At 67.2% G+C, this 115,343-nt stretch carries 91 protein-coding genes and 2 pseudogenes (2 of these 93 running past the window's edge); 51 read left to right on the top strand and 42 right to left on the bottom strand.

The features are described 5' to 3' along the window. The 3 genes from QM470_RS18365 to QM470_RS18355 all read right to left on the bottom strand — a co-directional run. Window positions 1-1,513, bottom strand: partial view of a CoA-acylating methylmalonate-semialdehyde dehydrogenase gene (locus QM470_RS18365; protein WP_283340251.1) — the 5' portion only. It extends 5 nt beyond the left edge of the window; only the first 1,513 of its 1,518 coding nucleotides appear in the window; its start codon is at window positions 1,511-1,513; the stop codon falls past the left edge of the window. 136 nt (window positions 1,514-1,649) lie between these two features. Continuing rightward, window positions 1,650-3,008, bottom strand: a complete 1,359-nt coding sequence (aptA, locus tag QM470_RS18360; protein WP_283340250.1) for an omega-aminotransferase AptA — start codon at window positions 3,006-3,008, stop codon at window positions 1,650-1,652. Between the two features lie 158 nt (window positions 3,009-3,166). Beyond that, window positions 3,167-3,802 (bottom strand): LysE family translocator, encoded by a 636-nt coding sequence (locus QM470_RS18355; protein WP_283340249.1) that lies wholly within the window; start codon window positions 3,800-3,802, stop codon window positions 3,167-3,169. Between the two features lie 251 nt (window positions 3,803-4,053). Here QM470_RS18355 and QM470_RS18350 point away from each other — a divergent pair, with 251 nt between their 5' ends. Further along, window positions 4,054-4,989 (top strand): LysR family transcriptional regulator, encoded by a 936-nt coding sequence (locus QM470_RS18350; RefSeq protein ID WP_066538223.1) that lies wholly within the window; start codon window positions 4,054-4,056, stop codon window positions 4,987-4,989. Window positions 4,990-5,632: 643 nt separating this feature from the next. Beyond that, window positions 5,633-5,929 (top strand): flagellar basal body protein, encoded by a 297-nt coding sequence (locus QM470_RS18345; RefSeq protein WP_283340248.1) that lies wholly within the window; start codon window positions 5,633-5,635, stop codon window positions 5,927-5,929. A 192-nt stretch (window positions 5,930-6,121) separates the two neighbouring features. Here the strand turns inward: QM470_RS18345 and QM470_RS18340 are convergent. Both QM470_RS18340 and QM470_RS18335 read right to left on the bottom strand, forming a co-directional pair. Then, window positions 6,122-6,259 (bottom strand): annotated as a pseudogene (locus tag QM470_RS18340) (DUF2061 domain-containing protein); the annotation flags it as partial. A gap of 84 nt (window positions 6,260-6,343) precedes the next feature. Continuing rightward, a pseudogene (locus QM470_RS18335) lies at window positions 6,344-6,544 on the bottom strand (DUF2061 domain-containing protein); the annotation flags it as partial. A gap of 304 nt (window positions 6,545-6,848) precedes the next feature. On the opposite strand from QM470_RS18335, the gene QM470_RS18330 reads away from it, so the two are divergent. The 4 genes from QM470_RS18330 (at window position 6,849) to QM470_RS18315 (ending at window position 12,792) form a co-directional block, all read left to right on the top strand. Continuing rightward, window positions 6,849-10,541 (top strand): PAS domain S-box protein, encoded by a 3,693-nt coding sequence (locus tag QM470_RS18330; protein ID WP_283340247.1) that lies wholly within the window; start codon window positions 6,849-6,851, stop codon window positions 10,539-10,541. Then, window positions 10,526-11,548: a response regulator gene (locus QM470_RS18325; protein ID WP_280058550.1), complete on the top strand. Its 1,023-nt coding sequence runs from the start codon at window positions 10,526-10,528 to the stop codon at window positions 11,546-11,548. The genes QM470_RS18330 and QM470_RS18325 overlap by 16 nt, the downstream gene beginning before the upstream one ends. An 88-nt stretch (window positions 11,549-11,636) precedes the next feature. After that, complete coding sequence (locus tag QM470_RS18320; protein WP_283340246.1) at window positions 11,637-12,179, top strand: GNAT family N-acetyltransferase; 543 nt, start codon at window positions 11,637-11,639, stop codon at window positions 12,177-12,179. 91 nt (window positions 12,180-12,270) lie between these two features. Then, window positions 12,271-12,792, top strand: a complete 522-nt coding sequence (locus QM470_RS18315) for an NUDIX hydrolase (RefSeq protein ID WP_066538211.1) — start codon at window positions 12,271-12,273, stop codon at window positions 12,790-12,792. A gap of 212 nt (window positions 12,793-13,004) precedes the next feature. Here QM470_RS18315 and QM470_RS18310 read toward each other — a convergent pair whose 3' ends face one another. The 5 genes from QM470_RS18310 to QM470_RS18290 form a co-directional block, all read right to left on the bottom strand. Further along, entirely contained in the window at window positions 13,005-13,985 is a 981-nt protein-coding gene (locus QM470_RS18310) for a Bug family tripartite tricarboxylate transporter substrate binding protein (protein WP_283340245.1), read from the bottom strand. Window positions 13,986-14,065: 80 nt separating this feature from the next. Then, the gene (gene tcuB, locus QM470_RS18305) at window positions 14,066-15,262 is read right to left on the bottom strand and encodes a tricarballylate utilization 4Fe-4S protein TcuB (RefSeq protein WP_066538416.1); all 1,197 of its coding nucleotides are present in this window, start codon (window positions 15,260-15,262) and stop codon (window positions 14,066-14,068) included. 9 nt (window positions 15,263-15,271) lie between these two features. Then, on the bottom strand, window positions 15,272-16,711 hold the full coding sequence (gene tcuA / locus QM470_RS18300; RefSeq protein ID WP_283340244.1) for an FAD-dependent tricarballylate dehydrogenase TcuA: 1,440 nt from the start codon (window positions 16,709-16,711) through the stop codon (window positions 15,272-15,274). A gap of 233 nt (window positions 16,712-16,944) precedes the next feature. Beyond that, window positions 16,945-18,330 (bottom strand): GntP family permease, encoded by a 1,386-nt coding sequence (locus QM470_RS18295; protein WP_280058556.1) that lies wholly within the window; start codon window positions 18,328-18,330, stop codon window positions 16,945-16,947. A gap of 276 nt (window positions 18,331-18,606) precedes the next feature. Beyond that, a complete protein-coding gene (locus QM470_RS18290; protein WP_280012500.1) occupies window positions 18,607-19,545 on the bottom strand; it encodes a LysR family transcriptional regulator in 939 nt (312 codons plus the stop codon). Window positions 19,546-19,608: 63 nt separating this feature from the next. Here QM470_RS18290 and mnmA point away from each other — a divergent pair, with 63 nt between their 5' ends. Next, entirely contained in the window at window positions 19,609-20,727 is a 1,119-nt protein-coding gene (gene mnmA / locus QM470_RS18285) for a tRNA 2-thiouridine(34) synthase MnmA (RefSeq protein ID WP_280012499.1), read from the top strand. Here the strand turns inward: mnmA and QM470_RS18280 are convergent. The 5 genes from QM470_RS18280 to QM470_RS18260 all read right to left on the bottom strand — a co-directional run bounded on the left by QM470_RS18280 (window position 20,702) and on the right by QM470_RS18260 (window position 26,983). Then, window positions 20,702-22,510 carry a sensor histidine kinase gene (locus tag QM470_RS18280; RefSeq protein ID WP_283340243.1) on the bottom strand — a complete coding sequence of 603 codons (1,809 nt, stop codon included), beginning with the start codon at window positions 22,508-22,510 and terminating at the stop codon, window positions 20,702-20,704. The two genes, mnmA and QM470_RS18280, sit on opposite strands and share 26 nt — an antisense overlap. Before the next feature lie 131 nt (window positions 22,511-22,641). Further along, window positions 22,642-23,334, bottom strand: a complete 693-nt coding sequence (locus QM470_RS18275; protein ID WP_370626120.1) for a response regulator — start codon at window positions 23,332-23,334, stop codon at window positions 22,642-22,644. Window positions 23,335-23,442: 108 nt separating this feature from the next. Next, window positions 23,443-24,804 (bottom strand): GGDEF domain-containing protein, encoded by a 1,362-nt coding sequence (locus QM470_RS18270; RefSeq protein WP_283340242.1) that lies wholly within the window; start codon window positions 24,802-24,804, stop codon window positions 23,443-23,445. A gap of 130 nt (window positions 24,805-24,934) precedes the next feature. Then, window positions 24,935-25,498 carry a single-stranded DNA-binding protein gene (gene ssb / locus QM470_RS18265; protein ID WP_066538180.1) on the bottom strand — a complete coding sequence of 188 codons (564 nt, stop codon included), beginning with the start codon at window positions 25,496-25,498 and terminating at the stop codon, window positions 24,935-24,937. Between the two features lie 300 nt (window positions 25,499-25,798). Next, window positions 25,799-26,983, bottom strand: a complete 1,185-nt coding sequence (locus QM470_RS18260) for an MFS transporter (RefSeq protein ID WP_192334649.1) — start codon at window positions 26,981-26,983, stop codon at window positions 25,799-25,801. A 253-nt stretch (window positions 26,984-27,236) separates the two neighbouring features. Between QM470_RS18260 and uvrA the strand changes: the two genes are divergently transcribed. Next, a complete protein-coding gene (gene uvrA, locus QM470_RS18255; RefSeq protein WP_280058347.1) occupies window positions 27,237-30,245 on the top strand; it encodes an excinuclease ABC subunit UvrA in 3,009 nt (1,002 codons plus the stop codon). A 76-nt stretch (window positions 30,246-30,321) separates the two neighbouring features. Here uvrA and QM470_RS18250 read toward each other — a convergent pair whose 3' ends face one another. After that, window positions 30,322-32,337, bottom strand: a complete 2,016-nt coding sequence (locus tag QM470_RS18250; RefSeq protein ID WP_280058334.1) for a methyl-accepting chemotaxis protein — start codon at window positions 32,335-32,337, stop codon at window positions 30,322-30,324. Between the two features lie 338 nt (window positions 32,338-32,675). On the opposite strand from QM470_RS18250, the gene QM470_RS18245 reads away from it, so the two are divergent. After that, the gene (locus QM470_RS18245; RefSeq protein ID WP_283340241.1) at window positions 32,676-33,824 is read left to right on the top strand and encodes an NAD(P)/FAD-dependent oxidoreductase; all 1,149 of its coding nucleotides are present in this window, start codon (window positions 32,676-32,678) and stop codon (window positions 33,822-33,824) included. 154 nt (window positions 33,825-33,978) lie between these two features. On the opposite strand, the gene QM470_RS18240 is transcribed toward QM470_RS18245, so the two are convergent. The 3 genes from QM470_RS18240 to pyrF form a co-directional block, all read right to left on the bottom strand. Continuing rightward, on the bottom strand, window positions 33,979-34,950 hold the full coding sequence (locus tag QM470_RS18240; protein WP_066538172.1) for a Bug family tripartite tricarboxylate transporter substrate binding protein: 972 nt from the start codon (window positions 34,948-34,950) through the stop codon (window positions 33,979-33,981). Window positions 34,951-35,082: 132 nt separating this feature from the next. After that, a complete protein-coding gene (locus QM470_RS18235) occupies window positions 35,083-35,976 on the bottom strand; it encodes a LysR substrate-binding domain-containing protein (RefSeq protein ID WP_283340240.1) in 894 nt (297 codons plus the stop codon). 25 nt (window positions 35,977-36,001) lie between these two features. Then, window positions 36,002-36,829, bottom strand: coding sequence for an orotidine-5'-phosphate decarboxylase (pyrF, locus tag QM470_RS18230; RefSeq protein ID WP_192334466.1), 828 nt, complete (start codon window positions 36,827-36,829; stop codon window positions 36,002-36,004). Window positions 36,830-36,922: 93 nt separating this feature from the next. Here pyrF and QM470_RS18225 point away from each other — a divergent pair, with 93 nt between their 5' ends. From QM470_RS18225 to QM470_RS18215, 3 genes are all read left to right on the top strand, one after another. Further along, window positions 36,923-37,804: a DMT family transporter gene (locus QM470_RS18225; protein WP_280058330.1), complete on the top strand. Its 882-nt coding sequence runs from the start codon at window positions 36,923-36,925 to the stop codon at window positions 37,802-37,804. A gap of 126 nt (window positions 37,805-37,930) precedes the next feature. Beyond that, window positions 37,931-38,347: an RcnB family protein gene (locus tag QM470_RS18220; RefSeq protein ID WP_283340239.1), complete on the top strand. Its 417-nt coding sequence runs from the start codon at window positions 37,931-37,933 to the stop codon at window positions 38,345-38,347. A gap of 239 nt (window positions 38,348-38,586) precedes the next feature. Continuing rightward, entirely contained in the window at window positions 38,587-39,180 is a 594-nt protein-coding gene (locus tag QM470_RS18215; RefSeq protein ID WP_218333236.1) for an exopolysaccharide biosynthesis protein, read from the top strand. Between the two features lie 126 nt (window positions 39,181-39,306). Here QM470_RS18215 and QM470_RS18210 read toward each other — a convergent pair whose 3' ends face one another. Further along, window positions 39,307-40,500 (bottom strand): phosphoglycerate kinase, encoded by a 1,194-nt coding sequence (locus QM470_RS18210; RefSeq protein WP_066538158.1) that lies wholly within the window; start codon window positions 40,498-40,500, stop codon window positions 39,307-39,309. A 275-nt stretch (window positions 40,501-40,775) separates the two neighbouring features. On the opposite strand from QM470_RS18210, the gene QM470_RS18205 reads away from it, so the two are divergent. Together QM470_RS18205 and QM470_RS18200 are read left to right on the top strand one after the other, a co-directional pair. Beyond that, window positions 40,776-41,033 carry a hypothetical protein gene (locus QM470_RS18205; protein WP_283340238.1) on the top strand — a complete coding sequence of 86 codons (258 nt, stop codon included), beginning with the start codon at window positions 40,776-40,778 and terminating at the stop codon, window positions 41,031-41,033. Between the two features lie 104 nt (window positions 41,034-41,137). Continuing rightward, the gene (locus QM470_RS18200) at window positions 41,138-41,815 is read left to right on the top strand and encodes an N-acetyltransferase (protein ID WP_502846859.1); all 678 of its coding nucleotides are present in this window, start codon (window positions 41,138-41,140) and stop codon (window positions 41,813-41,815) included. A gap of 29 nt (window positions 41,816-41,844) precedes the next feature. Here QM470_RS18200 and QM470_RS18195 read toward each other — a convergent pair whose 3' ends face one another. Both QM470_RS18195 and purB read right to left on the bottom strand, forming a co-directional pair. After that, on the bottom strand, window positions 41,845-42,405 hold the full coding sequence (locus QM470_RS18195) for a YaeQ family protein (RefSeq protein WP_283340237.1): 561 nt from the start codon (window positions 42,403-42,405) through the stop codon (window positions 41,845-41,847). A 143-nt stretch (window positions 42,406-42,548) separates the two neighbouring features. Next, entirely contained in the window at window positions 42,549-43,928 is a 1,380-nt protein-coding gene (gene purB / locus QM470_RS18190) for an adenylosuccinate lyase (protein ID WP_283340236.1), read from the bottom strand. A gap of 150 nt (window positions 43,929-44,078) precedes the next feature. Between purB and QM470_RS18185 the strand changes: the two genes are divergently transcribed. Beyond that, complete coding sequence (locus tag QM470_RS18185) at window positions 44,079-44,699, top strand: glutathione S-transferase N-terminal domain-containing protein (RefSeq protein ID WP_283340295.1); 621 nt, start codon at window positions 44,079-44,081, stop codon at window positions 44,697-44,699. Between the two features lie 286 nt (window positions 44,700-44,985). Here the strand turns inward: QM470_RS18185 and QM470_RS18180 are convergent, their stop codons facing one another. Together QM470_RS18180 and glnE are read right to left on the bottom strand one after the other, a co-directional pair. Continuing rightward, window positions 44,986-46,194 (bottom strand): HD-GYP domain-containing protein, encoded by a 1,209-nt coding sequence (locus tag QM470_RS18180; RefSeq protein WP_280013693.1) that lies wholly within the window; start codon window positions 46,192-46,194, stop codon window positions 44,986-44,988. 86 nt (window positions 46,195-46,280) lie between these two features. After that, window positions 46,281-49,037: a bifunctional [glutamate--ammonia ligase]-adenylyl-L-tyrosine phosphorylase/[glutamate--ammonia-ligase] adenylyltransferase gene (gene glnE, locus QM470_RS18175; protein WP_280013694.1), complete on the bottom strand. Its 2,757-nt coding sequence runs from the start codon at window positions 49,035-49,037 to the stop codon at window positions 46,281-46,283. A 106-nt stretch (window positions 49,038-49,143) separates the two neighbouring features. Here glnE and QM470_RS18170 point away from each other — a divergent pair, with 106 nt between their 5' ends. The 4 genes from QM470_RS18170 (at window position 49,144) to QM470_RS18155 (ending at window position 56,780) form a co-directional block, all read left to right on the top strand. Continuing rightward, window positions 49,144-53,250 carry a YhdP family protein gene (locus tag QM470_RS18170; protein WP_283340235.1) on the top strand — a complete coding sequence of 1,369 codons (4,107 nt, stop codon included), beginning with the start codon at window positions 49,144-49,146 and terminating at the stop codon, window positions 53,248-53,250. Then, window positions 53,247-54,065: a carbon-nitrogen hydrolase family protein gene (locus QM470_RS18165; protein WP_283340234.1), complete on the top strand. Its 819-nt coding sequence runs from the start codon at window positions 53,247-53,249 to the stop codon at window positions 54,063-54,065. The genes QM470_RS18170 and QM470_RS18165 overlap by 4 nt, the downstream gene beginning before the upstream one ends. A gap of 89 nt (window positions 54,066-54,154) precedes the next feature. After that, window positions 54,155-56,110: a two-component system sensor histidine kinase NtrB gene (locus QM470_RS18160; protein WP_283340294.1), complete on the top strand. Its 1,956-nt coding sequence runs from the start codon at window positions 54,155-54,157 to the stop codon at window positions 56,108-56,110. 25 nt (window positions 56,111-56,135) lie between these two features. Beyond that, window positions 56,136-56,780, top strand: coding sequence for a response regulator transcription factor (locus QM470_RS18155; protein ID WP_283340233.1), 645 nt, complete (start codon window positions 56,136-56,138; stop codon window positions 56,778-56,780). A gap of 99 nt (window positions 56,781-56,879) precedes the next feature. Here the strand turns inward: QM470_RS18155 and QM470_RS18150 are convergent, their stop codons facing one another. Both QM470_RS18150 and QM470_RS18145 read right to left on the bottom strand, forming a co-directional pair. Next, on the bottom strand, window positions 56,880-57,536 hold the full coding sequence (locus QM470_RS18150) for a YiaD family glycine zipper/OmpA-like lipoprotein (protein WP_283340232.1): 657 nt from the start codon (window positions 57,534-57,536) through the stop codon (window positions 56,880-56,882). Between the two features lie 325 nt (window positions 57,537-57,861). After that, entirely contained in the window at window positions 57,862-57,987 is a 126-nt protein-coding gene (locus QM470_RS18145; protein ID WP_280013697.1) for a hypothetical protein, read from the bottom strand. Here QM470_RS18145 and mltA point away from each other — a divergent pair. Next, window positions 57,986-59,158, top strand: coding sequence for a murein transglycosylase A (gene mltA, locus QM470_RS18140; RefSeq protein ID WP_283340231.1), 1,173 nt, complete (start codon window positions 57,986-57,988; stop codon window positions 59,156-59,158). The two genes, QM470_RS18145 and mltA, sit on opposite strands and share 2 nt — an antisense overlap. A gap of 187 nt (window positions 59,159-59,345) precedes the next feature. On the opposite strand, the gene QM470_RS18135 is transcribed toward mltA, so the two are convergent. Both QM470_RS18135 and QM470_RS18130 read right to left on the bottom strand, forming a co-directional pair. Continuing rightward, window positions 59,346-61,064: an MFS transporter gene (locus QM470_RS18135; protein WP_283340230.1), complete on the bottom strand. Its 1,719-nt coding sequence runs from the start codon at window positions 61,062-61,064 to the stop codon at window positions 59,346-59,348. Window positions 61,065-61,189: 125 nt separating this feature from the next. Beyond that, the gene (locus QM470_RS18130) at window positions 61,190-61,684 is read right to left on the bottom strand and encodes an Lrp/AsnC family transcriptional regulator (protein ID WP_280013701.1); all 495 of its coding nucleotides are present in this window, start codon (window positions 61,682-61,684) and stop codon (window positions 61,190-61,192) included. Between the two features lie 292 nt (window positions 61,685-61,976). Here QM470_RS18130 and QM470_RS18125 point away from each other — a divergent pair, with 292 nt between their 5' ends. From QM470_RS18125 to secF, 4 genes are all read left to right on the top strand, one after another. Then, on the top strand, window positions 61,977-65,576 hold the full coding sequence (locus QM470_RS18125) for an indolepyruvate ferredoxin oxidoreductase family protein (RefSeq protein ID WP_283340229.1): 3,600 nt from the start codon (window positions 61,977-61,979) through the stop codon (window positions 65,574-65,576). Window positions 65,577-65,892: 316 nt separating this feature from the next. Further along, window positions 65,893-66,234, top strand: coding sequence for a preprotein translocase subunit YajC (gene yajC, locus QM470_RS18120; protein WP_283340228.1), 342 nt, complete (start codon window positions 65,893-65,895; stop codon window positions 66,232-66,234). Between the two features lie 77 nt (window positions 66,235-66,311). Further along, window positions 66,312-68,213 carry a protein translocase subunit SecD gene (secD, locus tag QM470_RS18115; RefSeq protein ID WP_066538122.1) on the top strand — a complete coding sequence of 634 codons (1,902 nt, stop codon included), beginning with the start codon at window positions 66,312-66,314 and terminating at the stop codon, window positions 68,211-68,213. 11 nt (window positions 68,214-68,224) lie between these two features. Further along, window positions 68,225-69,178, top strand: a complete 954-nt coding sequence (secF, locus tag QM470_RS18110) for a protein translocase subunit SecF (protein ID WP_283340227.1) — start codon at window positions 68,225-68,227, stop codon at window positions 69,176-69,178. A gap of 145 nt (window positions 69,179-69,323) precedes the next feature. Here the strand turns inward: secF and dprA are convergent, their stop codons facing one another. Further along, window positions 69,324-70,559, bottom strand: a complete 1,236-nt coding sequence (gene dprA, locus QM470_RS18105; protein WP_283340293.1) for a DNA-processing protein DprA — start codon at window positions 70,557-70,559, stop codon at window positions 69,324-69,326. A gap of 226 nt (window positions 70,560-70,785) precedes the next feature. Between dprA and def the strand changes: the two genes are divergently transcribed. From def to QM470_RS18080, 5 genes are all read left to right on the top strand, one after another. Further along, entirely contained in the window at window positions 70,786-71,298 is a 513-nt protein-coding gene (gene def / locus QM470_RS18100; protein ID WP_066538116.1) for a peptide deformylase, read from the top strand. After that, complete coding sequence (gene bamE, locus QM470_RS18095) at window positions 71,295-71,813, top strand: outer membrane protein assembly factor BamE domain-containing protein (RefSeq protein ID WP_283340226.1); 519 nt, start codon at window positions 71,295-71,297, stop codon at window positions 71,811-71,813. Before def ends, bamE begins: the two co-directional genes overlap by 4 nt. 78 nt (window positions 71,814-71,891) lie before the next feature. After that, on the top strand, window positions 71,892-72,869 hold the full coding sequence (gene fmt, locus QM470_RS18090) for a methionyl-tRNA formyltransferase (RefSeq protein ID WP_272970557.1): 978 nt from the start codon (window positions 71,892-71,894) through the stop codon (window positions 72,867-72,869). Further along, on the top strand, window positions 72,866-73,756 hold the full coding sequence (locus tag QM470_RS18085; RefSeq protein WP_283340225.1) for an AzlC family ABC transporter permease: 891 nt from the start codon (window positions 72,866-72,868) through the stop codon (window positions 73,754-73,756). Before fmt ends, QM470_RS18085 begins: the two co-directional genes overlap by 4 nt. Then, window positions 73,753-74,094, top strand: coding sequence for an AzlD domain-containing protein (locus tag QM470_RS18080; protein WP_066538108.1), 342 nt, complete (start codon window positions 73,753-73,755; stop codon window positions 74,092-74,094). The genes QM470_RS18085 and QM470_RS18080 overlap by 4 nt, the downstream gene beginning before the upstream one ends. A gap of 115 nt (window positions 74,095-74,209) precedes the next feature. On the opposite strand, the gene QM470_RS18075 is transcribed toward QM470_RS18080, so the two are convergent. After that, window positions 74,210-74,611 carry a DUF3717 domain-containing protein gene (locus QM470_RS18075; protein ID WP_066538395.1) on the bottom strand — a complete coding sequence of 134 codons (402 nt, stop codon included), beginning with the start codon at window positions 74,609-74,611 and terminating at the stop codon, window positions 74,210-74,212. Between the two features lie 427 nt (window positions 74,612-75,038). On the opposite strand from QM470_RS18075, the gene QM470_RS18070 reads away from it, so the two are divergent. The 3 genes from QM470_RS18070 (at window position 75,039) to QM470_RS18060 (ending at window position 76,944) form a co-directional block, all read left to right on the top strand. Beyond that, on the top strand, window positions 75,039-75,803 hold the full coding sequence (locus tag QM470_RS18070; protein WP_066538106.1) for a TerC family protein: 765 nt from the start codon (window positions 75,039-75,041) through the stop codon (window positions 75,801-75,803). Between the two features lie 161 nt (window positions 75,804-75,964). After that, entirely contained in the window at window positions 75,965-76,447 is a 483-nt protein-coding gene (locus tag QM470_RS18065) for a hypothetical protein (RefSeq protein WP_218333226.1), read from the top strand. Window positions 76,448-76,596: 149 nt separating this feature from the next. After that, on the top strand, window positions 76,597-76,944 hold the full coding sequence (locus QM470_RS18060) for a phage holin family protein (RefSeq protein WP_218333225.1): 348 nt from the start codon (window positions 76,597-76,599) through the stop codon (window positions 76,942-76,944). Here the strand turns inward: QM470_RS18060 and QM470_RS18055 are convergent. After that, the gene (locus QM470_RS18055) at window positions 76,918-78,489 is read right to left on the bottom strand and encodes a M48 family metalloprotease (protein WP_502846855.1); all 1,572 of its coding nucleotides are present in this window, start codon (window positions 78,487-78,489) and stop codon (window positions 76,918-76,920) included. The genes QM470_RS18060 and QM470_RS18055 overlap by 27 nt on opposite strands. Before the next feature lie 282 nt (window positions 78,490-78,771). Here QM470_RS18055 and moaC point away from each other — a divergent pair, with 282 nt between their 5' ends. Further along, window positions 78,772-79,242: a cyclic pyranopterin monophosphate synthase MoaC gene (gene moaC / locus QM470_RS18050; protein ID WP_280058308.1), complete on the top strand. Its 471-nt coding sequence runs from the start codon at window positions 78,772-78,774 to the stop codon at window positions 79,240-79,242. 22 nt (window positions 79,243-79,264) lie between these two features. On the opposite strand, the gene QM470_RS18045 is transcribed toward moaC, so the two are convergent. From QM470_RS18045 to sucC, 4 genes are all read right to left on the bottom strand, one after another. Continuing rightward, window positions 79,265-79,954, bottom strand: a complete 690-nt coding sequence (locus QM470_RS18045; RefSeq protein ID WP_283340224.1) for a TerC family protein — start codon at window positions 79,952-79,954, stop codon at window positions 79,265-79,267. Window positions 79,955-80,194: 240 nt separating this feature from the next. Then, on the bottom strand, window positions 80,195-80,878 hold the full coding sequence (locus tag QM470_RS18040) for a TerC family protein (RefSeq protein WP_280058304.1): 684 nt from the start codon (window positions 80,876-80,878) through the stop codon (window positions 80,195-80,197). Between the two features lie 155 nt (window positions 80,879-81,033). After that, entirely contained in the window at window positions 81,034-81,927 is an 894-nt protein-coding gene (sucD, locus tag QM470_RS18035) for a succinate--CoA ligase subunit alpha (protein WP_066538099.1), read from the bottom strand. Window positions 81,928-81,948: 21 nt separating this feature from the next. Next, window positions 81,949-83,109 (bottom strand): ADP-forming succinate--CoA ligase subunit beta, encoded by a 1,161-nt coding sequence (gene sucC / locus QM470_RS18030; protein WP_192334460.1) that lies wholly within the window; start codon window positions 83,107-83,109, stop codon window positions 81,949-81,951. A 305-nt stretch (window positions 83,110-83,414) separates the two neighbouring features. Here sucC and argC point away from each other — a divergent pair, with 305 nt between their 5' ends. From argC to QM470_RS18010, 4 genes are all read left to right on the top strand, one after another. After that, window positions 83,415-84,347 carry an N-acetyl-gamma-glutamyl-phosphate reductase gene (gene argC / locus QM470_RS18025; protein WP_192334457.1) on the top strand — a complete coding sequence of 311 codons (933 nt, stop codon included), beginning with the start codon at window positions 83,415-83,417 and terminating at the stop codon, window positions 84,345-84,347. 253 nt (window positions 84,348-84,600) lie between these two features. Then, window positions 84,601-86,043: a D-serine/D-alanine/glycine transporter gene (gene cycA, locus QM470_RS18020; protein ID WP_283340223.1), complete on the top strand. Its 1,443-nt coding sequence runs from the start codon at window positions 84,601-84,603 to the stop codon at window positions 86,041-86,043. Window positions 86,044-86,259: 216 nt separating this feature from the next. Beyond that, on the top strand, window positions 86,260-87,198 hold the full coding sequence (gene yddG, locus QM470_RS18015; protein ID WP_283340222.1) for an aromatic amino acid DMT transporter YddG: 939 nt from the start codon (window positions 86,260-86,262) through the stop codon (window positions 87,196-87,198). A 66-nt stretch (window positions 87,199-87,264) separates the two neighbouring features. Then, window positions 87,265-88,491, top strand: a complete 1,227-nt coding sequence (locus QM470_RS18010; protein WP_283340221.1) for an MgtC/SapB family protein — start codon at window positions 87,265-87,267, stop codon at window positions 88,489-88,491. A gap of 37 nt (window positions 88,492-88,528) precedes the next feature. Here the strand turns inward: QM470_RS18010 and recX are convergent, their stop codons facing one another. Together recX and recA are read right to left on the bottom strand one after the other, a co-directional pair. After that, window positions 88,529-88,990 carry a recombination regulator RecX gene (gene recX, locus QM470_RS18005; protein ID WP_283340220.1) on the bottom strand — a complete coding sequence of 154 codons (462 nt, stop codon included), beginning with the start codon at window positions 88,988-88,990 and terminating at the stop codon, window positions 88,529-88,531. Window positions 88,991-89,172: 182 nt separating this feature from the next. Then, entirely contained in the window at window positions 89,173-90,291 is a 1,119-nt protein-coding gene (gene recA / locus QM470_RS18000) for a recombinase RecA (RefSeq protein ID WP_192334444.1), read from the bottom strand. Window positions 90,292-90,440: 149 nt separating this feature from the next. Here recA and QM470_RS17995 point away from each other — a divergent pair, with 149 nt between their 5' ends. The 3 genes from QM470_RS17995 (at window position 90,441) to QM470_RS17985 (ending at window position 93,462) form a co-directional block, all read left to right on the top strand. Continuing rightward, entirely contained in the window at window positions 90,441-90,944 is a 504-nt protein-coding gene (locus QM470_RS17995; RefSeq protein ID WP_066538081.1) for a MarR family winged helix-turn-helix transcriptional regulator, read from the top strand. Window positions 90,945-91,231: 287 nt separating this feature from the next. Then, window positions 91,232-91,906 carry a response regulator gene (locus tag QM470_RS17990; RefSeq protein ID WP_066538078.1) on the top strand — a complete coding sequence of 225 codons (675 nt, stop codon included), beginning with the start codon at window positions 91,232-91,234 and terminating at the stop codon, window positions 91,904-91,906. A 104-nt stretch (window positions 91,907-92,010) separates the two neighbouring features. Beyond that, a complete protein-coding gene (locus QM470_RS17985; RefSeq protein WP_192334442.1) occupies window positions 92,011-93,462 on the top strand; it encodes a sensor histidine kinase in 1,452 nt (483 codons plus the stop codon). 58 nt (window positions 93,463-93,520) lie between these two features. Here QM470_RS17985 and QM470_RS17980 read toward each other — a convergent pair whose 3' ends face one another. Further along, on the bottom strand, window positions 93,521-94,495 hold the full coding sequence (locus QM470_RS17980) for a LysR substrate-binding domain-containing protein (protein ID WP_283340219.1): 975 nt from the start codon (window positions 94,493-94,495) through the stop codon (window positions 93,521-93,523). Between the two features lie 105 nt (window positions 94,496-94,600). On the opposite strand from QM470_RS17980, the gene QM470_RS17975 reads away from it, so the two are divergent. Further along, entirely contained in the window at window positions 94,601-95,575 is a 975-nt protein-coding gene (locus QM470_RS17975) for a tripartite tricarboxylate transporter substrate binding protein BugE (protein WP_283340218.1), read from the top strand. Window positions 95,576-95,694: 119 nt separating this feature from the next. Here the strand turns inward: QM470_RS17975 and QM470_RS17970 are convergent, their stop codons facing one another. The 3 genes from QM470_RS17970 to QM470_RS17960 form a co-directional block, all read right to left on the bottom strand. After that, window positions 95,695-96,408, bottom strand: coding sequence for an SPOR domain-containing protein (locus QM470_RS17970; protein WP_283340217.1), 714 nt, complete (start codon window positions 96,406-96,408; stop codon window positions 95,695-95,697). Window positions 96,409-96,421: 13 nt separating this feature from the next. Further along, complete coding sequence (locus QM470_RS17965; RefSeq protein ID WP_283340216.1) at window positions 96,422-97,222, bottom strand: biotin--[acetyl-CoA-carboxylase] ligase; 801 nt, start codon at window positions 97,220-97,222, stop codon at window positions 96,422-96,424. Between the two features lie 70 nt (window positions 97,223-97,292). Then, window positions 97,293-97,796: an SET domain-containing protein gene (locus QM470_RS17960; RefSeq protein ID WP_066538052.1), complete on the bottom strand. Its 504-nt coding sequence runs from the start codon at window positions 97,794-97,796 to the stop codon at window positions 97,293-97,295. 121 nt (window positions 97,797-97,917) lie between these two features. On the opposite strand from QM470_RS17960, the gene QM470_RS17955 reads away from it, so the two are divergent. From QM470_RS17955 to QM470_RS17945, 3 genes are all read left to right on the top strand, one after another. Further along, on the top strand, window positions 97,918-100,830 hold the full coding sequence (locus QM470_RS17955) for a DNA topoisomerase III (RefSeq protein ID WP_283340215.1): 2,913 nt from the start codon (window positions 97,918-97,920) through the stop codon (window positions 100,828-100,830). Between the two features lie 146 nt (window positions 100,831-100,976). Next, complete coding sequence (locus QM470_RS17950) at window positions 100,977-101,774, top strand: tyrosine-protein phosphatase (RefSeq protein ID WP_283340214.1); 798 nt, start codon at window positions 100,977-100,979, stop codon at window positions 101,772-101,774. A gap of 220 nt (window positions 101,775-101,994) precedes the next feature. Next, entirely contained in the window at window positions 101,995-102,816 is an 822-nt protein-coding gene (locus tag QM470_RS17945) for a glucose 1-dehydrogenase (RefSeq protein WP_283340213.1), read from the top strand. 299 nt (window positions 102,817-103,115) lie between these two features. Here the strand turns inward: QM470_RS17945 and QM470_RS17940 are convergent, their stop codons facing one another. After that, on the bottom strand, window positions 103,116-105,683 hold the full coding sequence (locus QM470_RS17940) for a penicillin-binding protein 1A (RefSeq protein WP_283340212.1): 2,568 nt from the start codon (window positions 105,681-105,683) through the stop codon (window positions 103,116-103,118). Between the two features lie 281 nt (window positions 105,684-105,964). On the opposite strand from QM470_RS17940, the gene QM470_RS17935 reads away from it, so the two are divergent. The 7 genes from QM470_RS17935 to QM470_RS17905 all read left to right on the top strand — a co-directional run. After that, on the top strand, window positions 105,965-106,525 hold the full coding sequence (locus QM470_RS17935; protein WP_283340211.1) for a DUF1439 domain-containing protein: 561 nt from the start codon (window positions 105,965-105,967) through the stop codon (window positions 106,523-106,525). 171 nt (window positions 106,526-106,696) lie between these two features. Further along, window positions 106,697-107,398: a glutathione S-transferase N-terminal domain-containing protein gene (locus QM470_RS17930; RefSeq protein WP_066538033.1), complete on the top strand. Its 702-nt coding sequence runs from the start codon at window positions 106,697-106,699 to the stop codon at window positions 107,396-107,398. Window positions 107,399-107,576: 178 nt separating this feature from the next. Then, window positions 107,577-108,623, top strand: a complete 1,047-nt coding sequence (locus QM470_RS17925) for a pirin family protein (RefSeq protein WP_283340210.1) — start codon at window positions 107,577-107,579, stop codon at window positions 108,621-108,623. Window positions 108,624-108,885: 262 nt separating this feature from the next. Continuing rightward, on the top strand, window positions 108,886-111,096 hold the full coding sequence (locus QM470_RS17920) for a methyl-accepting chemotaxis protein (protein WP_283340209.1): 2,211 nt from the start codon (window positions 108,886-108,888) through the stop codon (window positions 111,094-111,096). 100 nt (window positions 111,097-111,196) lie between these two features. Continuing rightward, window positions 111,197-111,682 carry an FKBP-type peptidyl-prolyl cis-trans isomerase gene (locus QM470_RS17915; RefSeq protein WP_066538025.1) on the top strand — a complete coding sequence of 162 codons (486 nt, stop codon included), beginning with the start codon at window positions 111,197-111,199 and terminating at the stop codon, window positions 111,680-111,682. A gap of 288 nt (window positions 111,683-111,970) precedes the next feature. Next, a complete protein-coding gene (locus QM470_RS17910; RefSeq protein ID WP_283340208.1) occupies window positions 111,971-114,196 on the top strand; it encodes a TonB-dependent receptor in 2,226 nt (741 codons plus the stop codon). Between the two features lie 12 nt (window positions 114,197-114,208). After that, window positions 114,209-115,343: the 5' portion of a PepSY-associated TM helix domain-containing protein gene (locus tag QM470_RS17905; RefSeq protein WP_283340207.1), read on the top strand. It continues 128 nt past the right edge of the window; 1,135 of the gene's 1,263 nt are visible here — the first part of the coding sequence; it begins with the start codon at window positions 114,209-114,211; its stop codon lies beyond the right edge, outside the window.

Below are 115,343 nucleotides of genomic sequence, written 5' to 3'. Positions count from 1 at the left end.
GGCTGCTGGGGAAGCTGAACACCGCCCCTTCGCGCACGCCGGCGCTGGGCCAGCGCTGGGTGATGGTCTTGCGCTTGGTGTAGAAGCGCACGGCATCGGGACCGTAGGCGTGCAGGTCGCCGAACAGCGAGCGCTTCCAGCCGCCGAACGAGTGGTAGGCCACGGGCACGGGCAGGGGCACGTTCACGCCCACCATGCCGACCTGGATGTGGTCGGTAAAGTAGCGGGCTGCTTCGCCGTCGCGGGTGAAGATGCAGGTGCCGTTGCCGTATTCGTGGTCGTCGATCAGCTGCATGGCTTGCTGCAGCGTCTGCACGCGCACCACGCCCAGCACCGGGCCGAAGATTTCTTCCTGGTAGATCTTCATGCCGGGCTGCACATGGTCGAACAGACAGGCGCCGAGGAAGTAGCCTTCCTCGTGGCCGGCCACCTTCACGCTGCGGCCGTCGACCACCAGCGTGGCCCCTTCGGCCACACCGCTGTCGACATAGGCTTTCACCTTCTCGAAATGGGGCTTGGTCACCAGCGGGCCCATGTCGTTGCTGTTGTCGGTGCCGGGGCCGACCTTCATCTTGGCGATTTCGGTCTTCAGGCCGGCGATCACCGCGTCGCCCACGGCGTCACCCACGGCCACCAGCAGCGGGATGGCCATGCAGCGCTCGCCGCAGCTGCCGTAGGCCGCACCCATCAGTGCGCTGACGGCGTTGTCCACGTCGGCGTCGGGCATCAGGATGGCGTGGTTCTTGGCACCGCCCAGGGCCTGCACGCGCTTGCCGTGCTTGCAGCCTTCGGCGTAGATGTATTCCGCAATGGGGGTGGAGCCCACAAAGCTCACGGCCTTGACGCGCGGGTCCTGCAGCAGCGTGTCCACGGCGGTCTTGTCGCCATTGACCACGTTCAGCACGCCCGGCGGCAGGCCGGCTTCCAGCGCCAGCTGGGCGATGAACAAGGTGCTGCTGGGATCGCGCTCGGAGGGCTTGAGCACAAAGGTGTTGCCGCAGGCCACGGCCATGGGCCACATCCACAGCGGCACCATGGCGGGGAAGTTGAAGGGGGTGATGCCGGCCGTAACGCCCAGGGCCTGGAATTCGCTCCAGCTGTCGATGCCGGGGCCCACGTTGCGGCTGTGTTCGCCCTTGAGCAGCTCGGGGGCGTAGCTGGCGTATTCCACGTTCTCGATGCCGCGTTGCAGCTCGCCATGCGCGTCGGCCAGCACCTTGCCGTGTTCGGCGGTGATCAGCGCGGCAATCTGGTCGGCATGCTGCTCCAGCAGCACCTTGAGCTTGGCCATCACGCGGGCGCGCTTGAGCGGCGGGGTGTTGCGCCAGGCCGGGAAGGCTTTTTCGGCCGAGGCAATGGCTGCTTCCACCGTGGTCTTGCTGGCCAGCGCCACGTTCAGCGTGCTCTGGCCGGTGGCGGGGTTGAACACCGGTTGGGTGCGTTCGGTGTCGGGGACGATCTGGCCGTCGATCAGGTGGCCGACGGTGGCGGTGATGGCGGAGTCCTTGTGCATGGGCTTGGTGCTCAATGGGCTGCAGCGCAATCTGGGTGCGCTGCAGCAGCTATGGTTTCAGGAATGTGCGGCAGTATCTGCATGCACGTCAACGGAGGCCAGCGCCTGCGGGACACGGGCACTGGCACGGGCGGACTTACGCCGTGGCCTGCAGGGTGTCGCCCAGCGCGCTGACCAGGCTGTCGATCTCGGCCTCGGTGCTGATGAAGGGCGGTGCCAGCTGGATGGTGTCCGCGCCATAGCGCACGTAGAAGCCTTTTTCCCACATGGCCATCGCGATCTCGTAGGGGCGCTTGGCAGGCTCGCCCGGCAGCGGGGCGATGGTGAAGCCGGCCGCCAGACCGAAGTTGCGGATATCGGCCACATGCTTGGTGCCCTTCAGGCTGTGCACGGCCGCTTCGAACGTGGGGGCCAGTGCCTTGACGCGGGCGGGCAGGTCTTCCTTCTGCAGGATGTCCAGCGCGGCCAGGCCGGCGGCGCAGGCCACGGGGTGGGCCGAGTAGGTGTAGCCGTGGGCAAACTCCAGCATGTACTCGGGGCCGCCGGCGGCCATGAAGGTGTCGTAGATGTCCTTGCTGGCCACACAGCCGCCCAGGGGCTGGGCACCGTTGGTGACCTGCTTGGCGAAGTTCAGGATGTCGGGGGTGACGCCGAACACTTCCGAACCCGTCCAGCCGCCGCAGCGGCCGAAGCCGGTGATGACTTCGTCGAAGATCAGCAGGATGTGGTTCTGCGTGCAGATTTCCCGCAGGCGCTGCAGATAGCCCGCGGGCGGAATCACCACGCCGGCCGAGCCGGAGAAGGGCTCGACGATCACGGCGGCAATGGTGCTGGCGTCGTGCAGGGCGATCACGTCCAGCAGGCGGTCGGCCAGAGCGCGGCCGTCGATGTCGGGCATGCCCTTGTAGAACGAGCCGGTGGCAGGCTGGGTGTGGGGCAGGTGGTCGGCTTCGATGCCCTGGCCGAACATCTTGCGGTTGCCCGACAGGCCGCCCACCGAGATGCCGCCGTAGTTCACGCCGTGGTAGCCCTTTTCGCGCCCGATCAGGCGGGTCTTGCCGGCCTGGCCCTTGGTGCGCCAGTAGGCGCGCGCCATCTTCAGCGAGGTGTCCGCGGCTTCCGAGCCCGAGCCGGTGAAGAACACATAGTCCAGGCCGTCGGGTGTCAGTTCCTTGATCTTGTTGGCCAGCGCGAAGGCAGCGGGGTGTCCGAACTGGAAGGCGGGCGCGTAGTCCAGATTCAGCGCAGCCTTGCCCACGGCTTCGGCGATTTCCTTGCGGCCATGGCCCAGGCCCGAGCACCACAGGCCCGACAGGCCGTCAAAGATCTTGCGGCCGGCGCTGTCGTGCAGGTAGGCGCCCTGTGCACCCACGACCATGCGCGGATTGGCCTTGAAGTTGCGGTTGCCGGTGAACGGCATCCAGTGTGCGTCCAGCCAGGCGGCATCCATGCGGGTGGCGGTGGCTGCGGGTTGGGTGATGTCGGCAAAGTCCATGGGAGGCTCCAGGCAGGGGGATCGGTATGCAATCCATTGTTGGAGCGGTCCACGTTTTCTTGAATAGCCGTAAACCCATGTTTACTTGTGAAATAGCGCAAGTAATGGTCCTGCGCATTCCGCAGGCAGCGGGGTGGCCCGGGGTCTGTCCGCCGCGCTTAGCGGCGCTGTTCCATGGCCAGGCGCACCGCCAGCCCGGCCAGCACCGTGCCCATGACCCATTTCTGGGCGCGCAGCCAGTGCGGGTTGTCCTTGAACCAGATCGCCATGCGTGCGGCAAACAGCGTGATGAGCAGGTTGACGCTGAAGCTGGTGGTGATCTGGACCATGCCCAGCGTCACGCTCTGCCAGAACACCGAGCCATGCTCGGCGCTGACAAACTGCGGAAAGATGGACAGATAGAAGATCGCCACCTTGGGGTTGAGGATGCTGGTGAACAGCCCCATGGCAAACAGCCTGTGCGGCGACTCGGGCGGCAGCGTGGTGGTCTGCTCGAAGGGCGAAGCGCCGCCTGGGCGCAGCGCCTGCCAGGCCATCCACAGCAGGTAGGCGGCGCCGGCCCACTTCAGTGCCTCGAACGCCATGGGCACGGCCATGAACAGGGCCGTGACCCCCAGGCTGGCGGCCAGCATGTGCACAAAAAAGCCCAGTACCACGCCGGCCAGCGAGGTCACGCCGGCCGTGCGTCCCTGGCAGATGGAGCGCGAGATCAGGTACAGCATGTTCGGGCCGGGCGTGAGCACCAGCAGCAGGGAGGCGCCGGCAAACACCAGCAGATCGTGGACAGGAATCATGGCAGGCAGCAGGAGGACAGGGCGCACGGCGTGCGCTGGAGCCGATTACACCAGCGCTGCCGCGGCCCTGCTGTAACGGATGCGCAAGGCCTGCCACAGGGGGAGAGCACATGGCCTGGTGTCAGGGGGATGTCGCCGTCTAGGCCGTTGGTGCAAAACTTGCTCTAATGCTTGCCATGACGTCACGGCCTGCTCGCATTTCTGCACCCGTTTCCGCGGCCACCCCCACGGGCGCACCCGTGCCCGCGCCCATGGCCCGGGCCCGCGCGGTGCTGGGCCAGCTCAGCGACATGGACCTGCGCCTGTTGCGCATTTTCAAGAGCGTGGTGGAGTGCGGCGGCATGTCGGCCGCCGAGCTGGAGCTGAACATCAGCGCCTCCACACTCAGCCGCCACATGAAAGACCTGGAAGAACGGCTGGGCCTGGTGCTGTGCCGGCGCGGGCGCGCTGGTTTTGCCACCACCGCCGAAGGGCTGAAGGTGTATGAGGCCACGCTGCAGCTGCTGGGCGGCGTGGACCTGTTCCGCAGCCAGATTGACGACATCCACGACCGCATGGGCGGCAACCTGGAGGTGGCGGTGTTCGACAAGACTGTCACCAACCCGGCGGCCCATCTGGACGCCGCCATCCGCGCCTTCCACCGCCAGGCGCCCGAGGTGAATCTGCAGCTGCATGTCAGCAGCATCAATACCATCGAACGCGGGCTGATGGACGGGCGCTTTCAGGTGGGCATCATTCCGGCGCACCGGGCCTCGGCCAGCCTGGTCTACCGCGACCTGTTTGCCGAACACATGCAGCTGTACTGCGCCGCCGGCCACCCGCTGTATGGCGCCCACCATGGCGATCTGGACTGGGAAGGGCTGCGCCACTACCCGTTTGCGGGCCTGGGCGAGCATTCCCCGAACATGGAGCTGAGCCACCGTGCGCACCTGCCGCGCAAGGCCACAGGCTTTGACCAGGAGGCGATTGCCACGCTGATCCTGTCGGGCTGCTACCTGGGCTTTCTGCCCGACCATTACGCCCAGGCGCTGGAAGCGGCCGGCCGCCTGCAGGCGGTGGCGCCGGCGCGCTTTCACTACGACTGCCAGTTTGTGGCGATGTGGCGGCTTTCGCCCCAGCCCAGCCGTGCGGCCCAGGCCTTCATTGACTGTCTGGTTGCGGCCCATGGGGGAGAGGGTGCGGCGTAGCGCGGCCGCACCCGGTCTGCGCGGCAGCGGAAGGCTTGTCCACAGAAGGTCACAGTTTCTACAGGGCTGCACACTGGCTTGTTCCCAGCTTTATCCACAGGCTGCAGGGGGTGGTGCCATGCCTTCACGCAGGGGTGCCGGAGATCACCGCGGTGACGATGCCGCGTCCAGCAGGCGGTCGCTGCGGCCACCTGCGAAGCAAAAAAAAAGCCGCCCCAGGGGGCGGCCATAAAGTAGCCCTGAAAGAGCCACAAGGAAACAAAACTGCCAGCCAACGGTAAAACCGTGCGGACGCCGCCAGTGTGGCGTCCCGCCATGACAGCGGTGTGACGAACGGTAGACCCTGTGCAGCGGAAAAAATTCCCTGCGGAGGCGGTTTTTTCGCGCAAGCGCCTCAATTGGCAGAAATGGCCCAAATGGCAGAAATAGCCACCAACCAACGGGAAAAGCCCATGGCGCAGGGGCCATCCACCGCGCGGCCACAGCTTGTACACACCATCAGGTAGGTTTCATGGGGTTTGTCCACAGCTTGTCCCGAATATGCTCCGCCGCAGGCCGGTGCCGCCGGGCTGGCCGAAACGGCGGCGCCGTGGCATGCTTTCGCCATCTTGATCTTGGTTCATCACTTCGGTAGGAGAGCGGCATGAGCGCCATTGCATCCATTGCCCAGTCCGGCTTGCAGGCAGCACAGCAGCGCTTGAACGCCTCGGCCCACAACGTGGCCAACCAGCAGACGGAAGGTTTCCGCCGCCAGCAGGTGGCGCAGCAGGCCGTGCCCGAAGGTGGTGTGGCGGCGCAGACTGCGCGCGGCCAGCAAGGCGTGGCGCTGGAGCAGGAAGCCGTCGAACAGATCAGCGCCAGTTACGCCTATCTGGCCAATCTGCAGGTGCTGCGCACCAATGACCGTATGCAAGGCTCCCTGCTGGACGAACGCGCCTGAGCGGCGCTCCCGACACGGCATCCCTCCCCCGCAGCCCGCCCGGTGTCCCCGCCCGGCGGGCTTTTGCATGCCTGCCAGCAGGCCGCCTGCGTCACAGAGCGCAGGCCCAGTGCGCCAGGCGCTGTGTCAGCCAATGGCGAAACTGGGTGCGGATGGCATGGGACATGGCAGCTCCGATCATGGACAGCGGTTTCAGGCGGCGGACACGGTTTGCTGCGGGCGCTGGGCGCGGCGTTCCCACAGCTTTTCGTGCAGGTAGAAGAACACCATCTGTACGGTGGGCTCCAGCAGGCTCAGCGTCAGGGCCTGGATCCAGCTGCCGGTGACGGTGTAGGCCACCATCGACGCCACGCCGATGTGCAGCAGGTAGTAGCTGCCGGTCTTGACCAGGGTGCGGGCGCGGAACGCCGTGGTCCGTTCCCAGGCCTTGTCATGAAAAAAGAAGGCCACCGCCTGTACCGTGGGCTCCAGCAGGCTCAGCGCCAGCGCGGTGTGCAGGCTGCCGGTGACGGCATAGGCGACCGCAGCGGCCACTACGATGTGCACCAGATAGTAGCTGGCGGTCTTGCGCAAGCTGGTCTGGTGGTGGTCGATCAAACGGTGGATACAGGTCATGGCGGTGTCGGCAAAGAAGGGGAAAAGGCACAGGGTCCGCATCACCAGCGAACCATGTGGTCATGGTAGGCCGCCGCCAAATATAAAGCCAATCAAAATGCTATAAATGATTGATTGAGACTATCAATTGCCAGCAAGGCATGGCCTTGGTCCGGAGAGGTTGTACGGAAATTTGTGAAACTTTGTGCAACAACCGGCCCGAGCATGTCAGCATGCGCCTGCTTGCAGTGCAATGGCCTCTGGCCATCTTTGCCGGCCATTGCCACCGTTTTCTGGACGAACCACAGCCTCTGCTGCCTTCATCGTGATCTTGGACCTGTTTTTCATGCACGGCGAGGGCTTTGCCCCTCCGCTGTGGACCTGGATGGACCCGCAGCTGGTGGCGGTTTCGGTGGCGATTGCGGTGCTGTCGTCCATGATGGCGCTGCAGATGGCCGTCATGGCGCGCCGCAGCCAGCACCGCTGGGCGCGCAACACCGCGCTGAGCACCGGCGCCCTGGCCATGGGGGGCGGCATCTGGAGCATGCATTTCGTCGGCATGCTGGCCTATCTGCCCTGTGCCCAGAATGACTTCGATCCCTGGATCACGCTGCTGTCCACCGTGCCGGCGCTGCTGGCCTCGTGGCTGGCGCTGCGCGTGATGATGCGCGAAGCGATCTCCGTGCGCCGGCTGTGGCTGTCCGCCGTGCTGATGGGCGTGGCCATCGGCAGCATGCATTTCATCGGCATGGCCGCCTCCAGCCTGCGCGACATCATGCGCTACACGCCTTCGGGTGTGTTCCTGGCGGTGGCGGTGAGCGTGCTGCTGGCTGCTGCCGCGCTGACCGTGCGCTTTCGCCTGGCATACAGCGGCCGGCGTCTGTGGCCCACGCTGCTGGGCGGCTCCATCATGGGCTGTGCCATTGCCGGCATGCACTACACGGCCATGGGCGCCATCCGCTACACCGACCCGCTGCCGGCCGAGGCAACGACTGAACCCGACACCCACATCGGCCTGGTGGCCGGACTGAGCGGCTTTGTGCTGCTGCTCAGCCTGCTGGTCATCGCCCTGAATGTGGGCCTGCGCTACCGCCAGTTCTTCCACGACATCAAACGCAGCGAATCCCGCCTGCGCGCCGTGGTGGATACGGCGGTGGACGCCATCATCATGATCGAAGGCAACGGCCTGATCAGCTCCTTCAACGGCGCGGCAGAGCGCCTGCTGGGCTGGACCGCGCAGGAGGTGATCGGCAAGAACGTCAGCATGCTGATGCCCCAGCCCATGCAGCGCGAGCATGACAACTACCTGCGCCGCCACATCGATACCGGTCACTCCAGCATCATCGGCGTGGGCCGGGAGGTGACGGCCCTGCACAAGGACGGCTCTCTGGTCGACGTGCGCCTGGCCCTGGGGCGCGTTCCGCTGCCGGGCATGCCGCTGTTCGTGGGGTTTCTGACCGATATCCGCAGCCGCAAGCAGATGGAGGAAACCGTGCGCCGCAGCGAAAAGCAGCACCGCACGCTGATCAGCAATCTGCCGGGGGTGACCTTCCGCCGTCAGCTGGGCGAGACCGGCTCACCGCTGTTTTTGGGCGGTGCGGTGGAGTCCCTGTCCGGCTGGCCGGCCGAAGACTTCCTGGACCAACGCATCCGCTTCACCGACATCGTGCACCCTGACGATGCGGAGGCGTTCTGGCACCAGGTGAACGATGCGCTGGCGCGCAGCGAGCCCTACACGGTGGAGTACCGCATCCTGCACCGCGATGGCGGCGTGCGCTGGGTGACCGAGAGCGCGCGCGGCATCTATGGCGCCGATGGCGTGCTGCAGTATGTTGACGGCGTGCTGATGGACAACACCGCGCTCAAGACCCGCAATGCCGAGTTCGAAGGCACGATGAATGCCATCAACAGCGCGCTGGCCGTGGTGGAGTACGACCTGGCGGGCCGCATCACGGCCGTCAACGACAACTTCTGCCAGCTGTTCGGCTATAGCGCCGAGGAAGTGGTGGGCAAGTTCCACCGCCTGCTGTGCCCGCCCGAGCATGTGGCCGATGCCAGCTACATGCAGCTGTGGGGCCAGCTGCGCAGCGGCAAGCCGGATGCCGGCGAGTACCAGCATGTGGGCCAGGGCGGGCGCCAGCTGTGGGTGCAGAGCAGCTACAACCCCATCCTCGATGCCGGGGGGCAGCCGTCCAAGATCGTGCAGCTGATCACCGACCTGACGGGGCGGCGCAAGATGGAGCAGGAGCTGCTCTTGGCCAAGGAGCATGCCGAAGCCGCGGCCGCGGCGCGCAGCACCTTCCTGGCCAATATGAGCCATGAGATCCGCACGCCCATGAATGCCATCATCGGCTTCACCGAGGCGCTGCTGGACACGCCGCTGCAGCCCCAGCAGTCACGCTATCTGAGCACGGTGCATTACTCGGCGCGCTCCATGCTGCGCCTGCTCAACGACATTCTGGACACCGCCAAGCTGGACAAGGGCGCCGTGCTGCTGGAGCAGGCGTCGTTCAGCCCGCGCGAACTGTGCGAGCAGATCCTGGCGTCGCTGCGCATCAATGCCGACAAGAAGAAGCTGTTCCTGCGGCTCGATTTCGACCGCGAGGTGCCGCCCTATCTGGTGGGCGATGCGCTGCGTGTGCAGCAGATCCTGGTGAACCTGGTGGGCAATGCCATCAAGTTCACGGAAAGCGGCGGCGTGACCGTGCTGGTGGACTATGTGGACGGTCGCTTGTGCATGGCGGTGCAGGACACCGGCATCGGCATTGCCCCGGAGCAGATCCGCCGCATCTTCGATCCCTTCGCCCAGGCGGATGCCTCGACCACCCGCCAGTACGGCGGCACCGGGCTGGGCACCACCATCTCGCGCCAGCTGGCAGAGCTGATGGGCGGCCGCATCGAAGTGGAAAGCACCATGGGCCAGGGCAGCTGCTTCCGCGTGATCCTGCCGTTGCTGCCGGGCCAGCATGTGGATGTGCAAAGTGCACGCAGCTATGGCGAACTGCCTTCGCTGCGCGTGCTGGCGGCCGATGATGTGCCGGAAAACCTGGAGCTGCTGGACATCCACCTGCGCAAGTCCCACCACCGGGTGACCTTGGCCGGTGACGGCCGCGAAGCCGTGGCCCTGTTCCAGCAGAACGCTTACGACCTGGTGCTGATGGACCTGCAGATGCCGGGCATGGACGGGCTGGAGGCCGCGCGCGCCATCCGTGCCTGGGAGGTGGCGCAGCAGCGCACACCGGTGCCCATCGTGGCGCTGTCGGCCAGCGTGCTGGAAGAAGACCGCCGCGCCGCCGCGGCGGCCGGCATGGACGGCTTTGCCGCCAAGCCGCTGGAGCTGCCCAAGCTGTATGCCGAAATGACCCGGGTGCTGAAGCTCGATGCCCAGCTGAAGGCGGCCGTCCCTGCCACCAGCAGCCAGCAGCGCGAAGCCATGGCCAACACCCATGTGATCGACTGGCCCGCCGGCCTGCAGCGCTGGGGCAGCATGGACAGCCTGCTGCGTGCCCTGCGCCGTTTTGCCAAGGACCAGCCCGGCCAGGCGCTGCGCCTGCAGTCGCTGCGCGATGCCGAAGACTGGGTCGAGCTGGCTGCCGCCGCCCACCGCATGCGCGGTGCCGCAGGCAATCTGGCGCTGAACACGCTCTACACCATGGCCGCCACGCTGGAAGGCGCGGCCCGCAGCCGCGATGTGGCCCTGGCAGACCGCCAACTGCGCGATCTGCCGCCGGCGCTGGCGCACCTGGACGGCCTGCTGGCGCAGCAGGACACCGCAGCCGCACCCGTGGCCCTGGTGCAAGCCGCTGCCGACGTACCGGCCGCGCAGCTGCAGTACTGGCTGGATGAAACCATTGCCGCGCTGCAAGGCGGCGAGCTGGCCTCGGATGCGCTGGATGCGCTGCAGCAGCATGCGTCGTCCCTGGACATCCAGCCGCTGCAGGACGCCGTGGACGCGTTTGATTTTGACCGTGCGCTGGAATGCGCCCATGCCCTGAAGAAACAATGGACACTCGCGTAGCCCCCCGGCCTGCGGCCCCGCAGGCCCCCACCGACCAGCGCAAGCGCCTGCTGGTGGTGGACGATGAACCCACCAATCTGCATGTGCTGCGCCAGGTGCTGCAGGACGAGTACCGGCTGCTGTTTGCCACCGATGGTGCCAAGGCGCTGCAGCTGGCGCAGCAAAAGCCCGATCTGATCCTGCTGGACGTGATGATGCCGGGCATGGATGGCTACACCGTCTGCGAGCAGCTCAAGGCCGATGCACGCACGGCGGCCATCCCGGTGATCTTTGTCAGTGCCCTGTCCGACAGCGCGGACGAGGAGCGTGGCTTTGCGCTGGGCGCGGTGGACTACATCGTCAAGCCGGTGCGTGCGCCCGTGGTGCGGGCGCGGGTGCGCACCCATCTGTCCCTGGTGCGGGCGGAAGAGCTGCACGCCTCGCGGCTGCAGATCGTGCAGCGCCTGGGCCGCGCGGCCGAGTACAAGGACAACGAGACCGGCAAGCACGTGATCCGCATGAGCCTGTATGCCAGGGCCCTGGCCCAGGCGCTGGGTTGCGGGCCGGACTGGGTGGACGATCTGTTCAACGCGGCGCCCATGCACGATGTGGGCAAAATCGGTATTCCCGATGCGGTGCTGCTCAAGCCCGGCCCGCTGGACGAGCGGGAATGGGCCATCATGCGCAGCCACCCGCAGGTGGGCGCCGAAATCATTGGCGAGCATGCCTTCCCCATGCTGCAGATGGCGCGCACCATTGCCCTGACCCACCACGAAAAATGGGACGGCTCCGGCTACCCACAGGGCCTGGCAGGCTTGGCGATTCCGCTGGAGGCGCGCATTGTGGCGGTGGCCGACGTGTTTGATGCGCTGACCACGGTGCGCCCCTACAAGGCGGCCTGGAGCGTGGACGATGCCCTGGCCTATCTGCAGGAGCAGTCCGGCCGCCATTTCGACCCGGCGCTGGTGGCGCAGTTCATGACGCTGCGCCCCGTGATCGAGGAAGTGCGCATCCAGTGGGGCGATTGAGCTGGGGCCGACCGCCCGCACCTGGGTGCGGTGAAGGGCTCTGTGCCACGCACCGGCACGCCGGCAGCGGTCTGCCGATAATGGCGACATGGCTTCCGCGGCTTCTTCTCCGACCGATTCCCTGCACCTGCGCGGCCTGACCGTGGCCGATGTGGCGGCGGTGCTGCGCATCCAGGCGCTGTGCTACGGCGCAGACTATGTCGAAGGTGCTGCCGTGTTCACCCGGCGCCTGCAGGCGCCGCATCAGTGTTCATGGGCGGCCGAGCTGGGGGGACAGGTGGTGGCCTATCTGGCGGCGTACTGGTCGCAGCCCGGCAAGATCACGCCGCTGCAGGGCGAATTCGATGCCCAGCCCCAGGCCAGCGTGCTCTACCTGCACGACATGGCCGTGGACCCGGCCCTGGCCGGCCAGGGCATTGCCGCCCGGCTGCTGGCCGCAGCCCAGACCCAGGCCCGGGCGCGCGGGGTGCAGCGCGCGGCCCTGGTGGCCGTGCAAGGGGCCGCCAGCTACTGGCAGCGGCGCGGTTTTGTCCCCAGCCAGCCCAGGGATACGGTGCAGAAAGCCCATTTGGGCAGCTATGGCGATGACGCCCTGTACATGGAGCTGCACTGGGCCCCACCCCAGGTCTGAAGGCGCCACGGGGCGGCGGGCGCTCACTTCCTACCGCCTGTCACAAGTTGTCAGAAAGCTGCGACAAGCCTGTCACAGCCCGCTGGTGATAATGCCCGCCATGCCCAATCGATGGAAACCCAATGTCACCGTGGCCGCAGTCATCGAACGTGACGGCCGTTTTTTGCTGGTGGAAGAAGATACGGCCGACGGCCTGCGCCTGAACACGCCGGCCGGCCATCTGGACCCGGCGGAAACGCCGGCACAGGCCTGCGTGCGCGAGGTGCTGGAGGAAACGGCCCACAGCTTCACGCCCACGGCCCTGGTGGGCGTCTACATGAACCGCTTTGTGCGCACCCGCACCGGCTCCGACATCACCTACCTGCGCTTTTCCTTCACCGGTGATTTGGGCGCCTTCCACGCCGGCCGCCCGCTGGACCACGGCGTGCTGCGCACGCTGTGGATGACGCTGGAAGAGCTGGAAGCCAGTGCCGAGCGCCACCGCAGCCCCATGGTGCTGCAAAGCGTGCGCGACTACCTGGCGGGCCAGCGTTTCGGTCTGGACATGTTCCATGCCGACCCCAGCCTGTTCACCAAACCGCAGCCCACCTCGGTGCTGGCGGCAGCCGCCTGAAGCCAGGCTTCCTGAGGGGGCGTCGGGGTCAAGGCCTGTGCCAAGCCGTGCCTGCCGCAGGCCGCGGACACAGGCCGATCCTTGGTCTGACGCCATAAAAAAAGGCCGCACGCGGCGGCCTGTCAAAGAAGGAATCCGGCGGTGGCCGCCGGATGCTCCCCGTGTTGGAAACGGGGCGGCCGGGCAGGTTGCATGCCCGGCAGGATGCGGCATCAGTTGGCGGTCAGCTTGCGCTCCTTGACCACCTTGCCCCACTGGGCGTATTCCTTTTTCATGAAATCGGCCAGACCCTGGCGCGTGGTGGGCTGGGGCGTCAGGCCGTGGGCCAGCAGGGCCTTCTTCACCTCGTCGTCGTTCAGCACCTTGACGATTTCGGCATTCCAGCGGTCCAGGATGGGGACGGGGGTCTTGCCCGGGGCCACAAAGGCGTACCAGTTCAAGGCTTCAAAGCCGGGGAAACCGGCTTCGGCCACCGTGGGGATATTGGGCATATAGGCCGGGCGGGTCAGGCCGGTGGTGGCCAGCGGAATCAGCTTGCCACTTTCCACGTGCGGCAGGGCCGTGGGCGGGGCGGCAAAGTAGCTGGCCACGCGCTCGCCCAGCAGGTCCTGCAGCGCCGGGGCGCCGCCCTTGTAGGGCACGTGCACCATGTCCACGCCGGCGCGCTGGTTGAACAGTTCGCCCGCCAGGTGCGAGGCCGAGCCCGCGCCCGTGGAGGCAAAGTCGATGCCGCCGGCCTTGGCTTTGGCCTTGGCCACGAACTCCTGCAGGTTCTTCACGCCCAGGCCCTTGTGCGCCACCAGCACATTGGGGAAGTTCACACCACCCGACACCGGCGCCAGGTCCTTGAACGGGTCGTAGTTCAGCTTCATCAGGTGGGGCGCAATGGTCAGCGGGCCCACGGAGCCGAACAGCAGCACCGAGCCATCGGCCGCGCTGTTGGCCACCTGGCCGTGGGCGATATTGCCGCCCGCACCGCCCTTGTTTTCCACCACCACGCTCTGGCCGATGTTCTCGCCCAGCTTCTTGGCAATCAGGCGGGCCGCGGCATCGGCCGCGCCACCGGCGGCAAAACCCACCACCAGGGTCACGGGCTTCTTGGGGGGAAAGTCCTGGGCCTGGGTGGGCAGACCGCACAGCAGGCTGGCGCTGGCCAGCAGGGCAGAGGATTGGATGAGGGTGCGACGTTTCACGGGGTCTCCTGAGTGGAATGTTTTCGTTTTGAGGTTGGGGGAAAGCTGGGCTCGGCACGGGGCTTGTGGCCCCGTGCGACTCAATCGGCCCCCAGGCCGATGGGGTTGGGTTGGCGCTTTTCCGTGTTGTGGCGCAGCAGGGCTGCGGTGCGGAACACGCCGTGGGCAAACTTGCCGTAGGGCAGGGTGGCAAACAAGGCCATCACCGCGCCCAGGTGCAGGCACAGCAGCAGCGCCAGGGCCGGCGTGCCGCGGCCCAGCCACAGTGCCAGGCCGCTGCTGCTCACCAGGAACAGCAGGGCGATGAAGCCCAGGTCCATGGGCTTTTGCTGCACATCGCCATGCAGCGGGTGGCGTTGGCGGTTCAGCACCCACAGACCGGCTGTGCCCAGCATCAGCATCACGCCGCCGACTGCGCCCAGCAGCTTGGGCAGGCTGGGAAAGTCATAGGGCGCAGGCAGGTCGAACAGGTAGTGGTAGAGCGTGGCCACGGCCGTGGCGGCAAAGCACAGCAGGAAGCCGTAGAACGTCAGGTGGTGGGCGCGGCGGCGCTTCAGCGTGTAGGCGTCGTCCTCGTTGTGGCAGCCGTCGCCATGGCCGCCGTCCAGGTATTTCAGGCGCAGCACATCGCTGGTGGCCTCCGAGGCGGCGGCGCCGCTCACATCGGCACCGCTGGTGGCGGGCTTGATGTCGCGCCAGAAGCGGCGCACGCCCATGGACAGTGCGAACACCACGAACAGGAACACCGGGGCGAACATGCCCACCAGCAGGTTGTGCGGGAACAGCTGGTAGAAGTTGCGGCCCAGATCGGCACCCCACAGCGCGCCCAGACCGCCGCCCTGCAAGGTGGCTCCCAGCACCAGGAACAGCGTCAGCGCTGCCACCAGGGCCAGCGACAGCGTCAGTCCGTTGCGTTTGTACAGCTGGCCCAGCGCGGGCGGCCAGGCGTAGTCCACATAGGTCTGGCCGCGCACCTCGGCCATGGCCTTGGGGATGTTGATGCCGAACTCGTGCGGCGGCGCATACTGGCAGGCGTGCAGGCAGGCCCCGCAGTTGTGGCACAGATTGGCCAGGAAGTTCACATCGGCCTTGGCAAATTCCAGGCGGCGCGTCATGGCCGGAAACACGGCGCAGAAGCCTTCGCAGTAGCGGCAGGCATTGCAGATCTGCATCACGCGCGCCACTTCGTCTTCGGCGGCGCTCATGGGCACGATGGGGATGACCTTGCCGGTCGCCAGCTGGCGGGCTTCCTGGCCCAGGTCGTGGAGGGATTGCATGCTCATGGCTCAGGCCTCGTCTTTCACAGCGCCGTGCACGGCAGGTTGGCCGGCGGCAGCCCGTGCGGCATTGCGACCGGCGATGCGGCCGAAGGCGGTGCCGATCGACATGCCCACACCGGCGGTGTAGCCCTTGCCCAGCACATTGCCGGCCATCATCTCGCCGGCCACAAACAGATTGGGGCTGGGCTGGTCGCCAAAGCGCACGGCGGCGGTGTCGTCCACCTTGAGGCCCAGGTAGGTGAAGGTGATGCCGGGGCGCAGCGCATAGCCGTAGAACGGACCGGTGTCGATGGGGCGGGCCCAGTGCGTCTTGGCCGGGGCCAGGTGCTCGGTGTGGCAGTCGTCCAGCGCGGTGTGGTCGAACTGGCCGACCTTGCAGCTGCCGTTGTAGGCATTCAGGGTCTGCATGAAGCGCTCTGCATCCAGGCCCAGTTTTTCCGCCAGCTCGGGCAGGGAGTCTGCCTTGATGCCGGGGAACACCGGCGGCATGAAGCGGCCGATGGCTTTGCTGTCGATGATGGAGTAGGCAATCTGGCCGGGTTGCTGCGCCACCAGGCGGCCCCAGATCGCGTAGCGCTTGGGCCAGAAGTCCTCGCCCTCGTCGTAGAAACGCTGGGCCTCGCGGTTGACCACCACGCCCAGCGACACGCAGTCGATGCGGGTGCAGATGCCGCCGTCGTACAGCGGGGCGCGCGCGTCGATGGCCACCATGTGGGCCTGCGTGGGATCGCCCAGGCCGTCGGCCTGGTGCTCTTCCAGCATGTGCTTGAGCAGCACCCCCTTGTTGAAGGCGGTGCCACGGATGATGAAGTTGTCCGCAGGCCATTCGCCGCGCTCGTTCTGGCCCCAGGCTTCGCGCAGCCATTCGCGGTTGGACTCGAAGCCGCCCGCCGCCAGCACGCAGCTCTTGGCGGTGATGCGCTGGCCCTTGCTCCAGGCGGCCTGGAACTGGCCGTTTTCGATGTCGAGCCGGTCGACCGGCGATTCGTAGCGGATCTCCACGCCCAGCTTCTCGGCACTGCGGAAATACGCATTCACCAGCGCCTTGCCGCCGCCCATGAAGAAGGCATTGGTGCGGGCCACATGCAGTGCCCCCGACAGCGGCGGCTGAAAGTGCACGCCATGCTTGCGCATCCAGCTGCGGCAGGTGCTCGACGCGCGGATCACCATGCGCGCCAGGTGCTCGTTGGTGATGCCGCCGGTGACCTTCAGCAGGTCCTGCCAGTACTCTTCTTCGGGGTAGGCTTCCACCAGCACATCCTGCGGTGCGTCGTGCATGCAGCGCAGATTGCGGGTGTGGCTGGAGTTGCCGCCACGCCAGGCGCGGGGCGCGGACTCCAGCAGCAGCACACGGCTGCCGGCTTCGCGGGCCATGAGGGCGGCGCACAGCGCAGCATTGCCGCCACCGATGATGAGCACATCGGTGTCAAAGGCTTCAGTTTTCATGATGGGCTGCCGCAGGCCTGGGCCTGTGGCGGTTCAACGTGGGGAAAGTCTTGTGCTGGCCGGCACCCGGATCACCGGGAAAATGCAGGGCCGCCAAGTGTTGAACGCGACTGTAGTAAGTACCACCCCGCCCGTGCAGCAGGGGGAGGGGATGGGGGTATCACGATTCGTGATGCATCTGCGGGGCCCGGCCAGGTGCCGTGGCAGAACCGGGCGATGGCGACAGCGATGCCTCAGGCCAGCGGGGCCACGGCGTTGAAGACCAGCACCATGACCAGCCCCACCACGGCCACGATGGACTGCACCACCGAGATGGTCTTGGTGGCCTCGCCCATGGTCATGCCAAAGGATTCCTTGACCATCCAGAAGCCTGCGTGGTTGGCATAGTTGAAGAACAGCGAACCGCAGCCGATGGACAGCGCCAGCAGCGGCAGGTTCAGGCTGGGGTCGGCGCCGGCCAGCGGCGCCAGCAGGCCGGCCGCCCCCACAATGCCCACGGTGGCCGAGCCGGTGGACACCGACAGCAGCATGGCGATCAGCCAGCCCAGGATCAGCGGCGGCAGGGCGAACTGCTGGGTCAGGTGGACGATGGCGTCGCCCACCTTGGCGCTGGTGAGCATCTGCTGGAAAGCGCCGCCGCCGGCAATGATCATGATGATGGAGGCAATGGGCTTGAGGCTGGCGCCCAGTGCATCGCGCAGCTTTTCCATGTCCCCGCCACGCACCAGCACCAGTGCCACGATGGCAAACAGCACCCCTAGCAGCATGGCGATCAGCGGATTGCCCAGGAAGCTGGCCGCATGCAGGGCGGCGGAGTCCTTGGGCAGCAGCATCTCCGCGACGGCATGCACCAGCATCAGGATGGCGGGCAGCAGCGCAGCCAGCACCCCCAGGGCCACGCTGGGGCGGCTGTGGCCGGTGGCCGGTGCGGCGATGGTGAACTGGTCCAGCAAGCCCTGGTCGGGCTTGGTGCTCATGCGCGGCGCGATGAAGGCGCCGTAGAGCGGCCCCCCCAGCACCATGGCCGGGATGGCGGCCAGAAAACCGTACAGCATGGTGGGTCCGACCGTGGTCTTGAGGGTGGCAATCGCCGTCAGCGGGCCGGGATGGGGCGGCACCATGCCGTGCATGGCGGCCAGGGCAGAGATCACCGGGACTCCTACATAGACATAGGCCGAGCCCTTGAAGCGCGCCTGGCTCTCCAGCTTCTGCGCCACGCTGAAGATCAGCGGCAGCATCACAACCAGGCCGACTTCAAAGAACATCGGAATGCCGACGATGAAGGCCACCAGCGTCATGGCCCAGGGGACCATACGGGTCGAGGCGTGCTTCAGGATGGCCGCGGCAATCTGCTCGGTGATGCCCGCGTCGGCCAGGATCTTGCCCAGCATGGCCCCCAGCGCAATCACCACGCCCACGGAGCCCAGCGTCTTGCCTGCGCCATTGCCGAGCTCCTTGACGATCTGGCCGGGCGCCATGCCGGTGGCGAAGCCCACGCCGATGGAGACCACCAGCAGGGCCAGCAGGGGGTGCATCTTGATGCGCGAGACGATGAGCGCGACCAGCAGCAACACGCTGACCAGGGCGGTCAGCAGCAGTTGGGTATCGAGAGGGGTCATGGATGAGGCTTGGCTTGGGCTGACGGTCCGGAAACGGTCACCATGGTCCGCCAGAGGGCCTGCCCCATGGCAGCTTCTCCTACATGCTGCAGCGGGGAGCGCCGCAGGCTGGCGATATGGCAATCGGTCCCGGGGTCGCGGCAGCGGTGGTTGCAGATACGACTCCAGCGGGGGCGGGTGCTGTGCATCGCCCCACGGCAGCCGCAACCCTCCAGGCTGTCCAGCATAGTGATTTGTGCCCGGCCATGGGCAAAAAATCTGCGTTGCGACCGGGGTTCAGGCGCTCAGGGTGGCGCCGACCCAGTTGCCGCAGTGCACCAGTTGGCGTGCGCAGTCCATCAGCACCACGCGCGCGGCCAGCGCGGCGGGGGAGAGTTCGTCGTCCGACAGGCTGCACAGCGCGGCTTTGCGGCGCACGGACTCGTCCGCAATCTGCGACCACTGGAAGCGCTCGGCCGCATCGCGGTACATGCCCACGGCCGACCAGGGCTGGACGGTGGCGCCCAGGCCTTCGGCCACGGCCTCCATCAGCAGCGGCAGCGAATCGATTTCCATGGCCATCTGCGACTGGAAGCCGGCATGGTTGAACGAGGCCATCACCGAGCTGCGCAGGCCGTGGCTGCCCGACGGCAGGATCAGCGGCACCTGCTGCAGCTGTGCCAGCGGGATGGGGGTGTCGTGCGGGATGTAGGGCGCCACGGGCTGCTGGCGGGACTGGATCAGGAACAGCTGCTCTTCCAGCAGCGGCATCACGCTCCAGCGGCGGGCATTGTGGGTATCGAACAGGATGGCCAGATCCAGGTGCCGGGCGTTCAGCAGGCTGGTCAGGTGCCCGGACAGCGCCGAGACCATGTGCAGGCGCACATCGGGATAGCGTTCGCGCATGGCCCGCACCAGCGGCAGGCCCAGCACATTGGCAATCGTGGGCGACAGGCCGATGCTCACCGCCCCCGACAGCCGGGCCTGCTGGGCTGCCCGGATGGCCTGGTCGGCATGGCGCAGCGTCAGCTGGGCCTCATGGAAGAAGGCCACACCGGCTTCCGTGGGCACGGTGCCCTTGCTGGTGCGCTGCAGCAGGCGGGTGCTCAGCTCGCCTTCCAGGCGGCTGATCTGCTGGCTCAGTGCCGACTGCACCATGTCCAGGTCCACGGCGGCGCGGCTCATCGAGCCCAGTTCCACAATGCGCACGAAATAGCGCAGCTGCCTCAGTTCCATCGTCGTCTCGTCTTTATCCCCGCAAACTGCGGTCTGCCGCCTGACTGGGATAATCGCACACCTATGACGAAACATCGGGTTGTGGTGGGACTTTCTGGCGGCGTGGATTCCGCGGTGACGGCCTACCTTCTCAAAAAGCAAGGCCATGACGTGGTCGGCATCTTCATGAAGAACTGGGAAGATGACGACGACAGCGAGTTCTGCTCCAGCCGCCAGGACTTTCTGGACGCGGCCGCCGTGGCCGACGTGCTGGGCATCGAGATCGAGCATGTGAACTTCGCGTCCGAATACAAGGACCGCGTGTTCGCGGAGTTCCTGCGCGAGTACCAGGCCGGCCGCACGCCCAACCCGGACGTGCTGTGCAATGCCGAGATCAAGTTCAAGGCATTCCTGGACCACGCCATGCGCCTGGGGGCCGAGAAGATCGCCACCGGCCACTATGCGCGCGTGCGCCAGAACCCGGACAGCGGCCTGTTCGAGTTGCTCAAGGGCGTGGACGCCAGCAAGGACCAGAGCTACTTTCTGCACCGCCTGAACCAGGCCCAGCTGTCCAAGGCCATGTTCCCGGTGGGCGAGCTGTGCAAGACCGAGGTGCGCCGCATTGCCGCCGACATTGCGCTGCCCAACGCCAAGAAGAAAGATTCCACCGGCATCTGCTTCATCGGCGAGCGGCCTTTCCGCGATTTCCTGAACCGCTACATCAGCAAGGAACCGGGTCCCATCCTGGACGACCGCGGCCGCAAGCTGGGCAAGCACGTGGGCCTGAGCTTCTACACCCTGGGCCAGCGCTCCGGCCTGGGCATCGGTGGCGTCAAGGAAAAAGGCGCGGCCCGCGGTGCGGGCGACCATGCGCCCTGGTTTGTAGCGGCCAAGGAGCTGGACAAGAACATTCTGCGCGTGGTGCAGGGCCATGACCATCCGTTGCTGCAGTCGCATGCGCTGCTGGCGGACCAGGTCAGCTGGGTGGCCGGCCACGCGCCTGCGCCCGGCCGGGAGTACGGGTCCAAGACCCGCTACCGCCAGCCGGATTCGCCGGCGCTGATTTCCCAGGCCACGCCCGAAGGCTTCCGCCTGGACTTCCCCGAGGCGCAATGGGCCGTCACGCCCGGCCAGTCGGCCGTGCTGTACGACGGCGACGTGTGCCTGGGCGGCGGCATCATTGCCGCAGTGGATCCGCGCTGAGGGGCTGAGCGACCGGCACGGTGCCGGCCTCGGCTGGCAGCCACAAGCTGGCTTCCAGCACCGTGGCGCCGGGTTCGCTCTGGATCTGCAGGGCGCCGTGAAAGCGCTCCAGGCGGGCGCGCATGCTGCGCATGCCCACCCCCAGCCCATGCTGCTGCACGCCGGGCACGTCAAACCCCACCCCGTTGTCGCGTACCCGCAGCTGCAGCAGCTGTGGCTGGGACTGCAGCAGCTCCACGCGCACCTGGGTGGCGCGGCTGTGCTTGAGCACATTGGTCAGCGCCTCTTCCACCACCCGGGTCAGGCCCAGGCATTGCAGGGCACTGGGGCGCTGCTGCCAGTGGGCAGGGATCAGCCAGTCGGAGCGGATGTCCAGCGCATCGAATAGCCCCGTGAAGCGGTGGCGCAACGGGGCGGCCCAGGCGCCGGGCGTCGCCGGCATCTCGGTGTGACCGCTGTGGTCGATCAGCTGGCGCAGGTCATCGCGCATCAGCTTGAGCATGGACAGCATCTGGGCGTTGGCCAGCGGCTGGCTGGCCTGCTCCACATAGGCGATGGAGCGGACCAGCGAGCCGCCCAGGCTGTCGTGCAGGTCATGGCTGAGCTGCAGACGCTCCTCCAGCCGCGAATGGCGCAGCGCCAGCGCATGTTCGCGCTCCAGTGTCTGGGCCAGCTCGTCGCAGGCCCGGGCCACGGTGTCCGTCAGCTCGTGGTTGAAGTTCTCGATGCGCTGCATGTTGCGCGTCACTTCCCGCCCCAGGGTCACAGACAGGGCCACCATGGTCAGCAGCGCGGAGTAAGGGGTCAGCGGGGAGCCTGACCACCATTGGTACAGCAGTCCCATGTCGTGCAGGCCTGCCAGCATGAACAGCAGCAGGCACCCTGCATAGATGCCGTGCATGAGCTTGCGCGTACGCCAGGCATGGAATGGGAACTGCAGGGTGTTGGCCAGGGCGATCAGCAAGAACAGCAGCGTCACGGGAGACGAGTTGGACAACCAGGCGACCGGGGCCAGCAGGGCGTAGGCGCAGCCCAGGCCGGTCAGCGCCCACAGCGCCCGCTCCAGCCGGGGAAGCTGCTGCTCGCCAAAACGCCAGGTGAAGATGCAGTAGCTGCTGCAGAACAGCACAAACAGCAGCAGATTGGCCCGTGCCATGGTCATGGTGTCGGGGAAGGGCCAGGCCTCGGTCAGCAGCATATTGGCGGTGAACAGCACCCAGCAGGCACAGTTGAAGGCATACCAGCCGTACACCGTGTGGCGGCGGCGCAGCAGCCAGGCGCACAGGAACAAGGTCCCCAGCACTGCGGAGACCACCAGGTTCACGGTGATCAGGGTGCGCTGACTCCACTGCTGTGCCTCATACCAGGCGCGGATGGTGGCTGGGTCGCCCAGGCGCACTTCCCCCAGGCCGGGGGTCTGGGCCGCCAGGCCGTGCACACGGATCCAGAGGTGGTTCAGCCCGGGCCGCAGCGCGGACGCCGGCAGCAGGGTGTAGCGCGGCAGGTTCCAGCTGCGCGACAGCGGCTCCTGCAGGTGCTGGTCACGCCACAGCAGGTCCTGGTTGAGGTAGACCTCGCCGGCCAGCACCATGGAGTACAGCGACAGGGCAATGGGCTGGGCGGGGTCGATGCAGTCGAGCTCCCAGTCCAGGCGATACCACACGGCGCCGTCGTGGCCGGGCCAGCGGTGCTGCCACTGGTCGGGCAGTGTGACGGGCGTCCAGTCCAGCACGGCATCGGCCGGTGGGGCCGCCGCTGTGCTGCTGTCGCGTGTTGCCTGCACCTTCAGCACCTGGGACAGGCACTGCCGGAGCTCTGGCGCAGCGGGGGGGCTGGCGGCAAGGGCCGGGCGGACGGCGGCACACCAGGCCAGCAGCAGGAAAAAGCCAAAGACCAGCCAGCGTGAAGCTTGGCTTACAACAGCAGTCCGCGCGAGCGTGCTTCCCTCACCGCCTTGACGCGGGAGGAGACTGCCAGCTTTCGATAGATATGCTTGATATGGCATTCGACCGTATATCGGGAGAGAAACAGCTTTTCGGCGATTTCACGGTTGGCAAGGCCTTCGGCGACCAGTTCCAGGATTTGGCCCTCGCGCATGCTGAGCTTGACCTCGTCGGAGGCCGCAGTCTCCGTGGAGGGGGAGGGCGCAGGCTGCAATTCGGCAATGATGCGGCGGGCAATGAACGGGTCGATCGGCGCACCGCCACGCAACACGCTGCGGATCGAGAGCGAGACTTCCAGATCGTCCCGCTCTTTCAGCACATAGCCGGTGGCACCGGCACGCAAGGCACCCAGCAGCACATCTTCCGTGCTCCACGCCGAAATCACCAGAATGCCCAGAGCCGGGTCACTGTTGCGCAGTTCGGTGATCAGGTCAATCCCGTTGCCGTCCGGCAATCCCAGGTCGACCAGTGCCAGGGCGATGGGGGATTCCTGCACCAGATGGCGTGCCTGGGCCAGGGTCTCGGCAAACAGCAGTGCATCGGCCTGGTATCCCAGGTGTGCCAGGATGCCCAACAGGCGCTGCCGGATCAGCGGGTCGTCTTCGACGACGAGCACCGGTGCGGGGAGGAGCAATTCCGGCGGAAGAGGAGGCAGGGGCAGCATAAAAAGTGATCTGAAATTGCCTTGGGAATATGGGGCAGTTCGTGCGCGCTGCCCATCCCTGGAATCAGGTAATTTGCCACCCTGCGCGCGATTTCTTGCCCTGGTGCGTCACTCGCCGGCCAGCTCCACCCGGTTGCGTCCCTGGTGCTTGGCCTGGTAGAGCGCTGCATCGGCACGGCGCAGCAGCACCTGGTAGTCGGGGTGGCCGTTGAACGTGGCCACGCCAATGCTCACCGTCACCTGCAAGGTCTGGTTGCGCGGCAGGTGCAGCATTTCCCTGGCGATGTGCTGGCGCATGCGCTCGGCCGTGCGCCGGGCCGCATCGACCGTGGTGTCCACCAGCACCAGGATGAACTCTTCGCCGCCCAGGCGGAACAGGTAGTCACCGCCGCGGCTGTGCTGGCTCAGCAGCGATGCCACCTGCTGCAGCACCATGTCGCCGGCTTCATGGCCGTGGGTGTCGTTGACCTGCTTGAAATGGTCCAGGTCGATGGACAGTACCGAAAAGCTGTGTCCGCCCTCGCGTGCATAGTGCACCTCCTTGTCCAGCACCACCGGCAGGAACTTGCGGTTGAGCAGGCGGGTGAGCACATCGCGGCCGGCTTCCAGGGCGCTGGATTGCTCGAACAGCGAGTCCAGCAGGAAGGCAATGCGCCGGGTGTGGTCGCGCAGCGTGTGCAGCAGGGCCAGCCGGTCGGCAGGCGTGCTGCCGGCGCGGTGGATGGCGGGCAGGTGCTCGCCATCGATGGCGTCCATGGTGCCCAGGATGGTGGTGCACTCGTGCGTGCCCTGGAACACATGGGCGCCCTTGTGGCGGAACCACAGGCCGAACTCGGACTGCCCCAGCTGCGGCAGCTGGTCCTGCGCCGTGCCGACGGCATGGGCAAACATCAGCTGGTTTTCCCAATCCAGCAGGTTGGCACGGCGGCGCTCACGCTCGGTGGAGACGTTCTGTGCCAGCTCGAAATGCCGGTAGGCCTCCTTGGCCTGGGACTGGCGGTCGTGCGAGACGGCATAGGCCTGGCCCATGATTTCCATGGTCAGGTCGATCACGCTGCAGACCAGGGCGACCGCACCGTCCTGCGGCCGGGCCTGCAGCAGGGCGTACATGCGGTCCTTGAGGGCGCGTGCCCCGCGCAGCACCACATGCATGGGAATGTCGATGCGGGCGTGCACCTCGCCAATGCGCTTTTGCTGTGTCACCAGGGGCAGCAGATCGCCGTCTGCCGTGGCGCTGAACACCGATGCGACCCAGGCCTGCATGGACGCATGCAGGCGCTGCTGCACCTGCTCATGGTCCAGCATGGTGGCGGCCACACTGTCCTGCAGCATCTCGCGGTAGAAGTGCTGGGCCAGCTCCTGCTGGTGGGTGGTGGCCAGCTGCTGGATCTGGGCCCGTGCCGCAGGGGGGGCCGCTTGGAGGATACGCTGCCAGTCGGCCGCGTAATGTTCATCCGGGTACGTAGACATGGAAGGCACAGGCCACAAAGGCCGAAAAAACAGGGCCGCACTAGGTCGGCCCTGTCGGGTGCGCTCTGCAAACGGGAGCGCAGGAATGAAAATGCCGCAGACAGCGGCTGCGGCACAGTGGGGGGACGGCTTAGAACGGGATGTCGTCGTCCATGTCGTCAAAGCCCGAGGCGGCGCGCTGCGGAGGCGGGGCCATGGGGGCCGGTGCCGCTGCCGGAGGCGCCATGCGCGGAGCCGGTGCCTGACGGGGCGCTGCAGGGGCGGCCTGGCGGCGGGGGGCAGCGTCGTAGCCGCCGCCGCCGTTGTCGCCGTAACCGGCGTCGTCACCATAGCCCTGGTTCTGGCCGCCGCCCATGCCCTGGCGGGCACCCAGCATCTGCATGGTGTCGGCGCGGATTTCGGTGCTGTAGCGTTCCTGGCCGCTCTGGTCGGTCCACTTGCGGGTGCGGATGGAGCCTTCCACATACACCTGCGAGCCCTTGCGCAGGTACTGGCCGACGATTTCGGCCAGACGTCCGTTGAAGACCACGCGGTGCCACTCGGTGGATTCCTTGTTTTCACCGGTGTTCTTGTCGCGCCAGCGGTCGGTGGTGGCGATGGTCACGTTGGCCACCTGGTCCCCGCTGGGGAAGGTGCGCATTTCGGGATCGCGGCCGAGATTGCCGACGATGATGACTTTGTTGACGGATGCCATGGGTAAAAAATCCTGTGCAGCTAGCCGGAGAAAGTGGGGAGGGTCCCCGGCCAAATCGGTAGGTGCAGTCCCCCTCCGGCAGACTGCAGGGACGCAGCATAACGCAGGTCGGCCCTGTCGTGCAGCGTGATCGGGACAGACCCGCAAGCCTGTTGCAACAGGGTGTCGGCTAAATGAAAAAAGTGAGCGGGCTACGTAGATTGATAAATGATTTCAAGGCATTTAAGCCATGAAAGCATGCATATGTAATCCCGGTAAGCTATGGTTTTTGATGCGACGCTGCCGGGAGCCGCTCCCGGCTCAGTGCCCGGCGCCGGCGCGGCCCACCGGGCGCAGCGGCCAGCTGACCAGCAGCCACAGCGCGCACAGCGCAGCGGTGGAGGCAAACAGTGCGGGCGTGCCCGCCCATTTGGCCAGGGCGCCGCCCAGGGCGCCGCCGGCAAACAGACCCAGCGACTGCAGCGTGTTGTACGCGCCCAGGGCCGTGCCGCGCAGCGGTGCCGGCGCCATGCGCGAGACCAGGCTGGGCTGGCTGGCTTCCAGTGCGTTGAAGCCGCAGAAGAACACGAACATCAGCAGGGCCATGCACCACACGGTGGGGATGGTGCCGCTGGCGGCCAGCATGCCCAGGCCGATCTGTACCACCAGCACCAGGCCGATGGCGCCCAGCAGGGCGGCGCGCAGCCGGCCTTTGCGTTCCATGGAGAACAGCAGCCCCATGGCTGCGAATGACAGCACCACGGCCGGCAGGTAGACCTGCCAGTGCACGGCCTTGGCCAGCCCGGCCTGCACCAGCATGGCGGGCACGGCCACCCACATGGACATCTGCACGGTGTGCAGCACGAACACGCCCAGGTTCAGGCGCAGCAGATCGGTGTGGCGCAGCAGCTCCGAGGGGGCGGCGCGCGGGGCGTCGGCATGGGCACGGGGCTCGGGTGGCACCACCCACAGCACGGCGCAGACGCCGGCCAGCGCCAGGGCGCAGGTCAGGCTGAAGATGCCGGGCAGGCCGCCCCAGGCGGCCAGCAGCGGGCTGAGCACCAGGGCCAGGGCAAATGTCAGGCCGATGCTGCCACCCACCATGGCCATGGCCTTGGTGCGCACGCTGTCGCGCGTCAGGTCGGACAGCAGGGCCGTCACTGCGGCCGAGACCGCGCCCGCACCCTGCAGTGCGCGGCCCGCCAGCAGACCGGTGACCGAATCGGCCAGGGCGGCCAGCAGGCTGCCTGCCGCAAACACCAGCAGGCCGGCGACGATCACGCGCTTGCGCCCCCAGCGGTCCGAGGCCAGGCCCAGCGGCAGCTGGAACACCGCCTGCGTGAGACCGTACATACCGATGGCCAGGCCCACCAGGGCCGGATCATCGCCCCCGGGGTAGCGCGCCGCTTCCAGCGCAAACACCGGCAGCACCAGGAACAGACCCAGCATGCGCAGCGCAAAGATCAGGGCCAGGCTGGCGCTGGAGCGGCGCTCCAGGCTGGTCATCCGGGTCGATGGCGCCGGTGTGGATGCGGTGGAAGAAGATGCGGAAGAAGCGGACACGCGAAAACAGGCAGGTGTGGAAAAGAGGAGACACGGGCAGGGAGATGCCCCCTTGCAGCGTGCCATTGTCGGTCATCCGGCAGGAGGGCGCCAGGCAGGGCTGTGAGTGAATCTCTATCATGGTGGGTTTCCCCTTGGCGGGGGCCGCGTCAAGAAAGCTGTTTGCGTGAACCCGAAATCCTCTTCTTCCCGTCCGGTGCCTGCGGCACCGCAGGACCATGGCCGCTATCTGGGCGCCGTGGCCGGCCATGCCTGCATCAGCGTGCGCGGTGCGCGCACGCACAATCTGAAGAACATCGATCTGGACATCCCGCGCAACCAGCTGGTGGTGCTGACGGGGCTGTCCGGCTCGGGCAAGTCCAGCCTGGCGTTCGACACGCTGTACGCCGAGGGCCAGCGCCGCTATGTGGAGAGCCTGTCGGCCTATGCGCGCCAGTTCCTGGGCCGGCTGGACAAGCCCGATGTCGATCTGATCGAAGGCCTGTCGCCGGCGATTGCCATCGAGCAGAAGGCCGCCAGCCACAATCCGCGCTCCACCGTGGGCACGGTGACCGAGATCAACGACTACCTGCGCCTGCTCTATGCCCGCGCCGGCACGCCCTACTGCCCGGACCACGACCTGCCGCTGCAGTCCCAGACCGTCAGCCAGATGGTGGACAGCGTGCTGGCCCTGCCGGAAGAGACCCGCATCATGGTGCTGGCGCCGGTGGCCCGGGGCAAGAAGGGGGAGTTCGCCGAGCTGTTCACACAGATGCAGGCCCAGGGCTATATCCGCTTTCGCATCGACGGTGCGGTGGTGGACGCGGCCAACCTGCCGCAGCTGGACAAGAACGCCCGCCACGATGTGGATGTGGTGGTGGACCGCCTCAAGGTGCGTGCCGATGTGCAGCAGCGCCTGGCGGAAAGCATCGAGGCGGCGCTGCGCATCGGCGGTGCGGCGGCCAACGGCCGCATCGTGGTGCTGGAAATGGATGGGGGCCAGGAACACCTGTTCAGCAGCCGCTTTGCCTGCCCGCAGTGCACCTATTCGCTGCCGGAGCTGGAGCCGCGCCTGTTTTCCTTCAACTCGCCCCAGGGGGCCTGCCCCAGCTGCGACGGTCTGGGCATGAGCGAGACGTTCGATGTGGAACGGGTGGTGGCCTTTCCCACGCTCAGTCTGGCCAGCGGCGCCATCAAGGGCTGGGACCGGCGCAATGGCTACTACTTCTCGATGCTGGAGAGCGTCGCGCTGCACCACGAGGTGAGCGTGGAGACGCCGTTCGACGAGCTGCCGGAGGCCGTGCAGCAGGTCATCCTGTGGGGCTCGGGTGAGGAAGACATTGCCTTCACCTACCAGTTCGACAGCGGTGCGCGCAAGGGCGAGACACTGGTCAAAAGCCACCCCTTCGAAGGCATCATCCCCAACATCCAGCGCCGCTGGCGCGAAACCGATTCCCAGGTGGTGCGCGACGACCTGGCCAAGCTGCGCAGCACGGCCGTGTGCCCGGACTGCCATGGCACGCGCCTGCGCCGCGAGGCGCGCTTTGTGCGCGTGGGCGAGGGCGCGCAGCGCAAGGCCATCTACGAGATCGGTGGTGACACCCTGGCCAGCGCCCAGACCTGGTCCGAGACGCTGCAGCTGCAGGGCGCCAAGGCCGATATCGCCGCCAAGGTGGTGGGCGAGATCGCCGCGCGCCTGCGCTTTCTGAACGATGTGGGCCTGGGCTATCTGAGCCTGAACCGCAGCGCCGACACCCTGAGCGGCGGCGAGGCCCAGCGCATCCGCCTGGCCAGCCAGATCGGCAGCGGCCTCACCGGCGTGATGTATGTGCTGGACGAGCCCAGCATCGGCCTGCATCAGCGCGACAACGACCGGCTGATCGCCACGCTGCAGCATTTGCGGGACATCGGCAACACCGTGATCGTGGTCGAGCACGACGAAGACATGATGCGCGCCGCCGACCAACTGATCGACATGGGGCCAGGCGCAGGTGTGCATGGCGGCCAGGTGATGGCCCAGGGCACGTTCGACGAAGTGGCGGCCACGCCCGCCTCCCCCACCGGCCAGTACCTGCGCGGAGAGCGCCGCATCGAGGTGCCGCGCCGGCGCACGCCCTGGCTGCCGCTGCGGCAGGAAGCAGGCGCGGCCCCTGCGGCGGCACCACCGGCCGGCGGTTTTCCGCAGGTGCCGGGTGCGGACCGGGCGGAGGCGCCCCAGCACCACGCGCTGCAGGCCCTGCGCGTGGTGGGGGCCAGCGGCCACAACCTGCAGCAGGTCACGGTGGACTTCCCCGTGGGCCTGTTCACCTGCGTGACCGGTGTTTCGGGTTCGGGCAAATCCACCCTGGTCAACGACACGCTGTACGCCGAAGTGGCGCGCCAGCTGCACCGCGCCGGCACCGAGCCGGCGGCGCACGAGGCGCTGGAGGGCTTGGAGCATTTCGACAAGGTCATCAACGTCGACCAGGCCCCCATCGGCCGCACGCCGCGCAGCAACCCGGCCACCTACACCGGCCTGTTCGCCCCCATCCGCGACCTGTTTGCCGAAACCAATACCGCCAGGGAACGAGGCTACGGCCCGGGGCGCTTCAGCTTCAATGTGGCCGGCGGCCGCTGCGAAGCCTGCCAGGGCGATGGCGTGGTCAAGGTGGAAATGCACTTTCTGCCCGATGTCTATGTGCCCTGCGACATCTGCCATGGCCGCCGCTACAACCGCGAAACGCTGGAAGTGCAGTGGAAGGGCCGCGACATCGCCAGCGTGCTGGAGATGACGGTGGAAGACGCGCACGCCTTCTTCCAGGATGTGCCGACCATTGCGCGCAAGCTGCAAACGCTGCTGGATGTGGGCCTGTCCTATATCCGCCTGGGCCAGAGCGCCACCACCCTGTCCGGCGGTGAGGCGCAGCGCGTGAAGCTGGCGCAGGAGCTGTCCAAGCGCGACACCGGCCGCACGCTCTATGTGCTGGACGAGCCCACCACCGGCCTGCACTTTGCTGATGTGGATCTGCTGCTCAAGGTGCTGCACCAGCTGCGTGATGCGGGCAACACCATCGTCGTCATCGAGCACAACCTGGACGTAATCAAGACAGCAGACTGGCTGATCGACATGGGGCCGGAAGGTGGTGCCGGCGGCGGCCAGGTGGTGGCCGTGGGCACGCCCGAACAGGTGGCGCAGAACCCGGCCAGCCACACCGGCCGCTATCTGCAACCCTATCTGCAGCAGTGAGCGCTGGGGGCCGGTGCGCTTTGCGCGCACGCCCAGCGATGGGACGGCCGCAGACCTGGCCGGGGGCAGCCTGGCTTCAGGCGGAGGTCAGCGTATGCAGCAGGGCCGGGCGCTCGACGGTGCCACCGGCCAGGGCCGGCGTCGGCGGACTGCTGTGCTGCCCGCCATTCCAGCGGAAGGCCGAGACGGCGCGCACCAGCTCCTGACCCTGGGTGTGCAGGCTGGTGGCGGCGGCGGCCATTTGCTCCACCAGGGCGGCATTCTGCTGGGTGACCTGGTCCATCTGCGTCACGGCTTCCCCCACCTGGGCCACGCCGGAGGCCTGCTCCTGGCTGGCGCTGCTGATGGCGCTGACGATCTCGGTCACCTTCTGGATGGCCAGCACCACATCGCCCATGGTGGCACCGGCCTGCTGGGCCAGCACATTGCCTTCGCCCACGCGGGAGACGCTGGCCTCGATCAGCTGCTTGATCTCCTTGGCCGCTTCGGCACTGCGCTGCGCCAGGGCCCGCACTTCGCTGGCCACCACGGCAAAGCCCCGGCCCTGGTCGCCGGCGCGGGCGGCTTCCACGGCCGCGTTCAGTGCCAGGATGTTGGTCTGGAAGGCGATGCCGTCGATCACGCTGATGATGTCGGCAATCCGGTGGCTGCTGTCGTTGATGCCCTGCATGGTGCCCACCACACGCGCCACCGCGTCGCCGCCCTGTACCGCCACATCGCGGGCGGATTCGGCCAGGCGGCTGGCTTCGCGGGCGTTGTCGGCGTTGTGGCGCACGGTGGCGCTGAGTTCCTCCATGGACGCGGCGGTTTCTTCCAGCGCGCTGGCCTGGCTTTCGGTACGTGACGACAGGTCCTGGTTGCCCTGGGCGATTTCAGCGCTGGCCAGGGCCACGCTGTCGGCACCGCGGCGTACCTGCTGCACGATGGGCAGCAGCCTGGCGCGCATCTGCTGCTGGGCACCGATCAGCTCGCCCACTTCGTTGCCGTCCACGGGTGCGTCGTGACCGGTCAGGTTGCCGTCGGCCACGGCCTGGGCCAGCTGCACGGCCTGCGACAGCGGGCGGGTGATGGAGCGCACAAAGGCCAGGGCCAGCAGCACCGCACCGACCAGGCACAGCGCCTGCAGTGCCACCACCGCCACCAGCTGCCGGCGCTGGCTGCGGGCGGCGTCTTCCAGACGCTGGCTCAGTGCCTCGGCGCCGGTGGTGATGAGCGCATTCACCGCATCGACGGCCTGGGTCAGTTTGTCAAAGTAGGTGGCGGGCGGCAGGGCCAGATCCTGGGCCTCGATCACCTGGTCGTTCACCAGCGTCAGGCTGGCGCTGGTGAGGGCGCGCATGGTGTCGACCACGTTGCCCAGCGTGCTGCGGAACTCGGGATTGAGCTGCATGGCGCGCTCGGTGGCGCGGCTGCCGGTGCCGCGGATTTCCGTGATGCGGCGCACCAGGGCGCGCAGATTGCCCCGGGTTTCGGGCGAGAGCTGCCTTTGCGCCAGCGCCGCCGTGCCCTGGGCCCGCGCCATGCCCAAGCTTTCACTCAGCAGCGGCGCTTGCACCAGAGCGGACTGGATCAGGGCCTGGATGTCGGCGTGGGACGTCAGGGTCAGGCCGTAGGCGTTCAGCAGTTCCTCGCTCAGCTGGTGCAGGCTGGTCACCAGCTGGGTGTGCTCGGCCATGCTCTGCGGCGGGGTGATGGCTTGGGCGGCCACTTTCTGTTCCAGGCCCAGCCAGGCCTGTGCCAGCTGCTGCAGGCTGCTGCGCAACGGTTCCGGGGCCTGGGCCTGTTGCAGGGCGTCCTGGGCCTGTTGCAGCGCCTGGTTGACGGCGTCGCGCACTCCGGGGCGGCGGTTGGCCATGCCGGTGTCGCCACCCAGCATGCCGGCCGTGGTGCCGCGGTGCAGCTGGATCTGCTGCACCGCCTGGTTGATGGCCATCAGCGGTGCCATGCCAGCGGCTTCCTGGTCGGCGTGGCGCAGATTGCCCAGCACGTCCTTGATGTACAGCCCCGTGGGGATGGCCACCATCACCAATGCCAGCACTCCCAGGATCAGAAATTTCTGCGACAGGCGCAACTGTGAAAGCCAACGCGGCATGGGTGTTCCTTTGCGTGGGTGGAGTCCATGGGGGCGCCAGGTCAGGGGGCCGCGCCGCAGGGCCCCAAGGCCCCCGGGCGCGACCGCAAACGCCCATGTTCCCAGTATGGGCAGCACACCGGCATCTGTGCTGCGGTGCGGCGACCAGTGGCCGTGCGAGCGTCAACCGCTGGACGATTGCGCCACAGAACCAAGGGTTAACCCTTGCATTGCTGCCAGACCGGCGGCGCAGCACGTGGCAAGCACATCGCCGGTGTATGGTGGGCGGCTTGAACCAGAGGCGGATGGTCAAGAGCACCACCGCCCAGCGCGGTCACCGACCGCAGGAAGAACAGGAAATGCAGACAGCGGGTTGGGATGTGGTGGTGGTGGGTGCGGGCATGGCCGGTGCAGCCGCGGGATGGCAGCTGGCGCAGGCCGGCCAGCGGGTGCTGGTGCTGGAGCGTGAATCCCAGCCGGGCTACCACACGACCGGCCGCTCTGCGGCGCTGTTCGAAGAGCATTACGGACCGGCCCAGGTGCAGGCGCTGACCCGTGCCAGCCGGGCGTTCTATGACACGCCGCCGGCCGGCTTTGCCGACGCGCCCATCCTGAGTCCGCGCGGCGTGCTCTACATCGCCACGGCTGCGCAGCGTACGCTGCTCGACGCGGCCTACGCCGAAGCGCTGCGGCATGCGCCTGCGGCCCGCCGCCTGGACGCGGCCGCTCTGCGGGCACTGGTGCCGGTGCTCCAGGACGGCATCGTCGACGGTTTTCTGGACGAGGGCGCGCGCGATATCGACGTGCATGGCCTGCACCAGGGCTTTCTGCGCGGCCTGCGCCAGGCCGGCGGTGCACTCTGGTGCAGTGCCGAGGTGACGGCGCTGGCGCAGGCGGAAGGACTGTGGACGGTCACGCTGGTTGACGGCCGCAGCGTGCAGGCCCCCGTGGTGGTGAATGCCGCCGGTGCCTGGGCCGATGTGCTGGGCGGCCTGGCCGGGGCGGCGCCGATCGGCCTGACGCCCATGCGCCGCAGCGCCTTCACCTTCGGCATGCCGGAAGGGGTGGATGCCACGCACTGGCCGGCGGTCATCAGCGCCGACGAAAGCTTCTACATCAAGCCCGACGCCGGCCAGTTGCTGGGTTCGCCGGCCAATGCCGACGCCACCACCCCGCACGATGTGCAGCCCGAGGAGCTGGATGTGGCCACCGGCATCTGGCGCATCGAAGAGGCCACCACGCTGCAGATACGCCGCCCCAGCCACACCTGGGCCGGGCTGCGCAGCTTCGTGGCCGACGGCGAGCTGGTGGTGGGCTGGGATGCGTCGCCCACGCCGCTGCCCGGCTTCTTCTGGCTGGCCGCACAAGGCGGTTATGGCATCCAGAGCGCCGCCGGCTACAGCCTGCTGGCACGCAATCTGATCCTGGGCGAGGCGGTGGATGCCACGCTGCGGGCCCAGGGCGTGGATGCGGCCGTGCTGTCGCCCGCGCGGGTGCAGCGGGTCTGACATCCAGGCTCCGGTGCCGAAGCCTGTGGCACCGAGGAGGGAAGCGGGCTGCACCACCATGGTGCAGGCGTAGAAAAGCCCCTGTGCCAAGGCAGCAGGGGCTTTGCTTGCGCGGCAGGCGCCCGGGCTGTGCCAGGCGCTGCCAGCTAGGCGATCACAGTTCGATCTTGGCCACGTCCACGATCTTCTTGTACTTGCCGATTTCGGTGTTGATGTACTTGCTGGGGTCCAGCTTGGGGTCCATGACCTGGGCGCCAGCGTCTTCCATCTTCTTGCGGAATTCGGGAGCGGCCATGGTCTTGTCCAGTGCAGCCTTGATCTTGGCGACCACGGGGGCCGGCATGTTGGCCGGGCCCATCAGCGAGAACCAGCTGTTGATGTTCACGTTCTTGAACTCGGGCTGCTCGGCCAGGGCCGGGATGTCCGGCGTGGCAGGGTAGCGCTTGGCTTCGGTGGTGCCCAGGGCCACCACCTTGCCGGACTTGATCAGCGGCAGGCCCGAGGACAGCACGAACACGCCGAACTCGATGTTGTTGCCCAGCACGTCATTGGTCAGAGCCGGCACGCCGCGGTAGGGCACGTGCTGCATCTTGATCTTGCCCTGGTCCTTCATCATTTCGCCGGCCAGGTGCAGGGCCGTGCCCACGCCGGACGAGCCGTAGCTGGTGGCGTCGGGCTTGGCCTTCACCAGGTCGATGAATTCGCGGGTGTTCTTCACGCCGGATTTTTGCGAGGCGACCAGCACCATGGGCTGGGACGCCACCATGCCGATGGGGGTGAAGTCGCTGATCTTGTACTTCACGGCCTTGTTCACCAGGTTGGCAATGGCCAGCTCGTTGTTGGCGCCCACCAGCAGGGTGTAGCCATCGGGCTTGGCATTGGCCACCTTCTGGGCACCGATGGCGCCGCCGGCGCCGCCCAGGTTTTCCACCACCACGGTCTGGCCCAGGTGCTTTTCGATCTCGTTGGCCACCAGGCGGCCCACCAGGTCGGTCGAGCCGCCGGCGGGGTAGCCTACGACGATGGTCACGGGCTTGTTGGGGTAGGAAGCATCAGCCAGGGCGGGAGCGGCCACCAGGGCCACGCCGCAGGCCAGCACGGTGCGGCGCAGGATAGTGCGGGTCATGAATTTCTGTCCTTCAGGGAGGAGGGGGGAGTGTTCGAAACGAGGTTGTTGCGAATTGTGCGATCTTCACCAGCAAGTTTGGTGCCAAAACGGCACATGCCCGTGCTGTTATCAGGGTATGCAAAAAACGCATCAAGCAGGTTGCAGAGCGTGCCAGAAATCCTCGGCCGAGGGGCTCAGTCGCCTTTTCGGGCGGTAGATGCGCACATCGAAGCGGATTTCCAGCGCGGCACCCCCGGCCACGGCCAGTCGGCCGTCGCGGCAGTCGGCATGCACCATGGACCAGGGCAGCCAGGCCACCCCCAGGCCTTTGAGCGCGTATTCGTGCACCGCGTCGGCACTGTCGCACTCCACCAGGCGCTGCAGGCGCGGGGCCTGGCGGTGGTTGGCCAGGTGGTCTTCCACCAGCCGGCCCAGCGCCAGGGCGCGTGCATAGGCCAGGTAGGGCACCGGTGTGCCCCTTTCAAAGCGGTAGCGGGCGGTGCCGGTCGCATCGGCACGGGCCACCGGCACCAGCTTGTCCGATGCCACATGCAGATAGTGGAACTGGCGCGTGTCCAGCCCCGGCGCCAGCGTGGGGTGGTGGTAGAGCAGCGAAAAATCGGCCTGGCCCTGCTCCAGCATCAACGCCGCCTGCTGCATGGAGGTGGTGCGCACCACCAGTTCGTGCTGGTTCAGCACCGGTTGCAGCTGCATCAGCCAGTCGGCGACCACGGTGCGCGCCAGCGTGCGGCCCGTGGCCAGGGTGATGGTGTGCGCCTGGCGGCCGGCCGCGGCGCGCAATTCTTCCTGCGACTGCTCCAGCGTGCGCACGATCTGCTCGGCGGAATCCAGGAACACCTCGCCCGCCGGCGTCAGCCGCACCGGGCTGCCTTCCCGCTCCACCAGGGGGGTGCCGGCCCAGGCCTCCAGCGCACGGATGCGCCGGCCGAAGGCCGGGTGGGTCACATGCCGCAGCTCCGCCGCACGGGTAAAGCTGCGCTCCTGCGCCAGGGCCACAAAGTCTTCCAGCCACTTGAGCTGCATAACAGGCGCTGCGCGGGGGGGGGGGTCAGCTGCGGGCGGCGGCCTGCAGGGTGGCGCGGGTGGCGATGGCCGCAGCGCGTGCGGCCTGGGCAAAGTCTTCGCCCTGCGATGCGTAGAGGATGGCGCGCGACGAGTTGATGATGATGGGGCCGCCGCCAATGCGTGCTGCCTTCACCGTGGCCACGGCATCACCGCCCTGGGCGCCGACGCCAGGGATCAGCAGCGGCAGCGTGGGGGCCACGGCGCGCACGCGTTCGATCTCCTGCGGGCGGGTGGCGCCCACCACCAGACCCAGCTGGCCGTTGGTGTTCCAGGGGCCCTGGGCCAGCTTGGCCACATGTTCGAACATGTGCGGCTGGCCGGGGAGGTCGGCCAGGGTCTGTGCCTGCAGATCGTCCCCACCGGGGTTGGAGGTGCGGCACAGCAGGAAGGCGCCCTTGCCCTCGTACTTGAGGTAGGGCGTGATGGAGTCGAAGCCCATGAAGGGTGAGAGCGTCACGGCGTCCGCACCGTAGCGCTCGAAGGCTTCCTTGGCGTACTGCTCGGCGGTGGAACCGATGTCGCCGCGCTTGGCGTCCAGGATCACCGGCACATGGGGGGCGACGCGGCGCATGTGCGCCATCAGCTTTTCCAGCTGGTCTTCGGCGCGGTGGGCGGCGAAGTAGGCGATCTGGGGCTTGAAGCTGTTGACCAGATCGTAGGTGGCATCGACGATGGCTGCACAGAAGTCGTAGATCTTGGACGCATCGCCCTGCATGGCGCCGGGAAAGCGGCTGGGTTCGGGGTCCAGACCCACGCACAGCATGGAGTCATTGCGCGTGGACGCGTCGCGCAGCATGTCGAGAAAAGTCATAAAGCGCGATTTTAGAGGGGGCGGCCCATCGGCGCCCAGGCTGTCACCTGTGTCCCTCGGTGGCCCGGTTCTTGCCTGCACAATCGGCCGCTTATGCCCCGCTTCACGCCCCGTCAACTTGTCCTGCTGGTTTTGCTCACCGTCGTCTGGGGGCTGAACTGGCCCATCATGAAAGTCGGGGTGGCGCATTTCCCCCCGCTCACCTTCCGCATGGTGGCCATGTGGCTGGCCGTACCGGTGCTGGCCGCCGTGCTGTGGCAGCAGAAAGCTCCCTGGACCGTGCCGCGCGCCGCATGGGGCCGGCTGGCGGCGCTGACGCTGACCAATATGCTGTTCTGGCACTGCCTGATGATTCTGGCCATCCCGCTGCTGTCCAGCGGGCGTGCCGCCATCCTGGGCTACACCATGCCCATTTTTTCGGCCGTGCTGGGCGCTTGCTGCTTTGGCGACCGGCTGGCCGGCCGGGCCTGGGGCGGGGTGGTCGCTGCGGCCCTGGGCGTGGTGTTGCTGCTGTGGCACGAAACCGCCGCCATGGGCAGCCGCCCGGTGGGCGTGGGCCTGATGCTGGCCGCCGCCGCCGGCTGGGCCCTGGGCACGCAGCTGCTGCGCCGCACCAGCATGCCGGTGCCGCTGATGACGCTGTCGTTCTGGATGGTGCTGATCACGGCCGTGGTGCTGACCGTGCTGTCTGTGCTGCTGGAGCGGGAGCGCTGGGTGTGGCCGGACTCCACTGCCCTGGCCACCATCCTCTACAACGGTCCGCTGGCCATCGGCTTTGCCCAGGTGACCTGGTTCTTTCTGGCGCGCACGCTGCCGCCCGTGGCGTCCACGCTGAGCGTGATGCTGATCCCGGTGATCGGCGTGTTCAGCGGGGCCTGGTGGCTGGGCGAGGTGCTGCACTGGCAGGACTGGACGGCCGTGGGCCTGATGGTGGTGGCCATCGCTTCGGTGCTGTGGCCGGCGCGGTCGCGGTGATGGCCTGACGGCGCGGTGGCGGTACGCACCGTCACGCAACTTTGCCTGCGCTTTACCTTGGCGTGGGCTGGGCGTTGCATGCGCTGCCTACGATGGCTCCATCGATATTTCCCGAGGAGGACCGCCATGCAAACGAAATTTTCCGCCGTGTTCGCCGCTGTGATTCTGGGCGCTGCCAGCCTGTCGGCCGTGGCCCAACCCGGCCCGCAGGGCGGACCGGGAGCGGAGCGCCACGACGCACCGCGCAAGGCGCCCGCCGCGCAGCCCCATCCGGGCAAGCCTGCCGCCCCCGCAGCCCACGCTGCGCCCCATCAGCCTGCGCACGGCCAGGCCCAGCGCCATGGCGCCGGCCCGGACCACCGCTGGGTGCAGGGTTCGCGCGTGCCGCAGCAGTACCGGGGCCCGCACTATGTGGTGCAGGACTGGCAGCGCCATGGCCTGAAGCGGCCCGGGCACGGACAGCAATGGGTGCAGAACGGCCAGGACTATCTGCTGGTGGCCGTGGCGACCGGCGTGATCGCCCAGATCGTCTTCGGCCATTGAGTACCGGCAGGCCCGGCGGCTGCGGCCGCCCTGGTCATCGCGTTCTGCAAGCCCGCCAGCAGCCTGGCGGGCTTTGTTTTTGATAGCTGTGTGCACGCATGGGTATTGCGGAAAAAGCGGTGTTCCATGGGAACATCCGGGCCCAGTCCGCCACGCCGCTGCAACTTTGGGCGCTGTGCGCACTCAGACCGCATCCGGCTGCGTCCGCAGCCCTGTACCGCCCGCCACCCAAGGATGCCATGCTGAGCCATCTGCTCACCACCCTGATTGACGATATCGACGGTGACACCGTCACCCTGCGTGCGCTGCTGGAGGCTAGTGGCCGCCAGGGCATGCTGCTGATCTGCGCGCTGTCGTCGTTGCCGTTTCTGATTCCGGTGTCCATTCCCGGCGTGTCCACCGTGTTTGGCGCCGCGATCGTGCTGCTGGCCTGCGCGCTGTTCCTCAACCGCCTGCCCTGGCTGCCGCAGCGCATTCTGGACAAGCCGCTGGATGCCGCCAAGCTCAAGCCCGTGCTGCACAAGGGTGTGGCCGTGGTGCGCAGGATAGACCGCTGGGTGCAGCCGCGCTGGCCGGCGCTGACCGGCTGGACCATGTTGCGCGTGAACAGCGCCGTGCTGGCGTTTGGCGGCCTGCTGCTGATGGCGCCGCTGGGGCCGATTCCGTTTTCCAACACCGCACCGGCCGTGGGCATTCTGTTGCTGACCGTGGGCCTGGTGCAGCGCGATGGGCTGTTCGTGCTGCTGGGTTACCTGGGCCTGGTGCTGAGCGTGGCGTATTTCAGCGTGCTGGGCTATCTGGCCTGGACCGGTGGCAGCATGCTGTGGGGGTGAGCACATAGCCGGTGCAGAGGCCTGATCCCCCCAGAATAAAAAAAGCCCGCAGTGTGCACTGCGGGCTTTTTTTGAGGAGTCCCCTCGGGGGACGGCCGCGCACGGGCCGCCGTGGAGGGGTGATCCTCAGCCGTTGGCGCGCTTTTCCAGGATCTCGAAGGCGGGCAGCTTCTTGCCTTCCAGCACTTCCAGGAAGGCGCCGCCGCCAGTGGAGATGTAGCCCACGTCCTTCTCGATGCCGTACTTGGCAATGGCGGCCAGGGTGTCGCCACCGCCGGCAATGCTGAAGGCGGGGGATTCGGCGATGGCCTGGGCAATCACCTGGGTGCCATGGGCGAACTGGTCGAACTCGAACACGCCCACCGGGCCGTTCCAGACGATGGTGCCGGCCTTCTTCAGCTGTGCAGCCAGCAGGGCTGCGGTCTCGGGGCCGATGTCCAGAATCATGTCGTCGTCTGCCACGTCGGTGGCCTTCTTGACGGTGGCCACGGCGTCGGCCGCAAAGGTCTTGGCGGTGACCACATCGGTGGGCACGGGCACATTGGCGCCGCGGGCGGCCATGGCATCGATCACGGCCTTGGCATCGGCCACCAGATCGGGCTCGGCCAGCGACTTGCCGATCTTCAGACCCGCCGCCAGCATGAAGGTGTTGGCAATGCCACCGCCCACGATGAGCTGGTCCACCTTGTCGGCCAGGCTCTTGAGGATGGTCAGCTTGGTGGACACCTTGGAGCCGGCCACGATGGCGGCCAGGGGGCGTGCCGGTGCAGCCAGGGCCTTGTTCAGCGCGTCGATCTCGGCCGACAGCAGCGGGCCAGCGCAGGCGATGGGCGCGTACTCGGCGATGCCGTAGGTGGTGCCTTCGGCGCGGTGGGCGGTGCCGAAAGCGTCATTCACAAAGATGTCGCACAGCTTGGCCAGCTTCTGGGCCAGTTCGGGCTTGTTCTTCTTTTCGCCCACATTCACGCGGCAGTTTTCCAGCAGCACGACCTGGCCGGGGGCGACTTGCACGCCGTCCACCCAGTTGGCGACCAGGGGCACCTCGCGGCCCAGCAGCTCGGACAGACGCTGTGCCACGGGGGCCAGCGAGTCTTCGGGCTTGAATTCACCTTCCGTGGGGCGGCCCAGGTGGCTGGTGACCATCACGGCAGCACCGGCCTTCAGCGCCATCTCGATGGCGGGCACGGAAGCGCGCACGCGCGTGTCTTCGGTGATGTGGCCGGCGTCGTTCAGCGGAACGTTCAGGTCAGCACGGATGAAAACGCGCTGGCCCTGGGCTTTGCCCTGGGCGCACAGGTCGGAAAAGCGAATGATGTTCATGGCGGTGAAACCGGCAGGTCTTATAGAAGTGTGGGAGACGAAATCGGGTCGCATTGTAGAGGCCGGGGCTTGCGCCGTGCTGAGAAGGCGGGCGGAGCTCTTGGGCAATCCGTGGACATTGGGCGGGGGAAGGCCGCGGCATTTCGTCCATATCGCACCCATTTGGTGCGATATGGGGCCGTTGCTGGCCGGCCATGGCCGGGGCGCCTAGGATGGCCGCTTTCCACCGAACTTGTGTTTGTGCCGTTGCCCTCCGGACACGGTCCCTTGCTTCCATGCCCGCCTGCTGCCTGCCCCATGTGTCTGCCTGCCCCCGTGGCCTGGGGCTGCCCGTGCGCGCGCAAAGCCTGCTGCTGCCGGTGATGGCGCGCCTGAGCGAGCGTGCCGTGGTGCGCCGTGAAATCGGCCCCCGCCAGGCCGCACGGCCTGTGCGCGCTGGCCTGGGTGTCGCAGGCCAGCGTGTGGCGGTGAGCCCAGTGCCCCCGGTGCCGGCCAGCCCGCGCGGGCGCATGCCGACGGACAGGCACAGCTGAATCCTTGCGGGCACGCCGGTGCCCGCAGACCGGATGCGCGCGCCCTGCCGTCACGTCGCGCCTCCCGCTGGCCCGCCAAGGAGCATGCGGTGCAACTGCCTGCCATGGGGACGCTGTCCCTGCCTACTTTTGCTTGCAATTTTGCCGTGCCTGCGGTGTCCGCCTGGTGGCGGCGCCTGTGGCCCTTGCAGCCGCAGCTGCACACCGAGCTGCGCATCGACGTGATGCTGCCCCTGGTCGACGGCGAGCTGGAAGCGCTGTACGAGCGGCTGTACCAGCCGGGCAACAAGCTCTACGGGCTGGAGCGCCGCCCCCTGCACGACCCGCAGTTCGTGCTGCACTGGCGCGAGGCCGACGGGGAATGGTTTGCCTATGTGGAAGATGTGGCGAATGCCTGCCTGGCCGGCTACACCGTGTTCAACCGCCTGGTGGAAGTGGACCGGCGCACCGACCGCCGCGTGCGCTCGCCCCATTCGCGCCTGGCGCCGGCCTACCAGCGCCGCGGCATTGCCAGTGCGGTGTACCAGCAGGTGCTGGACCGGGGCGTCTGCCTGCTCAGCGGCGCGCGCCAGTCGCCGGGGGCCCACGGTCTGTGGAACCGCCTGGCGCGCAGCTACGACAGCCATTACGTGGCGATTGCCGGCGACAAATCGCTGCAGCATCTGGGTCGGCGTGTGCCCGACGGTGCGGTGCTGGACCAGCGCACCACCCGCCGCCTGCTGCTGGGCACGGGGTGGGAGCTGGAGGCCTTTGCACAGGCCGTGCAGATGGACTGCGCCTAGCCCGGGGACAGCAGCCCGCCGGGCGGGTCTTACTTCCAGCGGGTGGGTTCGACGACCACCATGCCCTGGTCGCTGGACAGCGTCAGTTGCCCTTCCTGGATGGTGGCCTGCAGCTGCATGCTGCGTTCGGCCAGGCTGCCCAGTTGCTGGGCCACCTCGGAGTCGATGTACAGCACTTCCAGCTTGTCCTGGCGATTGACCTTGCCCTCAATGCCTTTCCACCACACATGCGCCGCGTGGTTGAAGGGGTAGACCAGCACATGGTCGGACTTGTTGCAGGCCTTGGTGATGGGCTTTTCCTCGGGCTGGCCCACTTCGATCCACAGGCGTTTCTGGCCGGTGTAGTCGGTGATGTGGACATCGGGATCGTCCGGGTCGCTCAGGCCGATGCCAAAGCCCAGCGTGCCGTCGCCGTTGCACAGGGCCTGCAGCTGCCAGGCGTTCAGCGCCAGGGCAACCAGGCGCACCATCATGCGCTCGTCGGTCTCGCTGGGGTGGCGTGCCAGGGTCAGGTTGTGGTCGGCGTAGTAGCCGTGGTCGATGTCGGCAATCGACAGATTGGCTTTGAAGATGGTGGACTTGATGGCCATGGCGGGACGTGGTGGCGGTGCTGCCCGCAGGCAGTCCTTGGGAAACTCTCAAAAACAAGAGCCGCCCGCGCGCCGGCAGTGGCGCTGAGGCAGCTCTACAGGGGAGCCTTGCGGGTGGTGCCACCCGCAGGCAGGGGGCCGGCTCAGACGCGGCGGGCCAGCTCGGCCGCCTTGCCGATGTAGGTGGCCGGCGTCATGGCCAGCAGACGGTCCTTGTCGGCCTGGGGAATTTCCAGGCCATTGATCAGGCGGTGCAGGTCTTCGGCCAGCACGGTCTTGCCCCGCGTGACTTCCTTCAGCTTTTCGTAGGCGCCCTGCACGCCATAGCGGCGCATCACGGTCTGGATGGGCTCGGCCAGCACTTCCCAGGCGTTGTCCAGGTCCTGCTGCAGGCGCTCTTCGTTCAGCTCCAGCTTGTTCAGGCCGGTCATCAGCGAGGTGTAGGCCAGGGTGGCATAACCAAACGCGACACCGATGTTGCGCAGCACGGTGGAGTCGGTCAGGTCACGCTGCCAGCGGGACACCGGCAGCTTTTCGGACAGGTGCTTGAGGATGGCGTTGGCCAGACCCAGATTGCCTTCGGCGTTCTCGAAGTCGATGGGGTTGACCTTGTGCGGCATGGTCGAGGAACCGATTTCGCCGGCCTTCAGGCGCTGCTTGAAGTAGCCCAGGGACACATAGCCCCAGATGTCGCGCGACAGGTCGATCAGGATGGTGTTGGCACGGGCCACGGCGTCGAAGATCTCGGCCATGTAGTCGTGCGGCTCGATCTGGATCGAGTAGGGCTGGAAGGTCAGGCCCAGGCCCTGGGGCTCGGGGGTTTCGATGACCTTCTGGCTGAAGGCTTCCCAGTCGAAGTCGGGCCATGCGGACAGGTGGGCGTTGTAGTTGCCCACGGCACCGTTCATCTTGGCCAGCGTCTTCACGTTGGCGATGTTGTCCGAAGCCTTCTGCAGGCGCATCACCACGTTGGCGATTTCCTTGCCCACGGTGGTGGGGCTGGCGGTCTGGCCGTGGGTGCGGCTGAGCATGGGCACGGCCGCGTACAGGCGGGCCATTTCGCGTAGCTTCAGGATGATGCGGTCCAGGGCGGGCAGCACCACCATGTCGCGGCCGACGCGGATCTGCAGCGCGTGGCTGGTGTTGTTGATGTCTTCGCTGGTGCAGGCAAAGTGCACGAATTCGGCGGCCTTGAGCAGTTCGGGACGGGCGTCGAACTTGGCCTTGATCCAGTATTCCACGGCCTTCACGTCGTGGTTGGTGGTCTTTTCGATCTCCTTGATGGCGGCGGCATCGGCTTCCGAGAAGTTGCTCACCAGGCCGTGCAGATAGGTGCGTGCACCTTCGGACAGCGGGGGGAACTCGGCAAAACCGGCGTCCGACAGCGCGATGAACCAGGTGATTTCCACCTGCACGCGGCGGTGCATATAACCCTGCTCGCTCATGATGGGGCGCAGGTCGGTCAGTTTGGCGGCGTAGCGGCCGTCGAGCGGGGAGAGGGCGGAGATGTGGGACAGGCTCATGGGGGGCGATTGTAGGTGGGACGGCTGCAATGCGCAGAGCCTGCCCCCGACAGCCCCGATAGAATTTGGCCCAGATTCCGGTGCCGGCGCATGCCGGCCCGCTGCCACGCCGTCTCCCTGCTGCCTTCCGCGAAAGCTTCCGCCATGTCTTTGTTGCTGATTGGTTCCCTCGCCAGCCCCTATGTGCGCAAGGTGCGCATCGTGCTGGCCGAAAAAAAGCTGGACTACCGTTTCCAGGAAGACAACCCCTGGGCAGCGGACACGCAGCTGCCCCAGACCAACCCGCTGGGCAAGGTGCCGGCCCTGGTACTGGACGGCAAGGAGGCGCTGTACGACTCGCGCGTGATCGTCGAGTACCTGGACACGCTGTCGCCGGTGGGCCGGCTGATTCCGGCGGGCGGGCGCGAGCGCGCCCATGTCAAGACCTGGGAAGCCCTGGCCGACGGCGTGCTGGATGCCGGCGTGGCCGTGCGCCTGGAACAGACCTGGGCCGGCCGCAGCGAGGCCCAGCGCTGCCAGGCCTGGGTGGACCGCTCCCTGGACAAGGTGCAGCGCGGCCTGGATGCCATGCAGGCCCAGGCGCCCGGCGCACAACCGTTCCTGACCGGCCAGCATCTGAGCCTGGCCGATATCGCCGTCGTCACGGCCGTGGACTGGCTGGCCTTCCGCTTTCCGCAGCAGGACTGGCTGCAGGGACGTCCTGCCCTGGCGGCCCTGCGCGAGCGCCTGGCCCCGCGCGCCAGCTTTGCCGACACGGCGCCGCGGCTCTGAACCGCCCCGCCAGCCCCGACTGCCCGCAAAAAAGCCACCCGGAGGTGGCTTTTTGCTTTGCATAAAAACGTTGTGAAGCGTCCCGAAACGAATTAAGAGAGGGAGGGAGGAGAAGCGCTCCAGGATGGACAGATGCCAAGCATGCAGGCTTCACAACAATAAACCGTTACGATGGAAGCGATCACTTTCGCCAATCCACTACTTGCTAGATGGGCTCATTGGACAAAAGTTCCAGAGGGCCCGGGGAATTTTTATGTAACGGCTTGCATCCAGGCGGCCCGCAGGCTCAGCAATTGATCTCCAGCAGGCGGTCCAGCGGCAGGCGCACGCGCACGTCGCGCTGCGCCACCGGGGCGGAAATCTTCCAGTTCGGATGGGCGGTGTCGCGCGGAATGGGTTCGCCCGTGGGCATGCCTTCCTTGTTCACCAGCACCGCCACCTTGGGGGTGGCGGCCGTGGTGCCGCGGCGCACGACCACGGCGGTTTCGCCGCTGGCCAGCTTGACCCAGGCGCCGGGCGGGTAGATGCCCAGCGACTTGATCAGCGCGGCGCCGGCTTCGTCCACCGACTTGGTTTCGTCGTAGTAGCTGGCCTGCATGGCCGAGGTGACCGACATCGGGTGGCGGTTGGCGCGGGGCGCGATCCGGGCACCAAAGATGTCGGCGCGCTGGATCATCCGGGCCAGCTGGTCGCCCGCCGTCTTCTCGGCCAGGCGGCCGGGTGCGCGCAGGTGGTGACCGCGCACGCCCTGCAGCCAGACCTCGTCGGTGACGCCCAGCTCGCGCAGCATCTGCTCCGAGCGCAGGGCGTGGTCTTCCACAGCCTGGGCCTGGGTGGCGCTCAGCGGGGTGATCTGCTGGGCCAGGTCGTCCTGCAGATGGCCCATGCCCAGGTTCATGCTCAGACCGGCGCGGCCGATCTGGTGGATGCGCTCTTCCGGCCAACGCAGGGTTTCCCGGGCGGAAATCATGCACACCGCCGCCACCAGCATGGCGTGGGTGGCGCAGTAGTGGCGGGTTTCCTCGGCCGACATCTGCACCAGGGCCAGCAGGGTGGCATCCGGGGCTTCGGCGCAGTGGCGGGCCAGACCCTGGTGCATGTTCTCGAACCGGGGCAGAAAGCTTTCCGGGTCGGGGGTGCGCATTAGCTGGGTCAGGCGGGCCTGCCAGGTGGGCCAGTGCGGGGTCTTGCGATCCCGGTCGGCGGCGTCTTCCTGGGCCAGCGTGGCATGCATGGTCATGCTGGAAATCATGCCCAGCGGCTTGTCCGACAGCAGCATGTTCTGCAGGTGGGCCTTGAAGGCGCGGAAGCTGTCGCCCGATTCGTCGGTGTCCACGCACAGGGTCTGTCCACGGGCCAGCAGGATTTCCAGTTCCTTGGGCGTGCGGATCACATAGCCCTTTTGGGCCAGCAAGGCACCGGCCACCCCGCGCAAGGCGAAGGGCAGGGGCTGACCCAAAGGAATGGTGTCAATATTCAGTTCAACAAGGTTCATGGCGGCCACATGGAAGATGTGACATATTTTTACATCTTATGGAGGACTGCTCCACGGAAATTTCCGTTGGAACTGGAAGTAATTACTCACGCATCGCCAAAAACGGTCTGCCACAGCTGCCGGATGGCATCGGCCTGGACCTGGACGCTGGCCGGGTCCACCTGGCCGTTGCCCTCGTTCAGGCGCGACTGGTGCTGCACCCGGCGCAGTTCGCGGTAGGCCGCCGCCGCCGCCTGGCCCTGCCCTGCGGGCAGCAGGCCGGCGGCTTCGGCCCGTTGCAGCAGCGCGATATTGCCCACATTGTCGATGAGTTCACGGTGCTGCGCGGACTGGGACAGTACCAGGTACTGCACCGCGAATTCCGCATCCACCATGCCGCCTTCGCTGTGCTTCACATCAAAGGCCGCACCGCGCACCGGATGGGCGGCGCGCACCCGGGCACGCATGGAGACAATCTCCTCGCGCAGCGCGGCGGCGTCGCGGGGGGCAGTGATCACGGTTTCGCGCACGGCATCGAAGCGGGCCGCCAGATCGTCGCTGCCCAGCACAAAGCGGGCACGGGTCATGGCCTGGTGTTCCCAGGTCCAGGCGGTGTTGCTGCCGCGTTGCTGCTGGTAGTCGGCGTAGGCCTTGAAGCTGGTGACCAGCAGGCCGGAGTTGCCATTGGGGCGCAGGGCGGTGTCGATCTCGAACAGATCGCCTTCGCCGGTCTTCACCGTGAGCCAGTTGATCAGCTTGCGCACAAAGGCGGCATAGACCTCCGGGGCGTTGTCGTCGGCGTCGTCGAAGACAAAGACGATGTCCAGGTCGCTACCATAGCCCAGCTCCTTGCCGCCCAGCTTGCCGTAGCCAATGATGGCGAACTGCGGGACCTCGCGGTGGCGGTTCTTCAGGCGCTGCCAGCACCAGGACGCGGTCACGCGCAGCACGGTGTCGGCCAGGGCGCTCAGGTCGTCGGCCACCTGCTCCACGGTGATGGCGCCTTCCACGTCGCGGGCCAGGGTGCGGAAGGTTTCCGCATGGTGGGCCCGGCGCAGCAGGTTCAGCAGGGTTTCGTCGTCGTCCTCGCCGGTGGATTCCAGCGCCTGCAGGCGCAGCGCCATCTCGTGCTCGAAGTCGGCGGCGGAAAAGCGTTCCTGGAACAGGGCTTCGCCCGCCAGCTCGTCGATCACCCCCGGGTGCTGCTGCAGGTAGCGGGCCGGCCATTTGGCGGCGCCCAGCATGTGCAGCAGGCGCTCGTGCACGGACGGGCGCTCCAGCAGCAGGGCCAGATAGCTTTCGCGGCGCAGCAGCGGCTCCAGCCAGTTGATCATGCGCACGGCGGCTTCTTCGCCCACCTTGCCCTGCTGCACCCATTGCGCGGTGCGCAGCACCAGACGGAACAGGCGGGTGCGGGCCTCGTCGCGCAGGCCCTGCACCCGTGGCAGGTCGCGCCATTCGGCGACGCGGCTGGACAGGGCCGGCGGCAGCTGTTCCAGCAGCGCTTCCAGGTCGGGAATGGCCGGTCCCCCGGTGATGGCGCGCGGCCCGGCGCAGTTGCCGCTGGCGCAGTCCTGGGCCTTGTCGCCGCCCAGCAGGGTGTCGAACTCCTGGGCCACCAGTTCGCGGTGGGCATCGAGCTGGTGCAGGAAATCCTGGCAGCGGGCAAAGCCCATGGTCCGGGCAATCCATTCCAGGTCGTCGTCGCGCGTGGGCAGCACATGGGTCTGCTGGTCGTCCAGGTACTGGATGCGGTGCTCCACGCCGCGCAGAAAGGTGTAGGCCTCGGCCAGCTGCTGGGCCGTCTCCTGCGGCATCAGGTTGGCACGGGCCAGGCGCTGCAGCGCTTCCAGCGTGGGGCGGCAGCGCAGCTCGGGGAACTGGCCGCCGCGCACCACCTGCAGCAGCTGCACGGTGAATTCGATCTCGCGGATGCCGCCGCGCGACAGCTTCACATCGTTGGCGCGTTCGGGGTGGCCGGCGCTGCGGCGGGTGGCATGTTCGCGGATCTGGCGGTGCAGGCTGCGCAGCGCATCGAACACGCTGTAGTCCAGATAGCGGCGGAACACGAACGGCAGCACCACGCCACGCAGGCCCTGCACATTGGGGGTGGCAATGCAGGCCGTGGGCGCGACGATGCGGCTCTTGAGCCAGGCGAAGCGCTCCCATTCACGGCCCTGCACCAGCAGATACTCTTCCAGCGACCCCAGGGACACGGCGGCCGGGCCGGAATTGCCGTTGGGGCGCAGCGCCAGGTCGACGCGGAAGACAAAGCCGTGCTCGGTGGTGTCGCCGATCAGCGCGTAAATGGCCTTGACCACGCGGCCAAAGTACTCATGGTTGGAGAGCTTGCCGCGCCCGTCGGGCAGGCCGGCGGTGTCGCCATCGTGTTCGTAGACATAGATCAGGTCGATGTCGCTGGAGACATTCAGCTCCCGCGCGCCGAACTTGCCCATGCCGATGATCCACAGCTGCACCGGCTGGCCGTCCGGCCCCTGCGGGGCGCCATGGCGGCTGTCCAGATCGGCGCGGGCGGCCTGGCAGGCGCGGTCCAGGGCCAGTTCGCCCAGCGCGGTCATGCTGCCGGTGACGGCGCCCAGGTCGGCCGTGCCTTCGCAGTCCAGCACCATGGTGCGTTCCAGCACCAGCTGGCGCAGGATGCGCAACGCGGCCCCCAGCTCATAGGGCTGGGCCAGCAGGGCGTCGAGCGCCTGCTCCATCGTGGCGCGGGTGGGCACGCCGGCCGGCAGCAACGGGAACAGGGCGTCGTAGCGCCGGTGCAGACGCTGCCAGAAGCGCGAATAGGCCGCAGGCGGCAAGGCGGGGGTTGCGTGTTCGGCCGGGGAAATGTCTGCGCTCTGCATGTTCACCAAGGGATAGGGCCGGGGAAGCGTCTGCCAGCACCATGCCCCTACATGCTCCCTGTGCCGGGAGCCGCGGGTCATAATTTGGCCACTCTTCACCTTGCCAATGATCGATCCGAAACCGCACCCCTCCCGCCTGCTCCACAGGGCAGCAGTGGTGGCGCGGTGGGCGCTGGCAGGGCTGCTGGCCTTCTGGTTGCTGCTCGCGGCCACGGCCGGGGTGCTCCATGGATTCATTGTGCCGCGAATCGGGGACTACCGCGGCAAGCTGGAACAGCTGGCCGCTCAGGCCTTGGGGGTACCGGTGCGCATCGGTGCCGTGACGGCCTATTCCGACGGTCTGGTGCCCAGCCTGGAGCTGAAGGATGTCGAGCTGCAGGACGCCCAGGGTCGGCCTGCGCTGCAGCTGCCGCAGGTGGTGGTGGCCGTCTCGGCCCGCTCCCTCTGGCGCCGGGGAGTGGAGCAGATCGTCGTCGAATCCCCGCAGCTGGATGTGCGCCGCCGCGCCGACGGGCGCTGGGAAGTGGCGGGCCTGCTGCAGCAGGACGATGCCACGCCGGACAGCAGCCCCCTGGAATGGGTGCTGGACCAGCCCGAAATCGCCATCCGCAACGGCGTGCTGCGCTGGAACGATGCCCTGCGGGACACCCCCGAACAACAGCTCGAAGGCGTGAACCTGGTGCTGCGCAACGGGCACTGGCAGCATGCGCTGCGCATGGATGCCCGGCTTCCCCAGGCGCAGGGTGGCGGTGCACTGCAGGTGATGGGCAACTTCAAGGAGCCGGTGCTGGCTGTCAGCGGCCGTCCCTGGGAGCGCTGGCAGGGTCAGTGGTTTGCCCAGGGGGCCTTGCAGCAGGTGCCGCACCTGCCCTGGCCGGCCGAATGGGGGGTGGAACAGGTGCAGGCACGGGGCGACTTCCGTGCCTGGGCCGATGTGCGCAAAGGCGCGCTGGCCGGTGTCACGGCCGACCTGCGCCTGCCCCAGGCGCGGGTGGACTGGCGCAACGGACAGCCCGCGCTGGACCTGCAGCAGGTGGCCGGTCGGCTGGACCTGCAGGCCCTGGACGGGGGCTGGCAAGCCCGGGGAACGGGCTGGACCTTCACCCTGGCCGACGGCGCCCACTGGCCGGCCAGCGATGTGACGCTGCGCTGGCCCCAGGCCGGTAGCGATACACCCCATGCGCTGGAAGCCAGCTACCTGGATCTGGCGCTGGCCCGGGCCGTGGCCCAGCGGCTGCCCCTGCCGGAGGACGCCCAGGCGCAGCTGGCGCGCTGGGAGCTGCAAGGCCGGGCGGAAAAATTGCAGCTGCGCTGGCAGCCAGCCATGGCCGGCCACCCGCTGCGCTACCGGGCCCAAGGCCAGCTGCAGGGGGTGACATTGCGCGACCTGCAGGCCGACAGCCACACGCCGGGTCTGCACAACGCCAACCTGCGTTTCACCTTCGACCAGCAAGGGGGCTCGGCCGATGTGGAGATGCGCCAGGGGGCGCTGGAATTTCCCGGTATTTTTGAAGAGCCCCGCATCCCGGTGGACCGGCTGCAGGCCAGTCTGCGCTGGAGCCAGGACGCCCACGGGCGCTGGTCGGTCCAGGTGCCGCAGGCCCAGTTTGCCAATGCCGATGTGCAAGGCCAGCTGCAGCTGCGCTGGCAGATGGGGGCCGATGCGGCCCGGCGCCTGCCGGGCGATCTGGAGCTGGAAGGCGTGCTCAGCCGCGCCAATGGCGCACGCGTGCACCGTTATCTGCCGCTGGAGGTGCCGCAGGACGCGCGCCACTATGTGCGCGACAGCGTGCGCAGCGGCAGCGCCAGCAATGTGCGCTTCAAGGTGGCAGGGCCGCTGGAACAGTTCCCCTTCGACACCCATGGAAGCAAAGGGGTGTTCCACATCGTCGCACCGGTGCGGGACGTGGTCTATGACTATGTGCCGCCGCGCCTGCGGGCGGAGGGCGAAGCCCCCTGGCCGCTGATTACCCAGTTGGCCGGGGAGCTGGTGTTCGACCGGGCGGGCATGCAGGTGCGCAACGCCCAAGGCTGGTTTGGCGAGCACAGCAAGGTGCCGCTTGAAGCCATCCAGGCGGCGATTCCGAACCTGTCCACCCCGGTGCTGGACGTGTCCGGCCATGGCAAGGCGGCGCTGCCGGCCTGGCTGGATGTGGTGGCGCGCTCGCCACTGGCCGGGATCACCGAACATGCGCTGGACCGTGCCGCGGCGGCCGGTCCCGCCACGCTGAAACTGGCGCTGCACCTGCCGATCGAGCAGCTGGAGCATGCCCGGGTGACCGGCACGGTGGGCCTGCAGGGCAACCGGCTGCGCCTGCGCCCCGATGTGCCCGAGCTGCAGGAGGCCCGGGGCATGGTGCATTTCAGCGAGAAGGGCTTCACCCTGCAGGGCGTGCAGGCCCAGTCGCTGGGCGGCAATGTGTCGCTGGCAGGCGGGCTGCAAGTGGGCAAGGGCGCTTCGGCGCTGGACATCCGCGCCCGCGGCCGCGCCACGGCCGAGGGGCTGCGCAGCGACGCCTTTCTGGCGCCGGTGGCGGACCTGGCCCGGCATGCCACGGGAGCCACCGAATACGAGGTGCAGGTGGGCTTGCAGCGGGAGCTGCCGCAGATCGTGGTGCGCAGCAGCCTGCAGGGCATGGCGCTGAATCTGCCGGCCCCGCTGGGCAAGGCGGCCGAGGTGGCGGCCCCGTTGCAGGTGGCCCAGCGGCTGACACCGGCTGCGGCAGCCGACAGCAAGTCCCCGTTGCAGGACATGCTGCAGATCCATGTGCAGGACCGCGCGTCGCTGACCTATGTCTATGACCAGACGGGCCCGCAGGCCAAGGTGATGGGGGGCTGGATCCAGCTGGGCCGTGACATCGGACCCGCCGGGGCCTGGCCCGCAGGCTGGAACGGCGGACCGGGGGTCCAGGCGCAGGCCCAGCTGGACACCCTGGACATCGACGCCTGGCGGGCGCTGGCCACCCCGGCGGCGGAAGCCGGCCGTGTGGCCCCCGCCGCGGCCCCGGTGCCGGCGGACGTGCTGCCCTATCTGCCCCAGCGCCTGGGGCTGCGCGTGGACCAGTTGCACCTGCATGGCCGCGTGCTGTACGACGTGGTGGCCGGGCTGACCCAGTCCGATGCCGTGTGGCGCGGCAACATTCAGGCGCGGCAGCTGGGCGGCTATGTGGAATACCACCCGCCGGGCAAGGCCCACCCCCAGGGCCTGGTGTTTGCTCGCCTGTCCCATCTGCTGCTGCCCGAAGGGGCGGCCGACCAGGCCGACAGCCTGCTGCAGTCCCAGCCCCAGCAGATGCCGGCACTGGACATCTCGGTCAAGGAATTCGCCCTGGCCGGCAGGGCACTGGGCAGCCTGGCGGTGCAGGCCCAGAACCAGCGCCGCGATGGCCAGCCGCAGTGGGTGCTGGACCGTTTCGATGTGAGCCTGCCCGAGGCCACGCTCACCGCCCAGGGCACCTGGGGCGGCCCGGATGCCCTGCGCCGCCGCACCCAGCTGCGCTTTACGCTGGCCCTCAAGGATTCCGGCGCGCTGCTGGAACGTTTTGCCATGCCCGGTGTGGTGCGTGGCGGCAAGGGCAGTCTGGAAGGCGAGCTGGGCTGGCGCGGCGCACCGATTGCACCGGACTGGCACAGCATGGCCGGCAAGCTGCACCTGGATGTGGGCCAGGGCCAGTTCCTGAAGGCCGAGCCCGGGCTGGCCAAGCTGCTGAGCGTGCTCAGCCTGCAGTCCCTGCCCCGGCGCATCGGGCTGGACTTCCGCGATGTGTTCAGCAGCGGTTTTGCCTTTGACTTTGTCCGCGGCGATGTGAACGTGGCCCAGGGCGTGGCCCGCACCAACAACCTGCAGATGAAGGGCGTGAACGCCGCCGTCCTGATGGAAGGCCAGGCCAATCTGGCCGACGAGACCCAGCAGCTGCGCGTGGTGGTGGTGCCGGAAATCAATGCCATGACGGCCTCGCTGGTGGCCACGGCCATCAACCCGGTGATCGGTCTGGGCAGTTTCCTGGCTCAGGCCGTGCTGCGTGGTCCGCTGGTGGCGGTGGCGACACGGGAGTTCGACATCACCGGCAGCTGGTCCGAGCCCGAGGTGCGCGCCGTGCCGCGGCGCACCGCACCGGCCACCACCCCGCCCGGAACCGGAGGGACGGTGCCCCCGGCAGCGCCCGCCGCGTCTTCGGCCGCCGCACCATCGACCAAGGAGCCCCAGCCATGAAGATCGCCGCCCTGCAAATGGTGTCCTCCCCGGTGGTGGAAGAGAATCTGCGCACCGCCCGAACGCTGCTGCTGCAGGCCGCCGAGCGGGGGGCGGAGCTGGTGGCCCTGCCCGAATACTTCTGCGCCATGGGCCGCAGCGATACCGACAAGCTGGCCTATGCCGAGCGGTGGGGCGATGGTCCCATCCAGTCCGTGCTGGCGGACTGGGCGCGGGAAGCCGGGGTGTGGCTGGCCGCAGGCACGCTACCGCTGGTGGCCCAGGCCCCGGGCCATGTGCGCAACACCAGCCTGCTCTTCAGCCCGCAAGGGCAATGCGTGGCGCGCTACGACAAGGTGCATCTGTTCCGCTTTGCCACGGGACAGGAGCAGTACGATGAATCCCGGGTGGTGGAGCCCGGTGACCGGCCGGTGATGGCAACCCTGACCGACCGCAGCGGCCAGACCTGGACCCTGGGTCTGAGCGTGTGCTACGACCTGCGCTTTCCCGAGCTGTACCGCGCGCATGCCGCCGCGGGCGCGGACCTGGTGCTGGTGCCCAGTGCCTTCACGCACACCACGGGCCGGGCGCACTGGGAGCTGCTGCTGCGCGCCCGGGCGGTGGAAAACCAGTGCTATGTGCTGGCGCCGGCCCAGGGCGGTATCCACGACAATGGGCGCCACACCTGGGGGCACAGCATGCTGGTCGACCCCTGGGGGCAGGTGCAGGCCTTCCAGGCCGCCGAAGGTGCTGGCGTGGTGCTGGGCCAGATGGACCGCACCTATCTACGGCAGGTGCGGCAGCAACTGCCTGCTTTGGAGCATCGCGTCCTGTGAATTCCCTGCAAACCTGGCCTTGGCGCCGTTGGCACAGTGCCTGGCGGCGCTGGTCGTTGTGGACCCTGCTGGTGGTGCTGGTGGTCAGCATGCTGGTCACCATGGTGTGGCTGGCCGGCCGCTATGAGGCCAGCCAGGTCCAGGACAAGCTGGAGCGCGACACCGTGGGGGCGGTGTCCGAAATCCGCTCCGCGCTGGCCCGCAACATGCAGGATCTGCAGGCCCTGAATGCCGGGGACGTGGCGCTGGAAGACTGGCGCGTGCGTGCGGCCGAGCTGCTGCAGGTGCGCCGCGAGATCGTGCGCGTGGAATGGCGCAACGCCGCCATGCGGCTGGTGGCCCATGCCGAGACCCCGTACCGCGGCGAATACTGGAGCGACAACTTCCGCGAGGAAAGCGAAACCCACGCCGTGGCGGCCTGTTCCAACGCCCGGCGCACCAATGCGGCGACCTATTCGCCCAGCTACTTCCAGCTGCTGGGCGAAGGCCTGGGCATGGAACTGATGGAGGCCTGCCAGCCGCTGCAGCACCAGGGCCATTTCGTGGGCTATGTGGTGGCCACCTATTCGCTGCCCAACATCCTGAGCAGCCAGGTCAGCAAGAACCTGACACGCAACCAGGAGGTCTCGTTCACCGAGCCCGATGGCACGCGCCTGGCCCTGGTGGGGGCGGCCTGGCGTGGCACGCGTGTGTTCTCGGCCCAGCAGCTGCTGGACCTGCCAGGCCACACGCTGGTGCTGCGCATGGACAGCTGGCACCGTGCACCCAGCGTGTTCCCGAACGTGCTGACCGCGCTGGTGACGGCCATGTCGATTGCGCTGGTGAGCGTGCTGGTGGTGCTGGTGCGCGACAACCGGCGCCGCCTGCGTGCCGAACGCGACCTGGGCGATGCGCTGGCCTTTCGCAAGGCCATGGAGGATTCGCTGATCACCGGCCTGCGCGCGCGGGACCTGCAGGGCCGCATCAGCTATGTGAACCCGGCGTTCTGCGCCATGGTGGGCTTCAGCTCCGAAGAACTGCTGGGGCTGGACATCGCCCCCTACTGGCCGCCGGAGCTGGCGCAGGAATACCGCCAGCGCCAGGGGCGCCGGCTGTCCGGCGCCATTCCCACGGCGCGTGAAGGCCATGAGTCGGTGTTCATGCGCAAGGACGGCACGCGCTTTCCGGTGCTGATCTTCGAAGCGCCGCTGATCAATGCCCAGGGCCAGCACACCGGCTGGATGAGTGCGTTCATCGACATCAGCGAGCAGCGCCGCATCGAGGAGATCTCCCGCGCCTCGCAGGAACGCCTGCAGGCCACGGCCCGCCTGGCCACGGTGGGCGAGATGGCCTCGCTGCTGAGCCACGAGCTGACCCAGCCGCTGATGGCCATTGCCAGCTATGCCTCAGGCTCGCTCCACCTGCTGGAAGGTCCGGGCAACACGCCGGTGGCGCAGCTGACCGGCGAGCAGGCGCGGGAGCAGTTGCAGGAGCTGGTGGCCGTGATGCGCAAGATCGGCTTCCAGGCCGACCGTGCCGGGCGCGTGATCAAGAGCGTGCGCGACTTTGTGCGCCGCCGCGACCAGTCGCGCGAAGCCGTGTTTCCGCAGGAACTGCTGGATGCCGTGCTGCCGCTGGTGCGCATGCAGGCGCGCAAGCTGGGCGTGGACGTGGAGACCTATGTGGCCCCCGGCCTGCCGCCGGTGTGGTGCGATGTGACCATGGTGGAGCAGGTGCTGCTGAACCTGACGCGCAACGGCATGCAGGCCATGGAGGCGGCGCAGATCGTGGAGCGCCGGCTGGAAGTGCGGATCCAGGCGCCGGAAGCCGGACAGCCCGCCGACCGGCTGGTGTTCTCCGTCAGCGACTGGGGCATGGGGATTCCGGACGAGGTGGCCGACCAGCTGTTCGGGGCCTTTTTCACCACCCGCCCGGAGGGCATGGGCCTGGGTTTGAGCCTGTGCCGCACGGTGGTGGAGCAGCATGGCGGACAATTGCAGCACCGTCAGCACCAGCCGCGTGGTACGGTATTCACTTTCACGCTGCCCGTTGCGGTACCGCAGTGAAGCCACTCTCCCCCTGACAGACACCATGGAACCAGTCCCCAACGCTACCGTCTACATCGTCGACGATGACGCCGATGTGCGCGAGGCTCTTGCCTGGCTGCTGCGCTCGCGCCGGCTGCTGAGCGAATCCTATGACAGTGCCGAGGCCTTTGAAGCCATGCTGGCCACGCACAGCCCTTCGCGCACGCCCTGCTGCCTGCTGCTGGACGTCCGCATGGGCGGCAAAAGCGGTCTGACGCTGTTTGACGACCTCAAGGCCCAGGACCAGATCGGCCGCATGCCGGTGATCTTCCTGACCGGCCACGCCGATGTGCCCACGGCGGTGGACACCGTCAAGCGCGGGGCCTTCGATTTCTGCGAGAAACCGTTTTCCGACAACGGCCTGGTGGACCGCATCGAGCAGGCGCTGGCCGTGTCGGCCCAGTGGCTGGAGGCAGCGGCCCAGCAGGAGACGGTGCGCACCCGCCTGTCCGAGCTGACCGAGCGCGAACGCGCGGTCATGGGCCTGGTGGTGGAAGGCGTGCCCAACAAGCTGATTGCCGACCAGCTGGACATCAGCGTGCGCACGGTGGAAGTGCACCGCGCCCGGGTGTTCGACAAGATGCAGGTCAAGTCGGCGGTGGAGCTGGCCAATCTGCTGCGCGCCCACGGCCAGTTGCCGGCGGCCTGAGCACCACGAGGGGGGGGCGGCATGGCCGCCACGCCCCTGCAGCTCCCCCATGCAAAAAGGCCGCGACTGCGGCCTTTTTGTGGTCTGGTGTGGATGGTTTTACTGGGCCGAGCGTTCGCCCACGAAGATTTCCACGCGGCGGTTGCGGCCACGGCCATCGGCCGTGTCGTTGGTGGCCACGGGCTGCATGGAGCCACGGCCTTCCACGCGGATGCGGTTGCCGTTCACGCCACGGGCGGTCAGGTAGTTGCGGGTGGATTCGGCACGGTGCAAGGACAGCGGGTTGTTGATGGCGTCGGTGCCGGTGCTGTCGGTGTGGCCCACGATGCGCACATCGGTGTTGGGGTTGTTGCGCAGGCCTTCGGCAAAGCGGTCCAGGATGGGGGCGAAGTTGCTCTGGATGTCGGATTTGCCGGTGGCAAACGAGATGTCGCTGGGGATGTCCAGCTTCAGCTGGTTGTCTGCCGTCTGGGTCACGGCCACGCCGGTGCCCTGGGTGGCGGCTTCCATCTCGCGCTTTTGCTTTTCCATGTGCTGCGACCAGATGTAGGTGCCCAGGCCGCCCACAGCAGCGCCTGCGACCGCACCCACACCGGCCTTGCCGCCGGTGGCGGCGCTGATGGCGGCGCCGGCCAGGGCGCCCACACCAGCACCGGTCGCGGTGCGGCGGGTGGTGTCGCTCATGCCGGTATTGGCGCAGCCGGTGATGGTGAGGACGGCGGCCGTGGCGGCTGTAAGGATGATCTTGTTACGCATAAAAAACACTCCTAGTCAGGTTGCGTGGAGTAGGCGGCGCGGCAATCGCCACGTCGCGGACCTGAAATTGTGGTGACGTGATGCCTTGAGGCTATCAGTGTCTCGGGCCGGTTCACGTAGGACACGAGGTGCAGTGTAGGCCGCCGGTAGAGGGAGTGGGTGCTGGCACTGCGGGCAATGAAGATTTTTCATAGTGTGTGCGGCCGCAGCAGGCGGACGCGCGGCCAGGCGCGCCGGTCCGGCGGCCTGCGCCATGCTGCGCCGCAGCGATGCGCCATGCCCGTGTGCAACCACCGGCGCCACGCCGCGGTCACAGTGCCGGGGGCTAGTGCTGCGGCGGTTCGTCCTGCGGCGGCCGTTCGCCCTTGGGGCGGCCGGAGAACATGGTCCACCAGACAATCAACACCAATACCAACAAAGCCAGTAGCGCTTCAAGCAAAATCAGGGTCATGAATCTCTCTCTCCTGCTGCGAGCATCGTTGGCTGTCATTGTAGGAAGCCTGGTGGCCTGCTCCAGCCCCCCCAAGCCTACGGGTTCCGGCCCATTGCCTTCCGAGCCTTCGATCGCCCTGGGCGATGGCAGCGATGCCGAGCCGCTGCCGCCCACGGCCCTGCAGCCCAAGAGCCGCTGGGTGCCGGTGCGCTGGGCCGAGCTGCCCGGTGTGCAGCAGGACGCCCTGCACGAAGCTTGGAACGCCATGCTCAAGAGCTGCGAGCGTCCCAGTCCGGCGTTTTCGCCCCTGTGCGGCGAGGTGCGCCGCATGAGCCTGTCCAGCGAGGCCGAGCAGCAGCTGTGGCTGCGCTCCCGCCTGCAGCCTTACCGGGTGGAGGGCCATGACGGCCGCGTGGACGGCATGCTGACCAGCTATTACGAGCCGCAGATCATCGCCAGCCGCCAGCCCACGGCCGAATTCAACATTCCGCTGTACGCCCTGCCGGCCGGCCGCACCGCCAAGGGCGGCCCCTGGTACACCCGCCAGCAGATCGAAACCCTGCCCGCCGCCCAGGCTGCGCTGCAAGGCAAGGTGATTGCCTGGATGAACGATCCGGTCGAGGCCATGGTGCTGCACATCCAGGGGTCGGGCCGCCTGCAGATCACCGAGCCCGACGGCCGGGTGCGCCAGGTGCGCGTGGCCTACGCCGGCACCAACGACCAGCCGTACAAGAGCATCGGCAAATGGCTGCTGGACCAGGGCCTGGTGCGCGATGCCACCTGGCCGGGCATCAAGGCCTGGATCGCGCAGAACCCCGGCCGCACCCAGGAGCTGATGTGGAGCAATCCGCGCTATGTCTTCTTCCGCGAGGAAGCCCTGGAAGGGGTGGACATCAACTTCGGTCCCAAGGGGGCGCAGGGCGTGGCGTTGACACCCGGGCGCAGCATTGCCGTGGACCGCGGCAGCATTCCCTATGGCACGCCGGTGTGGCTGCATACCACCGGCCCGCAGGTCAGCCTGAGCCGGCTGGTGCTGGCGCAGGACACGGGCAGCGCCATTGTGGGGGCAGTGCGCGCCGACTATTTCATGGGCTGGGGGCATGAAGCCGGCGAGCTGGCCGGCCGCATCAAGCAGAACCTGCGCCTCTGGGTGCTGTGGCCCAAGGGCGTGCCGGTGCGCGGAGGCTAGTCTGCGCTGCCGTCGTGGCGGCGCAGGCGATGGGTGCTTGCTCCCCCACAGGTCTTTCATGGGCGAAGATGCGGCATGCCCCGGCCCGTACAGACATTTCGGGCGCATGCTGCGCTGCAATAAAAAAGGATGCCCCGGGCATCCTTTTTTATGGGCTTCGGCCACCCGGCGCGGCCGGGCAGCCGGGTCAATCCGTCTCGAAGTAGCGGCGCACCGTGGGCGGTGTGTCGTGCACATGGAAGGCCAGCTTGCGTTCACGCAGCGCCACATCGGCCGCCGTCACGCGCTCAAAGCGGCGCAGGTGCTCGGTCCAGGATTCGTCCACGATCTGCTCCACATAGCGCTCGGGCTGCTCCATGCTGTGCAGCAGGCTCCAGCCCACCGCCCCCTGGCGCAGGCGGCTGCGGCGGCTTTCCTGCATCAGCGTGCGAAAGCGCCGGGCCTTGGCCGGATTGATGCGGTATTCGATCTGTACCACCACGCGGCCGCCTTCGGGGCGGTCGTGCGTGGGCGGGATCCAGGCCTTGGAGGGGCTCAGGTCTTCCAGCGCCTGGCGTTCGGCCACCAGGCGCTGCACCAGCAGCATCACCAGCACGCCGGTGACGGCAGCGGCCATCAGGCTGGTGGGCACGCTGGTCAGCGAGGCCACCTTGCCCCACAGCGCCGCACCGATGGCCGTGCCACCCATGATGGACATCTGGTAGGCCGCCATGCCGCGGGCGCGCACCCAGTTGGGCAGGGCCATCTGGGCTTTCACGCCCAGGCTGTTGGCGGTGGAGATCAGCGCCATGCCTGCCACCATCATGCAGGCAATGGCCAGCAGCAGGTGCGGCACCAGGGCCACGCCCACCGTGGCCAGTGCCATCACGCAGGTGCCGACAATGACCAGCTTTTCGCCCAGCGCCTGGCGCAGGCGCGGCAGGAACATGGCGCTGATGATGGCGCCCGCGCCCATGGAGGCCAGCAGGATGGTGAAGGTGCCGGCGCCGCCGACAAAGTGGCCCTCGAAGCGCTGGGCCGTCAGCGGCAGCAGCGCCATGATGGCGGTGGACATGAAGAAGAAGGCCACGGTGCGCGCAATCACGGCGCGCATGCGCGGCGACTCCTTGACGAACTGCAGGCCCACGCGCATCGCGCTGTGCAGGCGTTCGCGGCCCAGCGGGTTTTCCGGCTGGTGGCGCTTCCAGCGCACCAGCACGATGCCCGAGAGGATGGACAGCACGGCATTCAGCACAAACACCCAGGCGCTGCCCAGGCTGGCGATGATGGCGCCCGCCACCAGCGGGCCGACGATGCGCGAGGCATTCATGGCCACGCCGTTGAGCGCCATGGCCGACGGCAGGTGGGCCTTGCTGACCATCTCCGGCAACAGGGCGGAAAACACCGGCCAGCGCATGGCTGTGCCGATGCCGTTGGCAAAGGTGAGGGCCAGCAGCAGCGGTGCCGTCATCCAGCCCATGGCCACGGTGATACACAGCAGCACCGCCACCGTGGCCACCAGGAACTGCGTGGCGATCACATAGCGGCGGCGGTCCAGGATGTCGGCCAGCGCCCCGCTGGGCAGGCCCAGCAGAAAGACCGGCAAGGTGGAGGCAGTCTGCACCAGGGCCACCAGCACCGGCGAGGTGGTCAGCGAGGTCATCATCCAGGCTGCGGCCACATCGTTCATCCACATGCAGATATTGGCCGCCAGCGTGACCCCCCAGAGCATGCGGAAGCTGGAGGAGGCCGCCAGCGGCGCCCAGGTGGACACCGGCTTGCTGGCCTGGGGCGAGCGGCTGTGCGGGCTGGCCGGGTCTTCCAGCACCTGGCCGGCGGGCGCCGGTGCCGGTGCGGGGGGAACGGGCGCAGCAGGGCCGTGCGCGCCAGAAGAATCGGAAGAGGGGGGAGGAGAGGCTTCGGACATGGCCGGGCCATTGTGCTTGGAAGCCGCGCGCCGTGCAGGCGGTCGGACGCCTTGGTGACTCACTGTTTGCGGTCTTGCGGTGCGTCCGAGGCGTGCTGCAGTGCAGCAGCTTTCGCCTGCGGCGGTCAGCCCCTGGCCGGTGGCTTGGGCTGCAGATGGCCCAGCGGCCAGGCGCTGCTGGACTTGACCTCGCCCAGCGAAAAGCTGGTGTGCATGTCTTTCACATTCGGCAGGTTCAGCAGCACGGTGCGCGTGAAGTGCGAAAAGCTTTCCAGGTCCTTGGCCACCACCTGCAGCTCGAACATGCCTTTGCCGCTGATGTAGTGGCAGGACACGACTTCGGGAATGGCGCGGATGGCCTCCTCCATCTCGCGGGTGCGCACACCGGTGCTGATTTCGGCGTCGATGCGCACAAAGGCCAGCACGCCCAGGCCGATCTTGTGGCGGTCGATCTCGGCGTGGTAGCCGCGGATGAAGCCCGCCTCTTCCAGCGCCCGCACGCGCCGCCAGCAGGGCGCGGCCGACAGCCCCACGCGCTGGGCCAGCTCGGCATTGGTCAGACGGCCGTCGGCCTGCAGGGCGGCGAGTATGCCCAGGTCGAATTTGTCGAGATTGTTCACTTTTTGGTAGATCTGAGAAAAATCCTTGCGCAAGACTGCAGGAAGTCGGCAAAGAAAGCAATCACCTTCCGGGCGGTGGAACCTACACTTGACCCGCATCATCGAAATTACATACAAAAGGTGCGGGGCCATGTCTGCGGGATTCGCTCCAGACGGGACCACTGCGCCGCCCATGGAGACAAGCGATGAAAGCCTATCCCGAAGCCGGGTGCGCCAGCGTGCGCGCCTCAGCCGAGCCCCGCCTTCCGGCCCAGGGCGCAGGAACTGCCGCTGCAGTGCATGGAGGTGGTCTATGAACGCCCCCTTGCCCGAAAGCGTGCGCCGCGCACTGGAAACCGTCACGCTGGATGACAAGTACGACCTGCAGCATGGCCGTGCCTTCATGAGCGGGGTGCAGGCGCTGGTGCGCCTGCCCATGCTGCAGCGCCAGCGCGATGCCCAGAACGGCCTGAACACGGCCGGTTTCATCAGCGGCTACCGGGGCTCTCCGCTGGGCACCTACGACCAGTCGCTGTGGGCCGCCAAAAAGCATTTGCAGGCCAATAACATCGTCTTCCAGCCGGGCGTGAACGAGGAGCTGGCCGCCACCGCCGTCTGGGGCACACAGCAGCTGGACCTGTACCCGGACTCCAAGAAGTTCGACGGCGTGTTCGGCATCTGGTACGGCAAGGGCCCGGGCGTGGACCGCTGCTCCGATGTGTTCAAGCACGCCAACATGGCGGGTACCGCCCGGCATGGCGGCGTGATTGCGATTGCGGGCGATGACCACATCAGCAAGTCCTCCACCGCCGCCCACCAGAGCGACCACATCTTCAAGGCCTGCGGCACGCCGGTGTTCTTTCCCAGCAATGTGCAGGACATCCTGGACATGGGGCTGCACGCCTTCGCGATGAGCCGGTTTTCGGGACTGTGGTCCGGGCTGAAGACCATCCAGGAAGTGGTGGAGTCCTCGGCCAGCATCTCGGTCGATCCGGACCGCGTGAACATCGTGCTGCCGGAAGACTTCGCCATGCCGCCGGGCGGGCTGCATATCCGCTGGCCGGATGTGCCGCTGGAGCAGGAAGCGCGGCTGATGGACTACAAGTGGTACGCCGCGCTGGCCTATGTGCGGGCCAACAAGCTGAACTACAACGTGGTGCAGGGCCAGAACGACCGCTTCGGCCTGATTGCCAGCGGCAAGGCCTACAACGACATGCGCCAGGCCCTGGTGGACCTGGGCCTGGACGATGCGGTCTGCCGCCAGCTGGGCATCCGGGTGCACAAGGTGAATGTGGTCTGGCCGTTGGAGGCCTCGATCACCCGCGATTTCGCCCAGGGCCTGCAGGAAATCCTGGTGGTCGAGGAAAAGCGCCAGGTCATCGAATACCAGCTCAAGGAAGAGCTGTACAACTGGCGCAACGATGTGCGCCCGAACGTGCTGGGCAAGTTCGACGAGCAGGAAGGCGACAACTCCGGCGGTGAATGGAGCATGCCCAACCCCAGCCAGAACTGGCTGCTGCGCCCCAAGGCCGACCTGACGCCCGCCATCATCGCCCAGGCGATTGCCAAGCGCCTGAAGAAGCTGGGCGTTCCCGCCGACATCGAGGCGCGCATGGAGCAGCGCCTGGCGGTGATTGCGGCCCGGGAACGTTCGCTGGCCGAGATTCCGGCCGGCACGGCCGACCGCACGCCCTGGTTCTGCAGCGGTTGCCCGCACAACACCAGCACCCGCGTGCCCGAAGGCTCGCGCGCGGTGGCGGGCATCGGCTGCCACTACATGACCACCTGGATGCCGGACCGCAACACCAGCACCTTCACGCAGATGGGCGGGGAGGGCGTGACCTGGGTGGGGCAGGCGCCGTTCACCAAGGACAACCACGTCTTCGCCAACCTGGGCGACGGCACCTACTTCCACAGCGGTCTGCTGGCCATCCGCCAGAGCATCGCCTCGGGTGCCAACATCACCTACAAGCTGCTCTACAACGATGCGGTCGCCATGACCGGCGGCCAGACCGTGGGTGAGCGGCCCGAAGGCCATTCCGTGGCGCAGATCGCCCACAGCCTGCGTGCCGAAGGCGTGGTCAAGCTGGTGGTGGTGACGGACGACCCCAGCAAATACCATGGCCGCACCCACCATGTGGACGCCAATCCGGCGCGCGCCAAGCACCTGGAGCTGCTGAACGACCTGCCGCCGGGCATCGAGGTGTTCCACCGCGACGAGCTGGACCGCATCCAGCGCGAGTTTCGCGAGATCCCCGGTTGCACGGCCATCATCTACGACCAGACCTGCGCCACCGAAAAGCGCCGCCGCCGCAAACGCGGCACCCTGGCCACGCCCGACAAGACCGTGGTCATCAACGAGCTGGTGTGTGAAGGCTGCGGCGATTGCTCGGTGCAGTCCAATTGCTTGTCGGTGGAGCCGGTGGAGACCGATTTCGGCCGCAAGCGCCGCATCAACCAGAACACCTGCAACAAGGACTACTCCTGCGTCAAAGGCTTCTGCCCCAGCTTCGTCACCGTAGAAGGCGGCACGCTGAAGAAGCCCAAGAAGGAGAAGAAGGGCGATCTGTCGGCACTGCCTCCCATTCCCGAACCGGTGCTGCCCGTGGCCGAGACAGCCTGGGGCATTGTGGTGGGCGGCGTGGGCGGTACCGGCGTGATCACCATCGGCTCGCTGCTGGGCATGGCGGCGCACCTGGAAGGCAAGGGCGTGGTCACGCAGGATGCCGGCGGTCTGGCCCAGAAGGGCGGCGCCACCTGGAGCCACATCCAGATCGCCAACCGCCCCGATGCCATCTACACCACCAAGGTGGACATGGCCAAGGCCGATCTGGTGATCGGGTGCGACCCCATTGTGGCGGCCAACAAGGCCTCGCTGGCGGTGATGCAAAGCGGGCGCACGTTTGTTGCGCTCAACAGCCACGGCACACCCACGGCGGCGTTCGTGCACAACCCGGACTGGCAGTTCCCCGGCGGCAGCTGCGAAGCCGCGATCGCCGGTGCGGTGGGCACCGGGCTGGTCGGCAGCTTCGACGCCGAACAGGCTGCCGTGCAACTGCTGGGCGACAGCATCTACACCAACCCGCTGATGCTGGGCTACGCCTGGCAGAAGGGGCGCGTGCCACTGGCCCACGCCGCGCTGATGCGCGCCATGGAGCTCAACGGCGTGCAGGTGGACAACAACAAGGCCGCCTTCGAATGGGGCCGTCGCTGCGCCCACAACCTGGCCGAAGTGCAGGCGCTGTACCATGCAGCGCAGGTGATCCGCATCGTCAAGAAACCCTCGCTGCAGGAACTGGTGGCCAAGCGGGTGGAATTCCTCAATGGTTACCAGAATGCCGCCTATGCAGCCGAGTACCAGGCACTGGTGGAGCGCGTGCATGCGGCCGAAAGCGCGCTGGGCAAGAGCACGGCGCTGAGCGAGGCCGTGGCGCGCTATCTGTTCAAGCTGATGGCCTACAAGGACGAGTACGAGGTGGCCCGCCTGCACACCGACCCGGCGTTTACCGCCCGGATCGCGGACATGTTCGAAGGCGACTACAAGCTGGTGCACCACCTGGCGCCGCCGCTGTCGGCCGCCAAGGACGCACAGGGCCACCTGGTCAAGCAGTCCTACCAGCCCTGGATCCGCAGTGCGTTCGGCGTGTTGGCCAAGCTCAAGGGCCTGCGTGGCACGGCGCTGGATCCGTTCGGCAAGACCGAGGAGCGCAGAACCGAGCGCGCGCTGATTGCCGAGTACCGGGCCAGTGTGGACGAGCTGCTGGCCGGCCTGACGGCCGAGAAGCTGCCGCTGGCCGTGCAGATCGCCCGCATTCCGGAAGACATCCGGGGTTACGGCCATGTGAAGGAGCGCCACCTGCTGACCGCCCGCCCCAAGTGGGCGCAGCTGATGCAGCAGTGGCGCCAGGCCTGATCGCCTGAGGAAATGCCCTGCCGCTGGCCGGCAGGGCGCTGTGTACGGCCTGGGGGCTGAGATGGCTTCCAGGCCGGGCTTGCGAGGGGAAGGTGGGGTGGTGGCTGGCGCAACGGCATGGAGCGGTTGCGCCAGTTTTTTCTGGCCACCCTGCCTGCGGACCGCTGTCGGCGGCGGTGAAGGCAAAAACCCGCCGCCAGCTTGGAATAGCCTCTGCGCCGCCAGAGAGGGCCGCATACAATGTCCCGTTCGCCTGGGACTTTTTGCGGTTGCAGGCTGCCGTTTTATCTAGAACATTCCAAACTGGAGCTCCTCCGTGTTTATTTCTTCCGCTTTCGCCCAGACCGCTCCTGCAGCTGCTGCCGGTGGCAACATGATGTCCACGCTCACCAACAACGTGCTGCCGATGGTGGCGATCTTCGCGGTGATGTACTTCGTGATGATCCGCCCCCAGATGAAGCGCCAGAAGGAACACCGCAGCATGGTGGAAGCTCTGGCCAAGGGCGACGAAGTGGCCACCGGCGGTGGTCTGCTGGGCAAGGTGAATGACCTGAACGAGCAGTTCCTGTTCATCGAAATCGCCAATGGCGTCGTTGTGCAAGTGCAGCGCAGTGCCGTGGTCCAGGTGCTGCCCAAGGGCACCGTCGGCACCAAATAAGCCCTTTTTGTGAGCGGGCCGGACGGCCATTGGCGCGCCCTGCCCTCTCACGCCCTGTGTGAGAGAAGAGCGCGAGCATGAACCGATACCCGGTCTGGAAGTACGCGATCATTGTGATCGCGCTACTGGTGGGGGTGGTCTACACCCTGCCGAATTTCTTTGGCGAGGCGCCTGCGGTGCAGGTGTCGTCGGCCAAGTCCACCGTCAAGGTGGACGATGCAGTGCTGCAGAAAGTGCAGACTGCCTTGCAGGCTGCCAGCCTGCCGACCGATCACCTGGCCCTGGAAGGCACTTCGGTCCGTGCCCGGTTTGATACGCCGGACGACCAGCTCAAGGCCAAGGATGTGATCCAGCGTGCGCTGATCACCGATGCGACCGACCCCGCCTACATCGTGGCGCTGAACCTGGTGTCGCGTTCGCCCGACTGGCTCACCGCCCTGGGCGCCAAGCCCATGTACCTGGGTCTGGACCTGCGCGGTGGCGTGCACTTCATGCTGCAGGTGGACATGCAGGCCGCGCTGACCAAGAAGGCCGAGTCCCTGGCCGGCGACCTGCGCACCATGCTGCGCGACAAGAACATCCGCCATGGCGGTATCTCGCGTGACGGCCAGACCGTCGAAGTGCGCGTGCGCGACCAGGCGACGCTGACGGCCGCGCGCAACCTGATTGCCGACCAGTTCCCCGATCTGCAGGCCAGCGATGTGCCCGATGGCAGCGACGGCTTTGTGCTGCGCGCCACCATCAAGCCCGAAGCCCTGCGCAAGGTGCAGGAGCAGGCGCTCAAGCAGAACATGACCACGCTGCACAACCGGATCAACGAGCTGGGCGTGGCCGAGCCGGTGATCCAGCAGCAAGGCCTGGACCGCATCGTGGTGCAGCTGCCCGGCGTGCAGGACACCGCCAAGGCCAAGGACATCCTGGGCCGCACCGCCACGCTGGAAGTGCGCATGGTGGACGAGTCCTCCGAAGCGCGTTCTGCCGAAATGGGCTCCGGTCCCGTGCCCTTCGGCACCGAGAAGTACAACGACCGCAACGGCCAGTCGCTGATCGTCAAGAAGCAGGTGGTGCTCACCGGCGAGAACCTGACTGACGCCCAGCCCGGCTTTGACAGCCAGACCCAGGAACCCACCGTCAATCTGACGCTGGACGCCAAGGGTTCGCGCATCTTCAAGGATGTGACCCGCGAGAACGTGGGCAAGCGCATGGCCATCATCCTGTTCGAAAAGGGCAAGGGCGAGGTCGTGACCGCTCCCGTGATCCGTTCCGAAATCGGTGGCGGTCGCGTGCAGATTTCCGGCCGCATGACCACGGTGGAAGCCAACGACACCTCGCTGCTGCTGCGCGCCGGTTCCCTGGCTGCGCCGATGGAAATCATCGAGGAATACACCATCGGCCCCAGCCTGGGTGCCGACAACATCAACCGCGGCATCCATTCCGTGGTCTGGGGCATGGTGGCGATTGCCGTCTTCATGTGCCTGTATTACATGGTGTTCGGTGTGATCTCCACCATCGCCTTGGGCGTGAACGTGCTGCTGCTGCTGGCCATTCTGTCCATGCTGCAGGCCACGCTGACCCTGCCCGGTATTGCCGCCATGGCCCTGGCTATCGGTGTGGCCATCGACTCGAACGTGCTGATCAACGAGCGCATCCGGGAAGAGCTGCGTGCCGGCGCCTCGCCGCAGGCGGCCATCCAGGCCGGCTACGAGAACGCCTGGCACACCATCCTGGACTCGAACGTGACCACGCTGATCGCCGGTCTGGCCCTGCTGGCCTTCGGTACCGGTGTGGTGCGCGGCTTTGCCGTGGTGCACTGCATCGGCATCGTCACCAGCATGTTCTCGGCCGTGTTCTTCTCGCGTGGCCTGGTCAACCTCTGGTATGGCCGCCGCAAGAAGCTCAAGAGCGTGTCCATCGGCCAGGTGTGGAAGCCCGAGGGCGATGACCACCGTTCCGTGGCCTCCCGCGGCAACAGCAACTAAGGAGGAAGACCATGGAGTTCTTCCGCATCAGAAAAGACATTCCCTTCATGAAGTACGCGTTGGTCCTCAACGCGGTGTCCTTCATCACCTTTGCCCTGGCAGTGTTCTTCCTGTTCACCCGGGGCCTGCACCTGTCGGTGGAATTCACCGGCGGCACGGTCATGGAAGTGGCTTATCAGCAGACCGCCGACATCGGCAAGGTGCGCGACAAGGTCGCCAGCCTGGGCTACAGCGACGTGGTGGTGCAGAACTTCGGCACCTCGCGCGACGTGATGATCCGCCTGCCGGTGCAAAAGGGCGTCACCTCGGCCCAGCAAAGCGAGCAGGTGCTGGGTGCGCTGCAGGCCGAAAATCCGGAAGTCACCTTGCGTCGCACCGAGTTCGTCGGCCCGCAGGTTGGCGAGGAACTGGTGCACGGCGGCCTGATGGCGCTGGGCATGGTGGTGCTGGGCATCGTGATCTACCTGGCGTTCCGCTTCGAGTGGAAGTTCGGCGTGGCGGCGGTGATCGCCAACCTGCACGACGTGGTGATCATTCTGGGCTTTTTCGCCTTCTTTCAGTGGGAGTTCTCGCTGGCGGTGCTGGCTGGCGTGCTGGCGGTGCTGGGCTACTCGGTCAACGAGTCGGTGGTGATTTTTGACCGGATCCGCGAAGCCTTCCGCAAATTCCGCAAGCTCAGCACCCACGAGGTGATCGACCACGCCATCACCTCGACGATGAGCCGCACCATCATCACCCACGCGTCGACCGAAGCCATGGTGCTGTCCATGTTCTTCTTCGGCGGCCCCAGCCTGCATTACTTTGCGCTGGCGCTGACCATCGGCATTCTGTTCGGCATCTACTCCTCGGTGTTCGTGGCCGCCGCCATTGCCATGTGGCTGGGCGTTAAGCGCGAAGACCTGGTGAAGGCGCCGGTGCGCAAGGAAGGCGATCCCAACGACCCGAATTCGGGCGCGGTGGTCTGACCCCCCTCGCTGCGTACGCGATGTAAAGGCACCTTCGGGTGCCTTTTTTCATGGGGTGGTCATGGCGTCTGCCGGCCAGCTGCCAATCGCCGCAGTGGCCGCACGTCCTGGCTCTGCGCGCTACGGCGTGGCGCCAGCGGGCCGCTCAGCTGCGCACCAGGCGCTGGAACAGTCCGCCGGGCAGGCGGGCCACCTGGCCGTCCAGCTCCTGCTCCAGCAGCCAGCCTTGCAGCGCGGCCATGTTCCAGCCGGTGCGGCCCTGCAGCTGGTCCAGGCCCATGGGGTCAAAGCCCAGCGCGGCCAGCACCGGGTGTTCGGCCGTGGTGCTGGGGCTTGGGGGCACTGTGGCGGTGGCCGGCGCAGCGGCGGGGGACGCGGAGGTCGGGGTTGGGGTGGGGGGCAGCTGCGTCAGCCGGTCCAGCGCCTGCCGGGCGGTGGGCAGCTCTTCCAGGATGTCCTGCACCGATTCCACCAGCTTGGCGCCCTCGCGCAGCAGCGTGTGGCAGCCCTTGGCCTGTGGGGCGTGGATGGAGCCGGGAATGGCAAACACCTCGCGGCCTTGCTCGGCCGCCAGCCGCGCCGTGATCAGCGAGCCCGAGGCCACGGCCGCCTCCACCACCAAGGTGCCGGCCGACAGGCCGGCGATCAGCCGGTTGCGCTTGGGAAAGTTGGCCGCCAGCGGCGGTGTGCCCAGCGGGTATTCGCTGAGGATGAAGCCCTGGCGCACGATGGCACGGGCCAGCGCCTGGTGGCTGCGCGGGTAGACCCGGTCGATGCCGGTGCCCACCACGGCCACGGTGCAGGGGCGCACGGCGCTTGGCAGCCCCTGCGGTGCGGATGCCAGTGCGCCCTGGTGGGCGGCGCCATCGACGCCCAGCGCCAGCCCGGATACCACGCACCAGCCTTGCCCGGCCAGCGTCTGGGCAAAGCTGCGGGCGTTTTCGCTCCCCTGGGCCGTGGGGTTGCGCGAGCCGACGATGGCCAGCGCACAGCGGCTGTCCAGCAGGGGCACGGGCTGCGCCAGCCAGGCCGCGGGGCCCAGGGCGTAGAGCATCAGCGGCGGGTCTTCGATCTGCAGCAGGACCGGGGGATAGCGCGGGTCGCCCAGCGGAATCAGGGCGCGGCCGCAACCCTCTCCCTCCGCTGCCCCGGCGTTCTGCAGCCAGGTCCATGCGGTGTCCAGGGCGGTGTCCCAGCCGGGTGGGTGCTGGTGCAGCTGCGCGGCCTGGCTGGCATGGACGCAGCTTTGCAGCGCTGCCGTGCTCTGGCTGAAGATGGCCCCGGGCTGGCCAAAGCGTGCCAGCAGGCGCCGGGCGGCGCCGTTGCCGACGCCCGGGGTCAGGGCCAGCCGCAGCCAGGCGGCCAGTTCGTCTTGCGACAGGGTCAGGGCAGGGGGCATGGGGGCTGTGTGAGGGAGGGCGGTGGGCGGGCGGCCGTGCCATGGGGGCGCGGCGGAACGGTAGAACTGTGGAATGGGGCCGCGCACGACCGGGCCATGTGCGGAAATTTTCAGCCCATGCCCCGGAGTGGGCAATGCCTATCGGTCGGCTGCATGGCGGCCAGCGGCAAAAGTGGCGAAAATAGTGACATCTGTTCTTGCATCTGCCATGGCACTTCTTCCTATCCTCTGCTATCCCGATCCACGCCTGCACAAGGTGGCGCAGCCTGTGGCCCAGGTGGATGACCGCATCCGCACCCAGGTGGCGCACATGTTCGAGACCATGTACGACGCCAATGGCATCGGACTGGCAGCGACGCAGGTGGATTTTCACGAGCGTCTGATCGTGATCGACGTGTCGCAGGACCGAGACCAGCCCCTGGTGCTGATCAACCCGGAAATCCTGTGGGCCAGCGAGGAAAAGCAGCTGGGCGAAGAAGGCTGCCTGTCGGTGCCCGGCATCTACGACGGCGTGGAGCGCTCCATCGCCGTGAAGATCAAGGCCCTGGACGAACAGGGCCAGAGCCGCGAGATCGAAGCCGACGGTCTGCTGGCGATCTGCATCCAGCACGAGATGGACCACCTGATGGGCAAGGTCTTCGTCGAATACCTGTCCCCCCTGAAGCGCAACCGCATCAAGACCAAGATGGTCAAGCAGCAGCGCGAGGCAGAACGCGGATGATCGCCCACCCAGTGCTCCACCGACTGGCGCGCTGGGTGTGTGCAGCGGCCGGCATGGCCGTGGTGGCGCTGGCGCTCACTGCCTGCGCCGTGCCCGAATGGCAGAAGCCCGGCACCCCGGCCAGCCAGATCCTGCAGGACATGGGGCAACCCCAGGTGCGCATCCCGCTGCCGGATGGCGGCGAGCGCTGGGTCTACAGCCGCCAGCCCATGGGGCAGCAAATCTATCACTTTGATTTTGATAGCGGACAGCGCTTGCTGTCTGTGCGCCAGGTGCTCAACGCTTCCGATTTCCACCAGCTGCGCCCTGGCGTGGACACGCAGGACAGCGTCTACCGCTACTTCGGCAAGCCTGCGCTGGTGGAGGGGGTGGCCAATTTCAAAGGCGACATCTGGACCTACCGTTTCCGCGAAAATGGCGGAGACCGCATGGCCCATGTGTTCCTGGATCCGCAGCGCGTGGTGCAGCGCATCATGTTTACCGACGAGTGGCGCAACGACGACGACCGTCGCTGACGGCGTCGCCCGCACACGGCCTGGCGGCGGTGCATCGTTTTTTCCGGACCGGGGCTGGTCCGCAGACTGGTTGAACCCATGAAAGTTATTTTTGCCGGCACGCCCGATTTCGCGCGCGTGGCCTTGGAACGCCTGCTGGCTGCAGGTTTTGACGTGCCGCTGGTGCTGACCCAGCCCGACCGCCCCGCCGGCCGCGGCATGAAGCTGCAGGCCTCGCCCGTCAAACAGTGCGCGCTGGAGCACGGCATCCGCGTCGAGCAGCCGCGCAGCCTGCGCCTGGACGGCAAATACCCCGAGGACGCCGCCGCTGCACGCCAGGCCCTGCTGGACGCGGGCGCCGACGTGATGGTGGTGGCCGCCTACGGCCTGATCCTGCCGCAGTGGGTGCTGGACCTGCCGCCCCGGGGCTGCCTGAACATCCATGCCTCCCTGCTGCCGCGCTGGCGCGGTGCGGCACCGATCCACCGCGCCATCGAGGCGGGGGATGCGGAAACCGGCGTGACCATCATGCAGATGGACATCGGCCTGGACACCGGCGATATGTGCGTGCTGGAGCGCCTGCCGATTGCACCAGATGACACCACCGGCAGCCTGCACGACAAGCTGGCCACGCTGGGCGGCCGCCTGATCGTGGAAGCGCTGGAGATGAGCGCCTGCGGTGGCCTGCACCGCACGCCCCAGCCGGCCGAGGGCGTGACCTACGCCCACAAGATCGAGAAAGCCGAAAGCGCCATGGACTGGCGTTTAAGCGCCACGGTGCTGGACCGCCGCCTGCGCGCCTTCACCCCGTTCCCCGGGGGCAGCACCCAGCTGGGCGAGGAAACCATCAAGCTGTGGGCCGCCGTGCCCGAGCCCTTCGACGGCAGCGCCCAGCCCGGCCAGGTGCTGGCCGCCGACGCCCAGGGCGTGCTGGTGGCCTGCGGCGAAGGTGCGCTGCGCTTGACGCAGCTGCAGCGCGCCGGGGGCAAGAAGCTGGCTGCGGCGGATTTTCTGCGCGGTTTCGAGCTGCCCGTGGGCAGCCAGTTGCAATTGCCACACCTGCCGGAGCAGCCATGAGCGAAGTGAACGTCCTGTGGCAGCGTGCCACAGGCATTGCACGCCAGCCGGCCTTCATGCAGGGGGTGCGCGACATGCTGGGCACCATGCCCGGCATTGCGGCCTGGGGCCTGGTCACCGGCGTGGCCATGGTCAAAAGCGGCATGTCGCTGCCGCTGGCGGTGTTCATGACGCTGACCATCTACGCTGGCAGCGCCCAACTGGCCGTGCTGCCGCTGATGGCCGTGGGGGCACCGCTGTGGGTGCTGTGGTTCACGGCGTTCTGCGTGAACCTGCGCTTCGTGATCCTGAGCACCATGTGGCGGGGCTTCTTCTCGCACCTGCGGCTGCGCCACCGGCTGGCGATCGGCTACTTCAGCGGTGACGTGATCTTTGTCGCCTTCACCAAGCGCTACCCCGAGGCGGTGAAGCGCCCCGAGCAGGTGCCCTACTTCTGGGGGGCGGCCCTGTCCAACTGGCTGGGCTGGCAGATCCCGTCCATCGCCGGCATCTACCTGGCGAATGTGATTCCGCTGTCCTGGGGCCTGGGCTTTGCCGGCGTGCTGGCGCTGCTGGGTGTGCTGTACTCCATGCTCAACGACCGCGCCACCTGGGTGGCCTGTGCCGTGGCCTCGCTGGCGGCGGTGGCGGCGTTTACGCTGCCGCTCAAGCTCAATATCCTGACGGCGATTGCCGCCGCCGTGAGCGTGGGCCTGCTGATGGAGCAGGCCGAGCGCCGTGCCGCCCGTCTGCGCCCGCTGCCAGCGGTGCGCCCGCCGGACCCGGCCAAGGGCGAACACCATCCGGTGCTGCCGCTGGATGAGGGCAGCGACACCGCATCTGCACGGCCGCATGCCGCTGCAGCCAACCCGGCCGCGAATGCGGCGGCCAGCAAGGAGCGTGCATGAGCGGCGGCGAACACTGGATCTGGGGCTATGTGGCCAGCCTGGGGCTGGCGGTAATCACCCTGGTCACGCGGGCCTTCTTCATGGTGCCCGAGCGCGAGCTGCCCATGCCCGAGTGGCTCAAGCGCGGCCTGCGCTACGCGCCGCTGGCGGCGCTGGCCGCGGTGGTGGCGCCGGAGATCGTGATGAGCAACGGCCAGCTGATCCACACCCTGGTGGATGCCCGCTTGCCGGCCCTGGTCTGCGCCACCGCCTACTTCTGGTGGAAGCGCGGCATCCTGGGCACCATCGTGGTGGGGATGGCGGTGTACCTGCCGCTGCACATCGGTCTGGGCTGGTAGGGTCCGGGCAGCCGCAGTGCCGGCCTTGCCGGTCCGGTGCGGCGAAACATCCCCAGGAGGGCGCGCGGGTCGCGCCCTTTTTCATGCCCTGGCGGATGATGGTTGTGAGTGAAACTTACTTGGCGCGTTCGGCGTAGCGGGTGAAGCGCAGCGCCGTGCCCTCGGCCACGATGCGCCGCCATACGGCACGCTTGTGCACCGGGCTCAGCTCCAGCCACTGCTGCACCTCGCCAAAGCTGCGCCCGCAGCCCTTGCACTGGGCATCGCCCTGGCTGGTGGAGCAGATCGCGATGCACGGCGTGTCCGGCTGCGTTTCGTACCAGCCCAGCCAGGCCTGCATGGCGGCGGCGGACAGGCTGGCGGGGTTCACCTCCTGGGCGCCGGCATGGATCAGCCGCGCATACACCGGGGCCAGCGCTCGCACCTCGGGCGACAGGCGCACGCCGTCCGGACTGGGATGCCGCTGCCGCCAGTGGTTGATGGCGGCTTCGATGTCGGTGATGTGGATGCCGTGCATGGGCAGAAAGGGACGCAGCAAGGAAGCAAAAGGCAGGCGGCATGATAGTGCGCCCCCGGCATCCGCAGCCGCTGTGGTGTTTTGCGTGCAAATGACGACTTTTTGCTGCAACACCGCATTCTGTGTTCCAATAGCGAAATTCAAAGGGGAGTAGTTCCCCGTTTGCACCGCGCTGTCGCCAGGGCGGACTGCAGACGGATGCCAGGTCGTCAATACGGAGTCTTGCACTCCCGGCCTGCCAGGCACGGTCATACCGCTGTCGAACAAGACCTTTGGGCCCGTGGCTTCCATGGTCGGCTCAAAGTGTCACTTCCTGTCAGCAAGCACCGCTTGCCGGCAGCTTGTTGCCCCTTCTCTCCATGGTGCCCGGTATAAAGGCGCAGTCGGTTCGGAACTGGCTGTCTTTCGATAACGAGGACTTCTCACCATGGATTTGGACTTTCTCACCCATACCCCGTTCTGGATCGCGCTCGGCCAGATCATCATCATCGACATCCTGCTGGGTGGCGACAACGCGGTCGTGATCGCGCTGGCCTGCCGCAAGCTGCCGCCCGAGCAGCGCCGCAAGGGCATCATCTACGGCACCGCTGGTGCCATCGTGCTGCGCATCATCCTGATCGCCTTCGCCATGGTGCTGCTGCAGCTGCCTTTCCTGAAGGTGGTGGGCGCCCTGCTGCTGGTGTGGATCGGCATGAAGCTGATTGCGCCGGAAGAAGAAGGCCATGACAACATTGAAGGCAGCGACAAGCTGTTTGCCGCCATCAAGACCATCATCGTGGCCGACTTGGTGATGTCGGTGGACAACGTGATCGCCATTGCCGGCGCCGCCCAAAGCTCGGGCGAGCACCAGTTCCTGCTGATCGTGCTGGGCCTGCTGATCTCCATCCCCATCATCGTTTGGGGCTCGCAGCTGGTCATCAAGCTGATGGAACGCTACCCCTCCATCATCGTGGCCGGCGGTATGCTGCTGGGCTGGATCGCCGGCGGCATGCTGGTCACCGACCCGCTGTTCGTGGTGCCTGACCAGTGGACATGGGCTCCCAAGCTGCTGGAGTACAACGCCGAGACCAAGATGGCAGTGTTCAACTCCTCCATGCCCATCTACTGGATCGCCCACATCGGCGGTGCACTGCTGGTGCTGGCCATCGGCAAGATGGCTGCTTCCAAGAAGGGCAAGGCGGAACACGCCTAAGCGCTGAACAGCCCGGGCCACCTGCATGCGGGCGGCCCGCGGTCTCCACAGGGGCAATCGCAGGAAAGTGCTGCAAAAATGCGGGAACCAAACCGCAACATGCAGGCTCACACCGCCGATCTGCCCCTTTTTTGCGCCGACAACCAACAGGAACCTACCGCGTGGAAACCATCATCGTGTATCTGGACGATGCGGAATATGCCCAGCCGCTGCTGCAGTCCATGGCCCAGGCCCCCCGTGCTGCCCATACCCATTGGGTGGTGGTCGCCTGTGCGCCGCGCATCACCCACCGCGTGAGCAAATGGGTGAGCAACCGCGCCCGCGAAAACTGGCGCACCAAGTGGGCGGACAAGCTGTTTGCGGCCTCGCTGCCGGTGCTGCAGGGCAGTGCGGGTCAGGTCACTTCGCTGCTGGCCCGTGGCCCGCTGGCCGAAGTGGTGGACCAGCTGCGCCAGGAACTGGGCACTTCGCCCCAGATCATTGACCTGCGCCGTCCCAAGCTGGAATCCCAGGTCGCCCCCGCGCATGCCCCGGCGGTTCTGCCGCTGGGCAAGGGCAAGCTGCAGACCGGACGGGCTCTGCCCGCCGTGCTGGCGGCCATGGCCACCTGCCTGGGCGTGTTCCTGGAAGAAGCACTGATCTGACCGTCTGACGCGTGTCCGGGCGCAGTGCCGCTGCGGCACTGCACGCCGGTCGCCATACCCGAGGCTGCGGTACCCCCGCAGCCTTTCTTTTTGGGCGCTTGCGGGGGCCGGCGCACCGCAGGCCGGCTTGCTGCGCTATGCTGGCTGGCATGAAATTGCTGCTCAACTGGATTCTCAGTGCGTGCGCACTGCTGCTGGTGGCCTCGGTCTACAGCGGGCTGCAGGTGCACAGTTTTGGTTCTGCCCTGTGGGCGGTGGTGGTCATCAGCCTGCTGAACCTGCTGGTGCGCCCCATTCTGGTGGTGCTGACGCTGCCGGTCACGCTGCTCACCGTGGGGCTGTTCCTGTTCATCATCAACGGCCTGATGTTCTGGGCTGCTGCCAACCTGCTGTCGGGCCTGAGCGTCAGCGGCTTCTGGGCGGCGGTGTGGGCCGCCTTCCTGTACTCGCTGCTGGGCATGGTCATCGACTCAGCGCTGGGCCGTCTGTTCCCGTAGCAGGGCCTGCACGGCACGCAGCCGCGTGTCGATGATGGAGGCTTCGAAGTGGTCGGCCTGGGCACCGCTGCGCTGGCCCAGTTGCTGGCCGGCCTTGAAGCGGTCCACGGCCGCCGCGTAATCGTACTGGGCGACGGATGCTTCGGCCTCGGCCCGCAGTGCACGCAGCGGCTGGCCGGATTCGCGCGAGGCGCGGGCCAGGGCCTGCCAGGCGGCCGCATCCTGGGGATGGTCGCTGACCCAGGTCTGCAGTGCGCCGGCTACCTCCCCGCTGCGGTGCAGCATCGACAGAGCCTGGGCGCGCTGCAGCAGCGTTGTGCGTTCCGCCTCCGGATTGCGGTGCTGCGTCGAAGGGGCGGGCGGAAGCTGCTCCAGTCTTTGCAAAGCCTGTTGCGGGCGTTCTGCGGCCAGCGCCAGTTCGGCGGCCAGCCACAGGGTCTGGCGCTGGGCGGCGGCGTCCCCCTGGGTCAGGGCCTGCAGGCGGGGCAGCAGCGCCTCGGCGCCGGCCAGATCGCGCAGCTGCAGCAGGCCGTGGATGGCGGCATACAGCGTGCCGGCCTGCTGGGCAGGGCTCTGCTGGGTGAAGCTGTGCTGGGCCGGCAGGGCGGCCCACTGGCGCAGCGCATCCGGCCCGGGACGGGTCAGCACGCGGGCGCGGGCGCTGACCATGGCGTGCTCCAGCGTGGGAGGCTTGGCCTGGGCGGCCTGGCCCAGCATCTGGGTGCGGGCCTGCATATCGGCCATGCGCTCGGTGGTCAACGGGTGGCTGCGCAGATAGGGCCAGCTGCCGTTGTCGTTGATGCGGTTGGCCTGCTGCAGGCGCTCGAACATGCTGGCAAAGCCGGCTGGGGCAAAACCGGCCGGTGCCATCAGGCCGTAGCCCACTCGGTCGGCCTCACGCTCCATGTCGCGGGAGAAGTTCAGCTGGTTCTGCACTGCCAGGGCCTGGCCGCCCATCATCATGGCCATGCCGGCATCCGGGCTGCGGCTGGCGGCCAGCGCCCCCAGGATCATGCTGGCCACCATCAGTGGCGTGCTGCGCTTGTCCTGGGCGATCAGCCGGGCAATGTGGCGCTGGGTGACGTGGCTGAGTTCGTGTGCCAGCACCGAGGCAAGTTCGTCGCGTGTAGCGACGGCGCCCACCAGTCCCAGGTGCACGCCCAGAAAGCCGCCGGGCAGGGCAAAGGCGTTGATGCTGCGATCACGGCCCAGCAGCACCTCCCAGGCAAAGCGTTCGTCCAGCTCGGGCGACAGCTCGCCACGCTGGGCAGCGGCCTCCTTCAGCGGGTACCAGATGCCCATCACATAGCTGTGCACCACCGGGTCGTCGATGTAGTCCGGGTCGCGGTAGAGCTGGCGGATGATGCTGTCACCCAGACGCCGCTCGTCGTTGGCGGTCAGCTCCGCACCGTCGCCCATGCGGGGCAAGGCCACGTTCTGGGCCTGGGCCGGGGGCAGGCTGGCCGGAATGAAACTGAACAGAACCGTAGCGCCCAGCGCAGACAGGATGCGCGCCACAGGCATTTTTCGCACAGAAAGTTGCATGGCAGAGAAATCGGCAGAAATCACAGGCAGGGCCCGCCGCAACGCCCGGGGCGCCAGGAGCTGCAGCAGCCAAGGCGCCGCTCCCAGCGGTGGCTTGTGCACCGGGCCGCAGCGGGTATCGCAGGCGTTATACCCTTGGCGGCCGGTGCAGGCGCGGCGGAATCACCCCCGTATGATGCCTGCAATCGCTCAATGTTCCTGGGCAGCTTCCGGTCGGGATCGGTCGACCCGGGTGCGGGCCGGCGCAGTGCCCGGCTTTTTCTCGCATTTCACGGTATTTCTATGGCAGACCAACTCACCCATTTCGACGCACACGGACAGGCCCACATGGTCGATGTCGGCGGCAAGCCCGACACCCACCGCATCGCCGTGGCCGAAGGCCGCATCGTGATGGCGCCGGCCACCCTGGCCATCATCGCCAGCGGCACGGCCAAGAAAGGCGATGTGCTGGGCATTGCCCGCATTGCCGGCATCATGGCCGCCAAGAAAACCAGCGACCTGATTCCCCTGTGCCATCCCCTGGCCCTGACCCGCGTGGCCGTGGATTTCGAGCTGCTGGATGCCGACCACGCGGTGCAGTGCACGGCGACGGTGGAGACCCATGGCCAGACCGGCGTGGAAATGGAAGCCCTGACGGCGGTGCAGGTGGCCCTGCTGACCGTGTACGACATGTGCAAGGCGGTGGACAAGCGGATGTGCATGGAGGGCATCCAGGTGACCGCCAAGCAGGGCGGAAAAAGCGATTTCCGCTAGAACGGGCCTGGCCGGGCCGGATTCAGCGCTGGCGGGCAGCTTTGCGGCGCTGCAGGGCGGTGCCCACCAGCAGCACCAGGGCGGCCCCCGCAGCGGCGGCGGCGTAGTGGACCCAGGGGCGGGTGCCGGTGAAGTCGGCCAGCACATGGTCGTTGGCGATGGTTTCCCCGGCCACCCAGCCGATCAGCGCGGCGCCCAGGGTGACGATGGCGGGCCAGCGCTCCATCAGCCGGATCATCAGCGTGGAGCCGAAGACCACCAACGGGATGCTGATGGCCAGGCCCAGCATCAGCAGCGTGAAGTTGCCCTGGGCGGTGGCGGCCACGGCGATCACGTTGTCCAGGCACATCACCATATCGGCCAGCAGGATGGTGCGGATGGCCGCGAACATCGAGGTGCTGCCCGGGGTACTGCTGTCGCCGCTGTCGGAATCGTCCCCCTGGAGCAGACCCACGCCGATCCACAGCAGCAGCAGGCCGCCGACGATTTCCAGGAACGGGAACTGCAGCAGCCTGGCCGCCACGACGGTGAGGCACACCCGCATGGCGATGGCAAAGCCCGCGCCCCACAGAATGGCTTTGCGCTGCTGGTGCGCCGGCAGGCTGCGGGCGGCCAGTGCGATGACCACGGCGTTGTCGCCCGAGAGGATGACGTCGATCCAGATGATTTTGAAGAGACCGACCCAGAAGGCGGTTTCAAGCAAGGCTTCCATGCAGGCAGTGTAGGCATGGGCTGACATGGCGGCTGTAGGCTGGCAGGCAGCAACGGCTGCGGCATGGACTTGGGGCATGCGGCTTGCCAAGCCCGCAGCACAGGCGTATCGCGCGCGGGCCTGCATGCTGCGAGGCCACAGGCGCGGAAGGCCGCGTTCCCCAGCCCCAGAATGCAACAAGGCGCCCGCAGGCGCCTTGAGCGTGGAGGCGTGCGCAGGGCGCGCACGCGGAGGCAGCGGTCAGTCGCTGGCCTTGGCCTGGCGGGACTGCATGTACTTGCCCACGGCCACCACCAGGATGGCGCCCGCCGCAGCGGCGGTGTAGTGCAGCCAGGGGTGGGCTTCGGTATAGGCGTGCAGCAGGTTGTCGTTGACGATGGTCTCACCGCCGACCCAGCCGATCAGGGCCGCGCCGAAGGTGATGATCACGGGCCAGCGTTCCATCAGTCGGATCATCAGCGTGGAGCCGAAAATCACCAGCGGGATGGAGATGGCCAGGCCCAGGATCAGCAGGACCATATTGCCCTGGGCGGTAGCAGCCACGGCGATCACGTTGTCCAGGCTCATCACCAGGTCGGCGATCAGGATGGTGCGGATGGCAGCGACCATGGAGCCCGTGCCCTTGGCTTCGCCTTCTTCGTCTTCACCGCCGCTGAGCAGCTGGTAGCCGATCCACAGCAGCAGCACGCCGCCGATGACCTGCAGGAACGACAGCTCCAGCAGCTTGGCCGCCACGACGGTCAGCACAATGCGCAGCACCACGGCAGCGCCGGAGCCGAACATGATGGCCTTCTTCTGTTGTTCAGGGGGCAGCGAACGGGCTGCGAGGGCGATGACGACGGCATTGTCGCCAGACAGGATGATGTTGATCCAGACGATCTTCACCAGGCCGATCCAGAAATCGGCATTGCTCAGGAACTCCATTTTTACTCCACTGTTATGAATGGAAAACGCCAGCCTGCATGAGCAGACTGGCGTTTTCTTTTATGGGAGCGCCCAGTGTAGTAGGGCTGGGCACCCTTGCCGATGCGTAATTCTGCGTAACCCGGGCAAAAAAAGTCGCCCGGGAGACGGAGTGATTACAGCAGGCCCTTGAGCAGGCGGCCCATTTCGGAAGGATTGCGGGTGATGGTGAAACCGCACTCTTCCATGATGGCCAGCTTGGCGTCGGCCGTGTCGGCGCCGCCGGAGATCAGCGCGCCAGCGTGGCCCATGCGCTTGCCGGGAGGAGCGGTCACGCCAGCGATGAAGCCCACGATAGGCTTCTTCATGTTGGCCTTGCACCATTGTGCGGCTTCGGCTTCGTCGGGACCGCCGATTTCACCGATCATGATCACGGCGTCGGTGTCGGGATCGTCGTTGAAAGCGCGCATCACGTCGATGTGCTTCAGACCGTTGATGGGGTCGCCACCGATACCGACAGCGGAAGACTGGCCAATGCCCAGTTCGGACAGCTGTGCCACGGCTTCATAGGTCAGCGTGCCGGAACGGCTCACCACGCCAATGCGGCCCTTCTTGTGGATGTGACCGGGCATGATGCCGATCTTGATCTCGTCGGGCGTGATCAGGCCGGGGCAGTTGGGGCCCAGCAGCAGGGTCTTCTTGCCGCCGGCCGCTTCCTTGGCCTTCATCTTGTTGCGCACTTCCAGCATGTCACGGACGGGAATGCCTTCGGTGATGCAGATGGCCAGGTCCAGATCGGCTTCCACGGCTTCCCAGATCGCTGCAGCAGCGCCTGCGGGCGGCACATAGATCACCGACACGGTGGCGCCGGTGTTGTGTGCAGCTTCCTTGACGGAGGCGTAGATAGGGATGTTGAAGATCGACTCGCCGGCCTTCTTGGGGTTCACGCCCGCCACGAAGCAGTTCTTGCCGTTCGCGTATTCCTGGCACTTTTCCGTGTGGAACTGGCCGGTCTTGCCGGTGATGCCCTGGGTGATGACTTTGGTGTCTTTGTTGATAAAGATCGACATGTGTTTATCTCCGAGGGCTTCTTACTTGACGGCTTCGACGATCTTGGTGGCCGCTTCGGCCATGGTGTCGGCGCTGATGATGGGCAGGCCGGATTCGGCCAGCATCTTCTTGCCCAGCTCTTCGTTGGTGCCCTTCATGCGGACCACCAGAGGCACTTGCAGGTTCACGGCCTTGCAGGCAGTGATCACGCCGGTGGCGATGGTGTCGCACTTCATGATGCCGCCGAAGATGTTGACCAGAATGCCCTTGACCTTGGGGTTCTTGAGCATGATCTTGAAGGCTTCGGTGACCTTCTCGGGGGTGGCACCGCCGCCCACGTCCAGGAAGTTGGCAGGCTCGCCGCCGAACAGCTTGATGGTGTCCATGGTGGCCATGGCCAGACCGGCGCCGTTCACCAGGCAGCCGATGTTGCCGTCCAGGGAGATGTAGGCCAGGTCGAACTTGGAAGCTTCGACTTCGGCAGGATCTTCTTCGTCCAGATCGCGGAAGGCCACGATTTCGGGGTGGCGGAACAGCGCGTTGGAGTCAAAGTTGAACTTGGCGTCCAGGGCGATCAGATTGCCCTTGGAGTCGCAGTTCAGCGGGTTGATTTCCACCAGCGATGCGTCGGTGTCCATGTAGCACTTGTAGATCTTGGCGAAGATGTCTACGGCCTGGTCCACGGAAGCGCCGGTCAGACCGATGGCAGCCGCCACCTTGCGCGATTGCGCTTCGGTGATGCCGGTCAGCGGGTCGATCATTTCGGTGACGATCTTCTCGGGTGTGGAATGGGCCACTTCCTCGATGTCCATGCCGCCTTCGCTGGAGGCGATCAAGGCCACCTTCTGCGTTGCGCGGTCGGTCACCAGGGACACGTACAGCTCATTCTTGATGTCGGCACCGTCTTCGATGTACAGACGACGGACCTTCTGGCCTTCGGGTCCGGTCTGGTGGGTCACCAGCTGCATGCCGAGGATTTGCTCGGACAGCTTCTTCACGTCATCGATGGTCTTAGCCACCTTGACGCCGCCGCCTTTACCGCGGCCACCGGCGTGGATCTGCGCCTTCACCACCCACACGGGGCCACCCAGCTTTTGTGCTGCCTCTACAGCTTCCTGGACGGTGAACGCTGGAATGCCGCGGGGAACGGGCACACCAAATTGGCGCAAGATTTCCTTGCCTTGGTATTCATGAATCTTCATGAGTTTGTCTCTTTGAACGGAGGGGAAATACCCGTTTGCCATGGACGCGTGGTCAGGCGGCCGGGCTCGTATGACATGGCAATCGAAGAATGTACCATGCTGCATCGCAACGAAAAAGAGCTTTGTCAAGTGGCATATACGTATATACATACGTGGTTGTGCGACATTGTCGCCAGCCTGTCATTTTCATCGGGGCGCTGCAGCGGCCGTGATTTCAGTGACAATGCGGCCCTTAATTCCTTGGAATGAAACGTGCCGCTTGGCGGAGTGTGTGGGTGTGCGCCAGAGGGCGCGGGAGTGAGTGAATGTCCAAAGTCTTTATCGATGGCGAGGCCGGAACCACGGGTCTGCAGATCCGCGAACGCCTGCAGGGAATGGCTGGCGTCGAGCTGGTCAGCATTGCCCCCGAGCTGCGAAAAGACCCTGCTGCCAAGCGCGATTTGATCGCCGGCGTGGACCTGGTCATCCTGTGCCTGCACGACGATGCGGCGCGCGAAACCACCGCCATGGTGGACGCCATCACCGCCGAGACCGGCCGCGCCATCAAGATCATTGACGCCTCCACCGCCCACCGCGTGGCGCCGGACTGGGTCTATGGCTTCCCCGAGCTGCGCGCCGGTCAGCTGGAGCTGGTGAAGACCGCCACCCGCGTGACCAACCCCGGCTGCTACGCCACGGGCGCCATCGCCCTGCTGCACCCGCTGGTGGCTGCGGGCCTGATTCCGACCGATTTCCCGCTGAGCCTGCCTTCGGTGTCCGGCTACTCCGGCGGCGGCCGTCCCATGATCGAAGCCTACGAGGCGGGCACCGCTGCGCCTTACGAGGCCTATGCCCTGGGCCTGGGCCACAAGCACATCCCGGAAATCCTGCACTACACGGGTCTGACGCGCCGTCCGGTGTTCATCCCCGCCGTGGGCAATTTCCGCCAGGGCATGCTGGTGCAGCTGCCCCTGCACCTGGACACCTTGCCCGGCGCCCCCAAGGCGGCCGATCTGCACGACGCGCTGGCCAGCCACTACGCCCGCACCAACACGCCTGCCAACTGGGTCAGCGTGCTGCCGCCCACGGACGACAACAAGCTGGCGGCCGACACCCTGGCCGACACCAACCAGCTGGAGCTGCGCGTGTTTGCCAACGAGCAATACCGCCAGGCCGTGCTGATTGCCCGACTGGACAACCTGGGCAAGGGCGCCAGCGGCGCGGCCGTGCAGAACCTGCAGCTGATGCTGGGTCTGTAAGCCGGCGCTTCTCCTTCCATAGCATGCCGCGCACGCCCACAGGGCGTGCGGCGCGCCGGGCCAGGGCTCAGCCCCTGGTTCCGCCCCTGGTGCTCCCAGGGGGCATGGACCCTGCCGCGTGCCATGGCGTGCCGCGGCGGTTTATCCTAGGGTTTTCCCTTTTCGGATTTCCGGTTTCCTGCCAGCGGCAGTCGGGTGCCGCGGCTGCGGCGTTGCGGGTGCGCGGGTGGCAGCTTTTCAAAGGTTTCCCCAGATGACTCGCAAAGCACCCGGCACGGCCGGACCCGAAGGTTCGGGCGACCTGCAGCGCAACCTCACCAACCGCCACATCCAGCTGATTGCCATTGGCGGCGCCATCGGTACCGGCCTGTTCATGGGCTCGGGCAAGACCATCAGCCTGGCCGGCCCGTCCATCGTCTTTGTCTACGCCATCATCGGCGTGATGCTGTTCTTTGTGATGCGGGCCATGGGCGAGCTGCTGCTGTCCAACCTGCAGTACCGCTCCTTCATCGATTTCTCGGCCGATCTGCTGGGCCCCTGGGCCGGCTTCTTCACCGGCTGGACCTACTGGTTCTGCTGGATCGTCACCGGTATTGCCGACGTGATCGCCATCTCGGCCTATGCGCAGTTCTGGTGGCCCGATCTGCCGCAGTGGGCGCCGGCCATCGCCTGTGTGGCCGTGCTGCTGGGCCTGAACCTGCTGACGGTGAAGCTGTTCGGCGAGATCGAGTTCTGGTTCGCCATGATCAAGATCGTCGCCATCGTGGCGCTGGTGGGCACGGGCCTGTACATGGTGGCCAGCGGTTTCACCTCGCCCGCCGGGCGCGGCGCCAGCCTGGCCAATCTGTGGAACGACGGCGGCATGTTCCCGCACGGGGCCCTGGGCTTCTTCGCGGGCTTCCAGATCGCCGTGTTTGCCTTTGTGGGCATCGAGCTGGTGGGCACCACGGCCGCCGAAGCCAAAGACCCCGAACGCACGCTGCCGCGCGCCATCAACTCCATCCCCGTGCGCATCATCGTGTTCTATGTGCTGGCGCTGATCGCCATCATGGCCGTCACCCCCTGGCGCGATGTGGTGCCGGGCAAGAGCCCGTTCGTGGAGCTGTTCGTGCTGGCCGGCCTGCCTGCGGCGGCCGGCATCATCAACTTCGTGGTGCTGACCTCGGCCGCGTCGTCGGCCAACAGCGGCGTGTTTTCCACCAGCCGCATGCTGTACGGTCTGGCGCTCAAGGGCGATGCACCCCAATCCTTCCACCGCCTGTCGCGCGGCGGCGTGCCGGCCCGGGGCCTGCTGTTCTCCTGCATCTGCCTGCTGGGCGGTGCCTTCCTGATGTGGGTGGTGCCGAATCTGGTCGAGGCCTTCACCCTGGTGACCACGGTGTCGGCGATTCTGTTCATGTTCGTCTGGTCGCTGATCCTGCTGTCGTACATCGTCTACCGTCGCCAGCGGGCGGCCCTGCATGCCGCCTCCCGCTACAAGATGCCCGGTGGCGTGGCCATGTGCGTGGCCTGCCTGGCCTTCTTCTCCGGCATCCTGGTGCTGCTGACGCTGGAAGCCGACACCCGCCAGGCGCTGATTGCCACACCCGCGTGGTTTGTGCTGCTGGGCGTGGCCTACTTGTTCCTGCGCAAGCGCCAGCTGGCCGCTGCCGCGTCCGAGCCGGCCACCCCGCTGGCTGCCAAGACGCAGTCCTGAGCGGCTCCGTGTGCGCTTCCCATCCAGGCCCTTGCGAGGGCCTTTTTTGCGCCGCTTCCTTCCTGCGGCCATGCACAATGCCCGGCGCACGGCTGGCGCAGCACGGCGGGAACGGTTGGTGCTGTCCGGTTGCGCAGCGGCTGTGAACGCACGCAGCACGGTGTTCCGGCGTGTGCTGCCCGCTTGCCCCTTTGTCATCCCTCGTTTCTTCGCCGCATGTCCTCTCCTGCTTCCCCTGTTTCGCACGATGCCGCCAGCGTGCGCCGTGCCACCCTGATCGGCCTGGTGGCCGTGCTGTGCTGGAGCAGCACCGTGGGTCTGATCCGTTCGGTGTCCGAGGCGCTGGGCGCGCTGGGCGGGGCGGCCATGCTCTACAGCGTCAGCGCCGCACTGCTGTTGGCGGTGCAGGGCGTGCCGCGCGTGGCGCAGCTGCGCAGCGTCTCCAAGGTGTATCTGCTGGGCTGCGGCCTGCTGTTCGTGCTCTACGAGATCTGCCTGTCCGTGGCCATCGGCCTGGCGCAGGACCGTGCCCAGTCCATGGAGCTGGGCATGATCAACTACCTCTGGCCCAGCCTGACCATCGTGCTGGCCGTGCTGTGCCGCCAGCAGGGCGCGCGCTGGTGGCTGTGGCCGGGCGTGGCGCTGTGCATCTGGGGTCTGGTGCGGGTGCTGAGCGGGGATGGGGCGGGCAGCGACCTGCCCTGGTGGCAGGAACTGCTGGCCCATATGCGCAGCAACCCGCTGGCCTATGCGCTGGCGTTCGCGGCCGCCGCCCTGTGGCCGGTGTATTCGGTGCTGTCACGCATCCACGGCGGTGGGTTCAACGGCGTGGGCCTGTTCGTGCTGCTGACGGCCGTGGTGCTGTGGGGGCAGTGGCTGGCGGTGGACACCGTGCCCCTGCGCTGGTCCTGGGGCGTGGCGCTGGAGGTGCTGGCGATCGGCGCGTCCACGGCCGTGGGCTACAGCTGCTGGGAGCATGGCATCCAGCGCGGCAATCTGGCGGTGATGGCGGCGGGCTCGTATTTCGCCCCGGTGCTGTCGGCGCTGTGGGCCAGTCTGTGGCTGTCGGTGCAGCCGGGCTGGCCGTTCTGGCAGGGCGTGCTGCTGGTGACCGTGGGTTCGCTGGTCTGCTGGGGCGCCACGCGCGTGCGCTGACGCCGCCTTCCGGCGCGCCGCCGCGCTGGTGATAATTCCTCCATCTGCAACCTGGGCCGGAGGCTTATGGAAGGGGAAGCGATTTTTCGCGCGCTGCTGGCCGCCCTGGGCGTGGGCCTGCTGGTGGGGGTGGTCCGCGAGCGCATGCATGCCGGCCCTGCGCTGATGGCGGGCACGCGCACCCATGCCCTGGTGGGGCTGCTGGGCTGTGTGGCCTGGATGTTGGGCAGCGGCGTGTTCATTGCCGCCCTGCTGGCCGTGGCCGGGCTGACGGCGCTGGCCTATGGGTTCACTGCCCGCGAGGACCCGGGGCTGACGGGCGAGATCGCCTTGCTGCTGACCGCGCTGCTGGGCGGGCTGGCCGCCCGGGACCCTGCGCTGGCTGCCGCCCTGGGGGTGTTGATGGCCATATTGCTGCAGGCCAAGGTGCCGATGCAAAAGCTCAGCCGCGAGTGGATCAGCGAAAAAGAGCTGCAGGACGCGCTGATGCTGGGGGCCGCGGCCCTGGTGGTCATGCCGCTGCTCTCCCGCAGTCCCGTCGATCCCTGGGGGGCGGTGAGTCCCCTGATGGTGTGGCGCATTGTGGTGCTGGTCATGGCGGTGGGCATGCTCGGCCATGTGGCACAGCGCCTGTTCGGCGCGCGCTGGGGCCTGTCGATTGCGGGTTTCTTTGCCGGTTTTGCCTCGTCCACCGCTGCGGTCTCCGGCATGGGCCAGCGTGCGCGGGCCGAGCCGGCCCACACCAGTGCCTGTGCTGCGGCGGCGCTGCTGGCAAACCTGGCGTCCCTGCTGCTGTTCGTGGCCGTGGTGGGCGCCGTGTCACCGGCCCTGCTGCAGACGGCTGCGGGGAGTCTGGTGGGGGCGGTGCTGGCCTTGCTGGGGGTGGTGGCGTTGCTGTGGCGGCGCACACAAGGTGCGCAGACCCCGGCCGCGGCGCCGACCGGCCGGGCCTTCCAGCTGTCGCAGGCGCTGTGGATTGCGGCGCTGATTGCCGGGGTGTCGCTGCTGGCGGCCTGGCTGGGCGCGCGCTACGGCAGCGCCGGGGTGCTGGCTACGACCATGCTGGTGGCGCTGGCCGAGGTGCATGCCGCCGCCGCCGGCGTGGCCCAGATGGCGGCCAATGGGGTGGTGCCGCTGGAGGTGGCGCACTGGGGGGTGCTGGGTGTGCTGGCCAGCAGCAGCCTGGCCAAAAGCGCGCTGGCCTTTGCCAGCGGGGGCGCCCGCTACGGCGTCCTGGTCACGGGCGGTTTGCTGGCCCTGGTGGCCGGCGGGGTCCTGGGCCAGCTGTGGTAAGGTGGGAGCAGCGGCCCTGCACAGGGCCGCTGCGGCATCAGCTGTGCTCGGATTCGGGAGGCTGGCCTTTGACCACCTTGCTCACCACCTCGCCGCCAAAGCCCCGACTGGCCAGGAAGCGCATCTGCTTCATGCGTTCCTGTGGGGTGGCGGGCGGCTGGCCGAACTTCTGCTGCCACACGGCCCAGGCGCGGGCGTGTTCGGTGGCGCGCAGCTGTGCAGTGGCCGCACGCACGGTGTCATCGTCCAGGCCCTTGTTGCGCAGTTCCTGCACCACGCGGGCCGTGCCCAGCTTCTTGCTGCGGGTGTAGACCACGGACTGGGCCACTCGCTCGGGGTTGATGAAGTTCTTGGCCTCCAGCGCATCCAGCACGGCGGCCAGATCCTCGCCTTCTTCCACATGGGCGGCCAGCTTGCGCTCCAGCTCCAGCCGCGAATGCTCGCGCTGAGCCAGCAGCCGCAGCGCGCGGCCGGTGAGGGAGAGTTTGGCAAAGCCCATGCGGTGCACGCTCCAGAAACAAAAAAGGCGCAGGGAACCCTGCGCAAAGATGGCAAACCTGTGTGTGGTGGCGGAGGGCTGTGCCCATGGGCCTGTGCGCCGCAGGCCGCTGGCGGGCGCTGCCCTGGCCGGGCGGCTGTCCCCCTGGCACAGCGTGGCCAGGGAACAGCTGCTGGAGGGCTTTAGCCGATCACGCCGTCTTCGTCCACCGTGGCGTTCTTGTCGCCTTTCTTGCCCTTGGCGGGCTTGGCGGCGTCTTCGCCGGCGGCCACGGGCAGCAGGGCAATGCCCAGGCTGTCGCGCACCTTGTTCTCGATTTCCACGGCCAGTGCGGGGTTCTCGCGCAGGAATTCACGCGAGTTGTCGCGGCCCTGGCCGATCTTCTCGCCGTTGTAGGCATACCAGGCGCCGGACTTTTCCAGGATCTTGGCGTTCACGCCCATGTCCAGGATCTCGCCTTCGCGGCTGATGCCTTCGCCGAACAGGATGTCGAACTCGGCGGTCTTGAACGGAGGCGAGACCTTGTTCTTGACGACCTTGACCTTGGTTTCGTTGCCGATGGCTTCGTCACCCTTCTTGATGGTGCCGGTGCGGCGGATGTCCAGGCGCACCGAGGCGTAGAACTTCAGCGCGTTGCCGCCGGTGGTGGTTTCGGGCGAGCCGAACATCACACCGATCTTCATGCGGATCTGGTTGATGAAGATGACCATGCAGTTGGTCTTCTTGATGGTGGCGGTCAACTTGCGCAGTGCCTGACTCATCAGGCGGGCCTGCAGGCCGGGCAGCTGGTCGCCCATTTCGCCTTCGATTTCGGCCTTGGGGGTCAGCGCGGCCACCGAGTCGACCACGATCAGGTCCACGGCGCCGGAGCGAACCAGGCTGTCGCAGATTTCCAGGGCCTGTTCGCCGGTGTCGGGCTGGCTGATCAGCACTTCGCTCAGGTTCACACCCAGCTTCTGGGCGTAGCTGGTGTCCAGCGCATGTTCGGCGTCGATGAAGGCGCAGGTGCCGCCTTGCTTCTGCATTTCGGCGATGACCTGCAGCGTCAGCGTGGTCTTGCCCGAGGATTCCGGGCCGTAGATCTCGATCACGCGGCCACGGGGCAGGCCGCCCACGCCCAGGGCGATGTCCAGGCCCAGGGAGCCGGTGGACACCACCTGGATGTCCTGGGCCGCTTCACCTTCGCCCAGCTTCATGATGGTGCCCTTACCGAACTGCTTTTCGATCTGGGCGAGGGCGGCTGCAAGTGCCTTGGCTTTTTCGCTGTTGGCGTCGGCGGACTTGGCGGCAATGGCGTTCATGAAAACTCTCCTTGGAAGGGTTTGGCGGGATGGGGGTGCAGCCACTGGAATGAATAACAGGCTGGATGCTTGAACAGTAGTTTAGGGGCGCTGTTCAGTCAATTCCACCAATATTTAGTCAGTTTGCCTGACTAAATTACCATGGGGTCATGAGCGAACTTCCCCACGCCATTCCCCCCAGCGATGCCTGGCGCCAGACCCACCTGGGCCGGCTGCTGGGCCATGCCATGCGCCAGTTCGATGCCCGCGTGCTGCAGCTGATGGCGCGCGATGTGGCCGTGCCGCTGGCCTTGTCCAATCTGGCGGCGCGCGACCAGGTGAGTGCGGCGCACATCCACATCACCCGCCACCTGTCGCTGGCGGGCGACCGCATCACCGACCTGGCCGAGCGCGCGGGCATGAGCAAGCAGGCCATGGCCGATCTGGTGGACCAGTGCGTGGCCTGGGGTCTGGTCACGCGGGAGTCCGATCCGCACGACCGGCGCGCGCGGCGCGTGTGTTTCACGCCCACCGGGCTGGACTGGCTGCAGGCCTTCCATGACGCCGTGGCCCAGGCCGAGGCGGAGTTTGTGGAATCGGTGGGCCAGGACGTGGCCACCGTGGTCCAGATCGGCTTGGAGGCCTACGCGGGCGACAGCGGCACGCTGGCCTGAGTGCCTGCGGGCAGGCGCGCGGGACGACGGGGTACCGTCTGTCGGCGCCAGCGACCGGGGACTGCCGGATGCACGCGGAAATGACTTGCATCAAGACCGGCGTGAATGTCAGCTTCCGTACAGGTGAACCGGGTGTTTTCCCGGGGGAAGTCCGCTGGTGTGGGGGATGGGCGGCTCCTAGAATGGATCGGCTGGCCGACAGGCTGGTGCGGCGCCTTCACAGTGCCATCCGAAGCATCAAGACATAAACGACCGCGGCCCGACTGCGGCGCCTTCAGGAGACCCCCATGCGCATACTCATCGCCGAAGATGATCAGGTGCTGGCCGATGGATTGCTGCGCAGCCTGCGCGGCGCTGGTGCCGTGGTGGACCATGTGTCCAGTGGCAGCGAGGCCGATGCCGCGCTGATGACCAACGACCAGTTCGACCTGCTGATCCTGGACCTGGGCCTGCCCAAGATGCATGGGCTGGAAGTGCTCAAGAAGATGCGCAGCCGGGGCGATGCGCTGCCGGTGCTGATCCTCACCGCCGCCGACAGCGTGGAGGAGCGCGTGCAGGGGCTGGATTTCGGTGCCGACGACTACATGGCCAAGCCCTTCAGCCTGCAGGAGCTGGAAGCCCGCGTGCGCGCGCTGACGCGCCGGGGCATGGGCGGCACCAGCAGCACCGTCAAGCACGGTCCGCTGGTGTACGACCAGGCCGGGCGCGTGGCCACCATCGACGGCAAGATGGTGGAACTGTCCGCCCGCGAGCTGGGCCTGCTGGAAGTGCTGCTGCAGCGTGCAGGCCGTTTGGTCAGCAAGGACCAGCTGGTGGAGCGTCTGTGCGAGTGGGGCGAAGAGGTCAGCAACAATGCCATCGAGGTCTACATCCACCGCCTGCGCAAGAAGATCGAGCGCGGTCCCATCCGCATCGCCACCGTGCGCGGTCTGGGCTATTGTCTGGAGAAGATCAACCACTGAGCGGCTGCGCGCCCGGTGCGCGCGGCATGTCCTGCGCCACGGTGTCCGCCGTGGCGTTTGTGTTCCGGGCCACTTTTTTCTGGCCCCTGGCCTGAACCTGCACCTTGAACATCTTCCAGCGTGAGCAGCGGTCCCTGTTTGGCGAGATCCTCGACTGGATGCTCACGCCGCTGCTGCTGCTGTGGCCGGTGTCGCTGGCGTTGACCTGGCTGGTGGCGCAGGAGCTGGCCAACAAGCCGTTCGACCGTGCGCTGGAGTACAACGCCCAGGCGCTGGCGCAGCTGCTGGTGGTCAGTGATGGGCAGCTGCAGTTCTACATGCCGCGCCCCGCCAGCGAGCTGCTGCGCGCCGACGATTCCGACATGGTGTACTACCAGGTGCTGGGCGTCAAAGGCGTGCTGCTGTCGGGCGAGCGCGAGTTCCCCATGCCGCCGGAAACCGGCGGTGGCTTCGAAGCCAGCATCGGCCAGGTGCAGCTGCGCGATGACGATCTGCGCGGCGTGGACATCCGCGTGGCCTCGATCTGGGTGCGCGTGCCGCTGGACCAGGAGGTGCTGGCCCTGGTGCAGGTGGCGGAAACACGGGAAAAGCGCAGCGTGCTGGCGGCGGAAATCATCAAGGGCGTGATGCTGCCGCAGTTCGTCATCCTGCCGCTGTCGGTGCTGCTGGTGTGGCTGGCGCTGGCGCGCGGCATCAAGCCGCTGCACCGGCTGGAAGAGCGCATCCGCGCGCGCAAGCCCGACGACCTGTCGCCGCTGAACCACAAGGCCGTGCCCATGGAGGTGGCGCCGCTGGTGGATGCGGTGAACGATCTGCTGCGGCGGCTGAACGACTCCATTGCCACGCAGAAACGCTTTCTGGCGGACGCGGCTCACCAGCTCAAGACCCCGCTGGCCGGCTTGCGCATGCAGGCCGATCTGGCCCAGCGCCCGGGGACCAGCACCGAAGACCTGAAACGCTCGCTGCAGCAGATCGGGCGCAGCTCCATCCGCGCCACGCACACCGTCAACCAGCTGCTGTCGCTGGCCCGGGCCGAAGGCGCCAGCACGGCGCTGCAGCGCACCCCCTGCGACATGGCCGAGCTGGTGATCGAGGTGGTACAGGACTGCCTGCCCCGTGCCATGGACAAGCACATCGACCTGGGCTACGACGGCGCCGAACCCGGCACCATGGCGCTGCAGGTCTGGGGCAATGCCACGCTGCTGCAGGAGCTGGTGCGCAACCTGGTGGACAACGCCATCAACTACACCCCGTCCAGCAATGCCCAGCCCGGTCTGGTGACGGTGCGCGTGCTGCCCGATCCGTTCGGCCGCGTGGTGGTGCTGCAGGTGGAGGACACCGGTCCCGGCGTGCCCGAGGCCGAGCGCGATCTGGTGTTCCAGCCCTTCTACCGTGCGCTGGGCACCGAAGCCGATGGCTCCGGCCTGGGGCTGCCCATCGTGCTGGAGATTGCCCGCCAGCATGGCGCCCAGGTGGCGCTGGAAGATGTGCACCCGGGCCAGCCCATGCCCGGGGCCCGCTTCACGGTGCGCTTTCCGGCCCAGGTGGCGGAATAGGCGCGGTGCCGAAGCGTGCGGCCGGCGGCACCGTGGCCTGCCGACCGCCCGGTGCGTCTTATTCCAGGTCGTTGGACGCCAGGGCCGGGCGGCGGGGAGATGCGGTCAGGCTGGCCTCGGCTTCGGCCGCCGCTTCGGCCCTGGTCAGCAGCCAGTCGCGGAACTGCTGCAGCGGGGTCAGGTTGGCGCGCGTCTCGGGGTAGCACAGCCAGTAGCCCTGGTCGCTGAGCACGCTGTGCTGCGGCAGGGGCTCGCTCACCAGGCCGGCGTTGATTTCGTCCTGCACCAGGCAGCGGGGCACCAGGGCCACGCCCATGCCGGCCTGCACGGCGCGGATGATGGTCTGGAACTGGTCAAACTGTGGGCCGCTGAGCGGGTCCATGTCGTCCACGCCATAGGTCTCGCTCCAGCGCGACCAGGCCTGGGGCACGGTCACATGGCGCAGCCGCGTGCAGTGCGCCACGTCGGCCGGGGTGCGGATGCTCTGCTCCGGGTTGCGCGGGGCGATCAGCACCACTTCGCGCCCCGTCAGGTAGTGGGCGCGGGTATTGGGCCAGTGGCCGTCGCCAAACAGGATGGCGCAGTCCAGCGTGGGGCTGCCAAAGTCATAGCCTTGCACATAGGGCACGAAATGCAGCGTCACCTGCGGGTGGCGGGTCTGGAAATCAGGAAGCTTTGGAATGAGCCACTTGGCGCCAAAGGTCGGCAGGGTGGACAGGTGCAGGGCTCCGCCGCCATCGCTGCTGGTGATCAATTCCAAGGTGGCCGACTCCAGCTGCGACAGCAGGGCGCGCACCGATTTCTCATAGCGTTCGCCCGCAGAGCTGAGGGTCAAACGTTTGCGGTTACGCTCGAACAGTGGCACGCCCACCCATTTTTCCAGCTCCTGCACCTGTTTGCTCACCGCGCTCTGGGTCAGGTGCAAGGCTTCGGCAGCGCGTGACACACCGCCAAACCGGGCTACGGTGGAGAAGGCCCGCAACAGGTGGACGGGGGGCGTCAGGCGCCGCAGAGGTAACAGGCTGGAAGACACTGATTTGATTCCTTTTGGGAATGATAACAGGCACAGCTATTGCTTTTGTCAGCTGGACAAATCCCTTACCCTTCTTTTCTCTCCTCTCACTATCGGAATCCTCAGATGCAACGTCGTCACTTCCTCTCCTCCGTGGCCGCCGCCACTGCCGTGGCAGCTGCGCCGGGTATGGCCCTGGCCCAGGACACCAGCCGTCCCATCCGCATCATCGTGCCCTTCCCGCCCGGAGGCGCTACCGACATGGTGCCGCGCAACCTGCAGGACGTGCTGGGCAAGCTGCTGAGCCAGACCGTGGTGATCGAGAACAAGGCCGGCGCCGGCGGCTCCATCGGCATGGCCGAAGTAGCCCGTGCCAACGACGGCGTGACCTTCGGTATCGCCACGCTGTCCACCCACGGCGTGAACCCCGCCGTGCTGAGCAAGCTGCCCTATGACGCCATCAAGGACTTCGTGGGCGTGACCGAAATCGTCAAGGCCCCGGGTGTGATCATGGTGAACCCCGCCATCCTGCCGGTGAAGAACTTTGCCGAACTGGTGGCCTACCTGAAGGCCAACCCCGGCAAGGTGTCCTACGCCACTCCCGGCAACGGCACCATCGGCCACATGTGGGGCGAACAGTTCAAGCGCAGCACCGGCACCGACATGCTGCACATTCCCTACCGTGGTGCAGGCCCGGCCATCAACGACGTGCTGGGCGGCCAGGTGCCCGTCTACTTTGACCAGGTGGCTGCGTCCCTGCCCCACGTGAAGGCAGGCAAGCTGCGCGCCATCGCCGTGTCCTGGCCCCAACGCCTGGACGTGCTGCCCGACGTGCCGACCTACGCCGAAGCCGGTCACCCCGACCTGAACAACCCTTCGTGGTTCGGTCTGGTCGCGCCCAAGAGCATGCCTGCTGCCCAGGTGGAACGCGTGCAAAAGGCCGTGGTGGCTGCACTGAAGGACCCCGCTGTGCAAAAGCGCATGTCCTCCCAGGGTCTGTACCCCTCGGGTTCGTCCACTGCGGATTTCACCAAGCAGATCCAGACCGCCGTGGCCACCATGAAGAAGGTGGCTGCGGACGCCAAGATCCAGATCGACTGAGTCTTTCCCCAGGGGCACGCCGGCGCTGCCGGCATGCCCAGGACATGGCAAAAAGAAAGCCCACCGCCGTCAGGCAGTGGGCTTTTTTGTGGGCGCCTGGGCCGCAGCGGTGGCGGTGCTCAGCCTTCGCACAGGCGCAGCGGTTTGCCGGCCAGCGCGGGTTTGAGGCGTTCCATGCGGGCGTGCAGCTCCGGGGACACATGGGGCAGGCGCAGGGTGTAGAGCGTGGTTTCGGCCCGTTCCTGCACCACACGGGCGCCGCGCACCCCCTTGCGCAGGAAGGTGGTCAGCTCGCGCGTGGCGGCCTCTTCGCTGGGGAAGCGCCCCAGCGACAGGCCGGGTTCCAGTGTGCCGGTGGCACGGTCAAAGGCGACGCCCTGCTGGCGCAGCTCGGCCCGGCGCGCATCCAGCGCCTCGGCGCTCGGGAACTTGCCCAGGTAGACCATCCAGCGGCCGTTGACGGCCGAGGTCTGCAGCTCCCATTGTTCGGCCGGGATCTCCAGGTCGCGCAGTGCGGTACGCACGGCCACGACCTGTTTGTCGTCGAAGGTGCCGGCCTGCCAGCAACGGCCGGGTCCGCTGGCGGCGGTGAGGGTGGCGGTGTCCGGAGCGGCCGGTGCTGCCGCGTCAGTCGCCGGGGCCGCAGCCGGGGTGGCGCGTGCCGGTGGCGTGATGGGGCCGACCTGGATGGCTTCCGGGCGCATCTGCTGCTTGAGCCGGAAGGCTTCGGACTGGGTTTCGGGCTGCCAGCCCAGGGAGGCCATCCAGCCTTGGCTCCAGGCCAGGTAGCCGGCATTGGCCAACAGCAGGGCAAGCAGGGTGTGTCGCAACATCGTGGAACGCAGTTTAGCGGGCCGGTGCCGGGCGCACGCTGACTTCGGAGCTGGTGATCTGCTCCAGGCCGCCGGCCGTGCGCACCAGCAGGGCGCCATCGGCGCCCACGCCTTCGGCCATGCCGTGGGTGCCGTCACTCAGGCGCACCGGGCGGCCGCGCAGCAGATCCCGGGTGGCAAAGGCGGTGCGGAACGGCGCAAAGCCTTCGGCTTCGAAGCGCTGCAGGCAGTCCACCAGAGCGGGAATCACCGCGGCCAGTGCCGTCGGCGCTTCCCAGCGCGGGTCCAGGTCCTGCAGGCAGGCCGGCGGGGTGGACAGATTCTGTTCATGCCGGGGGCGGATGTTGATGCCCACCCCCACGATCACCTGGCGCGGGCCGGGGCCGAAATGCGCGGTCTCGATCAGGATGCCGGCCAGCTTGCGGTCGCCTTCCAGCCACAGGTCATTGGGCCATTTGATGCCGATGCGCGGCTGGCCGCTGGTGGTGCCGCCGCCGGGCTGCAGCGCCTCGGCCAGGACCTGGCCCACGGCCAGCGACAGGCCGGACCAGTCCTGGGGGCTCAGCGGCAGGCCCAGCGAGAACATCAGCGAATCGCCCAGGCTACTGGCCCAGGGCTTGCCCATCCGGCCCCGGCCGGCCGTCTGCTGCTCGGCCACCAGCAGCGTGGGAGCGGTGTCGCCGGTGCGGGCGCGGCGCATCAGCTCGGTGTTGCTGGAGTCCACGCTGGGCAGAATGTCGATGGTGAAGCCCGGCAGGCGCGGGGCCACGGCTTCCCACAGGGCTTCGGCGTTCCAGTGGATGGGGGTGGTCATCGTAATTCTTTCTTTTTGTTGCTTGCCGTGCACCGTACGGTGCCGGGGTCGCCCCGCAGCGCGGCGGGCCTCATTGGTCGCCCGGCATGGGCGGGCGCCAGCCCTTCTTGGGCGCCAGCATGGTGCCCCGGCAGCGCGCCGCGCCGCAGTAGCAGGCGTATTCGGCCTTGAGCTTGGGCGTGTAGCGCTCTTCCACCATCAGGCCGTAGTCGTAGTTCAGCTCTTCGCCCGCCGCGATATTGCGCAGCGCCACGATGTAGATGCGGCCCTCGCGTTCGTCGGTGTAGCAGTTGGGGGCGCAGCTGTGGTTGATCCAGCGGGCCGAGTTGCCGCCGTAGTTGGCGTCGATCACCCGGTCTTCGTCCACATGGAAGTAGAAGGTGTGGTTGGGCTGGCTGGGGTCGTGCGGGTGGCGGTCCTGGGCTTCCTGCCAGCCGATCACCTCGCCGGTGTACTCGATCAGGGTTTCGCCTTCGGCAATGTCCTGCACGGCGAACACGCCTTTGCCGTGTACGCCGGACCGTCTGGTTTGAATGCGGCGATGGCTGGAAAGGGATTCGGCGGTGCGGGGCATGGCAATCTCTGATAACTTGAATGTGCACACACGTGCGCGCATGTGCGCACGCGTGCGAGACGCATTGTAGAAGCGGTGGCTTCGCTGGTGAAGCCACCGTGGTAATGAACGAGAACCACCCATGACAAAGACCCTGGTGATTGCAGAAAAGCCCTCCGTGGCCCAGGACATCGTGCGCGCGCTGACGCCTGCCTACGGCAAGTTCGACAAGCACGAAGACCATTTCGAGAACGAGCGTTATGTGGTGACCAGTGCCGTCGGCCATCTGGTGGAAATCCAGGCGCCCGAGGAGTTCGACGTCAAGCGCGGCAAGTGGAGCTTTGCCAATCTGCCGGTGATCCCCCCGCGCTTCGACCTGAAGCCGGTGGACAAGACCAAGAGCCGTCTGAACGCGGTGGTCAAGCAGGCCAAGCGCAAGGATGTGACCGAACTCATCAACGCATGTGACGCGGGCCGCGAAGGGGAGCTGATCTTCCGCCTGATTGAGCAGTACGCTGGCGGCGCCAAGGGCGGGCTGGGCAAGCCCATCAAGCGCCTGTGGCTGCAGTCGATGACGCCCCAGGCCATCCGCGACGGCTTTGACAAGCTGCGCAGCGAACAGCAGATGCAGGGCCTAGCCGATGCTGCCCGCAGCCGCTCCGAAGCCGACTGGCTGGTGGGCATCAACGGCACGCGCGCCATGACGGCATTCAATTCGCGCGATGGCGGCTTCTTCCTGACCACGGTGGGCCGGGTGCAGACCCCCACGCTGTCGCTGGTGGTGGAGCGCGAAGAAAAGATCCGCAAGTTCGTCAGCCGCGACTACTGGGAAGTGCATGGTGCGTTCAATGCCCAGGCCGGCCAGTACCTGGGCAAGTGGTTCAATCCCCAGTGGAAGAAGAGCGAAGACGCCGAAGCCAAGGCCGACCGCCTGTGGAACAAGCACGAGGCCGACGCCATTGCCGCTGCGGTGCGGGGCAAGCCCGCCACGGTGACCGAAGAGAGCAAGCCGACCACTCAGGCATCGCCGCTGCTGTTCGACCTGACCAGCCTGCAGCGCGAGGCCAACGGCAAGTTCGGTTTCTCCGCCAAGACTACGCTGGCGCTGGCGCAAAGCCTGTATGAACGCCACAAGGCCCTGACCTACCCGCGTACCGACGCACGTGCGCTGCCCGAGGACTATCTGCCCGTGGCACGCCAGACCTTCGACATGCTGGCCACCAGCGGCATGCGCCATCTGGCGCCGTTTGCGCAGCAGGCCATCAACGACAACTACATCCGTCCGTCCAAGCGCATCTTCGACAACAGCAAGATCTCGGACCACTTTGCCATCATCCCCACCACCCAGGCGCCCAGCGGCCTGAGCGAGGCGGAGCAGAAGCTGTACGACCTCGTGGTGCGCCGCTTCATGGCCGTGTTCTTCCCCAGTGCCGAGCACCAAGTGACCACCCGCATCAGCAAGGTGGAGCAGCATTCCTTCAAGACCGAAGGCAAGGTGCTGGTCAAGCCGGGCTGGCTGGCCATCTACGGCAAGGAAGCCGCCAACGAGGTGGAAGACGCCAAGGAAGGCGACAAGGGCCAGCCGCTGGTGGCGGTGCAGCCGGGCGAACAGCCCCGCACCGACCATGCCGATGTGAAGGGGCTGAAAACCAAGCCGCCCGCACGCTATTCGGAAGCCACGCTGCTGGGCGCCATGGAAAGCGCCGGCAAGCAGATCGACGACGAAGAGCTGCGCTCCGCGATGCAGGAGAAGGGCCTGGGCACGCCAGCCACCCGTGCGGCCATCATCGAAGGCCTGCTGACCGAGAAGTACATGCTGCGCGAAGGGCGCGAGCTGATTCCCACGGCCAAGGCCTTCCAGCTGATGACGCTGCTGCGCGGCCTGCAGGTGGAAGAACTCTCCCGCGCCGACCTGACCGGCGAGTGGGAATACAAGCTGTCGCAGATGGAAAAGGGCGAGCTGTCGCGCGCCGCCTTCATGCAGCAGATTGCCGCCATGACCGAAAAGCTGGTCAAGAAGGCCAAGGAATACGACCGCGACACCGTGCCCGGCGACTACGCCACCCTGTCCACGCCATGCCCCAACTGCCATGGCGTGGTCAAGGAAAACTACCGCCGCTATGCCTGCACGGGCGCCAACGGGGCGGGCGAAGGCTGCGGCTTCTCGTTCACCAAGTCGCCGGCCGGCCGCACCTTTGAAACGGCCGAGGCCGAAGCCCTGCTGCGCGACCGCCGTATCGGCCCGCTGGAAGGCTTTCGCTCCAAGGCCGGCTGGCCCTTTACCGCCGAAGTGGCCATCGTGCGCGACGAAGAGGCACAGAACTACAAGCTGGAATTCGACTTTGGCGACGACAAGGAAGAAGAGTCCGGCGAGATCGTGGATTTCAGCGCCCAGCAGTCTTTGGGCAACTGCCCCAAGTGCGGTGCACCGGTGTTCGAGCATGGCGCCAACTACGTCTGCTCCAAGGCCGTGCCCACACAGCAGCAGCCCACGCCCAGCTGCGATTTCAAGAGCGGCCAGATCATTCTGCAGCAGCCGATCGAGCGCGAGCAGATGAGCAAGCTGCTGTCTGCCGGCAAGACCGACCTGCTGGAGAAGTTCGTCTCCAACCGCACGCGCCGCAATTTCAAGGCCTTCCTGGTCTGGGATGCGGAAGCGGGCAAGGTGAACTTCGAGTTCGAACAGCGCGAATCCAAGTACCCACCGCGCAAGACGGCCGCCGGTGCGGCCGCCAAGACGCCGGCCAAGACCGCGGCAGCCAAGAAGGCGCCTGCCGCCAAGAAGGCCGCCGCCAAGACCACGGCCCGCAAGCCCGCCGCCGCCAACTACCGCCCGGATGCGGCACTGGCCGCCGTGATCGGTGATGGCGCCGTGGCCCGCACCGAGGTGGTGAAAAAGGTCTGGGACTATGTGAAGGCCCACAACCTGCAGGACCCCAAGGACAAGCGCATCATTGTGGCGGACGCCAAGCTGCTGCCGGTGTTCGGCAAGGACCGCATCGGCATGTTCGAGCTGACCGGCATCGTCGGCAAGCACCTGGTCAGCAACGACTGACCCCGTCCGTGCGACCGACGGCCTGCCGCTGCGGGCCGGGTGTCGCACGGGTACATGCGCTGGTCACGGAGTGCAGGCACCATGGGGCCTGCACGCTGTGCCGCCCCGGGTCCCGTGCCCGGTGATTGACCTTTGAAGGAGCGACCATGGACCTGGCCCTCGATGCCGCCCCCGCCACTGCCCTTGCTGCCACGCTGTTCCCCCGCAGCGTGGCCCTGCAGGGCACGACCAACTTCCGCGATCTGGGCGGCTACACCGGTGCCGACGGCCGCACGGTGCGCTGGCGCCACCTGTTCCGCTCCGACCACCTGGCAGGCCTGAGCCAGACCGACCTGCAGGCCCTGCAGGAGCTGAATGTGGGCCGGGCAGTGGACTTTCGCGGCGTGGAAGAGCGCGTGGCCCAGGGCTACGACTGGCCGTTTCTGACCCAGCATGCGCTGACCATCGAACCCACCGTGGTGCAGCGCGCGTTCGCCATGATCCACCAGGGCCACCGGCTCACGCCGGCCGATACCGTGGGTCTGATGCAGGACACCTACCGCGGCTTTGTCATCGACAACGCCGAGCGCTTTGCCACGCTGTTCCGCATGCTGCTGGAAAGCGACCGTCCCCTGGTCTTCCACTGCACCGCCGGTAAGGACCGCACCGGCTGGGCGGCAGCGCTGATCCTGCTGGCGCTGGGCGTGTCGCGCGAGGTGGTGCATGACGACTACCTGCTGACCAACGAGCTCTACCGCCGCCCGCCCGAGCTGGCCGCCAGGGCCGCGCAGACGGTGCCACAGGAGATTCTGGATGTGCTGTGGCGCGTGCAGATGCCGTTCCTGGACAGCGCCTTTGCCCTGGCCGAAGAACGCTACGGCACCATGGACCGCTATCTGGCCGAAGCCCTGGGCGTGGGAACTGCCGAACGCGCGCAACTGGCGCGCATGTACCTGGAAGGCTGATGGTCGCCGCTCCGCAGGCGGGTCTGCGGAGCTTCCCACAAGCGAACGGCCGCTGGCATATGGATGTGTGCCAGCGGCTTTTTTCATGCTGGCTGCGGCGGTCTGCGCACCGGGTGCGCAGGGTGGATGGGGCGTGGCACTGCACGCAAGCATGTGCCGGGTAGACTGGCCTTTTGCTCATTCCACGCGCCGCCCGAGAGGGCGGTGCGTGGCTTCAGGTATGGACCAAAGACTTGATTCCAAAGTGGCCATAGTCACCGGGGCGGCCCAGGGCATCGGCGAAGCGATTGCCCGCATGTTCGCCCAGCAGGGCTGCTTCGTCTATGTCACCGACATCGACCATGAACGGGGCCGCGCCGTGGCCGATGCGCTGGGCGCACAAGCCTGTTATGCCCCGCTCGATGTGCGGCAGGAAGACGATTGGCGGCGCGTTACCGCGCAGGCCCTGGCCGAGCAGGGACGCCTGGACGTGGTGGTGAACAACGCGGGCGTGACCGGGTTCGAAGGCGGGGTGCTGGCCCATGACCCGGAGCATGCCGAGCTGGCCGACTGGCATGCCGTGCACCGGACCAATCTCGACGGGGTGTTCCTGGGCTGCAAGCACGCCATCCGGGCGATGCGGCCGCAGCAGACCGGCTCCATCATCAACATCTCCTCCCGCTCGGGCCTAGTGGGCATTCCCGGGGCGGCGGCCTATGCCTCGTCCAAGGCGGCGGTGCGCAACCACAGCAAGACCGTGGCGCTGTACTGCGCCGAACAGGGGCTCCGGATCCGGTGCAATTCCATCCACCCGGCCGCCGTCCTCACGCCCATGTGGGAGCCCATGCTGGGCACCGGCGCGGACCGGGATGCGCGCATGGCGGCGCTGGTGCGGGACACGCCGCTGCGCCGGTTCGGGCTGCCGTCAGAGGTGGCATCCGTGGCCGTGCTGCTGGCGTCGGACGAGGCCACCTACATCACCGGCAGCGAGTTCCATATCGACGGGGGCCTGCTGGCCGGAACGGCAGTGACCCGGGCCGTGGTGGGCGACACAGACGCCTAGTGCCTCCGCGGGCCGTCCACGGGAGCAAGCCATGGGGCGGAGCCCTGCCCGGGGGCGTCACCGGCGGCCCACCAGCGTCCTGAAAATTGTTTTGCAGCGCGGCGCACAGCAAGTTGCGCGCTTCACGTTCGATAGCACTCCGGCGCACGGGTGTGTCGATGCAGCAACCCGTGCGGCCCCGCCGCCAGCGCCATCCCTGGAAAAGATTTTGCACGCCGTGTGCTGTGGTGCTTGTCCACAGCCAGGCCACTGGCGCCTCGGCCGTCACCCGGCCGGGAGGCGAACGCCATCCTCCACCATCACCCGCCAAATGGCGGCATGGGGTAGGCTTCGCGGTCCTGCGGGCGGGGCAGCTGGCCGGGCAGGGGCGGCAGGTTGTACGGGTTGTAGGCCCCGTCCTGGCCGGCAGGGGGCGGTTGCACCGGTGCCGGGGCCGGGGCGGGCAGGCCCTGTTCCTGCAAGGTGGGCGTGCGTTCTTCCACCGGGCCGTCGTGGCTGGTGTCGGGGTCGCGGGTGACCGGAGCCGGGCCGCCGGGGCGCTGCTCCCATCCGGGCCAGCCGCCGCCGGGCATGGGCGGCGCCGCAGGCGTGGACGGTGTGGCTGGCGGGCTGGCGTCCGGCGCGGGCGCCGGGCGGCGGGGGGCGGACGGGGCATGGTCCTGCACGGCGCCTTCGTCCTCGGGGGTGCTGCCCCACCAGCCTTGAATGCGTTCGCGCAGACCGTCCACCAGATTGCCCCACCAGTCGCTGTGCTCGGGTTCGGCAAAGCGGGCCTGGGCGTCGATGCGGCGGGTGCCCAGCACGCGGTTGGTGAAGTCGCCCACCATGGGCAGGGCGCTGCGGGCTCCCTGGCCCCAGTAGTCGCTGCGCAGGGTGATGCGGCCGTCGTTGAAGCCGGCCCAGGCGCCGGTCACCAGCTGCGGGTGCATCAGGATGAACCAGCCGTCGGCATTGCCCTGGGTGGTGCCGGTCTTGCCGGCCACATCGGCGTGGATGCCGTAGGTGCTGCGGATGGCGCGGCCCGTGCCTTTGTCGATCACGCCGCGCAGCATGTCCACCAGGGCGTTGGCGGCGTTGGTGTCCATGGCGGCTTCGGCGCGGGCGGGGGCAAATTCGGCCAGCACATCGCCGTCGCGGTTGGTGATGCGGGTGACCATGACCGGTGGCAGGTACTGGCCGCTGCGTGCCAGGCTGGCGTAGGCGGTGACCATTTCCTGCAGGCTGACCGGGCTGCTGCCCAGGGCCAGGGCCGGCACGGCGTCGAGCGCGCTGTCGCGCACGCCCAGGCTGCGGGCCAGGCGCACCACCTTGGCGGGGCCGACCTGCTGCATCACCTGGGCGGTGATGGTGTTCTTGGAATAGGCCAGGCCATCGGCCAGGGTCATGGCCTGGTTGCTGGGCGGCTGGGCGTCGGTGGGGCGCCAGATCTGGCCGCCGGACAGCGGAATCTCCACGGCCTTGTCCTCCAGCGTGTCGCTGGGGCGGCTGCCGTTGAGCAGGGCCGCGCCATAGACAAAAGGCTTGAAGGTGGAGCCGGGCTGGCGGCGTGCCTGCTGCACGTGGTCGAACGGGTCCTGCTTGTAGTCGCGGCTGCCCACCCAGGCCAGAATATGGCCGTTGCGCGGGTCCATGGCCAGGAAGCCGGCCTGGATGCGGGTTTTCTCTTCGCGCAGCGCGGCCATGAAGGCGCGGTCGATCAGCAGGCGCTTCAGGGCCTCGGCCGGGGCTTCGCCGCTGGCCACGGCGCTGCGGTAGGTGCTGCTTTCCTTGACCAGGGTCTGCACCAGCGGCTGCTGGGCGCTCCAGGCGCTGGCCTGCGACCAGTTGCGCTGGGCCACGGCCTGCAAGGTGCGGCCATGGCGGGCCACGGCCTGGTTGGCCCAGGCCTGCATGCGCGAATCGACGGTGGTGTGGACCACCAGGCCGTCGCTGTGGATGTCATAGCCATGGCTGTCGGCCCAGTCCACCAGCCAGCCGCGCAGCGCCCGCACAAAGTGCGGTGCCGGGCCTTCGGCGACTTCCTGGCGCTCGAAGTCCAGGCGCAGCGGGCGGGTCTTGAGCCGGTCGAACTCGGCTTCGGCCAGCACCTCGCGCTTGACCATCTGGCTCAGCACGGTGTTGCGGCGCTGCACGGCACGCTCGGGGTTGCGCACCGGGTTGTAGTAGCTGGTGCCCTTGAGCATGCCCACCAGGGTGGCGGCTTCCAGCACCGTGAGCTTGTCGGCGCCTTTGTCGAAATAGGTGCGTGCCGCCATCTCGATGCCGAAGGCGTTGTAGAGAAAGGGGACCGTGTTCAGATAGGTCTCCAGGATCTCGTCCTTGGTGTAGAGCGCCTCGATCTTGTAGGCGGTCACGGCTTCCTTGAGCTTGCGGCTGAGCGTGGCGTCGCGCCCCACTTTTTCCGGGTAGAGGTTGCGTGCCAGCTGCTGGGTGATGGTGGAGCCGCCCTGGCGGTCCCCCGACAGGGTGTAGACCACCGAGGCGGCGGTGCGGCGCCAGTCCAGGCCGTGGTGTTCGTAGAAGCGGTGGTCTTCGGTGGCGATCAGCGCCTTGACCACATTGGGCGAAATCTGGGCCAGCGGGATCCAGCGGCGGTTGCTGCGGGTGAACAGGGCCAGTTCCTTGCCATCGGCGCTCAGGATCTGGGCCGGGTTGTCTTCCTTGGCCTTGCGGATGTCCGACAGACTGGGCGTGAGCAGCACCAGCACGCCCAGCAGCAGCACCAGGAACACCGGCACGCAGGCGGCGGCCTGCCACCACTGGCGGCGGGTACGGGTGGCGAGAAACTGGCGCAGGGCTTGCCAGCCTTGGCGCAGCAGGGACTGCAGCTGCGCGATGGCAGCGGTGAAAGAAGGTGGCAAGGGCATGGTCTGCGAGAAAGGCCGGGTGGGGCGGCGTGCGGGGCGCTTGCGCATCCAACGCCTGCCAGCACCGGCGAGTTGACCCGGTCAGTGTGCCGCAGCCGGGCAGAAAACACACGGGGTGTGGGGAATTGCTGCCTCTGGCGCCCGGGGCCCAGCGTACGCCTCGGCAGAAGGCGGCGGATTGCCGCACAATCCCAGGTTTTTCGGCGAGGTACAGGGAACCTGTATCGCCCGCACGGTTCCAACACCGTACCGCTTTTGTGCTTTCCCGGATTCGCAGCCCCATGCAACGCCGCCGTTTTCTGCTCAGTGCCGCCTGTGCGGTCCCTCTTCTGACCACCGCCTGCTCGGGCCGTTCCCTGCCACGCCAGCTCAGCATGAGCACGCAGCAGCTGCAAGCCACGGTGGCGCGCAAATTCCCCAAACCCTATCCCGTGGCCGGCCTGCTGCAGCTGCAGCTGCAGGCGCCGGTGCTGTCCATGCTGCCGGACAGCAACCAGATCCGGGCCGTGCTGCCGGTGCTGCTGTCGGGTCCGGTGCTCAAGCAGACCTTCCAGGGCCAGCTGGATGTGAGCTTTGGCCTGCGCTACGAGCCCAGCGACCGCACGCTGCGCGCCCAGCGCGTGCTGGTCAACAGCCTGCAGATCGCCGATGCCCCACCTGCGCTGGCGGACATGCTGACCACCTACGGGCCGCGCCTGGGCGAGCAGGTGCTGGACAACCTGGTGCTGTACCAGTTCGAGGAGAAGGATCTGGCGCTGGCCGACACCATCGGCCTGCAGCCCGGCGTCATCACGGTCACGGCGCAGGGCCTGACCATGAGCCTGGACAAAAAGACGTCCTGAGTACCTAAATGCGCTCAGGCGTATATATGACGGTAGTAGGTTGCTATGGTTTTATTTAGCAGGCTGTCGTTTTTTACCGTTTGTCGCTGGCCTTTTGTCCTACAAGGCCGTTAACATGCAGACACGCTGGCGCACGCGCCAGCGGCTGTTGACTCCTGCACAAGGCCCTGCATGATCGATCTGAGTCCTTACCCTGTCACCCGCAAATGGCCTCCCCAGTTTCCGGACTGGCTGCAGCTGTACTCCCTGCCCACACCCAACGGGGTGAAGGTGTCCGTGATGCTCGAAGAATGCGGCATCCCGTACGAAGCACACCGGGTGGACATCCAGACCGGGGACCAGTTCACCCCCGAGTTCCTGAGCGTCAATCCCAACAACAAGATTCCGGCCATCCTGGACCCGCAGGGCCCCGGCGGCAGCCCGCTGGTGCTGGCCGAAAGCGGCGCCATCCTCGTCTATCTGGCGGAAAAGTCGGGCCAGTTCCTGCCCCCCGACGCCGTGGCGCGCTACCAGACGCTGCAGTGGCTGATGTTCCAGATGGGGGGCATCGGCCCCATGTTTGGCCAGATCGGCTTCTTCCACCGCTACGGCGGCAAGGACTATGAGGACAAGCGCCCGCTGCAGCGCTATGTCACCGAAGCCCAGCGCCTGCTCAAGGTGCTGGACCAGCAGCTCAAGGGCAAGTCCTGGATCATGGGCGATACCTACACCATCGCCGACATGGCTATCCTGCCCTGGGTGCGCTGCCTGATCGAGTTCTACGACGCAGGCGAGCTGGTGGGCCTGGGCAAGTTCCCCAATGTGCTGCGCGTGCTGGCGGCCTGGGAAAAACGCCCGGCCGTGCAGCGTGGGCTGCAGATGCCGCCGCGCTGAGACTTCAAGCTACAGAACAATGCCTGCGTGGAAGCAGGCATTGTTCTGTGGGTGAGATGCTGCGTTCCGCAGGCATGGCATTGGGAAACGGTGCGCCGGCCCCATCATCTGCACCATGGCGAGGCAGGATCTGCGGCACGGTTGGTTGCCGCCCCACCCGTCGCCACCGGAGACCCAGATGCCCCACACCCCGCACGCAATTCTCAGCCGCCAGCCCATCGACGGGCTGCGCTGGCCGGTGCTGGATCCGTTTCTGTTCTGCGCCCACCACGACGATGCCTACCCAGCAGGGGACGGGCAGATGGGCCTTCAGGCCGTGGCGCTGGACGAGCGCGAGCTCGGCAGTGATTTCAGCGGCAAGGACGGCTTTTCGATGTACCACGGCGAGCATGTGCCCGGCTTTCCCGGCCACCCGCACCGGGGATTCGAAACCGTGACCCTGGTGCGCGAAGGCCTGATCGACCATGCCGATTCGCTGGGCGCTGCCGCGCGCTTCGGTGAAGGGGATGTGCAGTGGCTCACCGCCGGCCAGGGCATCCAGCATTCGGAGATGTTCCCGCTGCTGCACCGCGACCAGGCCAATCCGCTGGAGTTGTTCCAGATCTGGCTGAACCTGCCCGCGGCCCGCAAGATGGTGGCGCCGCACTTCACCATGCTGTGGAGCGAGCGCATTCCGCGCCTGGTGCATACCAGCGACGGCGGTGCCCGGACCACGGTCACCGTGGTGGCCGGTGCGCTGCCGGGTGCGGGTGCGCCGCTGTCGCCGCCGCCTGAGTCCTGGGCGAGCCAGGCCGATGCGGACGTGGCGATCTGGACGCTGCGGCTGGAACCCGGCGCCCGCTGGACGCTGCCCGCCGCCCAGGGCGCGCAGACCCGGCGCATGCTGTACTGGTTTGTGGGCCAGCAGCTGCAGGTGGCTGGTGAGACGCTGCGCGAACATGCGGCGCTGGAAATGGCCGCCGGCCAGGACTGGGTGCTGGAGAACACAGGCAGCGATGTGGCGGAGCTGCTGATGCTGCAAGGCCGGCCGATTGCCGAACCCGTGGTGCAGTACGGACCGTTCGTGATGAACACGCAGCAGGAAATCATGCAGACCATGATGGACTACCGCCGCACCCAGTTTGGCGGCTGGCCCTGGGACAGCCAGGATCCGGTGCATGGCCCGGAGATCCGCCGCTTCGCCCGCCACCCGGGCCAGCAGGTGGAAGAGCGGCCCACGGCCTGATGCCCGGCGGCTGCGGGTGACTGCACAGGCCTGTCTGGCTCACGCCGGGCAGGAACCTGTGGGTACTTGCGGCGAAAAAGCGCCTTGCATAGCGCAGGGAACCGCCGGATTTGTTACTTGATTGTTACGCGTTGACGTGGGTCAAGTGCTTTCCGGCGGTGATCGTTAGCCTTGTGATTTTGGGAGTGGACACCGCCGTGGCCCCGAGGCAGGGCCCGGCACTGCAGGTGCACGCGCCGCTCCCCCACCATCAAGAGGCACTATGCACATTGGGCAACGTTACTGGCGCCGCCAGGGCCTGGGAACCAAGCTGGCCATCACCAACTTCGTCTGGGTGGCGGCCATTCTGGCGGCGCTGCTGCTGGGCATTGCCTGGAGCGTGACCCGCGTGATGGAGCACAAGGTGCAGAACGAGCTGGAGCAGGGCGTCTCCATGCTGGGCCGCTTCATCGAGGCCAATGACCGCGATCTGCGCCAGCGCACCCAGTTCCTGGCCGACAGCTTCGCGGCCAGCCTGAACGGCACGCTGGAACTGGACCGCAGCGCCGAGCCGCTGCTGCGCCTGGACGGGGTGGCGCTGAATGGCGACAACGCCCGCATCGACCGCTTCACCCGCGCCACCGGTGCGGTGGCGACGGTGTTCATGCGCCAGGGAGACGACTACCTGCGTGTGGCCTCGTCGCTGAAGACCGACAAGGGCGAACCCGCCACCGGCACCCAGCTGGACCGCCAGCACCCGGCCTATGCCGAAGTCCAGGCCGGACGCAGCTACATGGGCCTGGCCATGCTGTTCGGCCGCCAGTACATGACGCAGTACCGGCCGCTGAAAGATGCCTCGGGCGCCATCGTGGGCATGGCCTTCGTGGGCCAGGACTTCTCGGAGCTGCTGAACAACCTCAAGGCCTCCATCCGCGCGCTGAAAGTGGGCGACGGCGGCTATTACTACGTGCTGCGCAACGACGCCGCCGCCCCAGGCACGCTGGTGGTGCACCCGTCCCAAGAAGGGCAGAGCATTCTGGACTCCAAGGACAGCGATGGCCGTACCTTCATCCGCGAGATCCTGGAGCGCAAGCAGGGCGCCATCAGCTATCCCTGGGCGAATGCGGGCGAGACTGCGCCGCGCGCCAAGCTGGCGGTGTTCGGCGAATACGCGCCCTGGAACTGGACCATCGTCTCCAGCGCCTATGTGGACGAGTTCGTGGCCGAAACCCGCCGCATGATCGCCCTGTTTGCCGCCATGGGGTTGTGTGCCGTGCTAGTGCTGGCCGGGGTGTGGTTCCTGCTGCTGCGCCGCATGATCGTGCGCCCGCTGAACGAAGCCAGCCAGCTGGCCCGCACCATCGCCGCCGGCGACCTGACGGTGAAGATCCCGCACGAGCGCAAGGACGAAATCGGCCAGCTGCTGGACGCCATGAACCACACGGTGGATGGCCTGTCGGATGTGGTGCGCACGGTCCAGGCCCAGGCCGAAAGCGTGGCTGCTGCCAGCGCACAGATCGCCCAGGGCAATCTAGACCTGGCCAGCCGCACCGAAAACGAAGCCAGTGCGCTGGAAGAAACCGCCGCCGCCATGGAAGAACTGGGCAGCACCGTGGCCCACAACGCCGACCACTCCAAGACCGCCGACCAGCTGGCGCGCAGCGCCCAGCAGGTGGTGACCGAGGGCGGCCACGCCGTGCGCCAGGTGGTGCAGGCCATGCAGGGCATTGATGCCGGCAGCCAGAAGATTGCCGACATCACCGGGGTGATCGACTCCATCGCCTTCCAGACCAATATCCTGGCGCTGAATGCCGCCGTGGAAGCCGCGCGCGCCGGCGAGCATGGCCGCGGCTTTGCCGTGGTGGCCGGCGAGGTGCGGGCCCTGGCCAGCCGCAGTGCGGAAGCTGCGAAGGAAATCCAGCAGCTGATCAGCACCAGCGTGGCCGAAGTGCACCAGGGCAATGCCCGTGCCGCGCGCGCCGGGGAAACCATGGAGCAGGCGGTCAGCGAGATCCAGAAGGTCACCCAGCTGATCTCCAGCATCAGCCTGGCCAGCGCCGAACAAAGCACCGGCGTGGCCCAGGTGGGCGAGGCCGTGACCCACATGGACCAGACCACGCAGAAGAACGCCGCGCTGGTGGAGGAGATGGCGGGCGCCGCCGACAGCTTGCGCCACCAGTCCGAAGAGCTGCTGCATGCCGTGGCCGTGTTCCGTGTGCAAGGCGGCGGTCAGACCGGTCTGGCCCGTCGTGCTGCGGCCCACACGGCGGCACGCAAGCAGGCGGCGGCCGCCACGGCCCAGGTGCTCCACACCGTCGCCCATGGAGCCAAGGCTGGCAGCACCTTCAGCAAGCCTGCCGCCGTGAAGGCAGCATCCCCGGCCACCGCCCCGGCACTGGCCCCTGCGCCGCAGGCTCCAGTGGCATCCACTGCCAAACCAGCAGGGCCGGCAGCGGCCACCACGGCCGACACCGAGGAATGGACCAGCTTCTGACCCCTGCCCCCGGGGGGCCGCGGCAGATCGGGGACAATGGTTCCCATCCCAACCAACGGGGTGGCTGCGCAGGCAGCCGCCCCGCTTTTGATTGCAGAGCATGAACATCACCAAAGACACCGCCGTCACCATCCACTACAAGATCCACGCGCTGCTGCAAGGCGGTCTGGCCGGTCCGCTGCTGGACAAGGGCGACGTGGCCTATCTGCATGGCGGTTACGACAACATCTTTGCCAAGGTGGAAGCGGCCCTGGAAGGCAAGCAGACCGGCGATGCACTGACCGTGGACCTGGCGATCGAAGACGCCTTCGGCGAACGCGACGAAAGCCTGCTGCGCACCATCCCCAAAGGCGAGTTCCCCCCCGGCGTGAAGGTGGGCGGCCAGCTGCGCGGCACCAACGACCAGGGCCTGCCCCAGATCTACAACGTGGTGAAGATCAAGGGCCCGGTGGTCCAGCTGGACGGCAACCATCCGCTGGCCGGCCAGGCCCTGCGCTTTGCCTGCACCGTGAGCGAAGTGCGTGCGGCTTCCGAAGAGGAAATTGCCCACCGCCATGTGCATGGCGGCCACGGCCACCACCACTGAGAGGGAGGGGGCGGTGTGCCCGCCGCGTGCCGTGGCACTGCCAGGGCACGCAGGGTCTGCACCGCTTCCGGCCCGTGAGAGCAGCCGCCTTCGGGCGGTTTTTTTGTGCCGAAGCGCTGCTCTCTGCCTCGCCTTCCACCAGGGTTGCGCGGAAAAAGCGAGTGCTTACATGGAATGCGACACTGTGTGCAAGGAGCGACAGACGGCGTCCTTGTCAGGAATGTGGATATACGAGTGAGAATGATTGTCAATAAAATTACGTTGACAATCTTCAACATCCCTGTGTCTATGAGCCATCCAGCATTCCCCCTGCGACCGATTGCGGTCGCTTTGTCTTTGTGGGCCTCTGGCGCCAGTGTCTGGGCGCAGGCCGCCGCCACTGAGCTGGAAACCGTCACCGTCGAAGCCAGCGCCGACGCCTCGGCCGAAGGTCTGTCCAAGCCCTATGCCGGCGGCCAGGTGGCACGCGGCGGCCGTGCCGGCATTCTGGGTACGCGCGACAACATGGACACGCCGTTCTCCATCACCAGCTACACCAATGAGCTGATCCAGGACCGCCAGGCCAAGAGCGTGGGCGATGTGCTGCAGAACGATCCGACGGTGCGGGTGGCGCGTGGTTTCGGCAACTTCCAGGAAGCGTATTTCATCCGCGGCTTCACCCTGAGCTCGGACGATGTGGCCTACAACGGCCTGTACAGCCTGCTGCCGCGCCAGTACATCGCCACCGAGCTGTTCGAGCGCGTGGAAGTGCTGCGCGGTGCCTCGGCCTTCCTGACCGGTGCCAGCCCCAACGGCGGTGGCCTGGGTGGCAACATCAACCTGTTGCCCAAACGTGCCGCTAACGAGCCCCTGAACCGCGTGGGCGTGGGTGTGTCCAGCGGCGGCCAGGCCACGGTCTCGGCAGACATCAGCCGCCGTTTCGGCCCGGACCAAAGCACGGGCCTGCGTTTGAATGCCGCGCACCGCGGCGGTGACACGGCCACCGACCAGGAAAGCGCCAAGCTGGACCTGCTGTCGCTGGGCGTTGACTGGCGCAGCCGCAATGTGCGTCTGTCGGGCGATATCGGCTGGCAGAACAACCGCCTGAAAGAGACGCGCACCAATGTCACGCCCGGCTCTGTGGCGGTGATCCCCAGCGCGCCCGACGCATCGTCCAACTGGGCCCAGCCCTGGTCGTACTCCAACGAGCGCGATCTGTTCGGCACCTTCCGTGGCGAATGGGACATCAATGACGATGTGACCGCCTGGGCCGCCTATGGCCTGCGCCGCAGCAAGGAACGCAACGCGCTGGCCAATGTCACCCTGACGGCGGCCGGCAATGGCGCTGCCACCACCAGCCGCTTCGACAACGCCCGGGAAGACCATGTGAGCACAGGCGAGCTGGGCATTCGCGGCAAGTTCAAGACCGGCAGCGTGGGCCATGAACTGGTGGCCAGCTACTCGCACTTCGACCTCAAGGTGTACAACGCCTACGGCATGAGCACCGGGGCGGGCAATACGCTCAACACCAACATCTACAACCCGACGTCCTACGCCATCACCGGACTGACGTTCCTGGGCAACGATCTCAACAACCCGGCCTACAACCGCGGCGTCACGCTGCAAAGCTACGCGCTGGGCGACACCCTGTCCCTGCTGGATGGCAAGGCGCTGCTGACCCTGGGGGTGCGCCACCAGACGCTCGAATCCGAGTCGCTGACCTACCGCGTTGTCAACAACGGCGTGCAGACCAGTGCCGGCGGTGCGCCTTCTTCAGCCTATGACAAGAGCCGCACCAGCCCGGTGGTGGGTGCGGTGTTCAAGCTGACGCCGCAGGTGTCGCTGTACGGCAATTACATCGAAGGTCTGGTGCAGGGTGACACCGCGCCGGCGACTTCCGGCGGGATTGCCGTTGCGAATGTCGGCGAGCAGCACGCGCCCTACGTCGCCAAGCAAAAGGAAGTCGGTGTCAAGTACGACGGCGGCAAGATTGGCGGTGGACTGGCCTTCTTCTCGACCGACAAGCCCCGTTCGGCCTTTGACCCGGTCACCCGCATCTTTGGATCTTCGGGCGAAGACCGCCACCAGGGGGTGGAGCTGAACGTATTCGGCGAGCCCGTGCGCGGCCTGCGTCTGCTGGGTGGTGCCACCTGGCTGGATGCCAAGCAGCGCAGCACCGGCAGCAGCACCACCGACGGCAAGCGTGTGATCGGTGTGCCGCAGTTCCAGGCCACGGCAGGCGCGGAATGGGATGTGCCTGCGGTGCAAGGCCTGACGCTGGATGCGCGCGTGGTCCATACCGGCGCCACCTACGCCAATGCCACCAACACCCTGCGTGTCAGCGGCTGGAACCGCCTGGATCTGGGCGTGCGCTACATGACCGAAGTGCAGGGCAAGCTGCTGACGCTGCGTGCCCGCGTGGACAATGTGGCGGATCGCAACTACTGGGCCTCGGTGGGCGGCTACCCAGGCTCTGGCTATCTGGTGTTGGGTGCCCCGCGTACCTTTACCCTGAGCGCCAGCATGGACTTCTGAAGGTGACACTGCATGCGTGAATTCTGGACCGTGGTCCACCGCTGGATCGGGCTGACAGTGGCCCTGTTCCTGATCGTGGCGGGCGCCACAGGGGCGGTGATCTCCTGGGACCACGAACTCGATGAATGGCTCAACGCCGACATCATGCACACGCCGGGTCGCGGCGCGCTGCAGGACCCGGTGGCGCTGGCCGCCGCCGTCGAGGCCAGCGATCCGCGTGCCGAAGTGGCCTATATGACCCTGGGACTGGAGGAGGGGCATGCCGCCTCCTTCCTGGTGCGTCCGCGCCAGGACCCGGCCACCGGCCGTCCCTATGTGCTGGGCTACAACAATGTGTTCGTGGACCCGGTGACCGCGCAGGTCACCGGCCACCGTGATTCCAAGAGCATTGCGCTGAGCACCCGCAACCTGATGCCCTGGCTGCGCCACCTGCACGAAAGCCTGCACATGCCCGCCTTCTGGGGCAGCGACCGCTGGGGCTTCTGGCTGATGGGAGGCGTGGCGCTGATGTGGCTGATCGACAGCTTTGTGGCCCTGTACCTGACGCTGCCGCGGCGCCTGGCGGCCCGTGGTACGGCCCAGCGCACGGCGGCACCGGCGCGTTCCTGGTGGGGGCGCTGGCAGCCGTCCTGGGTGGTGCGCTGGCGTGCCGGGGGCTACAAGCTCAACTTCGACCTGCACCGTGCGGGCGGCCTGTGGGTGTGGGGCATCATCATCGTGGTGGCGTTCACCTCGTTCTCGCTGAACCTGTACCGCGAGGTGTTCTACCCGGTGATGCGCCAGATCTCCACCACCACGCCCGGTCCGTACGAGACGATCAAGCCTGCGCCCTACGGCAGCTTCATCCAGCCCAAGATCTCGTTCGCCCAGGCCATCGACATTGCGCGTGCCGAGGGCCAGCGCCTGGGCTTTGCCCACACGCCCGGCGGCATCTGGTACGGCGGGGACTTCCCGTTCTACAACGTGTCGTTCTTTGATCCCACGGACGAAATGGGGGCCATGGGCATGGAGATGTCGAACATCTACGTCAGTGCGGAAGACGGCACGGTGCTGGGCATGCACCGCCCCTGGCACGGCACGGCGGCCGATGTGTTCGTGCAGCTGCAGCTGCCGCTGCATTCGGGGCGCATCCTGGGCATGCCGGGGC

The sequence above is a fragment of the Comamonas sp. 17RB genome, from assembly GCF_030056555.1.
Classification (GTDB): Bacteria; Pseudomonadota; Gammaproteobacteria; order Burkholderiales; family Burkholderiaceae_C; genus Comamonas; species Comamonas terrigena.
This window is presented reverse-complemented; position numbering and strand designations above follow the sequence as displayed.

Bases quoted from the DNA above. Each gene is read 5' to 3' on its own strand.
- QM470_RS18135 (WP_283340230.1), bottom strand. From the start codon at position 61,064: ATGTCCGAAGCCTCTCCTCCCCCCTCTTCCGATTCTTCTGGCGCGCAC.
- QM470_RS18055 (WP_502846855.1), bottom strand. From the start codon at position 78,489: ATGCAACTTTCTGTGCGAAAAATGCCTGTGGCGCGCATCCTGTCTGCG.
- QM470_RS18260 (WP_192334649.1), bottom strand. From the start codon at position 26,983: ATGACCAGCCTGGAGCGCCGCTCCAGCGCCAGCCTGGCCCTGATCTTT.
- QM470_RS17930 (WP_066538033.1), top strand. From the start codon at position 106,697: ATGATCGATCTGAGTCCTTACCCTGTCACCCGCAAATGGCCTCCCCAG.
- QM470_RS17915 (WP_066538025.1), top strand. From the start codon at position 111,197: ATGAACATCACCAAAGACACCGCCGTCACCATCCACTACAAGATCCAC.
- QM470_RS18240 (WP_066538172.1), bottom strand. From the start codon at position 34,950: ATGACCCGCACTATCCTGCGCCGCACCGTGCTGGCCTGCGGCGTGGCC.
- secF (WP_283340227.1), top strand. From the start codon at position 68,225: ATGGAGTTCTTCCGCATCAGAAAAGACATTCCCTTCATGAAGTACGCG.
- QM470_RS18180 (WP_280013693.1), bottom strand. From the start codon at position 46,194: ATGAACCTTGTTGAACTGAATATTGACACCATTCCTTTGGGTCAGCCC.
- QM470_RS17925 (WP_283340210.1), top strand. From the start codon at position 107,577: ATGCCCCACACCCCGCACGCAATTCTCAGCCGCCAGCCCATCGACGGG.
- QM470_RS18245 (WP_283340241.1), top strand. From the start codon at position 32,676: ATGCAGACAGCGGGTTGGGATGTGGTGGTGGTGGGTGCGGGCATGGCC.
- QM470_RS18170 (WP_283340235.1), top strand. From the start codon at position 49,144: ATGATCGATCCGAAACCGCACCCCTCCCGCCTGCTCCACAGGGCAGCA.
- QM470_RS18200 (WP_502846859.1), top strand. From the start codon at position 41,138: ATGGGGACGCTGTCCCTGCCTACTTTTGCTTGCAATTTTGCCGTGCCT.
- QM470_RS18070 (WP_066538106.1), top strand. From the start codon at position 75,039: ATGGATTTGGACTTTCTCACCCATACCCCGTTCTGGATCGCGCTCGGC.
- QM470_RS18225 (WP_280058330.1), top strand. From the start codon at position 36,923: ATGCCCCGCTTCACGCCCCGTCAACTTGTCCTGCTGGTTTTGCTCACC.
- QM470_RS18325 (WP_280058550.1), top strand. From the start codon at position 10,526: ATGGACACTCGCGTAGCCCCCCGGCCTGCGGCCCCGCAGGCCCCCACC.
- QM470_RS18345 (WP_283340248.1), top strand. From the start codon at position 5,633: ATGAGCGCCATTGCATCCATTGCCCAGTCCGGCTTGCAGGCAGCACAG.
- QM470_RS18075 (WP_066538395.1), bottom strand. From the start codon at position 74,611: ATGCACGGCATCCACATCACCGACATCGAAGCCGCCATCAACCACTGG.
- mltA (WP_283340231.1), top strand. From the start codon at position 57,986: ATGAATCTCTCTCTCCTGCTGCGAGCATCGTTGGCTGTCATTGTAGGA.
- QM470_RS18080 (WP_066538108.1), top strand. From the start codon at position 73,753: ATGAGCGGCGGCGAACACTGGATCTGGGGCTATGTGGCCAGCCTGGGG.
- QM470_RS17990 (WP_066538078.1), top strand. From the start codon at position 91,232: ATGCGCATACTCATCGCCGAAGATGATCAGGTGCTGGCCGATGGATTG.
- QM470_RS17965 (WP_283340216.1), bottom strand. From the start codon at position 97,222: ATGACCACCCCCATCCACTGGAACGCCGAAGCCCTGTGGGAAGCCGTG.
- QM470_RS17910 (WP_283340208.1), top strand. From the start codon at position 111,971: ATGAGCCATCCAGCATTCCCCCTGCGACCGATTGCGGTCGCTTTGTCT.
- QM470_RS18220 (WP_283340239.1), top strand. From the start codon at position 37,931: ATGCAAACGAAATTTTCCGCCGTGTTCGCCGCTGTGATTCTGGGCGCT.
- QM470_RS18040 (WP_280058304.1), bottom strand. From the start codon at position 80,878: ATGGAGTTCCTGAGCAATGCCGATTTCTGGATCGGCCTGGTGAAGATC.
- QM470_RS18150 (WP_283340232.1), bottom strand. From the start codon at position 57,536: ATGCGTAACAAGATCATCCTTACAGCCGCCACGGCCGCCGTCCTCACC.
- QM470_RS18250 (WP_280058334.1), bottom strand. From the start codon at position 32,337: ATGCCGCGTTGGCTTTCACAGTTGCGCCTGTCGCAGAAATTTCTGATC.
- glnE (WP_280013694.1), bottom strand. From the start codon at position 49,037: ATGCAGAGCGCAGACATTTCCCCGGCCGAACACGCAACCCCCGCCTTG.
- cycA (WP_283340223.1), top strand. From the start codon at position 84,601: ATGACTCGCAAAGCACCCGGCACGGCCGGACCCGAAGGTTCGGGCGAC.
- tcuB (WP_066538416.1), bottom strand. From the start codon at position 15,262: ATGCAATCCCTCCACGACCTGGGCCAGGAAGCCCGCCAGCTGGCGACC.
- sucC (WP_192334460.1), bottom strand. From the start codon at position 83,109: ATGAAGATTCATGAATACCAAGGCAAGGAAATCTTGCGCCAATTTGGT.
- QM470_RS17945 (WP_283340213.1), top strand. From the start codon at position 101,995: ATGGACCAAAGACTTGATTCCAAAGTGGCCATAGTCACCGGGGCGGCC.
- argC (WP_192334457.1), top strand. From the start codon at position 83,415: ATGTCCAAAGTCTTTATCGATGGCGAGGCCGGAACCACGGGTCTGCAG.
- aptA (WP_283340250.1), bottom strand. From the start codon at position 3,008: ATGGACTTTGCCGACATCACCCAACCCGCAGCCACCGCCACCCGCATG.
- QM470_RS18060 (WP_218333225.1), top strand. From the start codon at position 76,597: ATGAAATTGCTGCTCAACTGGATTCTCAGTGCGTGCGCACTGCTGCTG.
- yddG (WP_283340222.1), top strand. From the start codon at position 86,260: ATGTCCTCTCCTGCTTCCCCTGTTTCGCACGATGCCGCCAGCGTGCGC.
- purB (WP_283340236.1), bottom strand. From the start codon at position 43,928: ATGAGCCTGTCCCACATCTCCGCCCTCTCCCCGCTCGACGGCCGCTAC.
- QM470_RS17920 (WP_283340209.1), top strand. From the start codon at position 108,886: ATGCACATTGGGCAACGTTACTGGCGCCGCCAGGGCCTGGGAACCAAG.
- QM470_RS18275 (WP_370626120.1), bottom strand. From the start codon at position 23,334: ATGCTGCCCCTGCCTCCTCTTCCGCCGGAATTGCTCCTCCCCGCACCG.
- QM470_RS18085 (WP_283340225.1), top strand. From the start codon at position 72,866: ATGAGCGAAGTGAACGTCCTGTGGCAGCGTGCCACAGGCATTGCACGC.
- recX (WP_283340220.1), bottom strand. From the start codon at position 88,990: ATGGGCTTTGCCAAACTCTCCCTCACCGGCCGCGCGCTGCGGCTGCTG.
- QM470_RS17950 (WP_283340214.1), top strand. From the start codon at position 100,977: ATGGACCTGGCCCTCGATGCCGCCCCCGCCACTGCCCTTGCTGCCACG.
- QM470_RS18235 (WP_283340240.1), bottom strand. From the start codon at position 35,976: ATGCAGCTCAAGTGGCTGGAAGACTTTGTGGCCCTGGCGCAGGAGCGC.
- ssb (WP_066538180.1), bottom strand. From the start codon at position 25,498: ATGGCATCCGTCAACAAAGTCATCATCGTCGGCAATCTCGGCCGCGAT.
- bamE (WP_283340226.1), top strand. From the start codon at position 71,295: ATGATCGCCCACCCAGTGCTCCACCGACTGGCGCGCTGGGTGTGTGCA.
- QM470_RS18145 (WP_280013697.1), bottom strand. From the start codon at position 57,987: ATGACCCTGATTTTGCTTGAAGCGCTACTGGCTTTGTTGGTATTGGTG.
- QM470_RS17935 (WP_283340211.1), top strand. From the start codon at position 105,965: ATGCAACGCCGCCGTTTTCTGCTCAGTGCCGCCTGTGCGGTCCCTCTT.
- QM470_RS18010 (WP_283340221.1), top strand. From the start codon at position 87,265: ATGGAAGGGGAAGCGATTTTTCGCGCGCTGCTGGCCGCCCTGGGCGTG.
- QM470_RS18295 (WP_280058556.1), bottom strand. From the start codon at position 18,330: ATGACCCCTCTCGATACCCAACTGCTGCTGACCGCCCTGGTCAGCGTG.
- QM470_RS18350 (WP_066538223.1), top strand. From the start codon at position 4,054: ATGGCCCGGGCCCGCGCGGTGCTGGGCCAGCTCAGCGACATGGACCTG.
- QM470_RS18195 (WP_283340237.1), bottom strand. From the start codon at position 42,405: ATGGCCATCAAGTCCACCATCTTCAAAGCCAATCTGTCGATTGCCGAC.
- fmt (WP_272970557.1), top strand. From the start codon at position 71,892: ATGAAAGTTATTTTTGCCGGCACGCCCGATTTCGCGCGCGTGGCCTTG.
- QM470_RS17970 (WP_283340217.1), bottom strand. From the start codon at position 96,408: ATGTTGCGACACACCCTGCTTGCCCTGCTGTTGGCCAATGCCGGCTAC.
- QM470_RS17995 (WP_066538081.1), top strand. From the start codon at position 90,441: ATGAGCGAACTTCCCCACGCCATTCCCCCCAGCGATGCCTGGCGCCAG.
- QM470_RS17960 (WP_066538052.1), bottom strand. From the start codon at position 97,796: ATGCCCCGCACCGCCGAATCCCTTTCCAGCCATCGCCGCATTCAAACC.
- QM470_RS18210 (WP_066538158.1), bottom strand. From the start codon at position 40,500: ATGAACATCATTCGCTTTTCCGACCTGTGCGCCCAGGGCAAAGCCCAG.
- QM470_RS18320 (WP_283340246.1), top strand. From the start codon at position 11,637: ATGGCTTCCGCGGCTTCTTCTCCGACCGATTCCCTGCACCTGCGCGGC.
- QM470_RS18355 (WP_283340249.1), bottom strand. From the start codon at position 3,802: ATGATTCCTGTCCACGATCTGCTGGTGTTTGCCGGCGCCTCCCTGCTG.
- def (WP_066538116.1), top strand. From the start codon at position 70,786: ATGGCACTTCTTCCTATCCTCTGCTATCCCGATCCACGCCTGCACAAG.
- QM470_RS18215 (WP_218333236.1), top strand. From the start codon at position 38,587: ATGCTGAGCCATCTGCTCACCACCCTGATTGACGATATCGACGGTGAC.
- QM470_RS18315 (WP_066538211.1), top strand. From the start codon at position 12,271: ATGCCCGCCATGCCCAATCGATGGAAACCCAATGTCACCGTGGCCGCA.
- QM470_RS17955 (WP_283340215.1), top strand. From the start codon at position 97,918: ATGACAAAGACCCTGGTGATTGCAGAAAAGCCCTCCGTGGCCCAGGAC.
- QM470_RS17975 (WP_283340218.1), top strand. From the start codon at position 94,601: ATGCAACGTCGTCACTTCCTCTCCTCCGTGGCCGCCGCCACTGCCGTG.
- QM470_RS18125 (WP_283340229.1), top strand. From the start codon at position 61,977: ATGAACGCCCCCTTGCCCGAAAGCGTGCGCCGCGCACTGGAAACCGTC.
- recA (WP_192334444.1), bottom strand. From the start codon at position 90,291: ATGAACGCCATTGCCGCCAAGTCCGCCGACGCCAACAGCGAAAAAGCC.
- mnmA (WP_280012499.1), top strand. From the start codon at position 19,609: ATGACGAAACATCGGGTTGTGGTGGGACTTTCTGGCGGCGTGGATTCC.
- QM470_RS17940 (WP_283340212.1), bottom strand. From the start codon at position 105,683: ATGCCCTTGCCACCTTCTTTCACCGCTGCCATCGCGCAGCTGCAGTCC.
- tcuA (WP_283340244.1), bottom strand. From the start codon at position 16,711: ATGAAAACTGAAGCCTTTGACACCGATGTGCTCATCATCGGTGGCGGC.
- QM470_RS18165 (WP_283340234.1), top strand. From the start codon at position 53,247: ATGAAGATCGCCGCCCTGCAAATGGTGTCCTCCCCGGTGGTGGAAGAG.
- QM470_RS18155 (WP_283340233.1), top strand. From the start codon at position 56,136: ATGGAACCAGTCCCCAACGCTACCGTCTACATCGTCGACGATGACGCC.
- QM470_RS18160 (WP_283340294.1), top strand. From the start codon at position 54,155: ATGCTGGTCACCATGGTGTGGCTGGCCGGCCGCTATGAGGCCAGCCAG.
- moaC (WP_280058308.1), top strand. From the start codon at position 78,772: ATGGCAGACCAACTCACCCATTTCGACGCACACGGACAGGCCCACATG.
- secD (WP_066538122.1), top strand. From the start codon at position 66,312: ATGAACCGATACCCGGTCTGGAAGTACGCGATCATTGTGATCGCGCTA.
- QM470_RS18045 (WP_283340224.1), bottom strand. From the start codon at position 79,954: ATGGAAGCCTTGCTTGAAACCGCCTTCTGGGTCGGTCTCTTCAAAATC.
- QM470_RS18205 (WP_283340238.1), top strand. From the start codon at position 40,776: ATGCCCGCCTGCTGCCTGCCCCATGTGTCTGCCTGCCCCCGTGGCCTG.
- QM470_RS18290 (WP_280012500.1), bottom strand. From the start codon at position 19,545: ATGGAACTGAGGCAGCTGCGCTATTTCGTGCGCATTGTGGAACTGGGC.
- QM470_RS18270 (WP_283340242.1), bottom strand. From the start codon at position 24,804: ATGTCTACGTACCCGGATGAACATTACGCGGCCGACTGGCAGCGTATC.
- sucD (WP_066538099.1), bottom strand. From the start codon at position 81,927: ATGTCGATCTTTATCAACAAAGACACCAAAGTCATCACCCAGGGCATC.
- pyrF (WP_192334466.1), bottom strand. From the start codon at position 36,829: ATGACTTTTCTCGACATGCTGCGCGACGCGTCCACGCGCAATGACTCC.